At 69.0% G+C, this 112111-nt stretch carries 108 protein-coding genes, 1 tRNA gene, 1 pseudogene and 1 riboswitch (1 of these 111 running past the window's edge); of the genes and pseudogenes, 59 read left to right on the top strand and 51 right to left on the bottom strand.

Annotated features, from left to right (window positions below; all coding sequences use genetic code 11):
- Positions 1–109: 109 nt before the first annotated feature.
- From GON06_RS03445 to GON06_RS03425, 5 genes are read left to right on the top strand one after another with little or no spacing between them, the layout of a single operon-like run.
- Positions 110–1240 (top strand): ABC transporter ATP-binding protein, encoded by a 1131-nt coding sequence (locus GON06_RS03445; RefSeq protein ID WP_157310879.1) that lies wholly within the window; start codon positions 110–112, stop codon positions 1238–1240.
- A gap of 33 nt (positions 1241–1273) precedes the next feature.
- Positions 1274–2452 (top strand): polyamine ABC transporter substrate-binding protein, encoded by a 1179-nt coding sequence (locus GON06_RS03440; protein ID WP_157310878.1) that lies wholly within the window; start codon positions 1274–1276, stop codon positions 2450–2452.
- The gene (locus tag GON06_RS03435; RefSeq protein WP_332837128.1) at positions 2445–3371 is read left to right on the top strand and encodes an ABC transporter permease; all 927 of its coding nucleotides are present in this window, start codon (positions 2445–2447) and stop codon (positions 3369–3371) included. The genes GON06_RS03440 and GON06_RS03435 overlap by 8 nt, the downstream gene beginning before the upstream one ends.
- The gene (locus tag GON06_RS03430; RefSeq protein ID WP_157310877.1) at positions 3368–4285 is read left to right on the top strand and encodes an ABC transporter permease; all 918 of its coding nucleotides are present in this window, start codon (positions 3368–3370) and stop codon (positions 4283–4285) included. The genes GON06_RS03435 and GON06_RS03430 overlap by 4 nt, the downstream gene beginning before the upstream one ends.
- 1 nt (position 4286) lies before the next feature.
- The gene (locus tag GON06_RS03425) at positions 4287–5948 is read left to right on the top strand and encodes an amidohydrolase (protein WP_157310924.1); all 1662 of its coding nucleotides are present in this window, start codon (positions 4287–4289) and stop codon (positions 5946–5948) included.
- Between the two features lie 68 nt (positions 5949–6016).
- Here the strand turns inward: GON06_RS03425 and GON06_RS03420 are convergent, their stop codons facing one another.
- Positions 6017–7375: an aspartate aminotransferase family protein gene (locus GON06_RS03420; RefSeq protein ID WP_157310876.1), complete on the bottom strand. Its 1359-nt coding sequence runs from the start codon at positions 7373–7375 to the stop codon at positions 6017–6019.
- A gap of 11 nt (positions 7376–7386) precedes the next feature.
- Positions 7387–8886 carry a CoA-acylating methylmalonate-semialdehyde dehydrogenase gene (locus GON06_RS03415; RefSeq protein WP_157310875.1) on the bottom strand — a complete coding sequence of 500 codons (1500 nt, stop codon included), beginning with the start codon at positions 8884–8886 and terminating at the stop codon, positions 7387–7389.
- A gap of 81 nt (positions 8887–8967) precedes the next feature.
- Here GON06_RS03415 and GON06_RS03410 point away from each other — a divergent pair, with 81 nt between their 5' ends.
- Together GON06_RS03410 and GON06_RS03405 are read left to right on the top strand one after the other, a co-directional pair.
- Entirely contained in the window at positions 8968–10506 is a 1539-nt protein-coding gene (locus GON06_RS03410; RefSeq protein ID WP_157310874.1) for a PucR family transcriptional regulator, read from the top strand.
- Between the two features lie 275 nt (positions 10507–10781).
- A complete protein-coding gene (locus GON06_RS03405) occupies positions 10782–11768 on the top strand; it encodes a hypothetical protein (protein WP_157310873.1) in 987 nt (328 codons plus the stop codon).
- Positions 11769–11934: 166 nt separating this feature from the next.
- Here the strand turns inward: GON06_RS03405 and GON06_RS03400 are convergent, their stop codons facing one another.
- Both GON06_RS03400 and GON06_RS03395 read right to left on the bottom strand, forming a co-directional pair.
- Positions 11935–12279 carry a cupin domain-containing protein gene (locus GON06_RS03400; RefSeq protein ID WP_332837127.1) on the bottom strand — a complete coding sequence of 115 codons (345 nt, stop codon included), beginning with the start codon at positions 12277–12279 and terminating at the stop codon, positions 11935–11937.
- A complete protein-coding gene (locus GON06_RS03395; RefSeq protein WP_157310872.1) occupies positions 12276–13679 on the bottom strand; it encodes an NAD(P)/FAD-dependent oxidoreductase in 1404 nt (467 codons plus the stop codon). The genes GON06_RS03400 and GON06_RS03395 overlap by 4 nt, the downstream gene beginning before the upstream one ends.
- Before the next feature lie 275 nt (positions 13680–13954).
- On the opposite strand from GON06_RS03395, the gene GON06_RS03390 reads away from it, so the two are divergent.
- The gene (locus GON06_RS03390) at positions 13955–15976 is read left to right on the top strand and encodes a hypothetical protein (protein ID WP_157310871.1); all 2022 of its coding nucleotides are present in this window, start codon (positions 13955–13957) and stop codon (positions 15974–15976) included.
- 6 nt (positions 15977–15982) lie between these two features.
- Here GON06_RS03390 and GON06_RS03385 read toward each other — a convergent pair whose 3' ends face one another.
- Both GON06_RS03385 and GON06_RS03380 read right to left on the bottom strand, forming a co-directional pair.
- The gene (locus GON06_RS03385; RefSeq protein ID WP_157310870.1) at positions 15983–17356 is read right to left on the bottom strand and encodes an aspartate aminotransferase family protein; all 1374 of its coding nucleotides are present in this window, start codon (positions 17354–17356) and stop codon (positions 15983–15985) included.
- A complete protein-coding gene (locus GON06_RS03380) occupies positions 17353–17820 on the bottom strand; it encodes an Lrp/AsnC family transcriptional regulator (RefSeq protein WP_157310869.1) in 468 nt (155 codons plus the stop codon). Before GON06_RS03380 ends, GON06_RS03385 begins: the two co-directional genes overlap by 4 nt.
- Before the next feature lie 121 nt (positions 17821–17941).
- Between GON06_RS03380 and GON06_RS03375 the strand changes: the two genes are divergently transcribed.
- Complete coding sequence (locus tag GON06_RS03375; RefSeq protein WP_157310868.1) at positions 17942–19378, top strand: gamma-aminobutyraldehyde dehydrogenase; 1437 nt, start codon at positions 17942–17944, stop codon at positions 19376–19378.
- A 12-nt stretch (positions 19379–19390) separates the two neighbouring features.
- On the opposite strand, the gene GON06_RS03370 is transcribed toward GON06_RS03375, so the two are convergent.
- Positions 19391–20557, bottom strand: coding sequence for an MFS transporter (locus GON06_RS03370; protein WP_157310867.1), 1167 nt, complete (start codon positions 20555–20557; stop codon positions 19391–19393).
- Between the two features lie 376 nt (positions 20558–20933).
- On the opposite strand from GON06_RS03370, the gene nrdH reads away from it, so the two are divergent.
- From nrdH to nrdF, 4 genes are read left to right on the top strand one after another with little or no spacing between them, the layout of a single operon-like run.
- On the top strand, positions 20934–21167 hold the full coding sequence (gene nrdH / locus GON06_RS03365) for a glutaredoxin-like protein NrdH (protein ID WP_116243155.1): 234 nt from the start codon (positions 20934–20936) through the stop codon (positions 21165–21167).
- A gap of 4 nt (positions 21168–21171) precedes the next feature.
- Positions 21172–21612, top strand: a complete 441-nt coding sequence (gene nrdI, locus GON06_RS03360) for a class Ib ribonucleoside-diphosphate reductase assembly flavoprotein NrdI (protein ID WP_157310866.1) — start codon at positions 21172–21174, stop codon at positions 21610–21612.
- Positions 21594–23753 carry a class 1b ribonucleoside-diphosphate reductase subunit alpha gene (gene nrdE / locus GON06_RS03355; protein WP_157310865.1) on the top strand — a complete coding sequence of 720 codons (2160 nt, stop codon included), beginning with the start codon at positions 21594–21596 and terminating at the stop codon, positions 23751–23753. The genes nrdI and nrdE overlap by 19 nt, the downstream gene beginning before the upstream one ends.
- A gap of 40 nt (positions 23754–23793) precedes the next feature.
- Complete coding sequence (gene nrdF, locus GON06_RS03350; RefSeq protein WP_157310864.1) at positions 23794–24774, top strand: class 1b ribonucleoside-diphosphate reductase subunit beta; 981 nt, start codon at positions 23794–23796, stop codon at positions 24772–24774.
- A gap of 57 nt (positions 24775–24831) precedes the next feature.
- Here the strand turns inward: nrdF and GON06_RS03345 are convergent, their stop codons facing one another.
- The 4 genes from GON06_RS03345 to GON06_RS03330 all read right to left on the bottom strand — a co-directional run bounded on the left by GON06_RS03345 (position 24832) and on the right by GON06_RS03330 (position 28460).
- A complete protein-coding gene (locus GON06_RS03345; RefSeq protein ID WP_157310863.1) occupies positions 24832–25665 on the bottom strand; it encodes an alpha/beta fold hydrolase in 834 nt (277 codons plus the stop codon).
- A gap of 202 nt (positions 25666–25867) precedes the next feature.
- Positions 25868–26422, bottom strand: coding sequence for a flavin reductase family protein (locus GON06_RS03340; protein ID WP_157310862.1), 555 nt, complete (start codon positions 26420–26422; stop codon positions 25868–25870).
- Positions 26419–27447, bottom strand: a complete 1029-nt coding sequence (locus GON06_RS03335; RefSeq protein WP_157310861.1) for a methionine synthase — start codon at positions 27445–27447, stop codon at positions 26419–26421. Before GON06_RS03335 ends, GON06_RS03340 begins: the two co-directional genes overlap by 4 nt.
- A 20-nt stretch (positions 27448–27467) precedes the next feature.
- Positions 27468–28460, bottom strand: a complete 993-nt coding sequence (locus tag GON06_RS03330; protein ID WP_157310860.1) for a DUF1852 domain-containing protein — start codon at positions 28458–28460, stop codon at positions 27468–27470.
- A gap of 119 nt (positions 28461–28579) precedes the next feature.
- On the opposite strand from GON06_RS03330, the gene GON06_RS03325 reads away from it, so the two are divergent.
- Entirely contained in the window at positions 28580–29521 is a 942-nt protein-coding gene (locus tag GON06_RS03325) for a LysR family transcriptional regulator (protein WP_157310859.1), read from the top strand.
- A 111-nt stretch (positions 29522–29632) separates the two neighbouring features.
- Here the strand turns inward: GON06_RS03325 and GON06_RS03320 are convergent.
- Positions 29633–30076 (bottom strand): annotated as a pseudogene (locus GON06_RS03320) (6,7-dimethyl-8-ribityllumazine synthase); the annotation flags it as partial.
- A gap of 7 nt (positions 30077–30083) precedes the next feature.
- A riboswitch (FMN riboswitch) is annotated at positions 30084–30228 on the bottom strand.
- 137 nt (positions 30229–30365) lie between these two features.
- On the opposite strand from GON06_RS03320, the gene GON06_RS03315 reads away from it, so the two are divergent.
- On the top strand, positions 30366–30626 hold the full coding sequence (locus tag GON06_RS03315; RefSeq protein WP_157310857.1) for a DUF6458 family protein: 261 nt from the start codon (positions 30366–30368) through the stop codon (positions 30624–30626).
- A 43-nt stretch (positions 30627–30669) separates the two neighbouring features.
- Here GON06_RS03315 and GON06_RS03310 read toward each other — a convergent pair whose 3' ends face one another.
- Positions 30670–31050, bottom strand: a complete 381-nt coding sequence (locus GON06_RS03310) for a VOC family protein (protein WP_157310856.1) — start codon at positions 31048–31050, stop codon at positions 30670–30672.
- A 107-nt stretch (positions 31051–31157) separates the two neighbouring features.
- Here GON06_RS03310 and GON06_RS03305 point away from each other — a divergent pair, with 107 nt between their 5' ends.
- Both GON06_RS03305 and GON06_RS03300 read left to right on the top strand, forming a co-directional pair.
- On the top strand, positions 31158–31670 hold the full coding sequence (locus tag GON06_RS03305; protein ID WP_157310855.1) for a GNAT family N-acetyltransferase: 513 nt from the start codon (positions 31158–31160) through the stop codon (positions 31668–31670).
- A 135-nt stretch (positions 31671–31805) separates the two neighbouring features.
- Positions 31806–32234: a VOC family protein gene (locus GON06_RS03300; protein ID WP_157310854.1), complete on the top strand. Its 429-nt coding sequence runs from the start codon at positions 31806–31808 to the stop codon at positions 32232–32234.
- An 85-nt stretch (positions 32235–32319) separates the two neighbouring features.
- Here GON06_RS03300 and GON06_RS03295 read toward each other — a convergent pair whose 3' ends face one another.
- Positions 32320–32604, bottom strand: a complete 285-nt coding sequence (locus GON06_RS03295) for a hypothetical protein (protein ID WP_157310853.1) — start codon at positions 32602–32604, stop codon at positions 32320–32322.
- Positions 32605–32647: 43 nt separating this feature from the next.
- Positions 32648–34327, bottom strand: a complete 1680-nt coding sequence (gene pgi, locus GON06_RS03290; protein WP_157310852.1) for a glucose-6-phosphate isomerase — start codon at positions 34325–34327, stop codon at positions 32648–32650.
- Between the two features lie 62 nt (positions 34328–34389).
- Here pgi and GON06_RS03285 point away from each other — a divergent pair, with 62 nt between their 5' ends.
- Genes GON06_RS03285 through GON06_RS03275 form a run of 3 tightly spaced genes read left to right on the top strand, consistent with a single transcriptional unit; the run spans position 34390 to position 36551 of the window.
- Positions 34390–35319: an aldo/keto reductase gene (locus GON06_RS03285; protein ID WP_157310851.1), complete on the top strand. Its 930-nt coding sequence runs from the start codon at positions 34390–34392 to the stop codon at positions 35317–35319.
- Positions 35316–36167: a sulfurtransferase gene (locus GON06_RS03280; protein WP_157310850.1), complete on the top strand. Its 852-nt coding sequence runs from the start codon at positions 35316–35318 to the stop codon at positions 36165–36167. The genes GON06_RS03285 and GON06_RS03280 overlap by 4 nt, the downstream gene beginning before the upstream one ends.
- Before the next feature lie 9 nt (positions 36168–36176).
- The gene (locus GON06_RS03275; RefSeq protein WP_157310849.1) at positions 36177–36551 is read left to right on the top strand and encodes a PLD nuclease N-terminal domain-containing protein; all 375 of its coding nucleotides are present in this window, start codon (positions 36177–36179) and stop codon (positions 36549–36551) included.
- 6 nt (positions 36552–36557) lie between these two features.
- Here the strand turns inward: GON06_RS03275 and GON06_RS03270 are convergent, their stop codons facing one another.
- From GON06_RS03270 to hrpA, 10 genes are all read right to left on the bottom strand, one after another.
- A complete protein-coding gene (locus GON06_RS03270; RefSeq protein WP_157310848.1) occupies positions 36558–37529 on the bottom strand; it encodes an epimerase in 972 nt (323 codons plus the stop codon).
- Positions 37526–38143, bottom strand: coding sequence for a DUF4166 domain-containing protein (locus GON06_RS03265; protein ID WP_157310847.1), 618 nt, complete (start codon positions 38141–38143; stop codon positions 37526–37528). Before GON06_RS03265 ends, GON06_RS03270 begins: the two co-directional genes overlap by 4 nt.
- A 185-nt stretch (positions 38144–38328) precedes the next feature.
- A complete protein-coding gene (locus GON06_RS03260; protein WP_157310846.1) occupies positions 38329–40080 on the bottom strand; it encodes a serine hydrolase domain-containing protein in 1752 nt (583 codons plus the stop codon).
- Positions 40077–41372: an exo-beta-N-acetylmuramidase NamZ family protein gene (locus GON06_RS03255; RefSeq protein WP_157310845.1), complete on the bottom strand. Its 1296-nt coding sequence runs from the start codon at positions 41370–41372 to the stop codon at positions 40077–40079. The genes GON06_RS03260 and GON06_RS03255 overlap by 4 nt, the downstream gene beginning before the upstream one ends.
- 25 nt (positions 41373–41397) lie before the next feature.
- Complete coding sequence (locus tag GON06_RS03250) at positions 41398–43209, bottom strand: glycoside hydrolase family 3 protein (protein WP_157310844.1); 1812 nt, start codon at positions 43207–43209, stop codon at positions 41398–41400.
- 108 nt (positions 43210–43317) lie between these two features.
- The gene (locus GON06_RS03245) at positions 43318–44316 is read right to left on the bottom strand and encodes an NYN domain-containing protein (RefSeq protein ID WP_157310843.1); all 999 of its coding nucleotides are present in this window, start codon (positions 44314–44316) and stop codon (positions 43318–43320) included.
- Entirely contained in the window at positions 44316–45305 is a 990-nt protein-coding gene (locus GON06_RS03240) for a Gfo/Idh/MocA family protein (protein ID WP_157310842.1), read from the bottom strand. The genes GON06_RS03245 and GON06_RS03240 overlap by 1 nt, the downstream gene beginning before the upstream one ends.
- Positions 45306–45367: 62 nt before the next feature.
- Positions 45368–46687 carry an O-acetylhomoserine aminocarboxypropyltransferase/cysteine synthase family protein gene (locus GON06_RS03235; protein WP_157310841.1) on the bottom strand — a complete coding sequence of 440 codons (1320 nt, stop codon included), beginning with the start codon at positions 46685–46687 and terminating at the stop codon, positions 45368–45370.
- Positions 46688–46767: 80 nt separating this feature from the next.
- A complete protein-coding gene (locus GON06_RS03230; RefSeq protein ID WP_157310840.1) occupies positions 46768–47712 on the bottom strand; it encodes a quinone oxidoreductase family protein in 945 nt (314 codons plus the stop codon).
- Positions 47713–47834: 122 nt separating this feature from the next.
- Positions 47835–51827 carry an ATP-dependent RNA helicase HrpA gene (gene hrpA, locus GON06_RS03225; protein WP_157310839.1) on the bottom strand — a complete coding sequence of 1331 codons (3993 nt, stop codon included), beginning with the start codon at positions 51825–51827 and terminating at the stop codon, positions 47835–47837.
- Positions 51828–51909: 82 nt separating this feature from the next.
- On the opposite strand from hrpA, the gene GON06_RS03220 reads away from it, so the two are divergent.
- The 5 genes from GON06_RS03220 to GON06_RS03200 all read left to right on the top strand — a co-directional run bounded on the left by GON06_RS03220 (position 51910) and on the right by GON06_RS03200 (position 55363).
- Complete coding sequence (locus GON06_RS03220; RefSeq protein WP_157310838.1) at positions 51910–52593, top strand: hypothetical protein; 684 nt, start codon at positions 51910–51912, stop codon at positions 52591–52593.
- A complete protein-coding gene (locus tag GON06_RS03215) occupies positions 52586–52882 on the top strand; it encodes a transcriptional regulator (protein ID WP_332837124.1) in 297 nt (98 codons plus the stop codon). Before GON06_RS03220 ends, GON06_RS03215 begins: the two co-directional genes overlap by 8 nt.
- On the top strand, positions 52879–53784 hold the full coding sequence (locus GON06_RS03210) for an ABC transporter ATP-binding protein (protein ID WP_157310837.1): 906 nt from the start codon (positions 52879–52881) through the stop codon (positions 53782–53784). Before GON06_RS03215 ends, GON06_RS03210 begins: the two co-directional genes overlap by 4 nt.
- Positions 53781–54533 carry an ABC transporter permease gene (locus tag GON06_RS03205; RefSeq protein WP_157310836.1) on the top strand — a complete coding sequence of 251 codons (753 nt, stop codon included), beginning with the start codon at positions 53781–53783 and terminating at the stop codon, positions 54531–54533. The genes GON06_RS03210 and GON06_RS03205 overlap by 4 nt, the downstream gene beginning before the upstream one ends.
- Before the next feature lie 62 nt (positions 54534–54595).
- Entirely contained in the window at positions 54596–55363 is a 768-nt protein-coding gene (locus GON06_RS03200) for a sulfurtransferase (protein WP_157310835.1), read from the top strand.
- 79 nt (positions 55364–55442) lie between these two features.
- On the opposite strand, the gene GON06_RS03195 is transcribed toward GON06_RS03200, so the two are convergent.
- Complete coding sequence (locus tag GON06_RS03195; protein ID WP_157310834.1) at positions 55443–56228, bottom strand: SDR family NAD(P)-dependent oxidoreductase; 786 nt, start codon at positions 56226–56228, stop codon at positions 55443–55445.
- Positions 56229–56352: 124 nt separating this feature from the next.
- On the opposite strand from GON06_RS03195, the gene GON06_RS03190 reads away from it, so the two are divergent.
- The 5 genes from GON06_RS03190 (at position 56353) to GON06_RS03170 (ending at position 61342) form a co-directional block, all read left to right on the top strand.
- Complete coding sequence (locus tag GON06_RS03190; RefSeq protein ID WP_157310833.1) at positions 56353–56970, top strand: TetR/AcrR family transcriptional regulator; 618 nt, start codon at positions 56353–56355, stop codon at positions 56968–56970.
- Positions 56967–57803 carry an aldo/keto reductase gene (locus GON06_RS03185; protein WP_157310832.1) on the top strand — a complete coding sequence of 279 codons (837 nt, stop codon included), beginning with the start codon at positions 56967–56969 and terminating at the stop codon, positions 57801–57803. The genes GON06_RS03190 and GON06_RS03185 overlap by 4 nt, the downstream gene beginning before the upstream one ends.
- A 98-nt stretch (positions 57804–57901) precedes the next feature.
- Complete coding sequence (gene msuE, locus GON06_RS03180; protein WP_157310831.1) at positions 57902–58474, top strand: FMN reductase; 573 nt, start codon at positions 57902–57904, stop codon at positions 58472–58474.
- A 40-nt stretch (positions 58475–58514) separates the two neighbouring features.
- Positions 58515–60275 (top strand): thioredoxin domain-containing protein, encoded by a 1761-nt coding sequence (locus GON06_RS03175; protein WP_157310830.1) that lies wholly within the window; start codon positions 58515–58517, stop codon positions 60273–60275.
- Positions 60276–60415: 140 nt separating this feature from the next.
- Entirely contained in the window at positions 60416–61342 is a 927-nt protein-coding gene (locus tag GON06_RS03170) for a DUF808 domain-containing protein (RefSeq protein ID WP_157310829.1), read from the top strand.
- Here GON06_RS03170 and GON06_RS03165 read toward each other — a convergent pair.
- The 3 genes from GON06_RS03165 to GON06_RS03155 are packed head-to-tail and all read right to left on the bottom strand — an operon-like array spanning position 61333 to position 63591.
- Positions 61333–61551, bottom strand: coding sequence for a hypothetical protein (locus GON06_RS03165; protein WP_198346587.1), 219 nt, complete (start codon positions 61549–61551; stop codon positions 61333–61335). The genes GON06_RS03170 and GON06_RS03165 overlap by 10 nt on opposite strands.
- An 8-nt stretch (positions 61552–61559) precedes the next feature.
- Positions 61560–62006 carry a GNAT family N-acetyltransferase gene (locus tag GON06_RS03160; RefSeq protein WP_157310828.1) on the bottom strand — a complete coding sequence of 149 codons (447 nt, stop codon included), beginning with the start codon at positions 62004–62006 and terminating at the stop codon, positions 61560–61562.
- A gap of 31 nt (positions 62007–62037) precedes the next feature.
- Positions 62038–63591 (bottom strand): dolichyl-phosphate-mannose--protein mannosyltransferase, encoded by a 1554-nt coding sequence (locus tag GON06_RS03155; protein WP_332837123.1) that lies wholly within the window; start codon positions 63589–63591, stop codon positions 62038–62040.
- Positions 63592–63626: 35 nt separating this feature from the next.
- Here GON06_RS03155 and rsmI point away from each other — a divergent pair, with 35 nt between their 5' ends.
- The 5 genes from rsmI to GON06_RS03130 all read left to right on the top strand — a co-directional run bounded on the left by rsmI (position 63627) and on the right by GON06_RS03130 (position 68361).
- Positions 63627–64448, top strand: a complete 822-nt coding sequence (gene rsmI, locus GON06_RS03150; RefSeq protein ID WP_332837122.1) for a 16S rRNA (cytidine(1402)-2'-O)-methyltransferase — start codon at positions 63627–63629, stop codon at positions 64446–64448.
- A complete protein-coding gene (locus GON06_RS03145) occupies positions 64445–65083 on the top strand; it encodes a uridine kinase (RefSeq protein ID WP_332837121.1) in 639 nt (212 codons plus the stop codon). Before rsmI ends, GON06_RS03145 begins: the two co-directional genes overlap by 4 nt.
- Before the next feature lie 87 nt (positions 65084–65170).
- Positions 65171–65782 carry a class I SAM-dependent methyltransferase gene (locus GON06_RS03140; RefSeq protein WP_198346586.1) on the top strand — a complete coding sequence of 204 codons (612 nt, stop codon included), beginning with the start codon at positions 65171–65173 and terminating at the stop codon, positions 65780–65782.
- Positions 65783–65887: 105 nt separating this feature from the next.
- Positions 65888–67477 carry a methionine--tRNA ligase gene (gene metG / locus GON06_RS03135; RefSeq protein ID WP_157310827.1) on the top strand — a complete coding sequence of 530 codons (1590 nt, stop codon included), beginning with the start codon at positions 65888–65890 and terminating at the stop codon, positions 67475–67477.
- A gap of 8 nt (positions 67478–67485) precedes the next feature.
- Positions 67486–68361 carry a TatD family hydrolase gene (locus GON06_RS03130; protein WP_157310826.1) on the top strand — a complete coding sequence of 292 codons (876 nt, stop codon included), beginning with the start codon at positions 67486–67488 and terminating at the stop codon, positions 68359–68361.
- On the opposite strand, the gene GON06_RS03125 is transcribed toward GON06_RS03130, so the two are convergent.
- Positions 68350–69816, bottom strand: coding sequence for a sugar porter family MFS transporter (locus tag GON06_RS03125; RefSeq protein WP_157310825.1), 1467 nt, complete (start codon positions 69814–69816; stop codon positions 68350–68352). The genes GON06_RS03130 and GON06_RS03125 overlap by 12 nt on opposite strands.
- Before the next feature lie 63 nt (positions 69817–69879).
- On the opposite strand from GON06_RS03125, the gene GON06_RS03120 reads away from it, so the two are divergent.
- Positions 69880–70458 (top strand): GNAT family N-acetyltransferase, encoded by a 579-nt coding sequence (locus GON06_RS03120; protein ID WP_332837120.1) that lies wholly within the window; start codon positions 69880–69882, stop codon positions 70456–70458.
- On the opposite strand, the gene GON06_RS03115 is transcribed toward GON06_RS03120, so the two are convergent.
- Entirely contained in the window at positions 70455–71738 is a 1284-nt protein-coding gene (locus GON06_RS03115; RefSeq protein ID WP_332837119.1) for an MFS transporter, read from the bottom strand. The genes GON06_RS03120 and GON06_RS03115 overlap by 4 nt on opposite strands.
- A 35-nt stretch (positions 71739–71773) precedes the next feature.
- On the opposite strand from GON06_RS03115, the gene rsmA reads away from it, so the two are divergent.
- From rsmA to GON06_RS03080, 7 genes are all read left to right on the top strand, one after another.
- On the top strand, positions 71774–72616 hold the full coding sequence (gene rsmA / locus GON06_RS03110; protein WP_157310824.1) for a 16S rRNA (adenine(1518)-N(6)/adenine(1519)-N(6))-dimethyltransferase RsmA: 843 nt from the start codon (positions 71774–71776) through the stop codon (positions 72614–72616).
- A gap of 32 nt (positions 72617–72648) precedes the next feature.
- Entirely contained in the window at positions 72649–73713 is a 1065-nt protein-coding gene (gene mgrA, locus GON06_RS03105; protein ID WP_157310823.1) for an L-glyceraldehyde 3-phosphate reductase, read from the top strand.
- Positions 73714–73720: 7 nt separating this feature from the next.
- Positions 73721–74653: a 4-(cytidine 5'-diphospho)-2-C-methyl-D-erythritol kinase gene (locus GON06_RS03100; protein ID WP_157310822.1), complete on the top strand. Its 933-nt coding sequence runs from the start codon at positions 73721–73723 to the stop codon at positions 74651–74653.
- Positions 74654–74731: 78 nt separating this feature from the next.
- Positions 74732–75739 carry a LacI family DNA-binding transcriptional regulator gene (locus GON06_RS03095; RefSeq protein ID WP_157310821.1) on the top strand — a complete coding sequence of 336 codons (1008 nt, stop codon included), beginning with the start codon at positions 74732–74734 and terminating at the stop codon, positions 75737–75739.
- Positions 75740–75865: 126 nt separating this feature from the next.
- Entirely contained in the window at positions 75866–77416 is a 1551-nt protein-coding gene (mmsA, locus tag GON06_RS03090) for a multiple monosaccharide ABC transporter ATP-binding protein (protein WP_157310914.1), read from the top strand.
- Entirely contained in the window at positions 77413–78720 is a 1308-nt protein-coding gene (locus tag GON06_RS03085; RefSeq protein ID WP_157310820.1) for an ABC transporter permease subunit, read from the top strand. The genes mmsA and GON06_RS03085 overlap by 4 nt, the downstream gene beginning before the upstream one ends.
- 47 nt (positions 78721–78767) lie before the next feature.
- On the top strand, positions 78768–79886 hold the full coding sequence (locus GON06_RS03080) for a substrate-binding domain-containing protein (RefSeq protein WP_157310819.1): 1119 nt from the start codon (positions 78768–78770) through the stop codon (positions 79884–79886).
- 82 nt (positions 79887–79968) lie between these two features.
- Here GON06_RS03080 and GON06_RS03075 read toward each other — a convergent pair whose 3' ends face one another.
- Complete coding sequence (locus GON06_RS03075; protein WP_157310818.1) at positions 79969–80460, bottom strand: nucleoside deaminase; 492 nt, start codon at positions 80458–80460, stop codon at positions 79969–79971.
- 45 nt (positions 80461–80505) lie between these two features.
- Here GON06_RS03075 and GON06_RS03070 point away from each other — a divergent pair, with 45 nt between their 5' ends.
- Positions 80506–82320, top strand: coding sequence for an ABC-F family ATP-binding cassette domain-containing protein (locus tag GON06_RS03070; protein ID WP_157310817.1), 1815 nt, complete (start codon positions 80506–80508; stop codon positions 82318–82320).
- Positions 82321–82326: 6 nt separating this feature from the next.
- Here the strand turns inward: GON06_RS03070 and GON06_RS03065 are convergent, their stop codons facing one another.
- Genes GON06_RS03065 through idi form a run of 7 tightly spaced genes read right to left on the bottom strand, consistent with a single transcriptional unit; the run spans position 82327 to position 87818 of the window.
- On the bottom strand, positions 82327–83187 hold the full coding sequence (locus GON06_RS03065; protein WP_157310816.1) for a prenyltransferase: 861 nt from the start codon (positions 83185–83187) through the stop codon (positions 82327–82329).
- The gene (locus GON06_RS03060; RefSeq protein ID WP_157310815.1) at positions 83177–83479 is read right to left on the bottom strand and encodes a lycopene cyclase domain-containing protein; all 303 of its coding nucleotides are present in this window, start codon (positions 83477–83479) and stop codon (positions 83177–83179) included. Before GON06_RS03060 ends, GON06_RS03065 begins: the two co-directional genes overlap by 11 nt.
- Entirely contained in the window at positions 83476–83802 is a 327-nt protein-coding gene (locus GON06_RS03055) for a lycopene cyclase domain-containing protein (protein WP_332837118.1), read from the bottom strand. The genes GON06_RS03060 and GON06_RS03055 overlap by 4 nt, the downstream gene beginning before the upstream one ends.
- Positions 83799–85322, bottom strand: coding sequence for a phytoene desaturase family protein (gene crtI / locus GON06_RS03050; protein ID WP_332837117.1), 1524 nt, complete (start codon positions 85320–85322; stop codon positions 83799–83801). The genes GON06_RS03055 and crtI overlap by 4 nt, the downstream gene beginning before the upstream one ends.
- Positions 85323–85339: 17 nt before the next feature.
- Entirely contained in the window at positions 85340–86209 is an 870-nt protein-coding gene (locus tag GON06_RS03045; protein ID WP_157310814.1) for a phytoene/squalene synthase family protein, read from the bottom strand.
- Positions 86206–87255: a polyprenyl synthetase family protein gene (locus GON06_RS03040; RefSeq protein WP_157310813.1), complete on the bottom strand. Its 1050-nt coding sequence runs from the start codon at positions 87253–87255 to the stop codon at positions 86206–86208. Before GON06_RS03040 ends, GON06_RS03045 begins: the two co-directional genes overlap by 4 nt.
- A complete protein-coding gene (gene idi, locus GON06_RS03035) occupies positions 87252–87818 on the bottom strand; it encodes an isopentenyl-diphosphate Delta-isomerase (RefSeq protein ID WP_157310812.1) in 567 nt (188 codons plus the stop codon). Before idi ends, GON06_RS03040 begins: the two co-directional genes overlap by 4 nt.
- A 77-nt stretch (positions 87819–87895) precedes the next feature.
- On the opposite strand from idi, the gene GON06_RS03030 reads away from it, so the two are divergent.
- From GON06_RS03030 to GON06_RS03005, 6 genes are all read left to right on the top strand, one after another.
- Positions 87896–88459: a MarR family winged helix-turn-helix transcriptional regulator gene (locus tag GON06_RS03030; RefSeq protein WP_157310811.1), complete on the top strand. Its 564-nt coding sequence runs from the start codon at positions 87896–87898 to the stop codon at positions 88457–88459.
- A 108-nt stretch (positions 88460–88567) separates the two neighbouring features.
- Positions 88568–90289, top strand: a complete 1722-nt coding sequence (locus GON06_RS03025; RefSeq protein ID WP_157310810.1) for a Na+/H+ antiporter — start codon at positions 88568–88570, stop codon at positions 90287–90289.
- A 95-nt stretch (positions 90290–90384) separates the two neighbouring features.
- Positions 90385–91299, top strand: coding sequence for a MetQ/NlpA family ABC transporter substrate-binding protein (locus GON06_RS03020; protein WP_157310809.1), 915 nt, complete (start codon positions 90385–90387; stop codon positions 91297–91299).
- 76 nt (positions 91300–91375) lie between these two features.
- Positions 91376–92416, top strand: a complete 1041-nt coding sequence (locus GON06_RS03015; protein ID WP_157310808.1) for a methionine ABC transporter ATP-binding protein — start codon at positions 91376–91378, stop codon at positions 92414–92416.
- The gene (locus GON06_RS03010) at positions 92416–93075 is read left to right on the top strand and encodes a methionine ABC transporter permease (RefSeq protein ID WP_157310807.1); all 660 of its coding nucleotides are present in this window, start codon (positions 92416–92418) and stop codon (positions 93073–93075) included. The genes GON06_RS03015 and GON06_RS03010 overlap by 1 nt, the downstream gene beginning before the upstream one ends.
- A 47-nt stretch (positions 93076–93122) precedes the next feature.
- Positions 93123–94304, top strand: a complete 1182-nt coding sequence (locus GON06_RS03005) for a MarP family serine protease (protein WP_157310806.1) — start codon at positions 93123–93125, stop codon at positions 94302–94304.
- Between the two features lie 6 nt (positions 94305–94310).
- On the opposite strand, the gene GON06_RS03000 is transcribed toward GON06_RS03005, so the two are convergent.
- The 4 genes from GON06_RS03000 to GON06_RS02985 are packed head-to-tail and all read right to left on the bottom strand — an operon-like array spanning position 94311 to position 97063.
- Positions 94311–95243 (bottom strand): pseudouridine synthase, encoded by a 933-nt coding sequence (locus tag GON06_RS03000; protein WP_198346585.1) that lies wholly within the window; start codon positions 95241–95243, stop codon positions 94311–94313.
- Between the two features lie 5 nt (positions 95244–95248).
- Positions 95249–95998 (bottom strand): SDR family oxidoreductase, encoded by a 750-nt coding sequence (locus GON06_RS02995; protein WP_157310804.1) that lies wholly within the window; start codon positions 95996–95998, stop codon positions 95249–95251.
- A 38-nt stretch (positions 95999–96036) separates the two neighbouring features.
- Positions 96037–96546, bottom strand: a complete 510-nt coding sequence (locus GON06_RS02990; RefSeq protein WP_157310803.1) for a MarR family winged helix-turn-helix transcriptional regulator — start codon at positions 96544–96546, stop codon at positions 96037–96039.
- A 7-nt stretch (positions 96547–96553) separates the two neighbouring features.
- Complete coding sequence (locus tag GON06_RS02985; protein WP_157310802.1) at positions 96554–97063, bottom strand: GNAT family N-acetyltransferase; 510 nt, start codon at positions 97061–97063, stop codon at positions 96554–96556.
- A gap of 112 nt (positions 97064–97175) precedes the next feature.
- On the opposite strand from GON06_RS02985, the gene GON06_RS02980 reads away from it, so the two are divergent.
- The 6 genes from GON06_RS02980 to GON06_RS02955 all read left to right on the top strand — a co-directional run bounded on the left by GON06_RS02980 (position 97176) and on the right by GON06_RS02955 (position 102698).
- Positions 97176–97247: transfer RNA gene (locus GON06_RS02980), tRNA-Gln, on the top strand.
- Between the two features lies 1 nt (position 97248).
- On the top strand, positions 97249–98679 hold the full coding sequence (gene glmU, locus GON06_RS02975) for a bifunctional UDP-N-acetylglucosamine diphosphorylase/glucosamine-1-phosphate N-acetyltransferase GlmU (RefSeq protein ID WP_157310801.1): 1431 nt from the start codon (positions 97249–97251) through the stop codon (positions 98677–98679).
- A 10-nt stretch (positions 98680–98689) separates the two neighbouring features.
- Complete coding sequence (locus GON06_RS02970; RefSeq protein WP_157310800.1) at positions 98690–99724, top strand: ribose-phosphate diphosphokinase; 1035 nt, start codon at positions 98690–98692, stop codon at positions 99722–99724.
- Between the two features lie 63 nt (positions 99725–99787).
- A complete protein-coding gene (locus GON06_RS02965; RefSeq protein WP_157310799.1) occupies positions 99788–100201 on the top strand; it encodes an FMN-binding protein in 414 nt (137 codons plus the stop codon).
- 78 nt (positions 100202–100279) lie between these two features.
- Positions 100280–101143, top strand: a complete 864-nt coding sequence (locus tag GON06_RS02960; RefSeq protein WP_157310798.1) for an FAD:protein FMN transferase — start codon at positions 100280–100282, stop codon at positions 101141–101143.
- Positions 101144–101147: 4 nt separating this feature from the next.
- Positions 101148–102698, top strand: coding sequence for an FAD-dependent oxidoreductase (locus GON06_RS02955; protein WP_332837116.1), 1551 nt, complete (start codon positions 101148–101150; stop codon positions 102696–102698).
- An 88-nt stretch (positions 102699–102786) separates the two neighbouring features.
- Here GON06_RS02955 and GON06_RS02950 read toward each other — a convergent pair whose 3' ends face one another.
- Both GON06_RS02950 and GON06_RS02945 read right to left on the bottom strand, forming a co-directional pair.
- A complete protein-coding gene (locus GON06_RS02950; protein WP_157310911.1) occupies positions 102787–104226 on the bottom strand; it encodes an ATP-binding protein in 1440 nt (479 codons plus the stop codon).
- Positions 104227–104290: 64 nt separating this feature from the next.
- Complete coding sequence (locus tag GON06_RS02945) at positions 104291–105019, bottom strand: response regulator transcription factor (protein WP_157310797.1); 729 nt, start codon at positions 105017–105019, stop codon at positions 104291–104293.
- A gap of 150 nt (positions 105020–105169) precedes the next feature.
- On the opposite strand from GON06_RS02945, the gene GON06_RS02940 reads away from it, so the two are divergent.
- A complete protein-coding gene (locus tag GON06_RS02940) occupies positions 105170–106393 on the top strand; it encodes an FAD-binding oxidoreductase (protein ID WP_157310796.1) in 1224 nt (407 codons plus the stop codon).
- Between the two features lie 57 nt (positions 106394–106450).
- Here the strand turns inward: GON06_RS02940 and gndA are convergent, their stop codons facing one another.
- Positions 106451–107899 carry an NADP-dependent phosphogluconate dehydrogenase gene (gene gndA, locus GON06_RS02935; RefSeq protein ID WP_332837114.1) on the bottom strand — a complete coding sequence of 483 codons (1449 nt, stop codon included), beginning with the start codon at positions 107897–107899 and terminating at the stop codon, positions 106451–106453.
- 79 nt (positions 107900–107978) lie between these two features.
- On the bottom strand, positions 107979–108104 hold the full coding sequence (locus tag GON06_RS18940; protein WP_269778420.1) for a hypothetical protein: 126 nt from the start codon (positions 108102–108104) through the stop codon (positions 107979–107981).
- Between the two features lie 234 nt (positions 108105–108338).
- Here GON06_RS18940 and GON06_RS02930 point away from each other — a divergent pair, with 234 nt between their 5' ends.
- Together GON06_RS02930 and pth are read left to right on the top strand one after the other, a co-directional pair.
- Entirely contained in the window at positions 108339–108956 is a 618-nt protein-coding gene (locus GON06_RS02930; RefSeq protein WP_157310795.1) for a 50S ribosomal protein L25/general stress protein Ctc, read from the top strand.
- Positions 108957–109045: 89 nt separating this feature from the next.
- The gene (gene pth, locus GON06_RS02925) at positions 109046–109627 is read left to right on the top strand and encodes an aminoacyl-tRNA hydrolase (RefSeq protein ID WP_157310794.1); all 582 of its coding nucleotides are present in this window, start codon (positions 109046–109048) and stop codon (positions 109625–109627) included.
- Between the two features lie 38 nt (positions 109628–109665).
- Here pth and GON06_RS02920 read toward each other — a convergent pair whose 3' ends face one another.
- The 4 genes from GON06_RS02920 to GON06_RS02905 all read right to left on the bottom strand — a co-directional run.
- Complete coding sequence (locus GON06_RS02920; RefSeq protein WP_157310793.1) at positions 109666–110259, bottom strand: hypothetical protein; 594 nt, start codon at positions 110257–110259, stop codon at positions 109666–109668.
- Between the two features lie 30 nt (positions 110260–110289).
- Positions 110290–111294: a tryptophan--tRNA ligase gene (gene trpS, locus GON06_RS02915; protein WP_332837113.1), complete on the bottom strand. Its 1005-nt coding sequence runs from the start codon at positions 111292–111294 to the stop codon at positions 110290–110292.
- A gap of 10 nt (positions 111295–111304) precedes the next feature.
- Positions 111305–111847: a hypothetical protein gene (locus GON06_RS02910; RefSeq protein WP_157310792.1), complete on the bottom strand. Its 543-nt coding sequence runs from the start codon at positions 111845–111847 to the stop codon at positions 111305–111307.
- A 73-nt stretch (positions 111848–111920) separates the two neighbouring features.
- Positions 111921–112111 carry the 3' end of an exodeoxyribonuclease III gene (locus GON06_RS02905; protein WP_157310791.1) on the bottom strand. The gene runs 703 nt beyond the window's last position, so the window shows 191 of its 894 coding nt (coding positions 704–894); the start codon falls outside the window, past its right edge; its stop codon occupies positions 111921–111923.

Raw genomic sequence — 112111 nt, 5'->3', positions numbered from 1 at the left:
GCGGCGACGGATATCGTCGCTTCGAGACTGTTTCGCAACCGTTTCCGCTTCCGTTGCGCCTCCAGGTGTGAAAGACTCCTTCGACCGAGATTCTCGATGAGGAGGATGAATGGCTGAGAGCGTTGCCACCGCCGGTGGCGTTGAGATCGCCGGCATCACGAAGCGCTACGGCGACGCGACCGCAGTCGACGACCTGACGCTGGAGATCAGGCAGGGCGAGTTCCTGTCGCTGCTGGGCCCCTCGGGCTGCGGCAAGACGACGACGCTGAGGATGATCGCAGGATTCGAGCATCCAGACGAGGGCGACATCCGCATCTCCGGACGCAGCGTGCTCGGCGAACCGCCCTACAAGCGCGAGGTGAACACGGTCTTCCAGGCCTACGCGCTGTTCCCGCACATGACGGTGGCCGAGAACGTCGCCTACGGCCTGCAGCAGCGCCGCACGCCGAAGGCCGAGATCCGCACCAGGGTGGCCGAGGCGCTCGACCTGGTGCAGATGCGCCACCTCGCGGACCGCAAGCCCACTCAGCTCTCCGGCGGGCAGCAGCAGCGCATCGCGCTGTCGCGCGCGCTGGTGAACCGCCCTGCTGTGCTGCTGCTCGATGAGCCCCTCGGCGCGCTGGACCGGCAGCTGCGCGAGGAGATGCAGCTCGAGCTCAAGCTGCTGCAGTCGCGGCTGGGCATCACGTTCGTGTTCGTCACTCACGACCAGGGCGAGGCGCTGTCGATGAGCGACCGCATCGCGATCATGCGGCACGGCGTCGTCGAGCAGATCGCCGACCCGGACACGGTCTATTCGCGCCCGGCATCCGCCTACGTCGCCGCGTTCGTCGGCCAGCAGAACTTCTTCACCGGCCCCGTCGCCGAGGGCGGCGCAGCGGTCGAGGCGCCGGAGGGGCTGGTCCGCGGCGCGTCCGCCGATCTCGCCGGCATCGCGCGCGGTCAGGCCGCAGTGCGGCCCGAGTTCGTGCGTATCGCCGCCGAGCAGGATGCCGCAGCAGCGGCACCCGTCAACAGCGTGCACGGCACGCTGCTCGGTGTCGCCCACCTCGGCGAGACCATGCAGTACCTGGTGCGAGTCGGTGACGACACCAGCCTGATCGCCCGGCGCCCCACGCCGGAGGCGCCGTCGCTGTCCGTCGGCGACGCGGTGGTGTGCTCGTGGGATGCCTCGAACGTGCTGCTCTTCCCGGCGGACGACGCCGCCGCCGACGGCGGCTACGTCGCCCCGCCCGCCTGATCCTCCCCGACCGAATTCGACCTGGAGACAAAGATGTCCAAGAACCCGATCCGCATCCTCGCCAGCAGCGAAGCCGTACCCATGATCAGCCGCGAGCTGTCCCGCCGCGGCTTCCTCGGCGTGGCCGCCGCCGCGGGAGCCGCGGCCATCCTCACGGCGTGCTCGCCGAACGGAGGCACGTCGGCCGCACCTGCCGCCACCGGCGGCGCCCTCGAGAGCGAGCTGTCGGTGTACACCTGGGGCGACTACGACAGCCCTGACGTGCTGAAGGCCTTCACGAAGGAGAAGGGGCCCAAGATCGAACTGTCCTCGTTCAACTCGAACGAGGAGATGATCGCGAAGCTCACCGCGGCCAAGGGCAGCGCGGGCTACGACATCGTCGTGCCGACCGGCGTCTACATTCCGCAGATGGTGCAGAACGGCCTGCTGCAGAAGCTCAACCACGACCTCATCCCGAACCTGAAGAACGTCGACGCGGCCTTCGCCGGGCGCGGCTGGGACCCCGACAACGAGTACTCCATCTGCAAGGCGTGGGGCACCACCGGCTTCGTCTACGACAAGACGGTCATCACCCGCGAGCTGACCGGATGGGCGGACTTCCTCGACGCCGCGCAGAAGGAGGCGAGCGGCAAGACGTCGATGCTCGATGACGCGAGCGAGCTGACGGGCGTGTACTTCTGGGCCAACGGCATCCCGTGGACGACGCAGGACACCGCCGACCTCGACGCCGCCGAGGACTTCCTGGTCAACACCCTCGCCCCGCACATCGAGGCATTCGACTCCTACCCGGGCGGCGGTGCGATCCAGCAGGCCTCGCACGTGCTGATGCAGGCGTACAACGGCGATGTCCGCCTCGCTCTGATGGAGAGCGAGGAGCCGGACCGCTGGCAGTGGGTCTTCGGCGGCCCGAAGACCGAGATCTGGATGGACAACTGGGCGATCCCCGTCGGAGCGCCGCATCCCGAGGCCGCTCACGCGTTCATCGACTACGTGCTCGACCCCGAGGTGTCGCTCGAGGAGCTCGACTACATCGGGTACCACACCGGCGTCGCAGGCATCGAGCAGGCGGCCAAGGACGCGGGACTCGTGATGCTCGACCTGGTCTTCTTCACCCCCGAGCAGATCGAGACGATGGAGGAGGGCGAGGTCAACGAGTCGCTCACCCGTGTCGTCGACATCTACAACAAGGTGAAGGCGGCCGCGGGTGCGTAAGAAGGCCGGAGTCGCGCTCGCGTTCCCCGCGTGGGCGTGGCTGCTCTTCTTCTTCGTCATCCCCGTCGGGTACGTGGTCTGGTACAGCTTCGGCTACAAGCCGGGCCTGTTCGGCACCCACGCGAACGACCGCCTGTCGTTCGACCGGTACCTCGAGGTGCTCACGCCGACGTTCTTCGCGACGTTCCAGAACACCCTGTGGATCGGCATCCTCGGCACGCTCGCGTGCCTCGCCATCGGCGCGCCGGTCGCGTACTGGATGGCGGTCAAGGCGCCGCCGTCCAAGCGGGGACTGCTCGTCGCCCTGGTGATGGTGCCGTTCTGGACCAACTTCCTGGTGCGCACGATCGGATGGCAGATCATCCTGGCGCCGAACGGCTGGCTCTCCGGAGTGCTCGAGAGCCTCGGATTCGGTCCGCTCGAGATCCTGTACACCCGCCCCGCGGTGCTGTTGGGCGTGATCTACAACTATCTCCCGCTGATGATCCTGCCGTTGTTCGTCGCCTTCGACCGGGTCGCGCCGTCTCTGCGCGAAGCGTCGAAGGACCTCGGAGCGAACCGCTGGATGACCTTCCTGCGGGTGACGCTTCCGATCGCTCAGCCAGGTCTGGTCGCAGGCATCCTGCTGGTGTTCATCCCGCTGATGGGTGACTACATCACCGCGACGATCCTGGGTGGGGCCAAGGGCAACATGATCGGACAGATGGTGGCCATCCAGTTCCAGACCGCCCAGAACTGGGCGCTCGGCTCGGCGATGGCGGTCTCGCTGATCATCATCATCATGCTCACCGCGGCGGTCGCTCTGGCGCTGGTCTGGCTGATCGGGCTCCCGTTCCGGCTTCGCAACCGCGTCGTGCTCGATCCCGCCCCCGCTTCGACGGCGTCCGTCGCCGTCACGACCCCCGGAGGTGCCGCATGACTGCAGTCGACAGCCGTACGCTCGGGGACGACACCCGCACGATCGTCACCGCGCGCAGTTCCGTCAAGCCGCGTCCGCGGCGGTCGCGCGGCGATCTCGGGTTCACGATCTGGGGCATCGCCGTCCTGGTGTTCCTGTTCCTGCCGATCGCCGTCGTCGTGATGTACTCGTTCAACACGGGGCGCCTGCTCACCTCATTCACCGAGTTCGGCTTCGACTCCTTCGCCGCCATCGTGACCAACAGCGTCATCCGCGACGCCGTGCTCATCTCGGTGCAGACCGGCTTCATCGCCGCTCTCCTGGCGAGCGCTCTCGGAACCCTCGCCGGCATCGCGATGGCGCGGCATCCCGGCAAGTGGGTGTGGTGGTTCCTGGGCCTGCTGCTGCTGGTCTCCGTCACCCCGGAGATCGTCGACGCGGTCGCTCTGCTGCCGTGGCTGGTGACGCTCGGACAGGACTGGGGCATCGGGCTGTTCGCGAACGGCATCGTCCGCCTCGTGGTGGGCCATTCGCTGTTCTCGGTGGCGATCGTGTCGTACCTCGTCCGCGCCCGGCTCATCGGGCTCGACGCGCAGCTGGAAGAGGCCTCCGCCGACCTGTACGCACGGCCGCTGACCACGTTCCGTCGTGTGACGCTGCCCCTCGCGATGCCCGCGGTGCTCGCCGGCTTCCTGCTGTCGTTCACACTCAGCCTGGACAACACCGTGATCGCGGCGTTCGTCTCGGTGGCTGGGTCGACGCCGTGGCCGGTGTACATCCTCGGCTCGGTGCGCACCGGACTGCGGCCCGAGATCGCTGCCGTGTCGACGATCATGCTCGTGCTCACGCTGGTCGCGCTCGCGGTGGTCGCCATCGTCCTCAAGAAGGCGGGCGACTCCGCCGCCGACATCGCCCGGACGATGGCGGGTGGCTGATATGACGCACGCGGACATCGTCTTCACCGGCGGCGCGCGTGGAGGCAGAGCCTTCCTCGCGGACGGGGCTCGCGGCACCGCCCGTTCGGTCGCCGTGACCGCCGGCCGGATCAGCGCGGTCGGACACGACCTCGACGACCTGATCGGACCCGGCACCGAGGTGGTGGACCTCGCCGGCCGGCTGCTCGTCCCCGGCTTCCAGGACGCGCACGTCCACCCCGTCTGGGGCGGGCTGGACATGCTGCGATGCGACCTCGCGCTGCTCGCGACCAGGGACGAGTACCTGGCACGGATCGGCGAGTTCGCCGCGGAGCATCCGGACGACGAGTGGGTGCTCGGCGGCGGATGGCAGATGTCGGCGTTCCCCGGCGGGACGCCGACGGCGGCCGACCTCGACGCGGTCGTGCCTGATCGGCCCGCCTTCCTGCCGAACAGGGACGGCCACGGCGCCTGGGTGAACTCCCGCGCCCTGGCGCTCGCGGGGATCACCCGCGAGACGCCCGACCCCGCCGACGGCCGGATCGAGCGGGATGCCGCAGGGAATCCCAGCGGCACGTTGCACGAGGGCGCGATGGGCCTGGTCAACCGGCTGCTGCCGGAGGAACCGCCGGAGAGGCTCGTCGAGGCGCTGCTGCTGGGGCAGAAGCATCTGCACTCCTTCGGCATCACGGCCTGGCAGGACGCCATCGTCGGTACCGAGTACGGCGACGCGGGCGACCCGCTGCCGGCCTATCTCTCCGCCGGTGCGTCCGGCGCGCTCACCGGGCGCGTCGTCGGGTCGCTGTGGTGGGACCGCACGAAGGGCCTGGAGCAGATCGACGACATCGTCGCGCGCCGGGACGCCGGCACCGCGGGGCGCTTCCGCGCCCGCAACGTGAAGATCATGCAGGACGGCGTCGCCGAGAACTTCACCGCGTCGATGCTGGAGCCCTACTGCGACGGCCACGGGCATCCCGGGAGCAACGAGGGCATCTCGTTCGTCGATCCCGACGTGCTGAACGAGGCCGCGACGCGCCTGGATCAGCTGGGTTTCGGGCTTCACTTCCATGCGATCGGCGACCGCGCGGTCCGGGAGTGCCTGGACGCCGTCGACGCTGCGCTGCGCGCCAACGGTCCTCGCGGCAACCGGCATCACATCTCGCACATCCAGGTCGTCCATCCCGACGACATCCCGAGGTTCCGAGCCCTCGATGTGGCCGCGAACATGCAGATGCTGTGGGCGACGCTGGAGCCGCAGATGGTCGAGCTGACCATCCCGTTCCTCGGCGAGACCCGTTCGGCGTGGCAGTATCCCTTCGGCGATCTGCTGCACTCGGGCGCCGCGCTCGCGGCCGGCAGCGACTGGTCCGTGTCGACGCCCGACCCCCTCGCGGCGATCCACGTGGCGGTGAACCGCCAGTCGGCGCCGAGCGAGTGGGAGGGCGACTACCCGCCGTTCCTGCCGGAACAGGCGATCGACCTCGGCACCGCCCTCGCCGCGTACACGGCGGGGTCTGCGCGGATCAATCACCTCGATGAGACGGGCACGATCGCCGTCGGGATGCTCGCGGACCTGGCGCTGCTGGACCGCGACCCATTCGAGCATCCGGCCGAGGAGATCGGTCACACCCGAGTGATCGGCACCTGGGTGGAGGGCGAACGGGTGTACGACTCCGGTCGTTGAGCGAAGAGCGAAGCGACGAGACGAAACGCCCCGGGAGACCCCGGGGCGTTTCGTCTCGCTTCGCTCGCTCAACGACCGGAGCAGTAGCCGTCCGACACGGTGAGCGCCTCGTCGATCACGGCGAGGCCGCGCACCAGGTCGTCCTCCGAGATCACCAGCGGCGGCGCGATGTGCGTGCGGTTGAAGTGCAGGAACGGCCACACGCCGCCCTCCTTCACCGCCGCCGCGAAGGCGCCCATCGGCGCGGCATCCGCACCGGCGGCGTTGAACGGCACCAGCGGTTCGCGGGTCTCCTGATCGCGCACCAGCTCGATCGCCCAGAACAGACCGAGGCCGCGGACCTCGCCGACGGACGGATGCTTCGCGGCCATCGCCTGCAGGGCAGGCTCGACGACACGGCTGCCCAGGTCGCGCACGCGCTCCAGGACGCCGTCGCGACGGAACACCTCGAACGTGGCGACGCCAGGTGCGCAGGCCAGCGGATGCCCGGAATAGGTCAGCCCGCCGGGGAACGACACCTCGTCGAAGTGCCCCGCGACGCGGTCTGAGATCACGACGCCGCCGAGCGGCACGTAGCCGGAGTTCACGCCCTTCGCGAAGGTGATGAGGTCGGGCCTCGCGCCGAAGGCGTCGATGCCGAACCACTCGCCGAGCCGGCCGAAGCCGACCATCACCTCGTCGGCGATGTACAGGATGCCGTGCCGGTCGCACAGCTCACGCACGCCGTCGAGGTACCCGGGCGGCGGGATCAGCACGCCGTTGGTGCCGACCACCGTCTCGATGATGATCGCCGCGATCGTGGACGGGCCCTCGAGCAGGATGGTCTGCTCCAGGTGCTCCAGCGCGCGCTGCGACTCCTCCTCGATCGTGGTCGCGTGGAACGCCGAACGGTACAGGTACGGTCCGAAGAAGCGCACCGTGCCGTTGTCGCCGACGTCGTTCGCCCAGCGCCGCGGGTCGCCGGTGAGCGAGATCGCCGTGGCGGTGGAGCCGTGGTAGCTGCGATACATCGACAGCACCTTGCGGCGGCCGGTGACCTGACGGGCCATGCGCACCGCGTACTCGTTGGCGTCGGCGCCGCCGTTGGTGAAGAACACCTTCTCGAAGCCGTCCGGCGCGACCTCGGAGATCAGCCGGGCCAGCTCACCGCGGACGTCGTTCGCCATGGCCGGCTGGATGGTGGCCAGACGCCCGGCCTGCTGCTGCACGGCGGCGACCAGATCAGGATGCTGGTGGCCCAGGTTCAGGTTCACCAGCTGGCTGGAGAAGTCGAGGTAGGTGTTGCCCTGGTAGTCCCAGAACGAGGCACCCTCGCCGCCGGCGACGGGCAGCGGGTCGATCTTCGCCTGTGCGCTCCAGGAATGGAACACGTGGGCGCGGTCGTCCGCGCGCACCTGAGCCTCGGATGATGCGGTCTGAGCGGTCATGGCGGGACTCCTCAGTGGTTGCTCGGGAAGCCGAGGTCGACCTGCGCCGGCGTGTGATCCGGCCAGCGGGTGGTGACGACCTTGGAGCGGGTGTAGAAGTGGATCGACTCGGGACCGTAGATGTGCGAGTCGCCGAACAGCGAGGTCTTCCAACCTCCGAACGAGAACGCGCCGACCGGAACGGGGATCGGCACGTTCACGCCGACCATGCCGACCTCGATGTCGAACTCGAACTGACGGGCGGTGCCGCCATCGCGGGTGAAGATCGCCGTGCCGTTGCCGAACTGGTGGGCGTTGATCAGCTCGACGGCCTCGGCGTAGCTGCCCACGCGGACGATGCCGAGCACCGGGCCGAAGATCTCGTCCTCGTAGAGCTTCATTCCGGGCTTGACGTGGTCGATCAGGCTGATGCCGGTGAAGAAGCCGTCGCTCTCGATGCGCTGGCCCGCGGCGATGCGCTGGGTGCCGTCGATGAGCACGGTCGCGCCCTCGGCCTCGGCGCCGGTCACGTAGGACTCGACCCGGTCACGGTGCTCGCGAGTGATGAGCGGACCCATCTCGCTGGCGGCATCCGTGCCGTCGCCGATGCGCAGGTTCTGCACCTTCTCGGAGATCGAGGCGATCAGCGGCTCGGCGACGTCGCCGACGGCGACCAGCACCGAGATGGCCATGCAGCGCTCGCCGGCGGAGCCGTAGGCGGCCGAGACGGCGGCGGCAGCGGCGGCATCGATGTCGGCGTCGGGCATGACCACCATGTGGTTCTTCGCGCCGCCGAGGGCCTGCACACGCTTGCCGTTCGCGGAGGCACGCTTGTAGATGGACTTCGCGATCGGGGTGGAACCGACGAAGCTCACAGCCTTGACGTCGGGGGAGTCGAGCAGTGCGTCGACGGCGGTCTTGTCGCCGTTGATGACGTTCAGCACGCCGTCGGGCAGGCCGGCGTCGGTGAAGGCCTTCGCCAGCCAGATCGCGGCGGACGGGTCTTTCTCACTGGGCTTGAGAACGACGGTGTTGCCGCAGGCGATCGCCGAGGCGACCATCCACAGCGGCACCATCACCGGGAAGTTGAACGGGGTGATGCACGCGACCACGCCGACCGGCTGCTTCACCGAGTGCACGTCCACGCCGCGGGCGACCTGCTCGGCGCGCTCGCCCTTGAGCAGGTGTGTGAGGCCGGCGGCGAACTCGACGTTCTCGATGCCGCGGGACACCTCGCCGGCGGCGTCGGAGAGCACCTTGCCGTGCTCGCTGGTGACGATCGCGGCCAGTTCGGGGGTGCGGTCGGCGAGGATCTGGCGCAGGCGGAAGAACACGTCGGCGCGCTTGATCAGGCTGGTGGCGCGCCAGGCGGGCATAGCGGCCTTGGCAGCGGCGATCGCGCGCTCGGTCTCCTCGGCGGTGGCGACGGCGACCCGACGGTGCGTCTCGCCGGTCGCGGGGTTGTAGACGGGCAGCGTCTTCGCCGCCTCGGCGCCCTCGACGCCGTCGATGTAGTGGGGGATGAGAGTCATCTGCTTCTCCTGGTCGAACACTCTGACCGACGCGGACGCGCATCGGGATATCCTTAGCCTGACGAGAATCAAGAGGTGGCCATGGCGGCAGATCGTCAGAAGTTGGATGCGATTCGGACAGATCGTCCGGATGCCGGTTCGGTGATCACTGTCGCGGACGCACTGGCGATCCCCGCGCTGCGGGCCGGACATCCCGATGTTCTCGTCGGCGGCGACGCGCTCGATGCGCCGGTGCGCTGGGCGCACATCTCCGACAGCGAGGACGCACCGCGGATGCTGGAGGGCGGCGAGCTGCTGCTCACCACCGGCGCGGGCTGGCCCGGCGCCGACGAGCGGCTGCGCGCGCTGGTCGCCGGGCTGCACGCCGCGGATGCCGCCGGCGTCGTGCTCGAGCTCGGCGGCCGGTTTCCGACGGTGCCGCCGGCGCTCGTACAGGCCTGCCGCGAGCACGGCCTGGCGCTGGTCGTGCTGGAGCAGGAGGTGAAGTTCGTCGCCGTCACCGAGGCGATCCACCGCCTGATCATGCAGCTGCAGTTCGACGCCCTGCAGGCCAGGCAGCGGGTGCATGATCTGTTCACCGGACTGAGCCTGCGCGGCGCACCGGCGGGGACCGTGGTGCGCGAGACCGCCCGCATCCTCGGGGCGCCGGTGCTGCTGCGCACCGCTGCCGACGAGACCGTCGCCTTCGCGCCGGCGGGCCGCGAGGACGCGCCTGTCCTCGAGGCGTTCCGCGATGGTGAGGTGTGGGAGCGCGTCACGGTCGAGGCGCGAGGCACACGCTGGGGTCGCCTTCACGCGCATCCGGATGCCGCACATCCCGCCGGCGTGCTCACGGTGCTGGAGAGCGCGGCGACGGCGCTCGCGCTCGGCCGCCTCGCCGACGGCGACGACCGCGCGTGGGAGCGAGCGGCGAGCACCGCTCTGGTGCGCGAACTGCTCGACGAGTCGTTCGCGACGCCCGCGGATGCCCGCGCACGGCTGGAGACCGGCGGCTTTCCGGTGCATGGTCGTGTGCTGCACACGCTCGTCGTGCGGGACGCGGATGCCGGGATGCTCGACGTGGTGACCACATCCCTGATCGCCCGCGGGGCGGTGCGGCAGGCCGTGGACGGAAGGGACGGCATCATGCTGGTGTCGCTGCCCGCCGGCATCCGCGCGTCCGAGATCGACGCCCTGCTCGCCAGAGCCGCCGAAGCGCTCGCCGCGGCGGGAACGGGTGCGGCCTGGGGACCGCGGGCGGACGGCGTGGAGGGCCTCGCCGCGTCGGTTCGCGCGGCGCGCGTGCTCGCGGCCCGTGCCGCCACGGGAACCGTGGCGCGCGGAGACGGGCGACCGCTGATCCGGCTGGCGGGGGAGCTGCAGGGCGACCCCCGGCTGGCGGCACTGCGCGAGGAGCTGCTCGCGCCGCTGGAGGAGTGGGATACCGCGCACCGAGGCGACCTCGTGGAGGTGCTGCGCGCCCTGGTCGCCCACCCCACCAGCAGAACCGCCGCGGCCGCGGCATCCGGCCTGTCCCGCTCGGTGTTCTACCAGCGCCTTGAGCTGATCGCCGATCTCACCGGCGCCGAGCTGGAGGACGGCGAGACTCTCGCCGCCCTCCAACTCGCCCTGCTGGTCTGAGGCGCCGTCCCCGCTGCTGCTCAGTTGGCACCTGTTATCGCATGAATGCCATGCAGCCGGCAACAGGTGCCAACTGAACTGGCAGCGCGTCCAGGGCCGCATCTGAACTTGGCCCCTGTTGTCGCGTCGGCGTGACCGGAGCGACAACAGGTGCCAGATTTGTGGAGCATCTGGTGGGCGACACTCGATATCCACATACGATCGAGGTCGCGTCTTCATACCCAAGTTGGGAAGTCACGCGCTTCGTGCGGTGGGTGAGGGCGCAGGATGCTGGGATGCCACCGCGACCCGCACCGCTCCCCGAGGGGCTCGGGCCGATCTTCACGCCGGAGCAGGCGCGGGCGTTCGGCGTATCGGCTCGCCGCTTGCGTGCCAAAGACATCGGGCATACGCATCGTGGCGCGCTCGTGTCGCTTCCCGACGTCGAGGAGCTCCAGAACCTCGACCAGGATGCGCCGTTCGCCCGCGACAATGCCCGGCACGCAGAGATGAGGCGGCGCGCGGAACTGTATCGACCGGTGATGCTCGATGACGCGTTCTTCATCGGTGCATCTGCCGCGGGCTTTCATGGGCTGCCGGTCGATTGCTCTGGGCCCCTCGAGGTCGGCATCCGCGCTCCACGCCGCGCCACGCGGCGTCGCGGCATCCGCGGCCAGCAGATCGCTCCCCACCTGGTGCGGTTGGGTGACGTCGACGGTTTTCGTGTGACTGATCCGGCGACGACTTGGGCGATGCTCGCGGAGACTCAGTCCGTTAGGGAACTCGTGAAGATCGGCGACGCCATCGTCCGTGTTCCGCGGGATCAGTACGCGAATCGATGCCAAGAATCGGCACTGGGCACCGTGCAGGAACTGCGGGATGCGGTCGACATGGGTCGGCGGCGAGGCATCCAGCATCTGCGCGATGCTCTCGAGCACATCCGGGTCGGCAGCGCCTCGCCGCTGGAGACGGACTATCGGCTCGACGCCGAGGCCGATGGGCTGCCCACGCCGACGCTTGATGTCGAAGTGCGCGACGCGCGAGGGCGTCTCCTCGGAGTGACAGAGGTGGGCTACTTGAATTTTCGAGTTCTCGTCGAGATCGAAGGAGACCACCACCGCACGTCGAGAGAGCAGTGGCGCCGTGACATCGAGAAGTATGCGGCTTACGCGGCCGAGGGATACGAGGTTGTGCGCCTGCTCGGCACACACATTCGAGGGCGCAGCCCCGTCGCGACGGAAATGGTCAAGGCCGCCCTGCGACGCCATGGCTGGCGCCCCTGACGCTGCGGACAGATGTGGCACCTGTTGCCGCTTGCGCGAGCGTCGAGCGACATGAGGTGCCAACTCAGCGAGCTGACGGGCGGAGCGACCCTCAGAAAGTTGGCACCTGTTGCCGCACTGTCGGGCGGCAGGCGGCAACAGGTGCCAACTCAAGGGGTTGAGGGGGTCAGGCGATGTAGACCTTCCGGAGCGTCTCCGTCACGGTCCAGGTCGTGCGCATGCCTTCTGCGAGGCGCACCACGGAGCCGGGGCCGATCGGCAGGTCGGGGATCGAGGGGTCGTCGAAGGCGATGATCGCGGCACCCGAAAGCACGACGAACAGCTCGTCGGCCTCGGTGTCGGTCGCCACACCGGGCGTCATCTCCCAGATGCCGACCTCGCGGTCGCCGGTGTCGTCGAGCACGGCGACGGCCGCGGTCGGCGCGCCCGCGATCACAGCCGAGGCGGGCAGCGCCTCGTGGTCGAGTGCAAGATCCGTGACTGCGGTGCCGGCGGCAGGCAGCGCGGTCACGAGTCGAACCCCATTCCGACGGCGTCGAGGACCTTCAGCAGCGGACCACGGCGCCCCTCGTTGTGGTCGGCACGATCCATCGCAGAGCGCACCATGTTCACGCCCATCGACGCGGCCGGCTCCGGCGGGAACGGGATCGGCTTCTTGCGAACCATCTCCAGTTCGGTGCGCTCGGTCTTCTCGCCGGCCAACTGGTCGAGCATCACGTCGGCGCCGAAGCGGGATGCGCCCACGCCCAGCCCGGTGAATCCGATCGCGTAGGCGACCCGGCCCTTGCGAGCGGTGCCGTAGAACGCGCAGAACCGGCTGCACGAGTCGATCGCACCCGCCCAGCGATGGGTGAAACGCAGACCCTCGAGCTGCGGGAACGTCGTGAAGAAGTGCTCCGCTAGCTTGCGGTGGCTCTCCATGCGGTCCTCGTACTCCGGTCGCACCTTGCCGCCGAAATGGTAGATCGCGTCGTAGCCGCCGAACAGGATGCGGTTGTCGCCGCTGAGCCGGTAGTAGTGGAACTGGTTGGCGCTGTCGGCCAGGCCCTGACGGTTCGACCAGCCGATAGAGGCCAGCTGCTCTGTGCTCAGCGGCTCGGTCATCAGCACGTAGTCGTAGACCGGTACCGTCATCAGCGCGTTGCGCTTGAGCAGCGAGGGGAACACGTTGGTCGCGAGGGCGACGCGCTGGGCGTTCACGCGACCGCTGTCGGTCACCAGGGTGACAGGGCCGGAGCCGTCGCCCTCCAGGCGCTGCACGCGGCTCTGCTCGAAGATCTCCACGCCGAGTTCGGCGGCGACGCGGGCGAGCTCGAGACCGAGCTTCGCGGGATGCACCATCGCGCACCCCTCCTTGTCCCAGGCGCCGGCGAGATAGGTGTCGGAGTGCACCTGGGCCTGTACGGCGTCGCGGTCGAGGAAACCGTCCTCCTCGCGCAGCCACTCCACCTGGTGTGGCTCGACGGCGAGGGCGAGCTGGCCGGTGCGCTCGAAGTCGGCGTCGATGCCGTAGCGGCGGATCGAGTCCTCGATGCCGTCGAGGTTCTCCAGCCCCATCCGTTCGAGCTGCTCGATCTCGTCCGGCCAGCGGCTCTGACCGTTCTCGTGGCCGTGCGTGAGGCTGGCCTCGCAGAATCCGCCGTTGCGGCCGGTGGCCGCCCAGGCGACGCGTGACGCCTCGAGCAGCACGACCCGGCGCTGCGGGTCGCGCTCCTTGGCGCGGATCGCGGTCCACAGGCCGGTGTATCCGCCGCCCACGATCGCGAGATCGGCATCGATCGTCGCGGTGAGGGGCGGATGCGGGACGCGCTGCACGTCGTCGAGCCAGAACACGGCGAACGCCGTGTCGTTCAACGCGTTGTCAACGATGGTCGGGTTCGGGCGACGGCGTTCGAAGACCGTGGTACCCATCTATATCATCCTCTCGGGATGGCTCCGCGGACGGCGGAATCCGTAGGTGTTTCATGTTGAAACTGTCGTCATCGTACGCGAAATGCGAGATAGCACACGATATTCGTTTCGCGAACCGCGCTGGTGGCCGTCGCGGCGCCGTTCGGCCGTTCGGGGACACGGCTCGCCCGGGCCGCCTGCCTGATGTTAGGAATTGTGAGGACGGCTCGACGCCGAGCCGTCCTGCTGGCTACGGTCTGAGCAACCTTCGCCCGCCTCGACGATGAGGAAGCCTCATGACCGTTCAGCTCCCGTCCCTCTCGCGACGCAGCCTCCTGCAGCTCGGCCTCGCCGGCGGCGTGGCCTGCGCCCTCGGCGCCTCCATCGGCGCCTCCTCCGGCGCCTTCGCGAGCGGCTCCGCGACCCCGGCGGTCACTGTGACCGACCTCGGACCCGGCGTCACCGCCTTCACACACGCGGCAGCGACCAGGGTGGGTGACACCGTGTACATCGCCTCCCGCAACATCGATCCGCTGCGGATCATCGGCTTCCACATCCCCACGGGTACCGTGACCAGCGTGACCGAGGCGCCGGGCATCAGCACCCAGCTGCTCGTGCCGGATGCGGAGGGCCGGTATCTCTACGCCGCGATCCGCCAGTACGACTCCGCACCCGGCCCCGGCCTCATCCGCCTCGATCTCAGCCGCCCCGGTGCGCCCAAGGAGGATCTGCACGACATGCCGGCGCTGGACCCCTACGCCCTGGCCGTCTCTCCGGACGGAGTGCTGTACTTCGGCGGACGGGAGATGAGCAAGGACCTCCGCCCGCGGCTGCGCCGCTTTGACACGTCCACCGGCGTCCTGGACGAGGTGGCGATCCCGGATCCGCAGGCGACGATGATCCGCGCCCTCGCCGCGACGGCCGACGAGGTCTACATCGGCACCGGCAGCGTGCTCAACGCACTGCTGACCAGCAGCAAGGCGGGCCTCTGGGTGATGGACCGGGCGACCAACGCCGTGCGGTCTATCCTGCCTCCGGAGTTCGCCGCCGGGGTCGAGGTGCGCGATCTCATCGTCGTGGACGAGAACACCCTGTGCGTTGCCGGCGTCACGCCCCAGGGCGCGGCACTCGCGTTCATCGACCGGGCCGACCCGTCCTCGTACACGCTCGCCTACCCCGGGCGTGGAGGGTCCGCGAAGAACCTCGTGCACGCCGGCGGGAGGTTCTACGCGCTGCTCGCCGGCGTGCGCGAGTACGACCCGGCCACCGGAGCGTTCCGCGATCTCACGCCGAAGGGCGTCGAGCTCGGCGAGCTCTGGGGCCTGTTCGTCCGTGACGGGAAGCTGTGGACGGTGTCGGCATTCGCGCTCGCCGTCGAGATCGATCTCGTCACCGGCGAGCACGTGCTGCACGATCTCATCGACGCCGGAGCTCCGGCCGGCGCTCTGCTGGCGATGTCGGTGGCGGCCGGCGCGGGCGGCGTCTACGTGGGCGGCACGAACGCGGTCAGCCGTCGCGACGTCTCCACCGGCGCGGTCACCCGGCTGTACGCGGGCTCGGAGGCGAAGGACATCGCGGTCGTCGACGGCGTCGCCTACTTCGGGCAGTACAGCGGCGTGGGCATCCTGCGCCATGACCCGGCCGTGGACGGCCGCTGGCCGCGTCTGGTCGAGAAGTTCCCCGCAGGGCAGAACCGTCCGCACCAGGTCGTGTGGGACGACGTGAACGGCCTGCTGCTGCTCGGTCTGCAGAACGACACACAGGGCGGCGGGAGCCTGCTCGCCTACGACCCGGTCGCCGATATTCTCACCGCGGCGATCAACCCCATCGACGCGAGGCAGATGGTGCGTTCGGTGGCCACCCACGACGGCGTCGCCTATCTCGGCGGCGACGTCACCGGCGGCAGGGGAGTCGTCGTGGCCTGGAACCCGGTCACGCACACCGAGCTGTGGCGCATCGATCCGCTCGAGGACCCGGCGGGCGTGACCGGACTCGCGGTGCGCGGCAACCACCTCTACGCGCTGGGATACCGCGGAGAGCTCGCCGTGATCGACCTGACCACCCGCACCGTCGTGCACCGATCGCGGCACCGAGACGCGGTCCCGACCTACGGCACCCTGCTGGTGAGCAGAGGGATGGTCTACGGCACCTCCAGCGCCGAGTTCTTCCGCTTCGACCCCCAGACCTTCGCCCGCACCGACCTGGTGACGCTGAACGGCGAGTGGTACGGCATCCCGCGATCCGCGGTGGACGAGAACGAGGACTTCTACGCGATCCGCGGTCGCAACCTGGTGCGGATCAGCGTCAGCCAGCGCTGACCGGCCTCACAGCCGGGCCGCCGCCTCACCGAGCACGCCGCGGAGGATGCTGCCGATCTCGCGGAACTCAGCCGGTCCGATGGCCAGCGGCGGTGCGAGCTGGATGACGGGGTCGCCGCGGTCATCGGCGCGGCAGTACAGGCCGGCCTCGTACAGCGCGGGGGAGAGGAAGCCGCGCAGCAGCCGCTCGGACTCCGCGTCGTCGAAGGTTTCCTTGGTCGCCTTGTCCTTGACCAGCTCGATGCCGAAGAAGTAGCCCTCGCCGCGCACGTCGCCGACGAGCGGCAGGTCGAGCAGCGACTCCAGCTCTGCGCGGAACAGCGGCGAGTTCTGCACGACGTGCTCGTTCAGGCCCTCCTCCTCGAACAGATCCAGGTTCTCCAGGGCGACGGCCGCAGAGACCGGATGCCCGCCGAAGGTGTAGCCGTGCGGGAACATCGCGTCGCCGGTGGCGAACGGTTCGTGGACGCGGTCGCTGACGATCGTGGCGCCGATCGGTGCGTACCCGCTGGTCATCGCCTTCGCGCAGGTGATCATGTCGGGCACGTAGCCGAGGCGCTCGCAGGCGAACATCGATCCGAGCCGGCCGAAGGCGCAGATCACCTCGTCCGAGACGAGCAGCACGTCGTGCCGGTCGCAGATCTCGCGCACCCTGGCGAAGTATCCGGGCGGGGGAGGGAAGCACCCGCCGGAGTTCTGCACCGGCTCGAGGAAGACCGCCGCGACGGTGTCGGCGCCCTCGAACAGGATCGCCTCCTCGATGCGGTCGGCGGCCCAGCGTCCGAACGCCTCGACGTCGTCGGACGGAGCGCCCATCTCTGCGGCGCGGTAGAAGTTCGTGTTCGGCACCCGCAGGCCGCCCGGGGTGACCGGCTCGAACATCGCCTTCATCGCCGGGATGCCGGTGACGGCGAGTGCGCCCTGGGTGGTGCCGTGGTAGGCGATCGACCGCGAGATGACCTTGTGCTTCCCCGGCCTGCCCTGCGTCTTCCAATAGTGCTTGGCGAGCTTGAACGCGGTCTCGACCGCCTCGCCGCCGCCGGTGGAGAAGAACACCCGGTTCAGATCGCCCGGTGCGTAGCCGGCGAGCCGGTCGGCGAGCTCTATGGCCGCCGGATGCGCGTACGACCAGAGCGGGAAGAACGCCAGCTCCTCGGCCTGCTTCGCGGCGGCCTCGGCGAGCCGGCGGCGGCCGTGTCCGGCGTTGACCACGAACAGGCCCGAGAGTCCGTCGATGTACTTCCGCCCCTCGGCATCCCAGATGTGATGGCCCTCACCGCGGGTGATGATGGGCACCTCCGGCAGCGTGGACTGCCGAGAGAAGTGCATCCAGAGGTGATCGTTCGCGCTCGCGCGCAGGCGGTCGGCGTCGTATGTCATCGGGTCCCCCAGTTGTAGAGCTGCTTGTGCAGCCGGGCGTAGACGAAGGTGTCGGTGGACAGCACGCCGGGGATGCTGCGGATGCGACGGGCGAGCAGCTCGAGCAGGTCCTCGTCGCTCTCGCACACGACCTCGGCGAGCACGTCGAAGCCGCCGAGAGTGACGACGACGTAGTCGATCTCGGTGATCTCGGCGAGCGCTGCGGCGACCACCTCGGGATCCCCGCTGACGCGGATGCCGATCATCGCCTGCCGGAGGAAGCCGAGCTGCAGGGGGTCTGTGACCGCGACGATCTGCATCACGCCGGCCTCCATGAGGCGCTGCACGCGCTGGCGGACGGCGGCTTCACTGAGGCCGACCTCGCGGCCGATGTCGGCGTACGCACGCCGGCCGTCCTCTTGGAGCAACTCGATGATCGTCTTCGACACATCGTCCAGCACTGCATGCTTCTGCTTTGAGGCCATGTGCTGATCCTGACACTCCCGGACCGCTCAAGCAACAGAATCCGTGGAATTCAATGTCGGGAACCACTGATCTCGTTGAATTTGGATGGATGTTTCGGTGCCTCACTCCTACACTGAAGCCATGCTGACAACGGTGTTGCGCAACGTGATCGCGGGTCGCGCCGCAGAGGTCCCCACCGAGGCGACCATGGATCTGATCGACCCGGCCACAGAAGAGATGTACGGGAGGGCGCCGATCTCCGGAGCGGCCGAGGTGGACGCCGCCTACGCCGCGGCCGACGGCGCGTTCGCGCAGTGGCGTGACGCCACGCCCGCCGACCGGCAGCTCGCGCTGTTCCGCATCGCGGAGGAGATGAAGGAGCGCGCCGACGAGTTCGCCGACCTCGAATCGCAGGACACCGGCAAGCCCCGTGCGAGCCTCGTGGCCGACGAGATCGACCAGTCCGTCGACCAGCTGCGCTTCTTCGCGGGCGCGGCCCGCAGCCTCGAAGGACGCGCGGCGGGGGAGTACTTGTCGGGCCACACCTCCTATGTGCGCCGCGAGCCGGTCGGCGTGATCGGACAGGTCACGCCCTGGAACTACCCGCTGAACATGGCGGTCTGGAAGATCGGCCCGGCGCTCGCCGCAGGCAACGCCGTCGTGCTCAAGCCCGCCGAGACCACCCCGCAGAGCACGCTGCTGCTCGCCGAGGTGGTCGCGAACCACACGCCCGAGGGCCTGTTCAACGTCGTGCTCGGCGACCGCGAGACCGGGCGGATGCTGGTGGGGCACCCCCGCGCCGACATGGTCGCCATCACCGGATCGGTGCGCGCAGGCATGGAGGTCGCCACGTCCGCGGCATCCGATCTCAAGCGCGTGCACCTCGAGCTCGGCGGCAAGGCGCCCGCCGTGGTGTTCCCCGACGCGAACCTCGAGAAGGCGGTGGAGGGCATCGTCACCGGCGCCTACTTCAACGCCGGCCAGGACTGCACCGCCGCCACCCGCGTGATCGTGCACGAGAGCATCCACGACGAGTTCGTCGCGGCGCTCGTCGCCCGTACCTGCACTCACGCCCGCACCGGAGGGCCGCACGAGGACGGCATCCTCTACGGCGCGGTGAACAGCAGCGCGCAGCTCGACGGGGTGTCCGGATTCATCGAGCGCCTGCCCGCTCACATCCGCGTCGAGACCGGCGGTCGGCGCCAGGGCGACCGCGGCTACTTCTGGGAGGCGACGATCCTCTCCGGCGTCCGTCAGGACGACGAGGTGGTGCAGCGCGAGATCTTCGGTCCGGTGCTCACCGTGCAGTCCTTCTCCGACGCCGACCAGGCGCTGGCCTTCGCCAACGGCGTGCCGTTCGCGCTCGCCGCATCGGTGTGGACCCGTGACCACGCGACGGCGATGCGGTTCACGCGCGAACTGGACTTCGGATGCGTGTGGGTGAACACCCATATCCCCTTCGTCTCGGACATGCCGCACGGCGGCTTCAAGCACTCCGGCTACGGCAAGGACCTGTCGCAGTACGGCTTCGACGACTACACGCGCCTGAAGCACGTGATGTCCGCGCTGGAGGTCTGAGCTCGGCCCGGTTCACACCGTCGGGATCGTCAGCGTCTCGGTGTCGGGGTAGGGGCTGGGGTCTCGGTGCCGCAGGTCGGGGAAGGCTCTGACGAACACCACCGAGACGATGACGCCGCAGACCGCGAACAGGGTAGCTGCGAGGTAGGCGCCCTGCGCCCCGCCGGTGCTGTCGACGAGGAATCCGGCGACGGCGGATCCGGCGGCCGCGCCGATCAACTGCCCCGTCCCGGCCCAGCCGAACGCTTCGGCAGTCTCGGAGAACTTCACGCTCGCGGTGGTGATCGCGAACAGGACGGCGAGGGCCGGCGCGATGCCGATCCCCGCGATGAGCAGGGTTCCGCCGAGCCAGAACGCGTTCAGCATGACCATGGTCAGGGACAGGCCGACGGCGACGATGACGAGGCGGCGGGCCATCGCCCAGGGGCCGATGGGGATGTGACCGAACGACAGGCCCCCGATCAGGCTGCCGATCGAGAACACGGCCAGGACCAGGCCAGCCTCGAGACTGCCGTGCTCGAACGTCGCGACGACGCCGACCTCCACTGCGGAGCACGCGCCGATCAGCAGGAAACCGATCGTCGTCGCCAGCAGCACCGGCGGCTTGAGCACGACGCGTCCGAAGGCGCGGCGGCTGCGCGGGATGCGGACCCGGCCGACCTCGGGGGAGGCGATGAACCATCCGCACCCGACGACGAGGAACGCGGCGACCAGCAGCAGACCCTGGGTGGTGCCGACCTGCGTGGAGACCAGGGTGATCACCACGGGGGCGAGGATCCAGATGATCTCCTGCAGCGAGGCATCCAGCGAGAACAGCGGCGTCAGCTGCGAGGAGTTGACGAGCTTGGGATAGATGGTGCGCACCGCCGACTGGACCGGCGGGGTGGACAGGCCGGCGACGAGGCCGAAGGCCATGTACCCGGGGAGCGTCAGCGGCAGCAGGGCCAGGCAGAGCACCGCGGCGACGCACACCGCGGCCGTGAGGGTGAGCACGCGCCGCATGCCCCAGGCGCCCATCCAGCGGCTGGTGACGGGTCCCGCCACCGCTTGTCCGACCGACGTCGCGGCGAGGACCAGGCCCGCCGCGCCGTACGATCCGGTCTGCTGCTCGACGTGCAGCAGGATGGCCAGCGAGGCCATGCCGTTGGGGAAGCGCGCGGTGAGCTGGGCAGCGATCATGCGCCCCACGCCAGGCGTGCGAAGAAGGTCCCGATATCCCGCCACCAGCCAACGATATCCGACACGCCGCGACACGCCGGGGCGCCCTCTCCACAGAAAATCGGATGTCGGTGACCCGGCGTAGCGTGCGGGCTGTGGACGGATTCCGATCCGCCCTCGGAGACCCGCGAGATCTCGCGGTTCGCTGGGGTCGGCGAGGGCCTCTGAACTGTGGATGGATGCGTGGAGAACCTGTGCTGAAGCCGTGGAGAACGGTGGAAAACTACAGAGATGTAACTACTACCCCTTGTGGTCGCATCCAATGTCCGTCCCTATATGTAGTATTGAAGTCCCGGCGGGGGGTCTGTCCGGGAAGACAAGGATTTGAGGGGAAGAGATGTCGATCACCGTCTACACCAAGCCTTCGTGCGTGCAGTGCAACGCCACCTATCGGGCGCTCGACGCCAAGGGCATCGAGTACGAGATCCACGACCTCTCCGAGGACGCCGACGCGCTCGAGCAGGTCAAGGCCCTTGGCTACCTGCAGGCTCCGGTCGTCGTCACCGACGAGGACCACTGGTCGGGCTTCCGTCCCGACAAGATCGACGAACTGGCCTCCCGGCTGGCATGAGGTGATGACCGTGAGCGCCGTCGCTACCGCCGCGCCGCTCCTGGTCTACTTCTCGAGCGTCTCGGGGAACACCGCCCGCTTCATCGACAAGCTGGGCCTCCCCGCCCGCCGCATCCCGCTGCACCGCCAGGACGAGCCTCTCGTCATCGACGAGCCGTTCGTCCTGGTCACCCCCACCTACGGGGGCGGGCAGGGGAGCGGCGAGGAGAAGGGGGCCGTCCCGAAGCAGGTCATCCGGTTCCTCAACGACGAGCGCAACCGCAGCCTGATCCGGGGAGTGATCTCCGCGGGCAACACGAATTTCGGCGAGGCGTTCTGCCTCGCGGGCGAGATCATCAGCCGGAAGTGCCGCGTGCCGCACTTGTACCGGTTCGAACTCTTCGGCACGCAGGATGACGTCGATCGCGTGAGCGACGGATTGGAACGATGGTGGACAGCACAGTGACGGAGACGGTGGCGTTCAAGGCGAACCCGGCATACGAGGGGCTCGACTATCACGCCCTCAACGCGATGCTGAATCTCTACGACGCGAACGGAAAGATCCAGTTCGACGCCGACAAGCGCGCGGCGCGGGAGTACTTCCTGCAGCACGTGAACCAGAACACGGTGTTCTTCCACTCCCTGAAGGAGCGCCTGGACTACCTGGTCGAGAAGGAGTACTACGAGCCCGCTGTCATCGAGAAGTACTCGTTCGACTTCATCACGAAGCTCAACGAGTTCGCCTACGGCAAGAAGTTCCGCTTCGAGACCTTCCTCGGTGCGTTCAAGTACTACACCAGCTACACGCTGAAGACCTTCGACGGCAAGCGCTACCTGGAGCGCTTCGAGGACCGCGTCGTGATGACCGCCCTCGCGCTCGCCGACGGCGACGAGAAGCTCGCGACCTCGCTGGTCGACGAGATCATCTCCGGCCGGTTCCAGCCGGCCACCCCGACGTTCCTCAACGCGGGCAAGGCGCAGCGCGGCGAGCTCGTCAGCTGCTTCCTGCTGCGCATCGAGGACAACATGGAGTCGATCGCCCGCGGCATCAACTCCGCCCTGCAACTCTCGAAGCGCGGCGGCGGCGTGGCGCTGCTGCTCAGCAACATCCGCGAGTCGGGTGCGCCGATCAAGCAGATCGAGAACCAGTCCTCGGGCATCATCCCCGTCATGAAGCTGCTCGAAGACAGCTTCAGCTACGCCAACCAGCTCGGCGCGCGTCAGGGCGCCGGTGCCGTCTACCTCAACGCGCACCACCCCGACATCATGCGGTTCCTCGACACGAAGCGCGAGAACGCCGACGAGAAGATCCGCATCAAGACCCTGTCGCTGGGCGTCGTCGTGCCGGACATCACGTTCGAGCTGGCCAAGAACGGCGAGGACATGTACCTCTTCTCGCCGTACGACGTCGAGCGCGTCTACGGCGTGCCCTTCGGCGACATCTCGGTCACCGAGAAGTACCGCGAGATGGTCGACGACCCGCGCATCAAGAAGACGAAGATCAACGCGCGCGAGTTCTTCCAGACCCTCGCCGAGATCCAGTTCGAGTCGGGCTACCCGTACATCATGTTCGAGGACACGGTGAACAAGGCCAACCCGATCAAGGGCCGGATCAACATGTCCAACCTGTGCAGCGAGATCCTGCAGGTGAACACGCCGACCACCTACAACGAGGACCTCTCGTACGAGCAGATCGGCAAGGACATCTCCTGCAACCTCGGCTCGATGAACATCGCGCTGGCGATGGACGCCGACGACCTGGGCAAGACCGTCGAGACGGCCATCCGGGCGCTCACCGCGGTCAGCAACCAGAGCCACATCGGCTCGGTGCGCTCGATCGAGGACGGCAACGATCGCTCGCACGCGATCGGCCTCGGGCAGATGAACCTGCACGGCTACCTCGCCCGCGAGCGCGTGTTCTACGGCTCGGAAGAGGGCCTGGACTTCACCAACATCTACTTCTACACGGTGCTGTTCCACGCGCTGCGGGCCTCGAACGAGCTCGCGATCGAGCGCGGCGTCGCCTTCGACGGCTTCGAGGACTCGACCTACGCATCGGGCGAGTTCTTCGACAAGTACATCGACCAGGCGTGGGTGCCCGCGACCGAGAAGGTCAAGGAGCTGTTCGCCGGCAAGCACATCCCCACGCAGGAGGACTGGGCGGCGCTGAAGGACTCGATCCAGAAGCACGGCATCTACAACCAGAACCTGCAGGCGGTGCCGCCGACCGGCTCGATCTCCTACATCAACAACTCGACCTCGTCGATCCACCCGATCGCCTCGAAGATCGAGATCCGCAAGGAGGGCAAGCTCGGCCGCGTGTACTACCCGGCGCCGTTCATGACGAACGACAACCTGGAGTACTACCAGGACGCGTACGAGATCGGCTACGAGAAGGTCATCGACACCTACGCGGCCGCCACCCAGCACGTCGACCAGGGCCTGTCGCTGACGCTGTTCTTCAAGGACACCGCCACCACGCGCGACATCAACAAGGCTCAGATCTACGCCTGGCGCAAGGGCATCAAGACGATCTACTACATCCGGCTGCGCCAGATGGCACTCGAGGGCACCGACATGACCGAGTGCGTCAGCTGCATGCTGTGACCCTTCGACAGGCTCAGGGACCCAGGATTAAGGAACAAGAATGACCCCCTCTCCGAAGCTTCAGCTGGTCAGTCACGTCGACGCGATCAACTGGAACCGCATCGAGGACGACAAGGACCTCGAGGTGTGGAACCGTCTCACCGGCAACTTCTGGCTGCCCGAGAAGGTGCCGCTGTCGAACGACGTCCAGTCGTGGAACACGCTGACCGCCGATGAGCAGCTGCTCACGATGCGCGTGTTCACCGGTCTCACGCTGCTCGACACGATTCAGGGCACCGTCGGCGCCGTCTCGCTGATCCCGGACGCGATCACCCCGCACGAGGAGGCGGTGTACACCAACATCGCCTTCATGGAGTCGGTGCACGCCAAGAGCTACTCCTCGATCTTCTCGACGCTCGCGTCGACCAAGGAGATCGACGAGGCGTTCCGCTGGTCGACCGAGAACCAGAATCTGCAGAAGAAGGCGCAGATCATCCTGGACTACTACCGCGGTGACGACCCGCTGAAGCGCAAGGTCGCCTCCACGCTGCTGGAGTCGTTCCTGTTCTACTCCGGCTTCTACCTGCCGATCTACTGGTCGTCGAAGGCGAAGCTGACGAACACGGCCGACCTGATCCGCCTCATCATCCGCGACGAGGCCGTGCACGGCTACTACATCGGGTACAAGTACCAGAAGGGCCTCGAGCAGGAGACCCAGGAGCGTCGCGACGAGCTGAAGGACTACACCTTCTCGCTGCTGTACGAGCTCTACGACAACGAGGTGCAGTACACGCAGGACCTCTACGACGGCGTCGGACTGACCGAGGACGTCAAGAAGTTCCTGCACTACAACGCCAACAAGGCGCTGATGAACCTCGGCTATGAGGCGATGTTCCCGTCCACCGTCACGAACGTGAACCCGGCGATCCTCTCGGCTCTGTCGCCGAACGCCGACGAGAACCACGACTTCTTCAGCGGTTCGGGCTCGTCGTACGTCATCGGCAAGGCCGAGGCCACCGAGGACGACGACTGGGACTTCTGAGTCTGCGGCGTGACACATGTGAGGGGCGGATGCTGCGGCATCCGCCCCTCCTTCGCGTCAGTGTGACGCGCGGGCGAGCCAACCGCTGAGTTCCGCCGCGAGAGCGACGGGTTGGTCGAGCTGGACGAGATGGCCGGCGCCATCGATCAGCGCCAGCGAGGCGTGCGGGATCGCGGACCGCAGACGATGAGCCCTGTCCACCGGGATCCAGGTGTCCTCCGTTCCCCAGACGATGTGCACCGGCTCGGTGATCTCGCCGTAGCGAGGCTCGACCTCCTGCGTGAACTGTTCGTCGGCCTGCGCGATCTGCCGGTAGAACGCCTGCTGGCCTGAGGGGTCGAGCCACGGGGTCGTGAGCATCCGCAGCTCGTCGGCGCGCAGTTCGCGATTGCTCGCGCCGCGCACATACGCCTCCACCGCCGCCCGGTGGATGTCGGGCGGCAGCTGAGCGAACACATCCGCGTTCTCCTTCACGAGCGTGAAGAACGGCGATCCCCACGGCGACAGCGCGACGACATCCACCAGGCACAGCGAGCGGTACTCCGCGCCGTGCAGCAGCCGGGTTCGAAGGGCGACGGCACCGCCGAAGTCATGCGCGACCACATGCGGCCTGTCGAGCCCCCAATGCCGCAGCAGATCGGCGAACAGCTCGCCCTGGACCCCCAGATCCACCGGGTGCTCCGCGGCCTTCGACGATCGTCCGTATCCGGGCATGTCCCAGAGGTACACCGTGAATCGCTGCGCGAGCGCGGCAGCATACGGGCGCCACAGCGCCGAGGACCAGGGGGTCCCGTGCAGGACGATGAGAGACGGCCCCTCGCCCATGCGCTCCCAGAAGACCTCTCGTCCCCGCCAGTGGAACACGTCGTTCGCATCGCCAGTGGTGCTCATCCCGGCATCCTCGCAGCAAGCACGGACACCGACCGGAGCGGCGGTATCGTGCATGCAGGCACCGCCGCTGCGGTCAGGGGGAGATCGCCGAGAGGCTCGTGACTGTGGCCGGCACGTCCGTGTCGAGTTGCACCAGCATGAGCGCGTCCACGACGGCCCCCGCGACCGCTCATCGAGAGCGGTTCACGGCGGCGCTTCAGCGTCAGATGCGGGAGTGCTCGCCCAAGCGGTGCCAGGTGCGGTTGTGGTAGACCAGCGCGTCACCGGGCACTCCGGGTTCGACGTCACGCTCGATGTGCGACTGCAGCGCGTGCGCGGCGAACACCGTGGCCGTTCCGGTGTCCATGCGATTGACGACTGCGCAGCGCACCCAGGCGCGCACGTCGTGATAGACCGGCTCCCCGGTGATCAGGCGCGACCAGCGGTGCGTCTCGGCGAAGCGATCGACGCCGCTGCTCGCGCCGAGCTCCGCCACCCCGAGGTCGTGGGCGTCGAGAAGGTGCACGACGACGGTCTCGGCACGCGCGAGCACGTCGGATGCCGACGACAGCGCCGAGATCGAGAAGATCAGCAGCGGCGGGTCGGCGCTCACGGATGACACCGACGTCGCCGTCAGCGCGACGGGTCCGTCGCCGGCGTCCGCCGTGATGACGGCGACACCCCCTGGGTGCCCGCGGAAGAGCGCTTTGAGCTCGCCCGGTGACAGCGAGGCCGAGAAGCCATGCTCCCGCGTCTCGATCTGCGCGACGGCGCTCAACGGGCCAGCTCCTCACGAACGAGGTTCGTGCCGGCGCTGAGCGCGGTCAACTTCGCGGATGCGACGTTCCGGGGGAACGGCGCCATGCCGCAGTTCGTGCTGGGGACGAGCTTGTCCGCATCGACGAACTCGAGCGCGCGGCGGAGGGTGTCGGCGACCTCCTCCGGGGTCTCGATCGTCTCGCTCGCCACGTCGATGGCGCCGAGCATGACCTTCTTGCCGCGGAGGAGCTCGATGAGCTCGATCGGGACGTGGGAGTGCTGGCATTCCAGCGAGACGATGTCGATGCCCGACTGCTGCAGCAACGGGAACGTCTCCTCGTACTGCCGCCACTGCGACCCGAGGGTCGCCTTCCAGTCGTTGTTCGCCTTGATCCCGTAGCCGTAGCAGATGTGCACGGCGGTCTCCGCGCGCAGTCCCTCTGTCGCACGCTCCAGCGCCGCAATGCCCCAGTCCTGCACCTCGTCGAAGAAGACGTTGAACGCGGGCTCGTCGAACTGGATGATGTCCACGCCGGCCGCCTCGAGCTCTCTCGCCTCCTGGTTGAGGATCGTCGCGAACTCCCATGCCAGCTTCTCGCGGCTCTGGTAGTGGGCGTCGTAGAGGGTGTCGACCATCGTCATCGGCCCGGGCAGGGCCCACTTGATCGGGCGATCGGTGGTCGCGCGCAGCAGCTTCGCGTCATCGACGAACACCGGCTGCTCGCGTCGCACGGCGCCGACCACGGTCGGCACGCTCGCGTCGTAGCGATCGCGGATGCGCACGGTCTCACGTCGTTCGAAATCGACCCCGCTGAGATGCTCGATGAACGTCGTGACGAAGTGCTGGCGGGTCTGCTCCCCGTCGCTGATGATGTCGATGCCGTTGCGGGTCTGCTCCTGGACGGCGATGCGCAGCGCATCCCGCTTGCCCTCGAGCAGTTCGTCTCCCTCGAGCTTCCACGGGGACCACAGGGTCTCGGGCTGCGCGAGCCACGACGGCTTCGGCAGGCTGCCGACGATCGATGTGGGCAGGAGCGTCTGCATGATCGAAGATCCTCCGGTGGTCATGCGACTCGAGCGGGGCGCTTGGCGGCCCAGTGCTCCAGGACGCTTCGGTGGGGCTTGATGAAGTGCTCCTCGGTGTACTTGCCCTGCGTGATCGCGAGCTGACTGCGCTCGACGCGGTCGTACGCGATCTGGGTCCGTGAGTAGTCCTGCGATTCCAGGCTCGGCCGGTAGACCGATGCGGCGGCCGAGTTCGCGTTGTAGATCTCCGGGCGATAGATCTTCTGGAACGTCTCCATCGTGCTGATCGTGCTGATGAGCTGCAGGTTCGAGTAGTCGCCCAGCAGATCGCCACGGAAGTAGAACGCGAGCGGCGCCACGCTGCCGCGCGGCATGAAGTACCGCGCCTGCAGGCCCATCTTCCCGAAGTACTCATCGGTCAGTGAGGAGGCGTCCTGCACGTACTCGTCGCCGAGCACCGGGTGATGGTTTCCCGTGCGGCGGTAGGTCTTGCTCGTCGAGACGCTGATGCAGATCACCGGCAACTGCGGGAAGCGCTCCTGGTAGGCGGCCGAGTCGAGGAAGTGCTGGAACAGTTTCCCGTGCAGGTCGCCGAAATCGGCGGGGACGGCGGGGCCGGTCGGGCCGACGCCGGCCGCCGGCAGCACCACGCTGAAGTCGAAGTCCCGCACGAAGGACGAGAAGTTGTTGCCCACGATACCGTGGTGGCGGATGCCGGTGTGCCGGTCGACGACGTGGGTGTCGAGGACCTCGATGAGCGGGAACTGCCGATCCGCGCCTTCCGCCGCGAAGCTCAGCTGCGCTGAGATGATCTCGAGCTCGACCTCGTAGCGGTCCTGGTTCGGGTTGTCCCAGTGCGCGAGGTCGTTGAACCGGTTGTTGATCATCGTGAGCGTGTTGCGGAGGTTCTGCTGACGATTCTCTCCTCGGGCCAGGTTGGCGAAGTTCGTGGTGATCCGGGAGTTCTCCGACGGGCTGTAGTCCTCGTCGAAGCGGGTGGTGGTGATGCTGAAGGTGAAGTCGTCCGCCATGATGGCCAATCCGGTGTGAGGGGCCGCGATCGGCCTCTGGAAGCAGTGCCTCCATCGTGCAGGAGCACGTCAGATATCGGGTAACTCGTACTGGCTATGCATTCATATAGTGTCTTCCTATGCCTAACGCATCGAGTGGTCTGACCCTGCAACAGTTGCGGTACTTCATCGAGGTCGCGGCCGAGGGGTCGATCTCGGGCGCCGCCGACGTGCTCTACGTCGCTCAACCGACCATGTCGGCGGCGATGAAGGATCTCGAGGCCCGAGTGGGCCGTCCCCTCCTCGTCCGCTCCGCCCGTGGGATCACGCTCACCGACGACGGTGCGGAGTTCCTCGGGTACGCACGACAGGTCGTCGAACAGGTGGAACTCCTCGAGCAGCGCTACCTCGGCAGGCCACCGTCACGGCGCCTGCTCGGGGTGTCGGCGCAGCACTACTCCTTCGCCGTGGACGCCCTCGTCCGGATGGTCAAGGCCACGGAAGCGGCCCAGTACGAGTTCTCGCTGCGAGAGACGCGCACCTGGGACATCATCGAGGACGTCCGGACTCTCCGCAGTGAGGTCGGCATCCTCTACCGGAACGACTTCAACCGCAGAGTGATCGACAAGCTGCTCCGGGACGCGGGAATGGCGTTCCACCCCCTCTTCCTCGCCAGCCCGCACATCTTCATCGCCCGGAACAACCCGCTGTCCGCTCAGGCGCGCGTCACACTCGCCGATCTCGAGGATCTGCCGCGGCTCACATTCGATCAGGGGGCGAACAACTCGTTCTACTTCGCCGAGGAGATCCTCTCCACCCTGTCGAGCAAGCAGGAGATCCGCGTCGCCGACCGTGCGACCATCTTCAACCTCATGATCGGGGTCGGCGGCTACACGATCTCGACGGGCATCATCAGCGACGAGCTCGATCCGGAGATCGTCGCCATCCCGCTCGACGTCGACGAACGCATCGAGATCGGTTGGATCGGGCATGCGGCGATCCCGCTCACGGAGCTGGCGCAGCGCTATCTCGATGAGGTGCGAGCCGTCGTCGCCGGTTTCGGCGTGGAGGTGCTCGGCTGATCGGTGCGCTCGGCCGCCCGGCAGGGACGCCGATCGCTGGTGCCGGGGAAAGCACGAGCGGTGAGACGAGAGGGGGCGGATGCTGCGCACGCAGCGTCCGCTCCCTTCCGGTCAGCGGGAGATCGCGGCGAGGCTCGTGACTGTGGCCGACACGGCGTCGGCGAGCTCGCGGCCCTTCACGGCGAAGTGACGCGTGAAGTACTCGCGGTGTTCGGCGTGCTCGTGGAACTGGTGCGGCGTGAGCACCGCGGAGAACACCGGCACGTCTGTGTCGAGCTGCACCCGCATGAACGCGTCCACGACGGTCGCGGCGACGAAGTCGTGGCGGTAGATGCCGCCGTCGACCACGAGCGCACTCGTCGCGATGGCGTCGTAACGACCGGTCTCAGCGAGGCGCTTGGTGTGCAGCGGGATCTCGAACGCGCCGGGGACCCTGTGCACGTCGACCTCGTCGAAGCCGAGCTCGGTCAGTCGTTCGAGAAAGGCGGAGACCGCCTGTTCGACGATCTCGGCGTGCCACTGCGCGGCGACGATGGCGATTCTGGGCATGGTGGACTGCTCCTTCTGTCCTCTCTCATCCGGACTGTGACCGTCGGCTCCGGATTCGCACCGGATCAACGGTCCCCACCATGGGGACCGTTCGCGGGCTCGCGCGGACTGGCCGCGACACCGCCGGTGGGGACTCTCACCCCGCCCTGAGGACAGGTCGACGCTACCACCGGGATGGCTGCTTCAGAGACGGCTGGGGCGGGAATACACGCCTGTCAAGCCCCTACTGATCGGTGGAACGGCGCGGGAGTCTGACAGGACGCGGCAGCCGCCCGCGGAAACGGAGGACACCACCATGAGCATCGGAACCGGCATCGTGCTGTTCGTCATCGGCGCGATCCTCGTCTACGCGCTGAACGTGCAGGTCGACTGGATCGACCTCGATCTGGTCGGCTACATCCTGATGGGCGCGGGCGCAGTCGTCTTCATCATCGGCATCGTGATGCTGATGCGTCGCCGCCGCACAGACACGATCACGCGCACCAGCACGGATGCGAGCACCGGCGAACCCGTCACCCATCGTTCGACGCGCGCCAGCAACGACGAACTGCCGTGACAGAGGCGGTGAGGACGGACGCCGCGGCATCCGTCCTCACAAGTCACGCTTGGGCGCTGTAGTCCGGGATCTGCTGCAGGGTCCAGGTGTTGCCGTCGGGGTCGTCGAAGGTGACGAACCGGCCCCAGGGCTGCTCGTCCACGCCAGAGGCTTCGACCCCGAGGCCGCGCAGGTGGGCGAGAGCCTCGTCGGCGTCGGGCACGACCACCTGGATGCTGTTCTGCTGTCCCGGCTCGAGGCCACTGCCCAGTCCGGTGCCGAACGCGATCGAGCAGGCCGATCCGGGCGGGGTCATCTGCACGAAGCGCAGCTCGTCGTTCACCTGGTGGTCGTGATCGGGGTTGAAGCCGATCTTCACGTAGAACTCCTTCGCCCGGTCCACATCGGTCACCGGCACGTGGATCAGCTCGATCTTCCAGTCCATGTCGCACGCTCCTCCGCGGCGGCAGTCCGTCTCCCGCCGGTTCCACACTAAGGACGGCCTCCGACATCCGACAGCGGATGTCGGAGGCCGAGAGGATGCTGGCGGGCATGGACTCTCTACGACTCCGGCCCTGGTCGGCAGGCGACCTCTGTCTGCTGCAGGCGGCGAACACCCCGGAGATGACGGCGCATCTGAACGGGCCCGAGACCGAGCAGCAGGTGATCGATCGGCACGCCAAATACCTTCGCCTGTGGCAGGAGGGCACGGCGAGAACCTTCGTGATCGTCGACGACCAGGGGCATCCGCTCGGCTCGATCGCGCACTGGGGTGCCGAGTGGCGCGACCAGCCGGTCCGTGAGGCCGGGTGGTTCGTGCTTCCCGAGGCGCAGGGGCGCGGTGTGTCCTCCCGGGCGATCGAGCTGCTGATCGAGGATGCGCGCGCGCACCGCGGCGGCGCGCGGTACCTGACGGCGTACCCCTCCGTGGACAACGTCGCGTCGAACGGGGTCTGCCGGCACGGCGGCTTCGAGCTGATGGGCACGAAGACGGATGAGTTCCGCGGCGCCGAGCTGACCTTCAACGAGTGGGTGCTCGAGCTGGTCGGTGCGGAATCGACCTAGGGTGATCCCCTCATTACGCACCGACAGGCGCGGGAATAGACTCGCCGCGAGGGGCGCCGTCCGTGTGCCCGAGTCGCCGTGGCGCGTCGCGCTGGGCCGGCGTGCGGATCCAGAGGCCCCGGATCGGGGATCATCATGTTCGAGAACCTCATGGCCACCGCCGTGCTCCCGGCGAAGGACATCGACCGCGCCAGGCGCTGGTGGCACGACGTACTGGGTCGCGACCCGGTCTACGCCGATGCGGAATCGACCAATCTGTTCTACGCCGTCGGCGGCACCATGGTGCTGGTCTACGCGACAGCCTATGCCGGGACCGCCCAGAACACCGCGTTCAACTTCGTGTCCGACGATCTCGATCGCGACGTGGCCGCGCTGCGTGAACGTGGCGTCGAGTTCCATGACTACGATCTGCCGGGCCTGAAGACCGTCGACGGGATCGCCGATCTCGGGGGACTCCGCAGCGCGTGGTTCAGCGACAGCGAGGACAACATCATGGCGATCGGCGAGCCGTCTCCGGAGATGCGCGAACTCACCGAGGCGATGCGCGTGGCATCCGCAGGTTGAGTCATGGTCGGTCGTGCCGCGGCCCCGGCGCGACAGGGCGGGATGAAGGACCCTCGTCGGGCCGACCGACGTGACCGATGGGCTCCTAGAGTCCCCGATGCGCGGCCCAGCGCGCACCGGCGGCACTCGCCGCACCGGTGATCAGCGCGTCGACCTCGGGGGAGTGCCGCACGGCGAACGACACGTAGGCGCCCCGGCCGCCGGCGACCGGCCTTCCGTACGCCTTCGCCGCCAGAGACCCGTCCGGCAGCAGCCGCACGGTGATCGACTGCAGCTCGAAGCGCTCGCCGCGGCGCTCGTCCTCCCAGCGCAGCTCATGCGGGATGCTGACGTTCAGCGCGAGCGCGCCGATCTCGATGCCGTCGTCCATGATCTCGACGCTACTGCACGGCGCCCGCGGCGACGGTGCGGGGTCAGGCCCGGTGCGCGCGGTAGTAGTCCAGGAGCGCCTGGGTGGAAGCATCCTGCGCGGCGACGGCCTCGGCGTCGCCCTCGATCGCGGGAGCGATCTGCAGGGCGAGCTGCTTGCCCAGCTCGACACCCCACTGATCGAACGAGTTGATGCCCCAGATCGTGCCCTGTGTGAAGGTGATGTGCTCGTAGAGCGCGATCAGCTGGCCAAGCACGGCCGGCGTCAGCGCAGGCGCGAAGATCGACGTCGTCGGACGGTTGCCGCTGAAGGTGCGGGCCGCCACCAGTGCGCCGGTCGTGCCCTCGGCCTCGACCTCCTCCGCGGTCTTGCCGAACGCGAGCGCCTTGGTCTGCGCGAGGAAGTTCGCCAGGAACAGGCCGTGCACATCGCGTCCGTCGTCCTTGAGCGGGTAGGCCGGATTCACGAAGGCGATGAAGTCTGCGGGGATGATCTGCGTTCCCTGGTGGATCAGCTGGTAGAACGCGTGCTGTCCGTTCGTGCCCGGCTCGCCCCAGAACACCTCACCGGTGCCGGTCGTGACCGGCGAGCCGTCCCAGCGCACCGACTTGCCATTGGACTCCATGGTGAGCTGCTGCAGGTAGGCGGGGAAGCGGCTCAGCTGCTGCGCGTAAGGAAGCACCGCGTGCGACTGCGCACCGAGGAAGTTCACGTACCAGACGTTCAGCAGCCCCATCAGCACCGGCACGTTGCGGTCCAGCGGTGTCGTCCGCACATGCTCGTCGACGGCGTGGAAACCGGCGAGCAGCTCACGGAACGCTTCCGGTCCCAGTGTGATCGCGAGTGACAGGCCGATCGCCGAGTCGACCGAGTAGCGCCCGCCGACCCAGTCCCAGAACCCGAAGGCGTTGGCGGGATCGATGCCGAACGCGGCGACCTTGTCGAGTGCGGTGGACACGGCGACGAAGTGGTGCGCGACGGCGTCCTGCCGGCTCGCGTCGTCGCCTCCGATGGCACCGGATGCCACGAGCCCGGCCCACAGCCAGTCACGCGCGAGGCGCGCGTTGGTGAGGGTCTCGAGCGTGGTGAAGGTCTTCGAGGCGACGATGAACAGCGTCGTCTCCGGGTCGAGGTCCGCGGTCTTCTGCGCGAGGTCGGTGGGGTCGATGTTCGAGACGAACCTCGCCTGGATTCCGGCATCCGCATACGGCTTGAGCGCCTCGTAGACCATCACCGGGCCGAGGTCGGACCCGCCGATGCCGATGTTCACGACGTGCGTGACCTTCTTGCCCGTGACGCCGAGCCAGTCGCCGGAGCGCACCCGGTCTGCGAACGCGGACAGTGCCTCGAGCACCTCGTGCACGTCGGCGTCGACGTCCTGCCCGTCGACGACCAGCGTCTGATCGGCGTCGGCAGGGCGGCGCAGCGCGGTGTGCAGCACTGCGCGATCCTCGGTGGTGTTGATGTGGGCGCCCTCGAGCATCTGCGCGTAGCGCTCCGCGACCCCGGTCTGCTCGGCGAGCCGCACGAGCGCCGCGCGAATCTCATCGGTCACCAGGTTCTTCGACAGGTCGACGTGCAGGTCGGCCAGATCGAGGGTGAGCTTCTCGACGCGCTGCGGGTCGGCGTCGAACCAGCCGCGCAGGTCGGGCGAGAGGTCCTTCTGCAGAGAGGTGAGGTCCGCCCAGGCGGAGGTGCGCGTCGGGTCGATCGGAGCGTTCATGCCCCTCACGCTAGCGCGGCTCGTGACCCTCGGCGGCAACGTTGCGGAGTAGCGTTGCAGTCATGAAGACTGTGCCGTTCGGATCCGAGACCGCTCCCGCGATCATCGCCGGGATGATGCGCATCCCCGACAAGACCGATGCCGAGGTGCGCGAGCTCTACGACACCGCTCGCCAGGCAGGGGTGGACTTCTTCGACCACGCCGACATCTACGGCGGCGCGATGCACGTGTGCGAGGACCGCTTCGCATCGGCACTGAACCTCAGCGCCGCAGAGCGCAGCGAGATCGTGATCCAGACCAAGGCCGGCATCGTGCCGGAGCACCAGATGTTCGACTTCTCGTACGAGCACCTCATCGCGCAGGTCGAGGGGTCGCTGAAGGCGCTGCGCACCGACTACATCGACGTCCTGCTGCTGCACCGGCCGGACGCCCTCGTCGAGCCGGAGGAGGTCGCCCGCGCATTCGACGAGCTCAGCGCATCGGGCAAGGTGCGTGCCTTCGGCGTCTCGAACCACACGCCGCGGCAGATCGACCTGCTGCGCACCGCGGTCACCCAGCCGTTGATCGCCAACCAGTTGCAGCTGTCGATCACGCACTCGCCGATCATCGCCCAGGGGCTTTCCGCGAACATGCACGGCGCCGACCAGAGCGTCGTCCTCGACGGCGGCGGCATCGTGGAGTACTGCCGCATCAACGGCATCACGATCCAGGCATGGTCGCCGTTCCAGGCCGGATTCTTCAACGGCGTCTTCCTGGACAACCCCGACTACCCCGAGCTGAATGCCGTGCTGAACCGGCTGGCCGCGAAGTACGACGTCACACCGCTCGGCATCGCCACCGCATGGATCACGCGGCACCCGGCGAAGATGCAGGTCGTGCTCGGCACGACCACCCCGCAGCGGGTCGCGGATGCCGCGGCCGGCGCCGACATCGAACTGTCCAGGCCGGAGTGGTACGAGCTGTTCCGCACTGCGGGACACATCGTGCCATGACCCCGATCATCAGCGCGGAAGAGCTCCGCGCACTGCGAGAAGGCGGCGCCGAGGTGCGCGTCCTCGACGCCCGGTGGAAGCTCGGCCGCGACGACGGTCGCGAGCAGTATCTCGCCGGGCACATCCCGGGTGCCGTGTTCGTGGATGTCGAGGGCGAGCTCTCCCGTCATGCCGATCCACGCGAGGGGCGGCATCCGCTGCCCGCAGACGACGCCTTCGCCGCCGCCGTGCGGCGCTGGGGCGTGCGCCCCGGCATTCCGGTCGTCGTCTACGATGACGCGGGGATGCTGGCATCGTCGCGCCTGTGGTGGGCGCTGCGGCGTGCCGGCTTCGCCGAGGTTCGCGTGCTCGACGGCGGCTGGCGGGCCTGGCTCGCCGCCGGCGGAGAGGCGCAGACTGAGGAGGACCCGGTCGAGGCCAGCGACACAGAGGCGGACGCCCCGGGCGCAGCCGGCACGATCGACACCGCCGGTGCCGCGGCCTGGCCTGAGACCGGCGTGCTCGTCGACGTGCGCGCCGCTGAGCGCTATCGCGGTGAGACTGAGCCGCTCGATCCCGTCGCCGGGCACGTCCCGGGCGCGGTGAACCTTCCGATCGCGCAGCTGCTCACCGAGGACGGTCGGTTCCGGCCCGTCGCCGACATCGCCGAGGCCTTCGACCAGGTCGGTGCGACGGCGGATATGCCGGTGGCGGCATATTGCGGATCAGGCATCACTGCGGCGCAGTTCGCCCTCGCCGGAGCGCTGATAGACCGCAACGTGACGGTCTACCCGGGGTCGTGGAGTGCCTGGTCCAACAGGCCGGAGCTCCCCGTCGCCACAGGTCCGCAGCCCGACGGCGCGGCCTAGACTGAGGGCATGCCGCTGTTCTCGCTCCTCATCGTCGCTCTGACGGTCGTGGCGCTGATCGACATCATCACCCGCGACGACACGCAGGTGAAGCACATGCCCAAACTCGTGTGGATCCTGCTGGTGGTGTTCCTGCCTCTGATCGGCGGCATCCTGTGGTTCGCGGTGGGGCGGGAGTTTCCCGAGGGCGGCATCCGGCTGGGGCGGGAGCGGCCCGCGAAGCCGTCGCCGCGCGAGGCGTCGGCGCCCGCGGCACCTGTGCATCCGGTGGACACTCGTAGCACCGAGCAGCAGATCGCCGACCTCGACCGCGAGATCGAGGAGTGGCGGCTGCGGGACGAGATCGCCAGGCGCAAGAAGGATCAGTCGGGCGAAGAGGCCTGAACGGGGTCAGCCGGCGACGATCTCGCGGTCGTAGGCCTCCCGCACCGCGCCTTCGAGGGTCGGGTACCGGAACACGTAGCCGGCCTCGGTGAGCTTCTCCGGCAGCACCCACCTGCTCTTGAGGATCAGTTCGGTCTCGGTGCGGATGCCGATCGCGCCGAGCTCCAGCATCCATCGGGGCATCGGCGGGCCGAACCGCACGCCGAGCACCCGGCGCACGGTGGCCATGAACTCGGCGTTGTCGACAGGGTTCGGCGACGCCGCGTTGACCGGTCCCTCCAGCTCGGGGTGCGCCTCGAGGAAGTCGATGATGCCGACGACGTCGTCGACGTGCACCCAGCTGAAGCGTTGCCGCCCCATTCGCGCGCCGGGGAAGTGCCCGGCGCCCGCCTCGCGGCGTCTGCGGCCCACCGGCCACCGGCCGTCGTGCTGTGCGCCGCCGAGGCCGATGGTGGCGAGACGGCGCAGGGGGCCGAGCACGCCGCCGTCTCCGAGGACGATCGCGCTGCGCAGCGCGACGCGACGGGTCGCCGGCAGCGGATCGGCGAAGAGCGCGCCCTCCCACGCCTTGGCCACCTCCACGGAGAATCCCGTGCCGAGCTCTCCGGTCGACTCCGTCATGGGCCGGTCCTCGGAGTGACGATAGATCGTCGCGGTGGACGAATTCACCCACAGCGACGGCGGGACGGCGGCGCGGGCGATCGCCGCACTGAGCGCGGCTGTCGTGTCGAGTCGCGAGGAGAAGATCTCCGCCCGGTTCTCAGGTGTGTAGCGGCAGTTCACGCTCTTGCCGGCGAGGCCGATCACCAGGGCGGCGCCGTCGACCGCCTCGTCGATGCCGGCCTGGTCAGCCCAGTTCAGATCTGAGCCGGTGCGGGAGACCGTGACGACCTCGCGGCCGGCGGCACGGTGATGCGCCACGAGATGCTGGCCCATGAAACCGGAGGATCCTCCGATCACGACTCTGCCACCGGTCATCGTTCGTCCTCCTCGATGCGATATGTGAACGTCCCGCCGTACTCGTAGACACGGCCGATCAGCGGGAGGTCGATCGTGACGTCCACCCGCTGCGCCTCGGTCGCGGAGTCGCGCGCCTCGCGCAGTCGCACGACGGGGGAGAGGACGCCGGGGATCCACACCCTCAGCCTGCCCAGCCGCAGGCCGACGGCTCTGCTCCGCAGCAGCACCGCGCCGTCGGCGACGCGTGTGTCGAAGGCTGCGCTCACTGTCGCCGGTGCGCCGAGGCTGTCGACGAGCCGCCCGTTCGGGGTCAGGCCAACGGAGTCGTGCATCGTCCAATCGCCGCCCGGCAGCCGCAGGGTGCGCTTCGCGACGGCACGTCCGGCGACGACGCGGTTCTCGACCCGCAACGGGATGCCGGTGTGCCAGCCCGCGACAAGGACGCCCAGGCGCTGCAGTGGGCGCAGGAATGGCACGAGCCATCGGCGCCGTGTGCCGATCCGTTCGAAGTTGCCCTCGCCGATGCCCACCCGACCGGGTGCGACCCCGGAGAAGTACGACTGCAGCGAGGGATGCAGCTGGTGCAGCTGAGATCCCAATGCGCGTGCATACGGGGATGCGGAGAACTCCATGACGTTACCCTACCGCCAGAATTGAACGTGTTCAAAACAGCATCTCCGACCTGTTCTCGATGGGGCAGAAATTGCGGCATCCGAGGCTTCGGACCCGACAACCTCTGACTCCTCCGGAGTGCAGTTCGCGTGTACAGCACCGTGCCCCGCGGCATCCGACGATGACGCGGGGCACAGTCCGGCTCTCAGCGGGTGACCTCCGTGAAGCCGTCCGCGGTGAACGCATCCCGGTCAGCCTCGCCGTTCAGCACGACGCGATGCCCGTCGCGCAGCATCACGCCGTCGACGAACGCGCCCCGACCCTGCGTGTTGGCGTCCGTCGTGTACCGCCAGCGCACGGTGTCGGTGCCGTCGGGCAGCGCCGCGTCCGCCTTGCCCCAGTCACGATGGCCCTGGTTGTCGAAGGTGCCATCGGTCTCGACGGCGCGATCGGCGAAGCGCACCGTGTACGGCACGAGAGACCAGGTCTCACCGCCGTCCGACGATGCCTCCAGCGCGAACACGTCGGTCGACTCGAGATCGGTGAAGACGTCGAACGACAGCGACAGGTCCTGACCGGCGGGCACCGCCACCGAGAGCGTGTGCTCCGCGGCATCCTGCGTACCCCCGAACCACTCCGTCCTGCCCTTCTGCGGCGAGACGGCCATGGCCTCGGCGAGGCCCTGCGCGATCGCCCTGCGCGACGGGTTGTTCGAGCCCCAGTTGCGGCTCGGATGCACGCGGTTCGTCAGCAGCACCGCGAAGGAGCGCGAGGTGAAGTCGATCACCAGCGAGGTGCCGGTGTACCCGGTGTGCCCCGCCGTCGACCCGGCCGCCAGCCCGCCCATGTACCAGAGCTGGTTGAGCTCGAAGCCCAGCCCGTGCGAGTCGCCGGGGAACTCCGTGTTCTCGTCGGTGATCATCGCCTGTACGGACTGCTCCGACAGGATGCGCTGCCCGTCGTAGACGCCACCGTTCAGCATCGTCTGCGCGAGGATCGCCATGTCGTGCGCGGTGGAGAACACGCCGGCATGGCCGGCCACGCCGCCCAGACTCCAGGCGTTCTCGTCGTGCACCGAGCCCCAGACCATCCCGCGGGCGGGGGAGACCTGGTACTCGGTGGCGGCGATGCGCGGTTTCAGGCTCTCATCCGGGTTGTACCCGGTGTCGACCATCTTCAGCGGATCGGTGATGCCCTCCGCGACCAGGGTGTCGAGCGACTCACCGGTGAGCCGCTCGGCGAGCACGCCGAGCGCGATGAGGTTCAGGTCGGAGTACTCGTACACCGTGCCCGGCGGGTTCTTCACCGGCACGTCCATCACCGCCTTGATGCGCGATGCCTTGTCGGGGTAGTTGCTCCACAGCGGCAGCCAGCTCACCAGGCCCGACGTGTGCGTGAGCATCTGCCGGATCGTGATGGTCTCCTTGCCGCCGTTCGCGAACTCCGGGATGTAGCTGCCGTAGGTCGCGTCGAGGTCGACGAGTCCCTTCTCGACCAGCTGCATGATCACGATCGAGGTGAACAGCTTGCTCACCGACGCCATGTCGTAGATGGTGTCCTGCGTCGCCGCGATGCGCTGGTCCTCGGGCAGCTTGGTCGTGCCGTCCTTGTACAGCAGCGAGTAGCCGGTGGCGTGCTCGCTGACGATGCGCCCCTGGTGGCCCATCACGCCGACCGCCGAGGCGTACATCGGTTTGACGGCCGGATCTGCCGGCGTGGCGAAGCCGTCGATCGCCTGCCACGCCGCATCGATCGGGGCCGGGTCGAGACCGAGTGCCTCCGGCGTGCTGCTGCGCAGAGTCGTGCTGCTCTTCATGAACCCCTCGAACGGCTGATCGAACTGGCCCGTGCGGCCCTGACCCACGGCATCCGCGAAGGCCGGCGTCAGCGAACCTGTCGCCAGCAACCCCGCGGTGGCGAGCGCCGCGAGCGCGGCGCGACCCGCGCGGCGCTTCATCGCGGACCCCCGTACAGCAGGAACGGCTCGGTGTCGTCGCGGAACTTCTGCAGCTCCGGCTGCCAGGCCGCGACGATCTCGTCGGCGGATGCCCCGGCCTCGAGCTGCTCCTGGAAGCGGCCCGAGCCGGTGAGCAGGCCGATCCACCTGCCGCCGTCGCCGCGCCAGTCGAACTCGGGGTAGAGCCGCCGCGCCTCGACGAGCATGTGCGTGGCGACCGTGATCGCATCGACCTTCTCGGCATCCAGGATGTGCACCTGCACGCCGGCGCACACGAGGTTCGCGTTCTTCGAGAACGTCGGGGTGAAGTACGCCTCGCGGAACTCCACACCGGCGAGCTTCTTCGCGTTCAGCGCCTGGGCCCAGCGGTAGTCGATATAGGGGGCGCCGATCAGCTCGAAGGGGCGGGTGGTGCCGCGCCCCTCCGACCAGTTCGTCGCCTCGACCATCCCGGTGCCCGGGTACAGCGTCGCGGTCTGCGGAGTCGGCATGTTCGGCGACGGCGGGATCCACCGGTCGGCCTGATCCGGGCCGACCATCTCGCGCCGCCAGCCGGCGGCCTGCACGACCTGCAGGTCGTCCAGCTTCGCGACCCCGGCGCGCTCCATGAAGGTCGCGTTGAAGAACAGCGCCAGCTCGCCGACCGTCATGCCGTGCTGCTGCGAGATCTCCAGCAGCCCGACACCCGAAGTGTAGCCCTGCTGCAGCACCGGACCGCGGGCCCGCCCGCCGAGCGGGTTCGGACGGTCCAGGACGACGAAGCGCACTCCGCCGACCTTCGATGCCGCCTGCATCGCCGTCCACATCGTCCAGATGTAGGTGTAGAAGCGCGCGCCCACATCGCGGATGTCGAAGACGACGGTGTCGATGCCGGCGGTGGTGAAGAAACCGGCCAGCTTCGTGGCCGTCGCCCCGTACGCGTCGTACACCGTGACGCCGGTGCGCGGATCGACGGAGGTCTCCTCGGCCTCGCCGGCCTGGGCAGTGCCGCGGAAGCCGTGCTCGGGTCCGAACACGGCCTTCAGGTCGACGCCCTGGGCGACCATGTCGTCGACGATGCTGGTGAAGTCCTCCAGCACTCCGGTCGGGTTGGTGATCACGCCGACCTTGCGTCCGGCGAAGACGCGCCACTTGTCGGACGCCGCGATGTCGGCGCCGGTGCGGATGCGCCGACCGCCCTTCGCTGTGGCCGCTGCGGTCGCCGCCGTCGCCGATCCTGCGGCCGCGGCGCTCGCGGCGGTCGCCGCGGCCACGCCTGCGGCGCCGAACAGTCCTCTCCTGCTGATGTTCATGTCTTCTCTCCTCATCGTTCCGTGGTCACCAGGTGAGTCCGTAGCCGAACGGGTACAGGACCTGGGTCGGGTCGTCGGCCGAGAAGATGTCGACGGGCAGCTTGCCGGTCGGGCTGATCTCGCCGGTGATGACCTTCGCCAGGGATGCGAGCGCTGGCGCCGCGTAGGAGTACGTCGCGATGTAGTCGTCCACGTCGCCGAGCTGGTTGATGTCGTACGGGTTGCGCACGCCCACCACGATCAGATGGGTGTCGGTGGCGTCCAGCGCCGCGACCAGCGTCTTCTGGCTGCTCGTGGCCGTCACGCCGTTGGTGAGCACGACGGTGACGTCACTGGCCTGAGCGGCGGCGACGGCCTGAGCGATCGACGCCTGAGAGGGCGCGGTACCCGTCGACAGGGCCGTCGTCTCCGCGCCGCGCGCGGCGAGCTGATCGGCCAGCGTCTGGCCCGTGACCACGCCGTAGCCGGTGACGAGCACCTTCTTGCCGGCGACCGACAAGGGCAGGGCGCCGTTCTCGTTGCGCACCAGCGTGGTCGTGCGGTCGGTGATCTTCTCGGCCGCGCGCAGGCTGGACTGCTTGCCGACCTTGTCGAGCACCTTGTTCACGTCGACCTTCGGGTGCGTCGTCACGCCCTGGTCGTACTTCATGACGAGGATGCGCTGCACGGACTCGTCGATGCGCTCCTCGGTGAGACGTCCGGACTCCAGGGCGTCCTCGACCGCCTGATACGCCTCCTGCGGAGCCGCGGGGAGCAGCAGCTGGTCGACGCCGGCCTCGAGGGCGCGCACGGCGACCTCTCCGTCGCCGTACTTCTGCCGGACCGCGGCCATCTCGAGGCCGTCGGTGACGATCACGCCGTCGAAGCCGAGTGCCTCGCGCAGCTGACCGGTGACGATCTTCTTCGACAGCGTGGCGGGGTCGCCGCTGTCGTCGAGAGCCGGCACCACGATGTGCGCGGTCATGATCGAGTCGACGCCGGCGGCGATCGCGGCCTGGAAAGGCGGCGCGTCGATCTGCTGCCACTGCTCGAGCGTGTGTGTGATCAGCGGCAGGCCGGTGTGGGAATCCGTCGCGGTGTCGCCGTGGCCGGGGAAGTGCTTGGCCGTCGCGATGATCCCCGCATCGTCCTGGTAACCGGACACGGCGGCGGCGGTCAGGCGGGACACGAGTGCAGGGTCGGATGAGAAGCTGCGAACGCCGATCACGGGGTTGTCCGGGTTGACGTTGACGTCGGCGTCGGGGGCGTTGTTCTGCTGGATGCCCATCGCCAGCAGCTCCTCGCCGGTGATGGCGGCGGCCCTGCGGGTGTCCTTCGTGCTGCCTCCGGCGCCGAGCGCCATGTTGCCGGGGAACAGTGTGGCGGGGGAGCCGATGCGGGTGACGAGGCCCTGTTCCTGATCAGTGCTGACCAGCAGCGGGATGCCGGCACCGGCATCCGCCGCGGCGTCCTGCAGACCGTTCGAGAGCGTCGCGACCTGCACCGGGTCGGTGACGTTGTCGCGGGCGGAGAACAGGATGAATCCGCCCGGCTCGTACTCGGAGATGATGCCGGCTGCGTCGGGCTGGCCGTACAGAGCGGTGTTGCGCGCGTCCGCACTCGTCGCGGTCGGGCCGTACGCGAAGAGGATGAAGAGCTGCCCGATCTTCTCCTCGAGCGTCATCGACGCCATGGTGCTGCGGGCGTACTCCAGCGCCCGGTCCTTGGCGTGCGCGGCGGACTGCCCGCCTGTCGGCGGTGGAGTCTCCGCCGATGACGCGGCCACGGGGCCGAGCCCGATCGCGAGCGCGACCGCCGCGGCGATCGCCACCGATCGCCGGAAGGATATGTTTCGCATGACGTCACTCCTCATCGAGTTTCGTCCCCAGCTCCGCCCACCCCAGGGCGTCGCCAGCCTAGCCCCCTCCGACCCGTTTTGAACAGGGGGCTAACTTTCCGCGGGCGGTCAGTCGCCCTTCAGCCGCACCTGTCGTTCGTGCCCGGTCTCGGACAGTTCGGCGATGTCGTCGCGGGATTTCAGGAAGTCCGAGAAGGAACGGTAACCGAGCGCTTTCTCGCTGAATGACGGGTCCATACGGCGCATCTGGGTCTTGATCGCCGAACTGTGCAGCCACTCGTCTGCGTCGGCCTTGTCGTGTCCCAGACGCAGCGCTCTGATGAGCAGGGCTGATGCCTCGATCTGCTCCTCGGAGGTGAGATCGATGTCGTCGTCGGCCGGCACTGCGGGTGCCTTCTTCGTGTTCCTGCGCTTGGCTGCGGGCTTCTGTGCGGGTTCCGGTTCCGGATCTTTTGTATCGGATGTTTCGGGCGCGGCGGTCTGCGCAGCATCCGCTTTCGGGGTGCTGCGCTGCTTCGCCGCGCGCTTCTCGATGATCAGCCGATCGACGCCGGGCAGCGAGTCGTAGGACTCGAACTGGTCGCAGGCCGCCGCGAGGGACTTCGCCGTGGAACCGGCGACACCGACGCCGATCACATACCGGCCGAGGCGCTTGCAGCGCTGGGCGAGCGGCACGTAGTCGCTGTCGCCGGCGACGATCACCACGTGCGTGAGGTCGGGCAGCCGGAACATATCCTCGACCGCGTCGACCGCGAGCCGGATGTCGGCGCCGTTCTTCGCGTACGCCGCCGCCGGGAACAGCTGCACCAGGTCGACCGCGCGGGCGACCAGCTGACTGCGGTACTCGGCGTTCACCGGGGACGACCAGTCGGCATAGGCGCGGGTGAGCACCAGTGTGCCGAACGATGACGCGTAGTCGATGATCGCCCCGACGTCGATGACCGCGCGGCTCAGCCGCTCGGCGACCTCGGCGTCGTGCGGGTCATCGGCGATGCGCTGCCGGTCCTTCGAGTAGGCGTTGCGGCCGTGCACCCGGTCGTACCAGGAGATGACGATGTTGTCGAAGTCCAGGTAGACCGCGACGCGGGCATCCGTCTCGTCAGCCATCAGGCGTTCTCCTCCCCGGGGTAGCGCACCCCGATCTGGCGGCGGATCTCATCCAGCGCACCCATGATCTCGACCGTCTCTGCGATCGGCAGGATATCGCCGGCGAACTTCTCCTCGGCGACGAGCCGCTCGGCGGCGAGGGCCTCGAACTGCATGCCGCGTCCGTCGATCTCGGTGCGGTACTCCTCGAGCACGGTGCCGTCGGGGGCGATCACGCGGAACGAGGTGGCGGAGTAGAACACCCGGTCGATGTCGATCCGGGCATCCGTGCCTACGATCGCCGCCGTGTTGGGACCTGCGGCCCGCGACGACGACAGGCTCGTCGAGACCGCGCCGCCCGCGTGTGTCATCACGGTAGCCACCTCGGCATCCGCGCCGGTGTCGAGCAGACGACCGGATGCCTGGATGCTGGTGGGCGCGCCCAGCACGTCCCAGATGAACGAGATCGGGTAGATGCCCAGGTCGAGCAGCGCGCCGCCGCCGAGCTCGAGGGCATTGAGGCGGTGTGCGGGATCCGTGGGAAGGCTCTGGGTGTGGTCGGCCATCACCGCACGGATCTCGCCCAGCGTTCCGGCGGCGAGGATCTCGCGGATGCGCACCATGTGCGGCAGATACCGGGTCCACATCGCCTCCATGGCGAGCAGGCCCTTCTCAGCGGCGAGGGCCTGCAGATCCTCGGCCTCGGCGCGGTTCACGGTGAACGCCTTCTCGACGAGCACGTGCTTGCCGTTCTCGAGGGCGAGGCGCGCGTTGGCGTGGTGCATCGGATGCGGGGTGGAGACGTAGACGATGTCGACGTCCGGGTCCGCCACGAGCGCCTCGTACGAGGCGTGGGCGTGGGGGATGCCGAAGGTTGCGGCGAAGGCGTCCGCCGATTCCTGCGAGCGGGACCCCACCGCCCTGACGTCGAGGCCCGCGGTGCGGAGGTCGGAGGTGAAGGCGGTCGCGATGCCGCCGGTGGCGAGGATTCCCCAGCGCAGTCCGGTCATGGAATCAGCGTAGCGGGCGGGGAGGTTCGGAGTCCGGGAGCCCGACACCCCCGGACTCCGAGTCAGAGGAGCGCGAGCGCGCGCTCGAGGTCCGCGATGAGGTCGGCGGGATCCTCCAGGCCGACCGAGACGCGGATGGTGCCCAGAGAGATGCCGGCGGCGTCGCGCTGCTCGGCGTTCAGGTGGTTGTGCGTCATCGATGCCGGGTGCGCGACGATGCTGCGGGCGTCGCCGATGTTCGCGACCAGACGGAACGTCCGGAGTCCGTCGATGAGGCGGGCGACCCGTGCGATCTCGTCCTCGTCACCGCCAGGAGCGACATCGAAGGAGAACACCGAGGGCACGCCGCGCGTCAGGTAGCGATCGGCGAGGTCGTGCCATGGGTTCCCGGCGAGGCCGGGGTGGTGCACAGCAGCGACCTTCGGGTGGGCGGCGAGGTGCTCGGCGATCCTCAGCGCGGAGGAGCTCTGGCGCGACACGCGCAGGTCGAGGGTCTCGATGCCCTGCAGGATCTGCCAGGCGTTGAACGGCGACAGCGCCGGGCCGAGGTCGCTGACGTACTTCGACTTCGCCAGCACGGTGAACGCGCGGTCCCTGCCGAACGCCTCCCACGGCACGACATCGCCGAACCGGTGCTGGGGCTGCGTGAACTGCGGCCACTTCTCGGGCTCCGCGCCGAAGTCGAAGCTGCCGAGGTCGACGACCACGCCGCCGAGCGAGGTGCCGTGGCCGGCGAGGAACTTCGTCGCCGAGTGCACCGAGAAGTCCGCGCCGTGCTCGCCCGGACGGATCAGGTAGGGCGTGCCGACGGTGTTGTCGATCACGAGCGGGACGCCGGCCTCATGCGCGATGTCGGCGACCAGCCGGATGTCGAGGACCTGGGCGATCGGGTTGGCGACGGACTCGGCGAAGAACACCCGGGTCTGCGGGGTGACGGCGGCGCGCCAGGCATCCGCGTCGTCCTGGTCGACGAAGGTCGTGGTGATCCCGAAGTCGTCGAGCGTGTCCTGCAGCAGGTCGACCGAGCCGCCGTAGAGCTGGTTCGCGGCGACGATGTGGCCGCCGCGGCCGGCGAGCGCCAGCAGCGTGATGGCGACCGCCGCCTGGCCGGACGCCACGGCGACGGCGCTGACGCCGCCCTCGAGGGCGGCGACGCGCTCCTCGAGGATGAGCTGGGTGGGGCTGGAGTTGCGGCTGTAGATGATGCCGGACTTGCGCAGCGCGAACAGGTCGGCCGCCTCCTGCAGGTTCGCGAACTCGTACGCCGCCGTCTGGTGGATCGGCGGCACCGCCGACCTGCTCGGGATCCCTGTTGCGAAGCCATGCTGCACCTGCGCGGTTGCGAAGGCAGGGGGGAGCGCAGCGTCGGGGGAGTTCGTCATGCCCCCTATCCTCTTGTGCGCGCTGCTCGGACGCCCGTCGTGTGTCGAACTGTTGCAGCCCGGGGAATGGGTGACGTTGCTCAGGGGATGAGGACGATCTTGCCCTGAACGGCGTGCGACTCGACGAGTTCGTGCGCGCGAGCGGCGTCGGCGAGCGGCAGCTCGGGTCCGAGCTCGACCGAGAACTCGCCGGCGACGATGAGGTTGATCGTCAGGGGCAGCGCCTCGGCCCGCCAGGACAGCTGTTCCTCGGTCAGCGGGTCGGGGCTGCCGCCCGAGTACGCCTGGATCCCGAAGGAGGCGGCATCCGGCCCGCGCACGATCGTCGCGATGCGATCGCGGTCTTCGACGAGGGCGAGCGAGACCTGGATCGCCTCGTCCGTGCCCGCGCAGTCCAGCGCGACGTCGACGCCCTGCGGAGCGGCCTCGCGCACCCGGTCCTCGAGCCCGTCGCCGTAGGCGATCGGGATCGCGCCGAGCTCGCGCAGCCGGTCATGCCGGGCCGGGCTGGCCGTGGCGATCACGGTCGCACCCCACAGCACGGCGTACTGGATCGCGGCCTGACCGACGGCGCCCGAGCCCGCGTGCACGAGCAGCGTCTCGCCCTTCGCGACACGGAGCGATCGCAGCGCCTGGTATGCCGTGCCGACCGGGATCGCCAGTGCAGCACCCTCCGCGGCGGTGACCCCGTCGAGCAGGTGCGCCAGATGGGCGACCGGGACGGTGAGGAGCGTGGCGTAGGTGCCGAGGGTGTCGCGGGTCGCCACGCGGTCGCCGACTGCGAAGCCGCTCACGCCCGGTCCGACCTGGGCGATCGTGCCGGCGCCGTCGAAGCCGACGTGCCGCGGCTCGGTCAGCGGGGGCAGCGGACGCACGCCCCCGCGCTGCTTGGTGTCGATCGGGTTCACCCCTGCCGCCTCGATGCGCACGACGACCTCGCCCTGGCCGGGAACGGGATCCGGCACCTCCACCAGCGTGAGGACGTCCGGTGAGCCGATTTCCGAGAACACGATCGCGCGAGCCATGTTGTCAGGCTAACGCGGGCGGGGATGCTCTTGCCGAGAAACGACACACCGCATGAGAAACGGCGTGACCCGGTGTTCGTCAGACCGCGGGACGTTTCTCGCGGGCGCAGAGGAGCGCAGGGTCAGCGAGCCGCCAGCGCCTTCGTGATGCGCTGCGGGGAGACCGGCTGCGCGGTGCCGAGGCGCTGCGCGAACAGGCTCACGCGGTACTCCTCGAGCAACCAGCGCACGTCGACGAGATGCGCCGGGGCATCTGCAGGAAGGGGCACTGTGCCACCGGCATCCGCGTACAGCGCCGCCATCCGCTCGTACTCGGTCATGCGGGTGCGGTCCTTGCCCGGAGCATCCGCCAGGCCGCGCAGCCGCTCGATCATGCCGTCGAGGTACCTCGGCAGATGCGCGAGCTGGGCGACGCCGGTCTCGGACACGAATCCTGGATGCACCAGGCCGCTCAGCTGCGCTCGGATGTCGTTCAGTGGCGCGAGCAGGGCGAGCGAGTTCTCCTTCTTGATGCCGCGCTCCACGTCGCGCGACTTCGTGAGGATGCGGGCGACGAGCGACACGCACGCGAACAGCTCGTCGACGAGCGCGGCGTTCACGGCATCCCGGATCCGTGCGAACTCCGCCTCGGAGCGGACGAGCCCGCTGGGCACCGCCCGCTCGATCAGGGCGCGCGCGACCGCCGTGCGGCAGTCCTCGATCAGAGCCTGCACGTTCTGGTACGGCGACGCCGCGAGGGCGAGCTTCTCCGGGGCGGTCAGGTGCTCCTGCACGTACGACGACGGCGATGGCACGTTCAGCAGCACCAGACGCAGCACGCCGTCGCGGGTCGCCGCGGCTGCGGCATCCGCCGTCGCCTCGACGCGCAGCGAGACGGACCTACCGGTGTCGACCAGCGCGGGGTAGCCCCGCACGATGCCGCCGGCGACCTTCGTGTCCAGCACCTCTGGCAGGTCGTCGAAGTCCCAGGTGGTGATGCCGTCGCGCTCGATCGGTCCGCGGGCGGATGCTGCGGCGACGGATGCCGCCGCGCTGGGCGATTTCGCGTTCCGGCGTCCCTTCTGCTCGTCGCCGCGCGAGATCTGCCGCGCGACGCTCTGCCTGGCGCGCCCGGCGAGCTGGTCCTGCAGCTCGCGGAGGTCGCGGCTCGAACCGACGACGCGGCCGCGTTCGTCGACCGCGCGGAAGTTCATCCGCAGGTGCGACGGCACGCGATCCATCTCGAAGTCGGCGGCCGAGACCTTCTGGTTGGCGAGGGCCAGGATGCGCCGGGCGAGGGCGTCGACGAGCGACAGCGGCGGCAGGCCGCTGTGCTTCTCGGGGCCGGCCTCCGCCAGCTCGACGCCGAACTTCTCGGCCCAGTCCGCGGCGGGCACGACGTGCCGGCGGATGGCCTTCGGCAGGGCGCGCAGCAGAGCAGTGATCAGCTCGGCTCGCAGGCCGGGCACCTGCCAGTCGAAGCCGGTATCCTGCACCTGCTGCAGCAGTGCGAGCGGGATCACCACGCTCACCCCGTCGTCGGCGGCGCCGGGCTCGAAGCGGTAGGCCAGGCCCAGCACCTGGTCGCCCTGCGGCCACCGTGTCGGGAACTCGCTCTGATCTGCGCGTTCGTCGTCGTCGACCAGGTCGCTCTCGCGCATCACGAGCAGCTTCGGCGTCTGCGCGAGCGCCTCACGCCACCACTTCTCGAAGGAGCGGACGTCGTATACCTCAGCAGGAATACGTTCGTCGTAGAAGCGGAACACCGCCTCGTCGCCCGCGAGGATGTCACGGCGACGCTCGCGCTCCTCGAGCTTCTCCAGCCGGCGGCGCAGCTCGGCGTTGGCGCGCCAGAACGCGCTCACGCGCTTGTCGATCCGTGACGGATCCCACTCACCCTCGACCAGCGCGTGCCGCAGGAACAGCTCGCGGGCGCCGGGCCGGTCGATGCGGGCGAACTGCACGCGCCGGCGCGGGATGATCTCCACCCCGAAAAGCGTCACCTTCTCGGAGGCAACGGCGGCACCGGCATCCTTCGACCAGTGCGGCTCGGAGATCTGCCGCTTCGCGAGGTCACCGGCGAGGGCTTCGGCCCACGCCGGATCGATCTGCGCGACCGTGCGCGCGAAGGTCCGCGAGGTCTCGACGATCTCAGCGGCCATCACCGCCGGCGGGGACTCCTTGCGCAGCGCCGAGCCGGGGAAGATCGAGAACCGGATGCCGCGTGCGCCGCGGTACTCGGCGATGCGGCGCTTGCCGCCCTTATCCTTGTTCTTGTTCGTACTCGGGCTCGCCGTGCGCTCGTCGAGGATGCCGATCTGCGAGAGCAGGCCGGCGAGGATCGCCCGGTGGACGGCGTCGCCCGCGTGCGTCGCTCCGGGCTCAGGAGCCGGGGCGGGAGTCTTCGGGCTCTTGACGAGCGTCCTCAACTGGCGGTGCACGTCGAACCACTCGCGCACGCGCACGTAGTTCAGGTGCTCGCTGCGGCACATCCGCCGGAACGCGCTCGATCCGAGATCCTTCTGCTGCTCGCGCAGGTGGTTCCACAGATTCAGCAGGGTGAGGAAGTCGCTGGTCGGATCAGCGAAACGGGCGTGCATCCGATCGGCCTCGTCGCGCACACCCTGCGGTGCCTCGGCAGAGGGGCGCTCCCGAACATCCTGGATCGAGAGCCCGGCGACGATCGGCAGCACGTCGTGCGTTACCCCCGTGCGGGCGGCCTCGACCAGCATCCGGGCGAATCGCGGATCCATCGGCATCCGCGCGATGTCGCGCCCGATGCGGGTCAGCCTCGGTGCGCCGTCACGCGAGGCGACGACTGCGCCGAGTTCGCCGAGCAGGTCGAGAGCGGCCTTCACGCCGCGGGAGTCCGGGGGAGTGAGGAACGGGAACTCGGTGATGTCGCCGAAGCCGAGCGACAGCATCTGCAGCACGACAGAGGCGAGCGAAGTCCGCAGGATCTCGGGTTCGGTGAATTCGGGCCGCTTCTCGAAGTCGTCCTCGCCGTACAGGCGGATCGCGATGCCGTCGCTGGTGCGGCCGGCGCGGCCGGAGCGCTGATTCGCCGATGCCTGTGACACGGCCTCGATCGGCAGCCGCTGCACCTTCGAGCGATTGCTGTATCGCGAGATTCGGGCGGTGCCGGTGTCGATCACGTACTTGATGCCGGGCACCGTGAGGCTGGTCTCGGCGACGTTCGTGGCCAGGATGACGCGGCGGCGAACGCCGGCCACCTTGGAGGGTTCGAACACCCGATGCTGCTCGGCGGCGGACAGCCTGCCGTACAGCGGCAGCACCTCCACCGGCGCCGTCTGCGAGCGGTACGCACCGCGCACCGCCTCGGCGGCATCACGGATCTCGGCCTCGCCGGGCAGGAACACCAGCACGTCGCCGGCCGGCTCGCGGTCCAGCTCGCGCAGCGCGCCGACGATCGCGGTGACCTCGTCGCCGGGCTCGGGGTCGGCGGGGTTCTCCTCCGCCTCGTCGACCAGCGGGCGGTACCGGATCTCCACCGGGTAGGTCCGGCCGGAGACCTCGATGATCGGGGCAGGCCTTGATTCGGTCCCTGAGCTCGCGCGCCCTTCGTCTCGCTCCGCTCGCTCAGGAACCAGGGAGGAGAAGTGCGCGGCGAAGCTCTCCGGATCGATCGTCGCAGAAGTGATGATCACCTTCAGATCTGGACGCTCCGGCAGGATGCGGTGCAGGTAGCCGAGCAGGAAGTCCACGTTGAGAGAGCGCTCGTGCGCCTCGTCGATGATGATCGTGTCGTAGCGGCGCAGCAGCCGGTCGCGATGGATCTCGTTGAGCAGGATGCCGTCGGTCATCAGCGCGATGCGCGTCGCATCCGAGACCTGATCGGTGAAACGTACCTTGTAGCCGACCAGGTCGCCGAGTTCGACGTGCAGCTCTTCCGCGACGCGCTCCGCGATCGTGCGGGCGGCGAGGCGGCGCGGCTGAGTGTGCGCGATGCGCTCACGACCCAGTTCGAGGCAGATCTTCGGCAGCTGGGTGGTCTTTCCCGAGCCGGTGGCGCCGGCGACGATCACGACCTGGTGGTCGCGGATCGCGTCGGCGATCTCGCCCCGCGCAGCCGAGACCGGCAGCTCAGGGGGATAGACGATGACGGGCGAAGACATAGCCCTCCATCGTATGCCGAAGTCGGGGGAGGCGATCTCCGGACCGTTGACAGGCAAACCAGTTTGCAGTACAAAGTGGTTTATGAACTACGAGAACCACGAGGACGACGACATCGCCCTGTCGCCGGAGCAGATGCTCGCCCTGGTGCAGGACCAGCAGCGCACCGTGACCGGACGGATGGCAGGATTCGTGCCCTGGATCCTGGTCGCCTGGGGCGTCGCCTGGCTGGTGGGCTTCCTGATCCTGTGGTGGGACGCCGGGCAGCATCCGCAGAACACAGCGCCCACGCTCGCGGCCGGCATCACGTTCGCCGCGCTGATCCTCGCCGCAGGACTGATCTCGATGGCGCTCGGCATCCGATCCGGGCGCGGCCTGCGTGGTACGCAGGACAGCGCGATCCTCGGCATCATCTACGGCAACACCTGGTGGGTGGGCAGCTTGGCGGTCGTCGTGATCGGGCAGGCGCTGGTGCAGGCCGGTATGGACACCGACCTGCTCGGGGTGTTCTACCCGAGCGCGTTCATCTTCTTCGCCGGCGTGATGTACATCATGTCCGGGCTCATCTGGCGGGCCTACCCGATGGTGGTGCTGGGGCTCTGGTCGGTGGCGATGGCCGCGATCGGATCGCTGCTCCCTCCGCCGGTCAACTACCTCGTCTACGCGTTCGCCGGGGGAGGAGCATTCCTGCTCGTCGCAGCCTGGACGGCCTGGTGGGTGCACGTCGCGCGTCGTCGCGTCGCGGTCTCGGAGTCCGGCCGTGCCTGACCTCGACCCCGTCATCCACGCGCAGGCACGGCTGCGGATCGTCGCGGCCCTGGCGACGCTCGACGCGAAGGACCAGATCACCTTCCCGCGCCTTCAGGAAGTGCTCGACATGACGGCCGGCAACCTCTCCACGCACCTGCGCAAGCTCGAGGACGCCGCCTACGTCACCGTCGAGAAGACGCACAAGGGACGCACGCCCGTCACCTACATCGCACTCACCACGAAGGGCCGCCGGGCCTTCGAGGACTACACCGCGCAGCTGCGCGACCTGCTGGGAGGAACGACATGACATTGGCATCCTTCGATCGCGTGACACACCGCTTCGGTGACCTCACCGCCGTCGATGAGGTGACGCTCGACGTCCCGGAGGGGCAGATCCTCGGTCTGCTCGGTCCCAACGGCGCCGGGAAGTCCACTCTGCTGTCGCTGATCCAGGGCCTGCGCCGGCCGACATCCGGCACGGTGCGCCTGTTCGGCGGCGATCCGCGCGACCCCGCCTCACGGGTGCGCCTGGGCAGCACTCCGCAGGAGACCGCGCTGCCCGAGACACTGCGGGTCGGAGAGGTGCTCGATTTCGTCGGTGCGCATTTCCCCGAGCGGGTGGATGCTGCGGAGCTGGCCGAGCAGTTCGGCTTCGCCGACCTGCTGAAGCGGCAGACCGGTGGCCTGTCAGGTGGTCAGCGACGGCGGATCTCCGTGGCTCTCGCCTTCGTCGGTGCCCCGCGTCTGGTGCTGCTCGACGAGCCGTCCACGGGCCTCGACGTCGACGCGCGGCGGGTGCTCTGGGATGCGATCCGCGCCCGGCACGCGCAGGGCACGACGATCGTCGTCACCAGCCACTATCTCGAGGAGATCGAGGCGCTCGCTGAGCGGGTGGTGGTCGTGGACCACGGGCGGATCGTCGCCGATGACGCGCTGCGCGGTGTGCTCGGCCGGGTCGCCAGGTCGCGAGTCACGTTGCGTACGAGGGATGCCGGTGGTGTGGTCGCGCTCGCCGATGACGCCCCCGTCGCCGAGGAGGACGGTGAACTGAGTCTGATGGTGGGCGACTCCGACGACTTCGTGCGCCGGCTGGTGGGCAGCGGTCTGGACTTCTCCGAGCTCAGCGTCCGCGGCGCCACGCTCGAGGAGGCCTTCCTCGCCCTCACCGGTGAACATGCCGAACCGGCTCAGGAGGGGAGCATCCGATGAGCGTCGTCTCGCTGACCGCCGTCCACGCCAAGTACAACCTGCTGGAGACCCTGCGGGTGCCGATCGCCGTGATCGGATCGGTGGCCTTCCCAGCCCTGGCGACGCTGTTCTTCGTGGTGCCGAACGGTGCCGCGGCCGAGCACTCCTTCTACGCCACCCAGGCGATCATCTCGATGAGCGTGTTCGCCATCATGGTGAACGGCTTGTTCTCGTTCGCGCTCACGATCGCCGAGAGTCGGTCGACTCCGTGGGACCCCTATCTGCGCACGCTCCCGGCGCCCGGGATCGTGCGGGTGCTGGCGCACGTGTTCTCGACCGGTGTGATCGGCCTGATGTCGCTTCTGCCGATCATCCTCATCGGCGCGCTGTTCACCAGTGCCGAGGCATCCGCCCTCAGGGTGCTCGCCGGACTGGTCGCGATCGCATGCGCGGCGCTGCCGTTCATGTTCATCGGCATCTGCATCGGCTACGCGATGTCGCAGAAGGCCGCGATCGCTGTGGTGCAGGTGGTGATGTTCGTGATGGCGTTCGCCGGCGGGCTGTTCCTGCCGCCGATCATGTTCGCCGACTGGCTGGACACTCTCTCGAAGTTCTTCCCGTCGCGTCAGGCGCGCGAGTTCGTGATCTGGGCGGTGCAGGGCGGCGAGCTTCCCTGGTGGTCCTGGACCGGCATCCTGTTCTGGACCGCGGTGTTCCTCTCGCTCTCGCTGGTGCTGTTCCGCCGAGACGAGGGCAAGCGGTTCCGCTGAGCGGTCGCAACAGGGCGTCATGTTCGCGGCGGCGTGATGCCTGCCGATCCTAGGCTCGGCCCATGACCGACAACCGCCGCCGCTCGCTGCTGATCTCCCACGACGACGCCATTCCCGCGGGAGCACGCTTCATCGAGACGCACTTCTCCCACCCCGAGGACTGGACGCCGGTGATCCCCGGCGCCGTCCTCGCCTCGCTCGAGAACGGCACGATCGCGGCCGCTCCCTCGCCGGGGATCGGCAGGTTCCCGCTGCCGGAGCCGGAGGACATCGCAGCGGTGCTCGACGCCTGGGGAATCACGCCGGAGACTCCGGTCGTCGTCTACGCCTCGAGCGCCGACGACGCCAAGGTGGCGGCCCGCGCGTGGTTCGTGCTCCGGACCGCCGGGGTCGCCGACGTGCGCGTGCTCGACGGCGGAGCGGCGGGATGGGCTGCCCGGACCGCAGAGCCCGGCGGAGAGCCCGCGCCGGCATCCGACGTCCGTGTCACCGCGATCGACGCGGACCGCGCCGGCGTGATCGGCGCGACCGGAGTGCTGCTGGACGCACGTCCGGCTGTGGTGTTCGAGGCGGGGCACATCCCCGGTGCGGTCAGCGCACCGGGCGGAGACGTCTTCAGCGACGGCCGCCTGCTTCCCGATGGCGAGCTGGAGGAATGGGCGGCGTCCTACCTCGCGGAGGCTGATGGTCCGATCGCCGCCTACTGCGGTGGCGGCGTGGCGGCGGCCGGCACCGTGTTCGCCCTCACCGTCCTGGGGCACGACGCCGGTCTCTACGTGGGTTCCTGGTCGCAGTGGGGCGATGATCCGGATCGCCCCGTGGAACGCTGAGGGAGATCTCGGGACCCGGGACTCGGTTTCACGGGGTGTCCCGGCATCCGGTTCGGGTCCGGATGCCGGGACGACTCGATCAGAAGTGCGTACCGCCGTCGATGCGCACCTCGGTGCCGGTGATGAACTTGCCGTCGGCGCTGGCGAGCATCGCCACCACGCCCGCGACCGACTCGGGGCCGGCGAAGCCCTGACCGATGGCCGGGGCGAGCTTCATGAACAGGCTCATGTCGGCGTCCTCGGGCAGCCCGGGGCCCTGGCTCTGCTTGCTCTGGCCCGAGCCGTCGGTCATGCCCGACGAGATCGAACCCGGTTGCACGGCGGTGAAGCGGATGCCCGACTTGGCGTACTCGGCGGCGAGCGCGTGCGTCATCGACTGCACGCCGCCCTTGCTGGCGGCGTATGCGGCCATGTAGGGGTGTGCGAACATCGCCGAGGTCGAGCTGAAGTTGACCACGGCCGAGTCGTTGCCTTCGAGCAGCGCGGGGATCGCCTCTCGGATCATCAGGAAGGTGCCGACCAGGTTGACCTGCAGCACGAGCTGGAATTGGTCGAGGGTGGTCTGCTCGGTGTGGGATGAGCGCAGGATGCCGGCCGCGTTGACCAGCACGTCCAGGCCGCCAAGGGCCTCGACGGCGGCGGCGACGCCGGACCTGACCGACGCCTCGTCGGCGATGTTCACCTCGACGGTGGTGAGTCGCTCGGCGTCGGCACCGGCCTTCGCCACGGTGTCGGCGAGACCGGCGGCGCTGACGTCGGCGGCGACGACGTGGCCGCCCTCCGAGAGCATGCGCAGCACGGTGGCCTGGCCGATGCCGGATCCGCCGCCGGTGACGAGTGCGCGGCGGCCTTCATAGCGGTTCATGGTGTTCCCTTCCTCGGTTCCCGGGTCCGGCGACCCGGATCCGCTTCATCATGCCTACATGGCACAACGTGTCATATTGTCACTAAACGCACGAGAAGGGAAGTTATTCCCGTACGCTCGGAGCATGGATGCCGCGCCAGGACTCACGAGCAGACGCAAGGCGCAGACGGCCAGGGAGATCGCGCAGGTCGCCGCCCGGCTGTTCGCCGCGCAGGGCGTCGCGGGCGTCACCGCGGCTGAGATCGCCGCGACCGCCGGCGTCTCGCTGCGCACCTTCTACCGCTACTTCGCGACCAAGGAGGATGCCGTCGCCCCGATCCTCGAGATCGGTGCGGCCCGCTGGCAGTCGGCGTTCGCCGAGGCATCCGGCGACCTGACCGCCGCCATCCCCGGCATCATCGCCGCCCAGCTCACGACGTCGTCCGAGGCGGAGAGCGAGGCGCTCGCCGGAATGCGCCCCCTGCTGCGCGCGCTCGCCGAGGACCGCGAGCTGCGCGCGGTGTGGGATCGTGTGAACCACGAGTCCGAGCTGCGGCTCACCGAACTGGTGCTCGAGCGCGGAGGCGACCGGTTCGACGCCCGACTGCTTGCAGCCGCCGCGACGGAGTCGATCCGGATCGGGCTCGAGGAATGGGCGGCCGGCGACGCGACGGTCCACGGCGACGGCTCCCCGGCATCTCTCGCGGTGCGTGCGTTCGCTGCCCTCGCCCCGTCAGACGGCGGTCGTAGGCTGGACGCATGATCATCCCCACTCGCTCTTTCAACGATGGCTACGACATCCCGCAGCTCGGCTACGGCGTCTTCAAGGTCGACCCCGCCGAGACCGAGCGTGCGGTCTCGGAGGCGCTCGAGATCGGTTACCGGCACATCGACACCGCCGCGATCTACGGCAATGAGGAGGGCGTCGGCGCCGCGATCGCCGCATCCGGCATCCCGCGCGACGAGCTGTTCATCACCACCAAGCTCTGGAACGACCGGCACGACGGTGACGAGCCGGATGCCGCGATCGCCGAGAGCCTCGACAAGCTCGGCCTCGACCACGTCGACCTGTACCTGGTGCACTGGCCGACGCCGGCGCGCAACAACCACGTGCACGCCTGGGAGAAGCTCATCGGCATCCGCGACCAGGGTCTTGCCACGTCGATCGGCGTCTCGAACTTCCTCGTTCCGCATCTGGACGACATCGTCACCGCCACCGGTGTGACCCCCGCGGTCGACCAGATCGAGCTGCACCCCGCCTACCAGCAGCGCGAGGTCACCGACTGGGCCGCCGCGCACGGCGTGCAGGTCGAGGCCTGGGGTCCGCTGGGGCAGGGCAAGTACGACCTGTTCGGCACGCCCGCCGTCGCCGAGGCCGCCGCCGCGACCGGGAAGACCCCCGCGCAGGTCGTGCTGCGCTGGCACCTGCAGAAGGGGAACATCGTGTTCCCGAAGTCGGTGCACGCCGAGCGGCTGCGCGAGAACATCGACGTCTTCGACTTCGAGCTCTCGGAGGATCAGATCGCGGCTATCGATGCGATCGACCCGGGCGACGGCTCTGGCCGCGTGAGCGCGCACCCCTCCGAGCTCAACTGACGGCATCCACGGCGACGCGTGTCGCCGTGCGTCGTCCGATGACGCCCCGTGTCCCCACCGCAGGAGACACGGGGCGTCTCTGTCGGTACCGTCATGGCATGCCTGCTCCCTACCGCGTGGTCGCCGTCTCCGGATCGCTCCACGAACCCAGCAAGACGACCGCCCTGGTGCGGGCCATCGCGGACGCGGTGGCCGAGCGTGCCGATGTCGAGTTCCGGCTCATCGAGCTCACCGAGATCGGGCCGTCGCTCGCCGGCGCGCTGCGGCGCGATCACCTTCAGCCCGAGGTGGAGGAGCGGTTGCGCGAGATCGAGACCGCCGACCTCCTGATCGTCGGGACGCCGGTCTACCGAGCCTCGTTCACCGGACTGTTCAAGCATCTGTTCGACTTCGTCGAGCAGTACGCGCTCGTCGGCAAGCCCGTGCTGCTCGCGGCGACGGGCGGAGGGGAGCGGCATGCGCTGATCATCGAGCACCAGCTGCGTCCGCTGTTCGCGTTCTTCCAGTCGCTCACCCTGCCGTTGGGCGTCTACGCGAGCAATTCGGACTTCGACGGGTACCGGATCTCATCGCCGGAGCTGGCCGCGCGGATCGATCTGGCCGCCGAGCGCGCTCTTCCCCTGGTGGGCTACGCAGCCGACCGGGATCCTCGGGCCGTCGCCGTGTTCTGATCGGGAACCCCGCGACACCGCGGCGGCGTAGCGTGGGGTCATGAGCAACCGGCTGGCGGGAACCCTCAGTCCGTATCTGCGTTCACACGGCGACAACCCGGTGGACTGGCATCCCTGGGGGCAGGACGCCTTCGACGAGGCCCGCCGCCGCGATGTGCCGGTGCTGATCTCGATCGGCTATTCGACGTGCCACTGGTGTCATGTGATGGCGCGGGAGTCGTTCTCCGATCCGGCGACCGCCGACGAGCTTAACGCCGGATTCGTGTCGATCAAGGTCGACCGCGAGGAGCATCCCGAGGTCGATGCGGCCTACATGGCTGCGGCGTCCGCATTCACGCAGAGCCTGGGCTGGCCGCTCACCGTGTTCGCGACGCCGTCGGGCCGCGCATTCCACGCGGGCACCTACTTCCCACCGGTCGCTCGCGGAGGGATGCCGTCGTTCCGCGACGTGCTCGCCGCCGTGCAGGAGGCCTGGCGCGACCGGCGCGATGTGGTCGTCGAGCAGGCGGATGCCGTGGCATCCGCTCTCTCGCAGATCGCGACCGAGCCCTCGCCGCTGCCGACGTCGGCGCAGCTGGCGGAAGCCGCTGCGCAGATCGCGGCACGGGAGGACCGCGTGTACGGCGGATTCGGCGGCGCGCCGAAGTTCCCGGTCGCGACGACGCTGCGATTCCTGCAGACGGTCGGGCCGGTCGAGGTCGCGGACCGTGCGGTGACGGCGATGGCCGGCTCGGAGCTCCGGGACGAGGACGGAGGGTTCTTCCGGTACGCGACGCAGCGCGACTGGACGGTGCCGCACTACGAGCGGATGCTGATCGACAACGCCCAGCTGCTCGATGTCGCGCTGGATGCCGGACGGGTCGATCTCGTCCGCGGCATTGCGGACTTCCTGCTCGGCGTGCTCCGGCGCGAGGGCGGTGGGTTCGGCGCGGCGCAGGACTCGGAGTCGTGGATCGACGGGCAGCGCGACGAGGGCGGGTATTACCGGCGGCCCGTGGCCGCGCGAGTCGGGTTGGAGCCGCCGACCGTCGACGGCAAGGTGCTCACCGGGTGGAACGGCCTCGCCATCGGCGCGCTCGCGCGCGCGGGTGCGGTGCTCGGCGAGCCGGCATGGATCGCCGCTGCGGCTGATGCCGCGCGCTTCGTGCTGGCGACGAACCGCGACGGCGAGGGCGCGCTGGTGCGGTCGTCGCTGGACGGCGTCGCGTCGGCCGCGGTCGGCACGACGGCGGATGCCGGGCTGCTGGCCGACGGGCTCTTCGCGCTCGCCCTGGCGACGGGGGAGGCGTCCTGGGCGACCGCGGCGCTGGACGTGCTGAACGCGCCGGTCGTGCGAGATCCGGTGCTGCTGGATCAGGACGTCCCGGTCGCGGGTGACGACAGCGACGGTGACCTGCCCTCGGGCACCTCGGCCCTCGCTGCGGCATCCCTCACGGCTTGGCGACTCGGCGCAGGCTCCTCATATCTCGACCGCGCGACGGAACTCGTTGCAGGGCTCACGGCGCGCGCCCTGGAGCATCCGTTCGGGTACTGCGCTCTGCTGCGGGTCGCCGCCGGTCTGGCCTCGGCGCCGCGGCAGATCGTGGTCGTCGGTGCGGTGGGCGAGCTCGCCGAGGCGGCGCACCGGACGGATGCCGACGTCGTTGCGGTGGTCACGCCGGCGCAGGCCCGCACCTTCGCGGATGCCGGATTCGAGTTGTTCCGGGAGAAGGATGCGGTGGAGGGCGTCGCGTACGACTGCCGGGACTTCGTGTGCAGGCTGCCGACGGGGGACCCGGGGGCGCTGGCTCCGCGGCGCTGATGGGTCTGTTCCGGTTGCCCTCCTGTCCTTGATAACGGTTCGAGAGGTTGGTACATCCGAAGCCCGCGCACAGAGCTACCCGGCGCACCCGGTAGTGTTCTCCCGGGTCGAAACGGCCCTGGAGAACACGGGGAGAACGCATGTCGGTTGGTCTGCTGGCGGTCGTCGACGACATTCTGAGCGCGGCGATGAAGGCATCGGCCAAGGCAGCGGGCGTCGTGATCGACGACGCCGCCGTCACGCCGCAGTACGTGCAGGGCCTGACGCCGGCGCGCGAACTGCCCGTGGTCGGGCGCATCGCGCTCGGGTCGCTGGGCAACAAATTCCTCATCATCATTCCCGTGGCGCTCGTGCTCACGGCCTTCGCTCCGGCGGTGCTGCCGTACCTCCTGATCGTCGGCGGCGTGTACCTCTGCTTCGAAGGCGCCGAGAAGGTGCTCGAGTGGTTCGGCTTCGGCCACGGTCACGAGGAGGAGGGCGCACGCGACGAGAAGCGCCTCGTCTGGGGCGCGATCCGCACCGACCTCATCCTGTCCACCGAGATCATGCTCATCTCGCTGGCGAGCCTCGACAAAGGGCTCGGCTTCTGGCAGACGCTGATGATCCTCGCCGTGATCGCCCTGGTCATGACCGCCGTCGTGTACGGCGCCGTCGCCCTGCTGGTGAAGATCGACGACATCGGCCTGAAGATGGCGAAGAACCCGGTGCGCCGCGTCCGGCACACCGGAACGCGCATCGTCCGCTCCATGCCGGCCGTGTTCCGGGTGATCAGCGTCGTCGGCACCGTCGCGATGCTCTGGGTCGGTGGGCACCTCGTCATCGTGAACCTCGGCGAGGTCGGATTCCACCTGCCGGCGGATCTGCTGCACGGTGTCGAGGAGCTGCTGGCTCCGCTCGGCGGGTTCGTGGTCTGGCTCGGCGACACCGCGATCTCCGCCGTCGGCGGGATGCTGGTGGGCCTGATCGTCGTCGGGGTCGTGCTCGGCGTCGGACGCCTGTTCGGCCGCCGCCCGCAGTTCGACGAAGGACACCACCGGCCCGCCGCGGAGGAGACCGCTCAGCCCTGATTGCGCGGATGCTGCCGCGCGGTGCGCTCGTTGCCCCGGCGGTAGTTCCCGGTGACTCTCGCCATCAGCAGCTGCGCGTCCCCGCGCTCGACCTCGTCGAGGAACTCGGCTGCTCGCGCACCGCGCAGCACCGTCGCCGTGTGTCCGTGGTGGGTGACCACCACGTCCGCGCCGCGGACGCTGTACGCGAATCCGTTCGGGGCCGGCATGACCGGCCTCAGGCCGTCTTGATCTGGTACTGGATCATGCCCGAGTGCGACGCGACCCGGTCGTAGAGCGCACGGGCGGTCGCGTTCGACTCCGCGGTGAGCCAGTAGACCTTCGCAGAGCCGTGCTCCTCGGCCCAGTCTCGGACATGCTCGATCAGCAGCCGCCCGGCGCCGGTCCCGCGGGCGTCCGGCGCGACGAAGAGATCTTCGAGATAGCAGTAGTCCGTCGTCGTCCAGGTGGCCGGATGCGTCAGCCAGTGCACCACGCCGATCGCCGTGCCGTCATCGTCGCGAGCGAACGCGCCATGGATGCCGGATGCCGGATCGACGAGGCGCTCGAACGTCGCCGCCGTGATCTCAGCGTCGAGTGCGGCCTCGTAGAACGTCAGGTAGCCGTTCCAGAGCGGAAGCCACTCGTCGAGGTCGGCGGGCGTGATGGGGGCGATCGTCGTCATTCGACGAGCGTATCGGCCTCCGAGAGAGGGATCAGATCCAGCCCGGCATCCAGTTGTGCACGAGCCAGAAGTCGTACGGCACGCTCATGCCCGTCCACACCGGGTAGAAGAACGCCGACACGAGCGTCGCGATGACCAGGAACACGACGACCGTGCGCTGTCCGGCCTGGCGGCGGGACAGCGGCGCATCCGATGCGCCGGCGAGCGATCTCAGCGCGACGGCCAGCGCGATCACGACGAAGGGCACCATCACCACCGTGTAGAACTGGAAGATCGTGCGCTCGGGATACAGCAGCCACGGCACATAGGTGACCGCGATCCCCACCAGAGGAACCGTGAACGCTGGACCGACCGGCTTCCTGTCGATCAGCCCGCGCACGAACCGGTACAGCAGGTAGAGCACGGCCGCCATCCCGGCGAACCAGATCAGCGGGTTCGGCACGGCCGAGATCACCGCGATGCAGTGGTCGGTGCCGCATCCGCCCTGCTCGTTGCCGACCCAGATCGCTGTCGGGCGCAGCAGCAGCGGCCACTGCCAGGCGGGGCTCGCGTACGGATGGGCGGCGTGCAGCCCCACATGGAACCCGTAGATCGACTCGTGGTACTTCCACAGTTCGGCGAGGGGGTTGCCGCCCGATGAACGTCCGTATCCGCCCGAAGTGACCAGCCATCCGGTCCACGAGATCAGGTAGGTCAGCAGCGCCGTCGGCACCAGCAGCAGGAACGAGATCGGACCCTGCCGGAAGGCGGCATCCGTCGGCCAGAACACGACGCCGGCGCGCCGCCGCGCGAGCGCGTCGGTGACGACGACGTAGATGCCGAGCCCGGCGAGCACGTACAGTCCCGACCACTTCACGGCGGATGCTGCGCCGAGTGCGACGCCTGCCGCGATCAGCCAGGGACGGCGCCAGAGCAGGCGCCCCAGCGTGGGCTCCTCGTGCAGCGGATCCGGCCTCTCGATGAACGGGATCGCACGTCGGCGGTCGTACAGCACGAACAGGAAGCCCAGCAGCACGAAGAAGGTGAGGATGCCATCGAGCAGCGCGATCCGGCTCAGCACGATGCTGAGCCCGTCGATGGCCAGCAGGTAGCCGGTGATGGTCGCGATCACGCGGGAACGGGTCAGCTCGCGGGTGATCAGGTAGACGACGAGCACGGACAGCGTTCCGAGGATCGCGGCGGAGATCCGCCAGCCCGCACTCGAACCGGGACCGAAGGCCGCCATCCCGAGCGCGATGATCCACTTGCCCAGCGGCGGATGCACCACGAAGCTCCCTGAGGATCCGAGGGCGCCGGTGTCGCCGTTCAGCAGCTCCTCGTTCGCGCCATCTGCCCAGGTCGCCTCGTAGCCGTTGATCCACAGCGACCAGGCGTCCTTGACGTAGTACGTCTCGTCGAACATGATCGCGTGCGGATGCCCGAGGTTCGTCAGCCGCAGCACGGCGGCGAGCAGCGTGACCAGGAGCGGCGGCAGCCACCGCAGGACGCGGTCCCACCGGGGTGCCGCGAGGATGCGGTCGCGCAGGGACTCGAGACGGGTCGTCCGCCGCTCGACGGGCGGCAGCAGCGGCGCGGTCTCGGTCACCCTGACAGCCTAGAACGGCCGTCTAGGCTGAACGTGTGATCATCCTGGCGGCGACCCCGATCGGCAACCTCGGAGACGCGTCCCGGCGCCTGATCGAGGTGCTCGAGAACGCGGAGGTCGTGGCCGCGGAGGACACCCGCACGACCCAGCGTCTGCTGCAGGCGCTGCAGATCACCAACCGGCCGAAGCTGATCGCCCTGCACGACCACAACGAGAAGCACAAGGCGGCCGATCTGGTCGCGCTCGCCGCCGAGCAGGACATCGTCGTCGTGAGCGACGCGGGGACGCCCGCGGTAAGCGATCCCGGATACGGCGTCGTCGCCGCAGCGGTCGAGGCCGGTGTGACGGTCACCGCGATCCCGGGTCCCAGCGCGGTGCTGATGGCGCTGGCGATCTCGGGCCTGCCGACCGACCGCTTCACGTTCGAGGGCTTCCTCCCGCGGAAGCCGGGGGAGAGGCGCTCCGCCCTCACCGCCCTGGCATCCGAGCCGCGCACGATGGTGTTCTTCGAGTCGCCCTCCCGCCTCGCCTCCTCGCTCGCGGACATGAGGGCCGCCTTCGGAGATGATCGCCGCGTCGCCGTATGCCGTGAGCTCACGAAGCTCTACGAGGAGGTGCGCCGGGGCACCGCATCCGAGCTGGTCGCCTGGGCCGAGCAGGGCGTCAAGGGCGAGATCGTCGTGGTCGTCGAGGGTGCGGCGCCGGTCGAGATCTCCGCGGAGGATGCCGCTGCTCAGGTTCAGGCCCTCGTGGCATCCGGGATGCGGTTGAAGGATGCCTGCGCCGAGGTCGCCGCGGCGACCGGGCTCAGTTCGCGCGACCTGTACCAGCAGGCGCTCGCCGCGAGGAAGGCGTGACCTTCTGGGTCGACCTCTCGGAGGCGGTCCTGCGTGCCGTGGGCTCCGGTCGGCTCGTCGCGATCGACGGCGTCGACGGCAGCGGGAAGACGCGCTTCGCCGCGAACCTCGCGGAGCACATCACGCGGCGACCGGTGATCATCATCCATGCCGACGACTTCCTCAATCCGTCCCGCATCCGGCACGCTCGCGGTCGGCATTCGGAGGTCGGGTTCTGGCAGGACACGTACGACTACGATGCGCTGCGACGCGACGTGCTGGAACCGCTCGGGCGCGGAGGCGACGGCCGGTACCGGTCGGTCGCCTACGACCCGAAGAGCGATGAGCCGATCGTCGGCGATCGGCTGCATGCGGATCCGTCTGCGCTGGTGCTCGTCGAGGGGATGTTCCTGCTCCGCGATGAGCTCGCACCCTGCTGGGACGCGTCGATCCACCTGGACGTCCCGTTCGCCGTGACCGCGGCGCGTATGGCCGTCCGCGACGGCAGCAACCCGGATCCCGAGCATCCGTCCATGCGGCGGTACGTCGGAGGGCAGCGCCTGTACTTCGCAGCGGCGCAGCCGCGGGAGCGGGCGGACTTCGTCGTCGACAACAGCGACTACGAGCACCCGATGCTGGTCTCGAGCCGTCGCTGACCCGACGAGTGCACCGCTTCCCGCCGAGCGCACCACCTGCAGACGTCGATACCCGGTGCTGTCGGCAGCAACCGGTACAGTCGCCGCGTGACCGACACGCAGATCGCCGCCGCCTACGACGCCAGGGCTGCGGAGTACATCGCGCTCATCGGAGACCTCGACCAGATGGAGGCACCCGACATCGCGCTGATCGGGCGCTGGCGGGACGCGACGACCGGGCCGCTGCTGGATGCCGGATGCGGACCGGGCCTGTGGACTGCCTTCCTGCACGACAGGGTACGCGTGGCGCAGGGGATCGACCTGTCGGTCGAGTTCATCGCCGCCGCGCGGGAGCGGCATCCGGGTCTCGAGTTCCAGGCCGGCTCGTTCCGAGAGCTGCCTTTTGCGGATGCGTCGTTCGGCGGCATCCTCGCCTGGTACTCGCTCATCCACACGCCTCCCGAGGACCTGCCCGAGATCCTCGCGGAGTTCGCTCGCGTGCTCGCACCGGGCGGCAGCATCCTGATCGGATTCTTCGACGGCGAACCGCGCGAGCCGTTCGCACACGCCGTCGCGCCCGCCTGGTTCTGGTCGGCGGAGGCGCTCGCGGGCCCGCTCGCGGATGCCGGATTCTCTGTGACCGCGTCCGAGCGCCGCGACCGGCTGCCCGGTGCCGCGAGCGTCCGCGCGCACGGCGCGATCACGGCGGTGCGGCGCTGACGCCGATCTTCAGGCGGATGAGGGCGAGCGCAGCATCCCGATCCCCGCATAGGCACGACCGTCACGCGGAAAACACATACCCCGATCCCGCCTAGAATCGAACGCATGCCCGCAGGCGAATCGTTCTACATCACCACGCCGATCTACTACCCCAGCGACGTGCCGCACATCGGCCACGGCTACACGTCCGTCGCCGTGGACACTCTCGCGCGCTGGCACCGCCAGTCCGGTGATGACACCTGGATGCTGACGGGCACCGACGAGCACGGTCAGAAGATGCTGCGGGCCGCAGCCGCGAACAACGTCACGCCGCAGGAGTGGGTGGACAAGCTCGTCACCGAGAGCTGGTTCCCGCTGCTGAAGACGCTCGACGTCGCCAATGACGACTTCATCCGCACCACGCAGGAGCGGCACGAGAAGAACGTGCAGGTCTTCTTCCAGAAGCTGTATGACGCGGGCTACATCTACGCCGGTGAGTACGAGGCGCTGTACTGCGTGGGCTGTGAGGAGTTCAAGCCCGAGTCCGAGATCGTCGACGGCACGGGGCCCTTCGAGGGGCTGAAGGTCTGCGCGATCCACTCCAAGCCGCTCGAGCTGCTGCAGGAGAAGAACTACTTCTTCAAGCTCAGCGAGTTTCAGGACCGCCTGCTCGAGCTCTACAAGACCGAGCCCGACTTCGTGCGCCCCGACTCGGCGCGCAATGAGGTCGTCTCGTTCGTCAGCCAGGGGCTGAAGGACCTGTCCATCTCGCGGTCGACCTTCGACTGGGGCATCCCGCTGCCCTGGGACGAGTCGCACGTCATCTACGTGTGGGTCGACGCGCTGCTGAACTACGCCACCGCGATCGGCTACGGCGCCGACCAGGAGACCTTCGACCGTCGCTGGCCCGGGTACCACGTGGTCGGCAAGGACATCCTGCGCTTCCACGCCGTGATCTGGCCCGCCATGCTGATGGCGGCGGGCCTCGACGTTCCCAAGGGCGTCTTCGCGCACGGCTGGCTGCTGGTCGGCGGCGAGAAGATGTCGAAGTCGAAGCTCACCGGCATCGCGCCGACCGAGATCACCGACGTGTTCGGCTCCGACGCCTACCGGTTCTACTTCCTCTCCGCGATCTCGTTCGGACAGGACGGGTCGTTCTCCTGGGAGGACCTCTCCGCCCGCTACCAGGCCGAGCTCGCGAACGGCTTCGGCAACCTCGCGTCGCGCACGATCGCGATGATCGAGAAGTACTTCGACGGCGTCGTGCCGGCGCCGGCCGAGTACAGCGAGCAGGATCTCGCCGTGCAGAAGGTCGTCGCGGATGCGGCGAAGAACGCGGATGCCGCGATCGACGCCTTCCGCATCGACGAGGGCATCCGTGCGATCTGGACGATCGTCGACGAGCTGAACGGTTACATCACCGTGAACGAGCCGTGGGCGCTGGCCAAGCAGTCGGACAACGGAGACGAGGACAAGCGCGACCGGCTGGCGACGGTGCTGTACACCTGCGCCGAGGGCCTGCGTGCTCTTGCGGTGCTGCTCTCGCCGGTGATGCCGCAGTCCACGCAGAAGCTCTGGGACGCGCTCGGCGCCGAGTCGCTCGGCGCGCTCACCGCGCAGCCGATCCGCGAGGCCGGCGCCTGGGGCATCCTGCAGCCGGGCACGCAGGTGAGCGCGCTCGCGCCGCTGTTCCCGCGCGTGGAGCAGACCGTCTGACGCTTCGCATGGCTGACACCTACGTGCGCGAACGCTCGTCCGACGGGCGCAAGGATCTGCGCTATCCGCCGGCGCCAGAGCCCCTCACCGTGCCGGTGTACGACAACCATGCCCACCTGGAGATCACCGACGGCGACGAACCGCTCTCACTGACGGAGCAGCTCGACCGGGCCACCGTCGTCGGGATCGCCGGTGTCGTGCAGGCATCCGGCGACATCGAGTCGTCGCGCTGGGCGGTCGCCGCCGCCGAGCAGGATGCCCGGGTGCTGGCCGCCGTGGCGATCCACCCGAACGACGCACCCGTGTATGCGGCCGAGGGCCGCCTGGACGAGGCGATCGCGGTGATCGACGAGCTCGCCGCGCACCCGCGCACCCGCGCGATCGGCGAGACCGGGCTGGACTACTTCCGCACCGACGAGCCTGGCCGTCCCGCGCAGCACGAGTCCTTCGAGGCGCACATCGCACTGGCGAAGAAGCACGGCATCGCGATGCAGATCCACGACCGCGACGCTCATGAGGACGTGCTCGAGACGCTCGCCCGCGTGGGCGCCCCGGAGCGCACGGTGTTCCACTGCTTCTCCGGCGACGACACCATGGCGCGGGTGGCGGCGGATGCCGGTTACTGGCTGTCCTTCGCCGGCAACGTCACGTTCAAGAACGCGCAGAACCTGCGCGATGCGCTGCAGGTGACGCCGCGGGACCGCATGCTCGTCGAGACGGATGCTCCGTTCCTCACGCCCGTGCCGCTGCGCGGCCGTCCGAACGCGCCCTATCTCGTGCCGATCACGGTGCGCTTCATGGCCGCCGAACTCGAGATCGACGTCGACGAGCTGTGTGCGCAGCTGGCGGCGAACACGCTCGAGGTCTACGGCTCATTCGAGTGACGGCGCGGCGTTCTTCGGGCTGAAGAAGAGCGTCTCGGTCTGCTCGAGCTCCATGCCCTTCGTCTCGGGGATGCGCCACAGCACGAACAGGAACGACAGCGCCGCGAACAGCGCGTACATGCCGTAGGTGAGGGGCAGCGACCAGGCCGACATCGCCGGGAAGCTGACGGTGATGAGGAAGTTCGCGATCCACTGCGCACCCGCCGCGACGCCGAGCGCCTTGCCGCGGATGCGGCTGGGGAAGATCTCCCCGAGCAGCACCCACACCAGCGGGCCCCACGACGCGCCGAAGCCGACCACGAACAGGTTCGCCGCGACCAGCGCGATCGGTCCCCATGGCGCCGGCAGCGTGACCGCGCCGTCCTCGCCGGTCACCGAGAACGCGAAGCAGACGGCCATCGCCGCGAGCGCGACGGTCATCACGACGGAGCCGGTCAGCAGGATCGGCTTGCGGCCCACGCGGTCGACCAGGAAGATCGCGACGAGCGTGACCAGCACGTTGACGATGCCCGTGATCACACTGATTCCGAAGGACGAGCTCTCCGCGAAGCCGACCGACCGCCAGAGGGTGGTCGAGTAGTAGAAGATCACGTTGATGCCGACGAACTGCTGGAACGTCGAGAGGATGATGCCGATCCACACGATCGGCTGCAGGCCGAGGGCCTTGCCGCGCAGCGACACCCCGGCATTGCGCCGGTCGGTCTCGATCGCCGTGGTCAGCTCCGTCATCGTCTTGTCGAGGTCGACCGGCGGCACGAGCCGCGCGAAAATCGTCCTGGCCTCGTCCGATCGCCCTTCAGCGATCAGGTAGCGCGGTGACTCGGGCACCGTGAACGACAGGATTCCGTACACGGCGGCGGGGATCACCCCGACGATGAACATCCAGCGCCAGGCATCCAACCCGAACCAGAGCGGGCTGTCGGCGGTGCCCGCCGACCACGCCAGCAGCGCGTCGGACAGCAGCGCGACGAAGATGCCGAACGTGATCGCCAGCTGCTGCAGCGACGCGAGCCCGCCGCGGATCTGCTTGGGCGCGATCTCGGCGATGTATGCCGGGGCCACCACGGAGGCGATGCCGATGCCCAGTCCGCCGATGACCCGCCACAGCGCCAGATCCCAGACCGCGAAGGCGAGGCCGGAGCCGAGCGAACTGACGAAGAACATGATCGCGCCGAGGAACATCACCCGCAGCCGCCCCCAGCGATCCGCGAGGTTGCCGGCGATGATCGCACCGGCGGCGCAGCCCAGCAGCGCGATCGCCACGACGAGTCCGGTGACGACCGAGTTCAGCGCGAAGTCGTGCTGGATCGAGTCGACGGCGCCATTGATCACCGATGAGTCGAAGCCGAACAGGAAGCCTCCGACGGCAGCCGCCACGGAGAGTCCGATCGCTCGCCGCCCGTAGGGGCCACGCAGCGTGAATGAACCGGTGGGAAGTGCATCCGAGGCGCTCATGCGAGTCACAATACCCATGCCCCCGCGTCACGAGCGTCAGCCGCGGCCCATTATCCTGAGCGGGTGCGCTTCCTCGACGAGATCACCCTGGACGACGGCCGCGTGCGGCTCGAACCGCTCGGCCACGAGCACGCTGAGGACCTGGCGCGCGCCGCCGCCTCGCTGAAGAGGCTCTGGTACACGTCGGTCCCGTCGGCGGAGGAGGTGCCGGCCGAGATCGACCGGCGACTCGCCATGCGGGACGCCGGAATGATGAATCCGTTCGCCGTGCGGCGCCTCGCGACGGGCCAGGTCGTGGGAATGACGACCTACTGCAACATCGACCAGCCGAACCGGCGTGTCGAGATCGGGTACACCTGGATCGGCGCCGACGCGCACGGCACCGAGGTCAACCCGGCGATGAAGCGGCTGCTTCTCGCGCACGCCTTCGACGAGTGCGACGCCATCGCCGTCACGCTCATGACGCACTTCCACAACAGGCAATCGCGCGCGGCCATCGAGCGGCTCGGCGCGAAGCTCGACGGCATCCTGCGCAACCACCGGATCATGCCGGACGGTACGCTGCGGGACACCGCCGCGTACTCGATCCTGCCGCACGAGTGGCCGGCCGTGCGCAGCGGACTGGACGCCCGGCTGGCTTAGGCCTCGGTGGCGGGCTCCGCGTCGACCACCGGGGGAGCGGCCGCGATGTGCCCGATCGAGCGCCACACCAGCACGAGCGTGACGGCAGCGCCCACGCAGGCGAACCACCACGGCGCGGTGAGGCCCCAGATCTGCGCGATGACCCCGCCGAGCGCCTGACCGAGCACCATGCCGCCGAAGACGCCGACCATGTTCACCGAGCCCACCCGGCCCTGCAGCTCACGCGGCACCAGTCGTTGCCGCACCGTGGACTGGATCGTGCCCCACACGAAGGCGTAGGCGCCGAAGCCGAACATGATCACCAGAGCCACCCAGCCGGCCGTGGTCAGAGCGAAGGCGAGGTGCATCAGCACCTCGAGCGTCAGGCAGACCCGCATCAGCGTCGCGAACGACACGTGGCGCTCCAGCCAGCCGAAGCAGAACGTCGCGACCAGTCCGCCGAGCGCCGACGCGGTGGTGAGCGCGCCGTAGCCCACCGGGCCCATGCCGAGGTGCTCGGTCGCGTACAGCACGAGGATGCCCCAGGGCGCGGCCCAGGTGACGTTGAACGTCAGGATGATGATGATCAGCGTGCGCACCGGCTTGTTGTGCCAGGTCCAGCGCAGGCCCTCCATGATGTCGTGCCGGATGTGGGTCCTGCCGGCATCCGCCTCGGCCCCGGATCCTGCCGCAGGGCGCGCAGGAACCGGCTGCCGCGCGATGCGCGAGATCAGCAGCACCGCGACCGACACGCACAGCACCTGCAGCAGGAACGGCCAGAACGATCCGATCGCGAACAGGAACGCGCCCAGCGGGGGACCGGCGAGCTGGTTCGCGACGAGGAACCCGGCCTGCAGCCGGGCGTTCCCCGTGCCCAGATCCGCGGCCTTGACCATCGACGGCAGCAGGGTGCTCGTCGTGGTGTCGGCGAGCACCTCCGCGGTGCCGTACAGGAACGACACGGTGAGCACGATCCAGATGTTCGCCGTGCCGGTGATGAGGAACACGACGAGCCCGAGCACGATGACGGCTCGCACGCCGTTCGCGACCATGACCAGCATCCGCCGGTCGAAGCGATCAGCGATCGCCCCCGCGTACAGCCCGAAGAGCAGCCACGGAAGGAACTGCAGCATCGCGCCCGACGCCACGAGGATCGGCGACGAGGTCATGGACGCGATCAGCAGGGGAGCCGCGGCGAGGGCGATGCCGTCGCCGACGTTGCTCGTCCAGGACGAGGACATCAGCCAGCGGAAATCCCTGCCCAGGCGGCGCGGTGCGATCAGGTCGCCGAGGGAGGTCACCGCATGATCCTACGGGGATACGGGAGAATGGACACATGACCGTCTCCCTGCTCGGCGCCGCCGACATCCGCCGTCTCGCCGCAGAGCTCGACGTCACACCCACCAAGAAACTTGGGCAGAACTTCGTCGTGGACGCCAACACCGTGCGCAAGATCGTGCACGCCGCAGGTGTCCAGGCAGGGGAGCGGGTCGTGGAGATCGGCCCCGGACTGGGGTCGCTGACCCTCGCGGTGCTCGAGACCGGGGCATCCGTCACCGCCGTCGAGATCGACCACCGCCTCGCCGAGCGGCTGCCGCAGACAGCGCGCGAGCAGGGGGTTCCCAACGGTGCGCTCACCGTCGTCGATGCGGACGCGATGCGCGTGACCGAGCTGCCGGGCGACCCCGAGGTGCTCGTCGCGAACCTGCCGTACAACGTGTCCGTCCCGGTGCTGCTGCACTTCCTCGAGACCTTCCCCGGTATCACCCGCGGCGTGGTGATGGTGCAGGCCGAGGTCGCCGAACGCCTCGCGGCGAAGCCCGGATCGAAGATCTACGGCACCCCTAGCGTCAAGGCCGCCTGGTACGGACCGTGGAACCTGCGCGGCACGGTGTCGCGTCAGGTGTTCTGGCCCGTACCGAACGTCGACAGCCTGCTGGTCGGCTTCGAGAGGGACGCCGAGCCGCGCGGCTCGGAGGACGAGCGCAGGCGCACCTTCGAGATCGTGGACGCCGCATTCAACCAGCGCCGCAAGATGCTGCGGCAGGCGCTGTCCGGCCTGTTCGGCAGCTCTGCCGAGGCATCCGCCGTTCTGGAATCCGCCGGCGTCGCCCCCACCGCCCGCGGCGAGGACCTCACGGTCGACGACTACCACCGCGTCGCGCTCGCCGCCGGCTGAGGCCGCCTTCATCGAGCCGGTAATCTGGCGGGATGACCGAGCCGCGAATGCTCCCGCGCACCACCGACCTGCACCGCCCGTACACGGCGGATCCGGAACGCTACAACCGGGTGGGCTACCGCCAGGTCGGCACCTCCGGCCTGTATCTGCCGCCGATCTCGCTGGGTCTGTGGTGGAACTTCGGCGACAACATCCCGCTCGACAACCAGCGCGCCCTGCTGCGTCACGCGTTCGACAGCGGCATCACGCACTTCGACCTGGCCAACAACTACGGCCCGCCGCCCGGTTCTGCCGAGAAGAACTTCGGCCGCATCCTCGCCGAGGACCTGCGCCCGTATCGGGACGAACTGATCATCTCGTCGAAGGCGGGCTGGGACATGTGGCAGGGCCCGTACGGGTACCTCGGCAGCCGCAAGTACATCATCGCCAGCGCCGAGCAGTCCCTGACCCGGATGGGCCTGGACTACGTCGACATCTTCTACTCGCATCGTGTCGACCCCGACACCCCGGTGGAGGAGACCGTCGGTGCCTTGGACGCGCTGGTACGCCAGGGCAAGGCACTCTATGTGGGTATCTCGTCGTACTCCGCGGAGCGCACCGAGGCGGCGATGGCCGTCGCTCGTGAGCTGGGCACGCCGCTGGTCATCCACCAGCCGTCCTACTCGATCCTGAACCGCTGGATCGAGGACGGTCTCACCGACACGCTGCGCAGCGAGGGACTCGGAGCGATCGCGTTCACGCCGCTCGCGCAGGGCCTCCTGACGGGGAAGTACCTCGCCGATGGCACGGCGGAGCGCGCGCAGAAGCGCGGCTCGCTGCCAGATGCTCCGCTCTCCGCCCAGGGACTCACGGTGCTGCGTGAGCTGAACGACGTCGCGCAGCAGCGCGGTCAGAGCCTGGCTCAGATGGCCATCCAGTGGACCCTCCGCGACCCGGTCGTCGCCTCGGCGCTGATCGGTGCCTCGCGTCCGGAGCAGCTCGACGAGAACCTGGCGGCGGTCGACGGCGCCGCATTCAGCGCCGAGGAGCTGGCGCGCATCGACGCCGTCGCGGGCCGCGTCGACGTGAACCTGTGGTCCACGTCCTCGGATCTGTGAGCGCCCGATGAGCTTCGCTGAGCGCTCGGATGCCGTGCACGTGCGCGCCCCGGGAAAGATCAACATCTATCTGGGAGTCGGCGCCCGTCGCGAGGACGGATACCACGCTCTCGCGACCGTCTTCCAGGCGGTCTCGCTGTACGAGGACGTCTACGCGGCACCGGCATCCGACTTCTCGTTGACCGTGTCGGGCGACGTCGACGCGGGCGGCGTGCCGCTCGACGACCGCAACCTCGCGATGCGTGCGGCGAAGCTCGTCGCGCAGGCGGCCGGCGTCGACGAGGGTGTGGCGCTGCACCTGCGCAAGAGCGTGCCGGTCGCCGGCGGCATGGGCGGGGGATCGGCGGATGCCGCAGCCGCACTGGTCGCCTGCGACGCGCTCTGGGGCACTGAGCTGGGCCCGCACGTCCTGCACGACCTGGCATCCCGCCTGGGCGCCGATGTGCCGTTCGCGCTGCACGGCGGGACCGCCGTCGGCACCGGGCGCGGCGAGCAGCTGACTCCGGCACTCGCACCAGGCCGTTTCGACTGGGTGCTGGTGCCCAGCGACGAGGGACTCTCCACTCCGGCGATCTACGGTCGGCTCGACGAGCAGCGCGCGGCCGTCGGCGCCCTCGCCGACGACCCGCCCATGTCCCTCGACGTCCCCGTCGCCGTGCTGCAGGCGCTGCGCGCGGGCGATCCGCTCGCACTGGCGCCCGGCATGATCAACGACCTGGAGTCGGCCGCAGTGGCGGAGCGTCCCGAGCTCGACCACATCCTCGCCGAGGGCGTGCGCGCCGGCGCGCTGACGGGCATCGTCTCGGGTTCGGGCCCGACGATCGCCTTCCTGTGCGCGGGCCCCGAGGCGGCACGCGCCGTGCAGGATGAACTGCTCGCGATCGGCCGGGAGGCCCTGCACGTGCACGGCGCCGTCCCGGGCGCCCGCATCATGTCCTGATCCCGGAGGTGCGCTCTCGCGGCGAGCGCGACATAATGGAGCAGTCCATGTGACCGTGCACATCGAGGAGGACGAGCCATGTCGGCCGATCGTGCGCGCGCACCGAGCATCCGCGATGTGGCGCGTCTGGCCGGCGTCTCCCATCAGACCGTGTCGAGGGTGCTGAACGACCACCACAGCATCAGGCCGGAGACGAAGGCGAAGGTGCTGGACGCGATCGCCGTCCTCGACTACCGTCCCAATCTCGCGGCGCGCGCCCTCGTGACCAGCCGGTCGAACACCCTCGGGATCCTCTCCGCGACGATAGGCGAATTCGGGCCGGCGTCCTCGATCGCCGGCATCGAGGAGGCTGCTCGGGCGGAGGGATACTCGGTGTCCACGCTCAACCTGCCGGCGACGACGCCCGAGGCGATCGGCGCGGCGGTGCGGCAGTTGGTGCGCGAGCACGTCGACGGCATCATCGTCCTGGCTCCGCAGGTGCGGGTCTTCCATGTCCTGAGGGGCATGAACTCGGCCGTGCCGTTCGTGACGCTGCAGACGGCGTCCGGTTTCGACGGGGTGAGTCTGGCCGCGGACCAGGTCGCGGGTGCGCGCCGGGTGACCGAGCATCTGATCGGCCTCGGTCATGTCGACATCCTGCATCTGGCTGGTCCGCAGGACTGGATCGAGGCGGAGTCGCGGATGCGGGGATACCTCGAGGCGCTGCTGGATGCGGACCTGCCCACGATCCCGCCCGTCCGTGGCGACTGGACCGCCGACTTCGGACGGTTCGCGGGCGAGGAGCTCGCGCGGCGGCGGGATTTCACCGCGGTCTTCGCCGCGAACGACCTGATGGCGATCGGGCTCATGCACGGGTTCCGGTCGTCCGGGCTGCGGGTCCCCGAGGACGTCAGCGTCGTCGGCTTCGACGACATCCCCGTCGCCGCGCACGTGTTCCCGACGCTCACGACAGTGCATCAGGACTTCCCTGCTCTGGGCCGTCGCGCCGTGCAGCTGCTGCTGGCCGAGATCCGCGGAGAGGCGCCGCCGCAGTTCGGTCCGCTGGAGTCCGTGCTGCGCGTACGCCAGTCGGCCATCGCCCGCTGAGCGCGACGAGGAATCTCGGCGCTTGACATTCCGTGGAGCGCGTTGCACCATGAGTCTTGCAAATGTGAACGGTCACATTGGGTGACCGCCCTGTATCGAGGAAGATCCGTGAGCACCACAGCAGCAATGCCGGCCGTGTCCGGCCCCATCCTGGAGATGCGCAGCATCACCAAGGAGTTCCCGGGAGTCAAAGCTCTGTCCGACGTCTCGATCACCGTCCGCCCCGGCGAGATCCACGCGATCTGCGGCGAGAACGGCGCCGGCAAGTCGACCCTGATGAAGGTGCTGTCGGGGGTCTACCCGTACGGCTCGTACACCGGCGACATCCTGCTCTACGGTCAGGAGCAGCGGTTCAAGGACATCCCCGCCAGCGAGCAGGCCGGGATCGCGATCATCCACCAGGAGCTGGCGCTCATCCCCGAGCTGTCCGTCACTGAGAACATCTTCCTCGGCAACGAGATCGAGCACGGCGGACGGATCGACTGGACCGCGCAGAAGCAGCGCGCCGTCGAGCTGATGGCACGGGTCGGACTCGACGAGGACCCCGACATCGCGATCAAGCACCTCGGCGTCGGCAAGCAGCAGCTCATCGAGATCGCCAAGGCGCTCAACAAGGACGTGCGGCTGCTCATCCTCGACGAGCCGACCGCCGCGCTCAACGAGAACGACTCGCAGCACCTGCTCGATCTGATCCTCGGGCTGAAGGCCAAGGGGATCACCTCGATCATGATCAGCCACAAGCTCAACGAGATCGAGCGGGTGGCCGACGAGATCACGATCATCCGCGACGGGCGCACGATCGAGACCCTCGACGTCACCAGGGGCGAGATCAACGAGGACCGCATCATCCGCGGGATGGTCGGCCGCTCCCTGGAGAGCCGCTACCCCGACCGCACCCCCGACATCGGCGAGGTCTTCTTCGAGGTGAAGGACTGGTGGGTGCGGCACCCGACGGTGTCCGAGCGCATGGTCGCGAAGGGCTCGAACATCGAGGTGCGGCGCGGCGAGGTGGTCGGCATCGCCGGCCTCATGGGCGCGGGACGCACCGAGCTCGCGATGAGCATCTTCGGCAGGTCGTACGGCATCTACGAGTCCGGCACGATCGTGAAGGACGGTGAGATCGTCGAGCTTTCGGATGTCGCCGCGGCGATCGATCACGGGCTCGCCTACGTCAGCGAGGACCGAAAGGTGCTCGGGCTCAACCTGCTCGACACCATCAAGCGCTCGATCGTCGCGGCGAAGCTGTCGAAGATCGCCACGAGGGGCGTCGTCGACGAGCGGGCCGAGATGGCGGTCGCCGAGAAGTACCGCAAGTCGCTGCGCATCAAGGCCCCGACGGTCGAGGAGGGAGTAGCGAAACTGTCCGGCGGCAACCAGCAGAAGGTCGTGCTGGCGAAGTGGATGTTCACGGATCCCGATCTGCTGATCCTCGACGAACCGACCCGAGGCATCGACGTCGGTGCGAAGTACGAGATCTACTCGATCATCAACGAACTCGCGGCCGCGGGCAAAGGCGTGATCGTCATCTCCAGCGAACTGCCCGAGCTGCTCGGGATCACCGACCGCATCTACACCGTCTTCGAGGGGCGCGTCACGGACTGCGTCCCCTCCGACCAGGCCACTCCGGAGGCGCTCATGCGCAGCATGACCTCCACGAACCAGAAAGCACAGGCATGAGCACCGACACCACCACAGAGCGGGCCGGCTTCCATTTCGGCGACATCCGCAAGATGTTCGGCGGGGGACAGTCCAAGATGCGCCAGTTCGGCATCCTCGGCAGCCTGCTCGTCATCATCGTGCTGTTCCAGATCCTCACCGGAGGGCTCACGCTCTCATCGGGGAATCTGATCAACGTCGTCAACCAGTACTCGTACATCCTGATCCTGGCGATCGGCATGGTGATGGTCATCATCATGGGGCACATCGACCTGTCGGTCGGCTCGGTCGCCGCCGTGGTCGGCATCATCGTCGCCAAGGCCATGGCGGACTGGAATCTGCACTGGGGACTGGCGATCGTCCTCGGTCTGGCCGTCGGCGTCGTCATCGGAGCGGTGCAGGGCACGTGGGTCGCGTACGTCGGCGTCCCCGCGTTCATCGTCACCCTGGCCGGCATGCTGTTCTTCCGCGGGGCGAACCAGTTCATCGGGCAGTCGACCACCGTCGCCGTGCCCAAGCCGTTCACGTTCATCGGCGCGGGGTACCTGCCCGAGCTGCCTGTACCCGTGCCGTTCAACGTGCTGACGATGGTGCTCGCGCTGATCGCCGTCGCCTGGCTGGTCGTGCACGAGGCCCGGATGCGGCGCGCGCAGCGTCAGACCGGATCGGAGATGGCGCCCGCCTGGGTCAGCGCGACCAAGGTCGTGCTGCTGTCCGCCGTGATCCTCATCGCCGGATGGCTGTTCGCCACCGGACGCGAGGGCACGAGTTTCCCGATCTCGGGCGTCATCCTGGTGGCCCTGGTCATCCTGTACTCGTTCATCACCCGCAACACCGTGTTCGGCCGCCACATCTACGCGGTCGGCGGCAACCGCCAGGCGGCACGACTCTCGGGCGTGAAGGATCGCTGGGTCGACTTCTTCGTCATGATGAACATGTCGGTGCTGGCGTCGCTGGCGGGCATGCTCTACGTCGCAAGGGCGACCGCCTCCGGTCCGCAGGACGGCAACGGCTGGGAGCTGGACGCCATCGCCGCGGTCTTCATCGGCGGCGCGGCCGTCTCAGGCGGCATCGGCACCGTGATCGGGTCGATCATCGGCGGCCTGGTGATGGCCTTCCTGAACAACGGCCTGGCGCTGCTCGGCGCCGGTGCCGACGTCGTCGCGATGATCAAGGGAGCCGTTCTCGTGGTGGCCGTCGGCATCGACGTGCTGAACAAGCAGCAGGGCAGGCCGTCGATCACCGGGCTCATCTCCCGCAAGTTCTTCCGAAAGGAGCCGGAGCCCTTCCAATCATCCGCCGCCGGGTCGGCGAGCGGAAAGTAGGGGACCCCGAGCACCGCGGGGTTCACGACAACAGAGAAAGAGATCACATGAAGAAGCTGATTCTCACGGCGACAGCGATCGTCGCCGTTGGCGCATTCGCGCTGACCGGATGCTCCTCCGAGCGCACCGGTGGATCCGATGGCGGATCCGACAGCGGCGACAAGGCCGGTTTCGCCGCGGACGCCACCATCGGCGTCGCACTGCCCGACAAGACCAGCGAGAACTGGGTGCTCGCCGGTGATCTGTTCAAGAGCGGTCTCGAGGACGCCGGGTTCAAGGCGAACGTGCAGTACGCGCCCGCGACCAACACCGTCGCCGAGCAGCAGAACCAGATCCAGGCGATGGTCACCGGTGGCGCCAAGGTCATCATCATCGGCGCGAAGGACGGCAAGCAGCTCGCCACGCAGGTGGAAGCTGCTCGCGAGGCGGGCGCGTACGTGATCGCGTACGACCGTCTGATCGAGAACACCGAGGCCGTCGACTACTACGTGGCGTTCGACAACTTCAAGGTCGGTGAGTTGCAGGGCCAGGCACTGCTCGATGGGCTGGAGGAGCGTGCGGGCCACGAAGCGCCGTACAACATCGAGCTGTTCTCCGGGTCGCCCGACGACGCCAACTCGAAGGTGTTCTTCGATGGCGCCATGAAGGTGCTGCAGCCGAAGATCGATGACGGCACGCTCAAGGTGCTTTCGGGTCAGACCGACATCGCGCAGACGGCGACCGAGGGCTGGAAGGCCGAGAACGCCCAGCGCCGGATGGACTCCATCCTCACCTCGACCTACAGCTCCGCCACCATCGACGGCGTGCTGTCGCCGAACGACACCCTGGCGCGCGCCATCATCACCTCGGTGCAGCAGGCCGGGAAGCCCGTCCCCGTGGTCACCGGCCAGGACTCCGAGGTCGAATCGGTGAAGTCGATCATGGAGGGCGTGCAGTACTCCACGATCAACAAGGACACCACGCTGCTGGTGCAGCAGGCCATCAAGATGGTCGGCCAGCTGCAGAAGGGCGAGGACGTCGACGTCAACGACACCGATCAGTACGACAACGGCGTGAAGGTCGTCCCGGCGTACCTGCTGCCCCCGGTCATCGTCACGAAGGACAACGCCGCCGAGGCGTACAAGAACGTGCCGAGCCTGGAGAAGGTCGTCGAATCCTACGAGTGATCTGCCGACACTCGCCACGCCGAAGCGGGCCGTCCTCGGGCGGCCCGCTTCCGCGTGCGAGCCCGAGTGCGGGGCGAGCGGCTCAGAGCCCGCGCATCCGCGCGTGCAGCGCCCTCACCTCGTCGGCGAACTCCTCGACGGGGCCGGCGACCTCGACGCCGGGCGCCACGGCGCTGATCGGCAGCGGGGAGACCGGACCGGACGGAACGCCCCACTCGGCGAGCCAGCCGACCAGCTGCACCGTGCCGGTGGCGTAGACGATGCGGCCGAGGCCGACCCAGGCGTGCGCGGCCGAGCACATCGGGCAGTGCTCGCCGGAGGTGAAGGTCACCGCGGAGGCGCGCTGCTCCGGTGGGAGGTTCTCGGCCGCCCAGCGCGCGATCTCGAACTCCGGATGCCGGGTGGCGTCGCCCTCCTTCACGCGGTTGCGGTCCTCGAAGAGCACGTTCCCCGCCGCGTCGACGATGAGCGACCCGAACGGCTCGTCGCCGTCGTCCAGCGCCTCGGCGGCGAGGTCGACGCATCGGCGCAGCAGGGCGGACTCGGTCTCAGTGGGGGAGTAGTACGCGGTCATGCTCCGAGCGTAGTCACACCCGCCCGGCACTAGCCTTGTAGGGACATGGCACATCTCCTCGGGGCCGAAGGCCTGCATCTCGAGTACCCCACCCGCGTCGTCTTCGACTCCGTCACGCTCGGCGTGGAGGAGGGCGATCGCATCGGCATCGTGGGTCGCAACGGCGACGGCAAGTCGAGTCTGCTCGGCATGCTCGCAGGTCTCCGCGAACCGGATGCCGGTCGCGTGACGGTCCGCGGCGGGACGACCATCGGCCGCCTCGATCAGGCGGACACCCTCGACGACGCGCTCACGGTGGGCACGGCAGTCGTCGGGGACACCCCGGAGCACGAGTGGGCGGGGGACGCCCGCATCCGCGACGTGATCTCCGGACTCGTGGCCGACCTCGGCTGGGACACCCCGGTCGCCTCGCTCAGCGGCGGACAGCGCCGCCGCGTGTCGCTCGCGACGCTGCTGGCCGGGGACTGGGACGTGCTCTTCCTCGACGAGCCGACGAACCACCTCGACGTCGAGGCCATCACCTGGCTGGCCGGGCACCTCAAGAACCGCTGGGCGAAGAACGCCGGCGCGCTCCTGGTGGTGACCCACGACCGGTGGTTCCTCGACGAGGTCTGCAACGCCACCTGGGAGGTGCACGACCGCATCGTCGAACCGTTCGAGGGCGGCTACGCCGCCTACATCCTGCAGCGCGTGGAGCGCGACCGCATGGCCGCGGCATCCGAGGCGAAGCGCCAGAACCTGGCGCGCAAGGAGCTCGCCTGGCTGCGCCGCGGCGCGCCGGCGCGCACGAGCAAGCCGAAGTTCCGCATCGACGCCGCCAATGAGCTGATCGCCGACGTGCCGCCGATCCGCGATTCCGTGTCGCTGCAGTCGCTCGCCGTCTCGCGGCTGGGCAAGGACGTCGTCGATCTGCTGGATGCCGGGGTCTCCTACCCTTCGTCAGGCTCAGGGACCGCGGCGAAAGAGGTGCTGAAGGACGTCGAGTGGCGCATCGCGCCTGGTGAACGCACCGGCATCCTCGGTGTGAACGGCGCGGGCAAGTCCACGCTGCTCGGCCTCATCTCGGGTACGGTGCAGCCGACCAGCGGACGGGTGAAGCACGGCAAGACCGTGCAGGTGCGCACGCTCACACAGCGTCTCGACGAGCTCGACCAGCACTGGAATGACCCGGTGCGCACCGTGATCAACGGCCTTCGGACCTCGTACACGTTCGGCACCGGCTCGAAGGCGCAGGATCTGACGCCCGGGCAGCTGCTCGAGCGGCTCGGCTTCACCTCCGCGCAGCTGTCGACCCCGGTGAAGGATCTCTCCGGCGGTCAGCAGCGCCGGCTGCAGCTGCTGCTCGTGCTGCTCGACCAGCCCAACGTGCTGATCCTCGACGAGCCGACGAACGACATGGACACGGACATGCTCGCCGCGATCGAGGACCTCCTCGACTCGTGGCCGGGCACCCTGCTCGTCGTCAGTCACGACCGGTACTTCCTGGAACGGGTCACCGACCAGCAGTACGCCATCCTCGACAGGCACCTCCGGCACCTCCCGGGCGGCGTGGACGAGTACCTGCGGCTGCGCGCCGCGCAGGGGCGGGCGGATGCCTCGGCCCCGGCCGCCCCCGCCGCAGCGACTGCCCCGGGGCTCGACGGTGCCGCCCGCCGCACTGCCGAGAAGGAGCTCGCCGCCCTCGAGCGCAAGATGCAGAAGCTGAACGGCGACATCGACAGGGCCAAGCACGCCCTCGCCGATCACGACCAGTCCGACTACGCCGGTCTCGGCGAGAAGATGAAGGCCATCCAGGCACAGCAGGACGAGGTGGAGGAGCTCGAGCTGCGCTGGTTCGAGCTCACGGAGCAGCTCGGCTGAGCGCCCTCACGAGGTCTGGGCCGCGTACGCGATCAGCAGCATCGTCACGAGGAATCCGCAGAGGTAGTTGATCCACAGGAACCGCCGCCAGCCCCGATTCGCGTTTGCCGAGTCCTGGTCGCTCACGCCGGCGTACGGCGCAGCGGCGAGAAGGTAGGGAACGGCGAGCACCGCGGCCAGCGCGCCTGGCCATCCGGTCATGAGCATCAGGAGCCCCGCGGCGGTCCAGCAGGCGAGCGCGAAGCGCACCGTGCGCGCGGCACCGAGCACGGTGCCGATGGAGGCGATGCCGGCTTCCCGGTCGGGAACGATGTCCTGCACGGCCCCGAAGGCGTGACTGGCCATGCCCCAGAGGAAGAACGCACTGAGGACGGCGACGAGACCCCACGTGAAGTCGCCGCCGGCGAGCACCACGCCGTAGACGGCAGGGCTCACGAAATGCGTGCTGGACGTCGCGGAGTCGAGGCCCGGCACCTCCTTGAACCGCAGCGGCGGCGCGGAGTAGGCCACGACGGCGAAGAGACTGACCGCGAGGACGAGCCAGGAGAGCGGCGATCCCATCGCGACGAGCGCGACGACGAACGGCAGGCACAGCACCGCGGAGGCGATCAGGACGCCCCGGTGCCGCGACGCCGGAAGCAGCGCTCCTTCCACCCCGCCCTTGCGGGGGTTGGCGAGATCCGATTCGTGGTCGAAGACGTCATTGATGCCGTACATCGCGAGGTTGTAGGGCACGAGGAAGAACAGCGTCCCGATGATCAGCGCCGCGTCCAGCTCCCGCGCCGTGAGGAGGTAGGCGGCGGCGAACGGGTAGCCGGTGTTGATCCAGCTGAGCGGGCGGGAGACGGCGAACAGGTCACGGATCATCGTGCCTCCTCAATGCTCCCCAGAGGGCGGGGAGCAGGATCACGGCGGCCAAGGGATAGGCGAAGTCCTCGATCGGCGCCGCGCCGAGCGTCAGCCCCGAGACCCGCTGGTCCTCGGCGTAGGCGAACAGGCCGGCGGCGATCATCAGATTGTCGAAGACGGCGGTGAGGGCGACGAGTGCCGCGGCGGTGATCGCCAGTGCCGCGACCGACAGCACACGCCGACGGCGGGTGGTAACGGCGACCGCTGCCGCCGCAGCGAGGAAACCCGCGCAGAGCAGAAGGTAGGTCATCGCGGGCTCCGCCGGTGATCGAAGACGCGCTGGATGCCGCAGGCGAGGGTCATCGTCAGCTGGCAGAGGAACAGGAGGAAGAGCGGCTCCTCCAGAGGCAGCTCGGGCGCCAGGAGGACGCCTGTCGAGTAGGGGTTCTCGCCGCGGAAGAAGATCCCCAGCGCGATGCCTGCGGCGTCCCAGAGCAGGAGGAAGGCGACGCCGATGCCGAGGACGATCGCCGCGCGAACCGGATCGCGTCCGAGGAAGAGCCGGTGCCGCAGGTCGACCACCACCGCACCGGCGAGCGAGACCAGCAGCAGCACGAGGTAGAGCGCGTTCACAGCGGCTCCGGGAGCGGGGCCGCCGTGCGGTCGCCGCGCAGCCGCTTGAGCACCAGCTCGGCACTGATCAGGCACATCGGCAGCCCGATGCCCGGAATGGTCGAAGCTCCCGCGAGCAGCAGCCCCTTGACCCGAGGGGAGGCGTTCCTGCCTCGGAGCACGGCACTCTGACGCAGCGTGTGAGCCGGGCCGAGCGCCCCGCCTCGCCAGGCGCCGAACTCGCGTTCGAAATCGGCCGGGCCGACGCTGCGCCGCACGACGACGCGCTCACGGAGATCGGGGATCCCGCACCACGCGGCGATCTGGTCGATGGCGGAGTCGACCGCACGTTCCACGGCCGGTGATCCCGCTCCGTCGATGCCTCCGGCGCCGAGGGCGGGATCCGCGGGCACGGGCACCAGGACGAAGAGGTTCTCGTGCCCGGAAGGGGCCACATCGTCAGAAGCGCTGGGACGGCAGACGTACAGCGACGCCGGGTCGGGCACGCGCGGACGATCTCCGTAGATCGCGTCGAATCCGGCCTCCCAGCCGTCCGCGAACAGCAGGGTGTGGTGGGCGAGCTGCGGCAGCTCCCCCCGGACGCCGAGCATCGCGAGCACGGCGCCGGGTCCTGGGTCGCGACGGCGCCACCAGCGCTCGGATCGGCTCCGATGCTCGGGAGCGAGCAGCTCCCGCTCCGTCACGCGGAGATCGGCCGTGGACACGACGACGTCCGCTGGGAGCACCTCGACGCCGTCGGCCGACTCGACCTCCACGCCGGTCGCGGAGCCGTCCTCCACGAGGATCCGCCTTGCCCGCGTCCCGGTCCTCAGCGTCGCTCCGCGTCCGGCAGCGAGTGCGGCGATCGCGTCGATCACCGCGCCGAGACCGCCGCGCGGGTAGAGCACGCCCTGTCCGATGTCGAGGTGGCTCATCAAGTGGTACATGCTCGGCGCCTGTGCCGGGGAGGTGCCCAGGAAGACGGCGGGATACCCCAGGATGCGCTGCACGCGGGGATCTGGCGAACTGCGCCGGATCATCCGGTCCAGGGGCTCCCCGAGAAGCCGGGCGAGCCGGGGGAGGCGACGGAGGAGTGCGGGGTCCAGGAAGGGACGGAAGGACTCGTAGCTGCTGTAGAGGAACGACGACGTGGCCAGGGAGTACGTCTCCGCGGCCGATGACATGTACTCGGAGAGCCGTTTCCCGGATGGCGGATCCAAGGCGGTCAGCGCGGCCAGCGCATCGTCAGCCGGAAGGTCGAAGGGCGTGGGATCCCCCTCGAAGTACACGCGATACGCGGGATCGAGGCGGACCAGGTCCAGCTGCTCCGCGGCGGACGTGCCGAGCAGGCGGAAGAAGTGGTCGAACACCTCGGGCATGAGGTACCACGACGGACCGGTGTCGAAGACGAACCCCTCGGCCGCCCAGCGACCGGCTCTTCCGCCGAGCTCATCCCGTGCCTCGACCAGGGTCACCTCCAGTCCCTCGTCGGCCAGCAGCGCTGCGGTGGCGAGTCCGGCGATGCCTCCGCCGATGACCACGGCGCGCTCCGCCGCCCTCACCCTCGCACCTGCCCGAGCGCCGCCCCCGACACCAGTCGCAGCTTCACGCCCATCGGCACGGACACGCGCTCGCGTCTCAGCTGATCGACCGGCGTGGTCCTGAGCTGTTCGTTGAGCCGTCCGAAGAGTGCGGCGGCTGCTGCCGTGGCGCGGCGGGAGCGCGGCGGGAGACGGCGGATGGCGGACCGCGCCGCGGCGAGGTCCTCGGCGATCTCGTCGACCAGGGCGATCTTGTCCACCTCGGCGAGCACGCCCGCGCGGGTCCCGGGGATGTACTGGCGGCCGAGCGTGTCGACGTCCTCGGCGAGGTCGCGCAGGAAGTTCACCTTCTGGAAGGCTGCACCGAGCCTGCGGGCGCCCTCCTCCAGATGCTCGTCGATCGTGACACCGGGTGCCTCACGCGCGAAGACGCGCAGGCACATGGATCCGACGACCTCGGCGGATCCGTGCACGTAGCGCCGGAACGTCTCGCGGTCCAGGGTGAACGGATCGAGGTCCATCCGCATCGACGCGAAGAAGGGTCGCAGCAGTTCTGCGTCGATCCCCGTCTGACGCGCGGTGACCGCGAACGCGTGCACGACGACGTTCGCGCTGAAGCCGCGAGAGAGTGCTGCGAGCGTCTCCTGCTCGAGATCGTCGAGGATCCGGCGGGTCATGGCCGTGTCGAGACCGGCCTCGGCGGCGGGACCGTCGACGATCTCGTCGGCGATGCGGACCAGCCCGTAGACATCGGCGATGCCCTGACGGACACCCCGGGGGAGGAGGCGGCTGGCCATCCCGAACGACGTCGAATAGGAGCGGATGATGCGCAGAGACGACGACCGCGCGGTGGTCGTGTACAGGGTGAGACCCTCGGGTCTGGTCATGACTGGCGCTCCGCGCACATCGTGGCGATGTCGGACAGGGCGTCCTGCAGCGCAACGGGCACCGGGGCGAGGTCGATCTCGCGCCGTGTCCTGTCGAGCCCCTCGGTGACGGCCGCCTGCATCCGATCGGCGGCGCCCGAGGCGATGAGCGCGTCGCGCAGCCGGGCGGCGTCGGTCTCGTCGAGGGGGACACGGCCGAAGAGATGTCGTACCTCGTGCCACTCCGGCGTCTGCTCGGCGTAGGCGATCAGCAGTGTGCGCTTGCCCTCACGAAGATCGCCTGTGATCGACTTGCCGGTGCGTGACTCGGCTCCGAAGACTCCGAGGACGTCGTCGCGCAGCTGGTAGAGGACGCCGAGTTCGCTGCCGATCCGCTGCAGGGCCGCTACCGCGTCGGAGCCCGCTCCGGCGATGATCGCGCCGGCGCGAAGCGGGGCGGCGCAGGAGTACGTCGCCGTCTTCTGCGCCATCGTGAGGATGATGTCGGCGGATGACGGCGAGGTCATTCCTCGTGCCGCGCCCACGTCCGCGTGCTCCCCGGCGACGGCGTCGAAGAGCGCATCGTCGATCGTGCGGTGCATCTCGACGGCGATCGTGCCGGGCAGCTCGGACACGAGCGCATGCGCGCCACTGATGAGGAGGTCGCCGGCGAGCATCGCCGACGCCGTACCCCAGGCGGTGGCGTCCTCGAGAGGGCGACCGGCGTCGATCGCGTCCGAGGTGAAGAGCCCGGCCAGGTTCGGCCGGCCCCGGCGGATCAGATCGCCGTCCAGGACGTCGTCGTGCAGCAGGAGCGCCGTGTGCAGCAGCTCGAAGGCGGCACCGGCGGTCTCGGCCGAGCGGCGGTCACCGCCGCCGAGATGATCATGGGCCAGCAGCACCAGCCGCGACCGCAGGCGCTTGCCGCCGTCAGCCGCATCCGCGATACGCCGCCAGAGCAGGGCGTGCCCCGCGTTCCGCCTCTGAGCGTCCTCGGCGCGCACGGCGAAGAAGCGACGGATCCTCTCCTCCACGCCCGTGGTGATCTCAGGGGGCGTGGTTCTCATGCTGCGGTCCTCTGCCAGGCGCTCGCGCGGATCTCGCCGCGCGAACCGGACAGTTCCTCCGCCTGGCTCACCAGCCATGGGCTGAACGCCCAGGGGGCGGCGCGGAGGGCTGCTGCGAGATCGGCGGGTTCCACCCAGCGCAGCTCCATCGCCTCCGAGGGGACCGGAGAGGGAGCGTTCGTCGCACGAGCGGTGTACACCGGGCACACCTCGTTCTCCACCGTTCCCGAGGCGTCCACGGCGCGATAGCGGAAGTCCGGGAGCTCCAACCGGATGTCGGCGAGTTCCAGGCGGAGCTCCTCACGTGCACGGCGGATGACGGCGTCGGGGATCGGCTCGAAGGGCTCGGGATGCCCGCAGAAGGCGTTGGTCCAGGTGCCCGGCCAGGTGCGCTTGCCCAGCGCCCGCCGGGTGAGCAGCACCCGGCCGTCGTCGTCGAGGACGTGACAGGAGAAGGCGAGATGAAGCGGCGTGCTGGTGGTGTGCACCTCGTGCTTGGCCGCGACGCCACGGGGCGTGCCGTCGTCGTTGAGCAGCACGACACGTTCCGCGAGGATGGTCATATCTCTCTCCTGTCTATTTACTAGCCAAGCTAGCTTTATCTCGAAGTATATAGCCTCGGTGAGCTAAAGTCATGGACATGGCGAAGCCGATCCCGCCCAGACCTGCGCCGGTCGTGCTGCACGACCCCCGCCGTCTGGATCCGGACGAGGAGATCGTGCACCGCTCGCACCTCACTGATGACGAACTCGCGCAGGTCGTGGGAGTGCTCGATGCGATGCACCGATGGCGAGAGGCCGAGCGCGCCATGAGCGAGGAATCGCAGCGGTACATGAAGCTCGGCGAGACCGACATGCGTGCCCTCCGGCTGCTGATCGCCGCCCAGCGGCAGGAGGCCGTGGTGACGCCCGGTGACCTCGCCGCTCATCTGGGGGTGTCCACGGCGTCGGTGACGAAGCTGCTCGACCGCCTGGAGAAGGGCGGGCACATCCGCCGCCGGCCGCATCCGACGGATCGGCGCAGGCTCGCCATCGAGGTGACGGCGCGGACGCGCCGGGCAGCGAGGGAGAGCGTCGGACGCTCCCACGCCCGTCGCTTCGATGTGGTCGCCGCTCTGTCCGCCGAGCAGCGCGCCGTCGTCGCAGGATTCTTCGACGACCTCGCCGCCACCGCCGATCCGGAGGGCGAGCGGCGGCATCGGTGACGGGCTGCGCCGTGAGGGAGGCGGGAATACTCTGAGCGTGACGACGCTTGGCCCACTCAGCGGACCCGCTGCGGCGAGGCCCGGACGTTATCGCCATCGGGAGGCGTCATGGAAGGTCTCGAGGTCACGGTCCTGCTCGGCGCGACCATCGTCGTCGGCGCGATCATCGCGCCGCGGATGCGGCTCGCGCTCCCGCTCGTGCTCGTCGTGCTCGGCCTGCTGCTCGGCTTCGTACCCGCGCTCCGAGAGATCCAGCTGCCACCCGAGACGGTGCTGCTGCTGTTCCTGCCGGTCATGCTGTTCTGGGAGAGCCTGACCACATCGCTGCGCTCGATCCGCCGTGACTTCCGCTACATCCTTCCGATGAGCACCGTGCTCGTCGTCGCCAGCGCGTTCGCCGTGGCCGGTGTCGCGGTGCTGTTCGGACTGCCCTGGGAGGCAGCGCTGATCCTCGGCGCCGCCGTCGCCCCGCCGGATGCCACGGCCGTGGCCGCCCTGGGACGCCTCCTGCCTCGACGGATGTTCATGAAGCTCAAGGCGGAGAGCCTCACCAACGACGGCACCGCGCTGGTGCTCTACGCCATCGCCGTGTCGCTCGCCATGGGGGCGCAGATCACGCCGCTGTCGGTGACCTGGATGGTCGTGGTGTCCTATGTCGGCGGGATCGCCGCAGGCGTCGCTGTCGCCGGCATCGGCTATCTGGTGCTGCGCCGGATGACGTCGACGATCGTGATCAACGTCACACTGCTGCTCCTGCCGTTCACCGCCTTCCTGGTCGCCGAGCTCGTCGAGGCGTCTGGCGTGCTGGCCGTGGTCGTCGCCGGCCTGATCGTCGCCGCTGTCGCGCCGCGGATGACCACGGCTGCGTCGCGCCGGCAGGCCGATGCCGCCTGGCCGTTCGGCGTGTACCTGCTCAACGGCGCGCTCTTCGTGCTGATCGGCATCGAGGTGCAGTACGTCGTGCATGAGATCTCGGCGGCGATGATCGGATGGCTGGTGCTGGTGACCCTCGCGGTGTGGCTGGTGCTGCTGGCCGTGCGGCTGCTGTTCCAGCTGCTCACTGCGCCGTTCAGCAGGCATGGGTCGACCCTTCCTCCGCGCACGAGGGCGCGAGCGTGGATCGTCAGCACCGTCGCCGGAATGCGCGGTGCCGTGTCGCTGGCGATCGCGCTGTCGGTGCCGATCGCCACGGGCGCGGGTGATGCCGTCGAAGGGCGGGACTCCGTCATCTTCGTCACCGCCGGCGTCATCCTGCTCAGCCTCCTGGTGCAGGGGCCGCTGCTGCCAGCGATCGTGCGCTGGGCGAAGATCCCTGTCGACCACGCGGAGGACGAGGAGTACGAGATGGCGGAGCGTGCCATCTCGGGGGCGGCGCTCGCCGCACTGGACGAGCTCGCCGCGGAGCACGGTGTCAGCGAGGAGGTGCGCGACCGCGCCCGCCGCGAGGGCTACGAGGCCCTCGAACTGGCCAACGCCCGCACCCTGGAGCGCGAGCGCAGCCTCATCGACGCCGAGGTCGGCGCCATGGAGGCCATGCTCGACGAGCCGGACCCGCTGGCGCTCGAGTCCGCGGTCGACCCGGCGACCGCAGGATCCGCCGCGCCGCTGAAGATGCTCGCCGTGTCGACCGATGTCGACGTGCTGCAGCGCTCGCCGCTGGTGCGCCACGACGAGGCCACCCGCCTCAAGCTCGCACTGATCGAGCGCAAACGCGTCGTGCTGCACGGGCTGCGCCGGTCCGGTACGGTCGACGACCTGGTCGTGCGCCGCATCGCCGCGCGGATGGACCTCGAGGAGGTGCGGCTGCGCGGTATCGAGGAGTTCGGCTGACACCTCGCTGTGACGCCGTGTGACGGGCTGACTCGGGCGACACCGGATGCCGCACGTACGGTGATCGAGTCCCCCAAGAGAGGAACCCGACCACCATGTCTCGACGCATCACGTCCGTCATCGCCGCTGCCGCGGCAGCCACCGCACTCGTCGTCAGCCTCGCCGGCTGCGCCTCAAAGCCCGCCGCCGACGGCTCGTCGGATTCCGCCGACAAGGTGGTCAAGGTCGGCGTCGTCGACAAGAGCACCGCCCAGTGGCCGGCATTCGTCGAAGCCGCGAAGAAGGAGGGCATCACTGTCGAGCTGGTCGACTTCGCCTCTTACGAGCAGCCCAACCCCGCTCTCGCCGAGGGCGAGCTCGACCTGAACCAGTTCCAGCACATCGTCTACCTGGCCGACTACAACGTCTCCTCGGGCAAGGACCTCGTGCCGATCGGCGCGACGGCGATCTACCCGCTTGCGCTGTACTCCTCGAAGTACGACGACGTGAAGGACATCCAGAAGGGCGAGACCGTCGCCGTTCCGGATGACGCCTCGAACCAGGCTCGCGCCCTCCTCGTGCTGCAGTCCGCCGGCCTCATCGAGCTGAAGAGCGGAGGCACCACGTTCTCCGACCTTGCCGACATCGACAAGGACAAGTCCAAGGTCGAGGTCACGGCGCTCGAGGCCGCGCTCATCCCGCAGTCGCTGCCCGATGTCGCCGCCGCGATCATCAACAACGACTTCGTCGATCAGGCAGGTCTGAAGTTCTCCGACGCGATCGCACAGGACGACCCCACGGATCCGAACGCGCTCCCGTACGTCAACATCTTCGCGGCACGTGCCGAGGACAAGGACAACAAGACCTACCTCAAGCTCGTCGACATCTTCCAGAACGACCCCGGCGTGCAGAAGGGCCTGCAGGAGGCATCCGGCGACACCGCCGTGGCGCTGAAGACTCCTGTCGCCGACCTCGAGGACGCGCTGAAGAAGGTCCAGAAGGACACCGAGGCTGCCAAGGAAAGCGACTGATCGAAGACTGCGAGACAATCGGGCGGTGCGCCTTCGCGCCGCCCGATTCCGCCGTTCACAGGAAGAACCCCCGACAATGGCCATCGTGACCCTGTCCGACGTCACGAAGACGTATCCGCCCGCCGACAAGAACAGCGCCGCCGTCACAGCGGTCGATGACGTGACACTCGACATCGAGAAGGGCGACGTCTTCGGCATCATCGGCTACTCCGGAGCTGGCAAGTCGACGCTCGTGCGCCTCATCAACGCCCTCGAACCGGCGTCGTCCGGGTCGATCACCATCGACGGCACTGACATCACGCGCCTCTCCGAGCGCGAGCTGCGCCGCGTGCGCAGCGGCATCGGGATGATCTTCCAGCAGTTCAACCTGTTCTCCTCGAAGAACGTCAAGGCCAACATCGCCTATCCGCTGAGGCTGGCCGGCTGGAAGAAGTCCGAGATCGACGCCCGCGTCACCGAGCTCCTCGCCTTCGTCGGGCTCTCCGACAAGGCCAAGGCCTACCCGGAGCAGCTCTCCGGAGGTCAGAAGCAGCGCGTCGGCATCGCCCGCGCGCTCGCCACCGGCCCGGACATCCTGCTCGCCGACGAGGCGACCAGCGCGCTCGACCCGCAGACCACCCATGAGGTCCTTGAGCTGCTCAAGCGCGTGAACGAGGAGCAGGGCGTCACGATCGTCGTCATCACGCACGAGATGGACGTCATCCAGACCATCGCGACCAAGGTCGCCGTCATGGAGGGCGGCCGCGTCATCGAGCAGGGCGATGTGTTCGATGTGTTCTCGAACCCGCAGAACCCGGCTTCCCAGCGCTTCGTCGGCACCGTCATCAAGGGCATCCCGTCGCCGGCCGAGGCGGCATCGCTGCGCGAACGGCACGAAGGACGTCTGGTGACGTTCTCGTTCCGGGACGGTGATTCCTCGCAGGCGCAGGTCTTCCTCGACCTCGCGAATGCCGGGCTCGGCTTCGAGCTGGTCTACGGCGGCATCAACGACATCCGCGGTCGCGCGTTCGGGCATCTCACGCTCGCGATCAGAGGAGCGGATGCCGCGGTGGACGCGGCTCTGCAGACGATCGGCGCCCATGCGCAGGTCACCGAGCTCGAAGGCGAGGTGCGCTGATGGACAGGCTCAACGAGCTGTGGCCCGAACTCTGGCAGGCGGCCCTCGAGACGCTCTACATGGCGACCTTCGCCCTCATCATGGCGGGCGTGCTGGGGACTTTCATCGGCATCGCCCTGTACCTCACCCGTCGTGGCGGCCTGCTGCCGAACCGGGTGATCAATTTCATCCTCGAGTTGTTCGTGAACTTCTTCAGGCCCATTCCGTTCCTGATCTTCATCGCGGTCGCACAGCCGCTCACCAGGGCCATCGTCGGCGTCGGCATCGGCACCACGGCCGGAGCCTTCGCGATCGGTCTCGCGGCGTCGTTCGCCATCGGACGGATCGTGGAGCAGCATCTCGTCTCGGTGTCACCTGGTGTGATCGAGGCGGCGCGCGCAATGGGCGCGGGGCCGTGGCGCATCCTGTTCACGGTCGTGATCCCCGAATCGCTCGGGCCACTGATCCTCGGCTACACGTTCGTCGTCGTCGCGCTGATCGACATGACCGCGATGGCCGGGGCAGTAGGCGGTGGCGGGCTCGGCGCGTTCGCCCTGACCTACGGCTTCCGGCGCTTCGAGCCGATCGTGATGTGGGCGGCGATCATCCTCATCGTCGTGTTCGTGCATCTGGTGCAGCTGCTCGGCACGAAACTGGCCCGCAAGGTCATGCGGCGCTGAGCGGTCCCTCGGGGTTCACATAGCCGCGTCGCGTAGCGTGCTGTGACATGAACGTGGTCGACGTCATCGCCGTCGTGCTGCTGATCGTCGCGCTCCTGAGCGGCATCCGCGCCGGCCTGTTCGCCGTACTCGGGATGCTCTGCGGCCTCATCGCGGGCGGTCTCGCCGCACCCTGGGTGCTGCCGTGGGTGTCCGGGCTGACGGCGACGAGCGAGTGGCACGGGTTCTCCGTCGTCGGGAGTGCGATCCTGCTCCTCGCGATCGGGGCGAGCATCGGCGCCGGGATCGGCAGCCTGTTCGGGCACGGCGCCGACAAGCTCAAGCTGCGCGGCATCGAGCGCCTGCTCGGCGGCGTACTCGCGGTCGTCACCGCGGCGCTCGCGCTCACCCTCACCGGGGCGGGCATCGCCGCAGCGGGCATCCCGGTCGTCTCGGCCTCGGTAGCCTCCTCCACTGTCCTCCGGACGATCCAGGACAGTACTCCGCCGCCGGTCGCCGAGGCGATGGCGCGGCTGCACTCCGCCGTGCTCGGCGACACGACCCTGCCCACGATCGACGGTCTCCTCGACGAGAGCGACCTGGCGAACGCCCCGGATCCCGGCGAGATCGACACCGACGACCCCGCGCTCGCGGCGGCCGCGCGATCGGTGGCCAAGGTCTCCGGCATGGCGCCGGCGTGCGGTGTGGTCTCCAGCGGTTCCGGATTCGTCGTCGCCGACGACCTGATCGTCACGAACGCGCACGTCGTCGCCGGCGTCGACGCGCCGATCGTCGAGCTGCCGGGGGAGCCCGCGCGGGACGGGCGCGTGGTGTACTTCGATCCCGTGGACGACCTCGCCGTGGTCGCAGCCGATGTGCGCGCCGACCCGCTGCCGCTGGCGGACACGCTGCAGGCCGGCGACGGCGGCGTGGTGCAGGGCTACCCGCACGGAGGCCCGTTCCGCACCGTCCCCGCCGGTGTCATCCGCGCGGGCGCGCTGCTGATCGACGATATCTACGGCACGAGCACCGCGGAGCGATCGGTGTACACGCTGCAGGCCGACGTGCAGCCCGGGAACTCCGGCGGTCCGCTGCTCACCCAGAGCGGCGCCGTCGCGGGGGTCGTCTTCGCCCGCGACGAGGTGCAGCCCCAGGTCGGCTACGCGATGACGAACGCGGAGCTGCTTCCCGTGCTCGCCCGCCTCGATCCCGCGGCGCGCGCGGTGTCCACCGGCAGCTGCCGCACCTGAGAACCGCTACGGACGCTCCTGCAGCGTCCTGCGCGTGACGAACTCGCGCGGCGCCCCGCTGAGCGGGTCCACGAACCGCAGCTCGCGCGCCAGAAGCTGCAGCGGCCTGGCGAAGTCGTCGGGCGCCTCCGGCAGCAGATCGGGGTAGAACCCGTCGTTCAGAATGCCGGCCCCGAGGGCGGACAGATGCACGCGCAGCTGGTGCATCTTGCCGCTGTGCGGGCGCAGCAGCGTGTGCACGACGCGGTCGTCGAAGTCGATCAGCTCGATCAGCGTCTCGGAGTTCGGCTCGCGATCCGGATCCACCCGCACGCACACGTGCGCACGCAGCTTCTCGATGTGGTTGCGGTGCACGATCGGGAAGCGGATGCCGGCGAGCGCCGGCTCTGCGGCATCCCAGTCCGTCGGCAGCGCAGAGACTGCCTCGTAGACCTTCTCGACCGTCCGCTTCTCGAAGAGCAGCTGATAGGCGCCCCGGGTCTCGGGGCGCGTCGAGAACATCAGCAGGCCGGCGGTGGCGCGGTCGAGCCGGTGGATCGGCGTGAGATCGGGGTTTCCCAGCAGATTGCGCAGGCGCACGAGTGCGGAGTTCTGCAGGTACTTGCCACCGGGGGTCGTCGGCAGGAAGTGCGGCTTGTCGACGACGACGAGGTCGCGGTCCTGGTGCAGGATCTCGACCTCGAACGGGATGTCGCGCTCCTGGGGAGGCTCCCGGTAGTACCAGACGAACTCCTCGGCGCCCAGGGGAGTGTCGCGTGCGAGCGAGGATCCGTCGAACGCGACGATCTCACCGCGATCGAACCGCCGCAGCAGCCGCTCCGGGTCGAGGTGCGAGAACCGCTCCGCCATGTACTGCGAGACCGTGCCCCAGGGCCCCTCCAGCGGCACATGGAGCCTGGTGGCACCCACCCCGTCGCGCACCGGGAGCGGTGAAGCCATCGCCATCAGCGCGCGCCCGCGGCGAGCCAGGCGTCGAACGACGTCGGCGCGATCCGCGCACCGGCGGGCGGCAGCAGCACCTCGCCGGAGAACTCCAGTCCGAGCGCGGCGCCGGCCCAGGACGCGCGGATCGCACGATCCGCACCGCGGGCCGCGAAGGTGCGCCGCGCCATGTCCACCGCATCCTCGGTGCGGGGACCGGCGACGACGACCCCGGCTGGCTCCGGCGCTCCGAGAGCCGCCTCGACGAGGACGGATGCCACATCGGCGGGAGCGATCGGCTGCAGCAGCAGCGGCGGAACGACGGCCTCGCCGCCGGACACCGCGCGCTCGGCGATCATCGCGGGGAAATCGTGGAACTGCGTCGCGCGCACGATCGTGTGGGGGACGGCGCCGGCGCGGACGGTGCGCTCCTGCGCCCGCTTGCCGAAGTAGTGCGGTCCGCCCCGGACGGCGTCGATGGCGGCGATCGACAGCGCGACGTGGTGCCCGACACCCGCCGCGAGCTCTGCGACGAGCTGGTTCTCCGACGCCGCCGTGTAGACGCGCTCGGCGTCGGCAGCGTCGGCGGCTGCGGGGTTCGAGGCGTCGATGAGCGCCTCGACGCCGGTGAGCCGCTGCGCCAGACCGGCGCCGCTCAGCAGATCGACGCCCTCGCCCCGGCTCAGTGAGACCGCCTCATGGCCGCTCTGTGCGAGCAGCGCAACCACCAGTCGTCCGATTCGTCCGGTCCCGCCGGCCACCGCGATGCGCATGATTCCCTGTCTCCGTCCGTCGTCTCTCCGGCGCCCGTTCAGACGTCGAAGCTCAGGCTCAGCTTGCGCAGCAGCCCGGCCAGTCGTTCGCGTTCGGCGCGGGGGAGCGCCGCCAGCAAGGTCGCTTCTGCGTCGACGAGTCGGGTGATCGCGGCGTCCACCCGCACCCTGCCGTCGTCGGTGAGGGTCACGAGCACACTACGGCCGTCACCCGGGTCGGCCTCGCGGCGCACCAGACGACGGCCGACGAGCCGGTCGATCCTGTTCGTCATGGTGCCGCTGGAGACCAGGGTCTGCTGCAACAGCTGCTTCGGCGAGAGCTGGAACGGCGCGCCGGCACGGCGCAGCGCCGAGAGCACATCCCACTCCCACGACTCCAGGTCGCTGCGGTGGAACACGTCGCGCCGGGCGCGATCGAGGTGCCGGGAGAGGCGGTCCACGCGCGACAGCACCTCGAGCGGCGAGAAGTCGAGATCGGGACGCTGTGTCGTCCACGCCGCGACGATCCGGTCGACCTCGTCGCTCGCCCGCTGCTCGCCGATGCTCATCCGTCCATTATCGCGGCAGGTCGAGGGCCGGCGGTTCCCCGGCGCGGGGTGCGGCTGAGAGCCGCATCGTGAAGAACAGGCTGTGAGGATCGTCGGCGTACGAGCCGAAGGGTTCGCACTCGTCGAAGCCGGCCTTCGCGTAGAGCCGATGCGCGGACCAGAAGTAGTCGCTCGCGCCGGTCTCCAGCGACAGCCGCTGCACGCCACGCGCACGTGCATCGTCGATCAGCGCGCGGAGCATCGTCGTTCCCACACCGCGGCCCCGGGCAAGGGGAGCCGTGCGCATCGACTTGAGCTCCTCGTGGCCGGGTTCCAGCGGGATCAGAGCCCCGGTGCCGACGAGTTCGTCGGCCACGGTCGCGGAGAACAGGCGGACTGTCGACGAGAACAGCTGGGACCCGGCCAGCGCGTGTCTGCTCTCCGCAGGCGCGGTCGGCGCCAGGTCGCGCAGATGATCAGCGAGGAAGCGCTCCAGAGCGGGGGTCGGCGCGTGCACACGGGTGATTCGGATCATCATGGTTCCACGGTGGCCCACGCCCGTTACGGTGACGTTGCGGGTGGGTTCCGCGCCCGTCACGCGCAGCGACGCATGGCAGACTTGACGGGCGGCCCGCTCCGGTCGGCCGCGGTCCGCCGTGGTGTAATGGCAGCACGACAGCCTTTGGAGCTGTGAGGTTCAGGTTCGAGTCCTGGCGGCGGAGCATGACGCAGAACAATCTCGCCATCGTCGTCCTCGCTGCGGGACAGGGCACCCGCATGAAGTCCAAGCGGCCCAAGGTGCTGCACGAGATCGGCGGTCGCCCGCTGGTCGGACACGTGCTCACCCAGGCCGCGGCGCTGGACGCCTCGTACGTCGAGGTCGTCGTGCGGCACGAGCGCGACCAGGTCGTGTCGGCGCTCTCGGCGCAGTACCCCGGAGCCGTGATCGTCGACCAGGACGAGATCCCGGGAACAGGACGTGCCGTGCAGGTCGCGCTGGACGCGCTGCCCGCCGACTTCGACGGCGACGTGCTCGTGCTCTCCGGCGATGTTCCCCTGCTCGAGGCAGACACGCTGCGCGCCCTCATCGACGGCCACCGCGCGGCATCCGCCGCCGCTACTCTGCTGAGCGCCGTCCTCGACGACCCGACCGGCTACGGCCGCATCATCCGCGACACCGCGGGTGGCGTGCAGCGCATCGTCGAGCAGAAGGACGCGGATGCCGCAGAGGCGGCCGTGCATGAGATCAACGCCGGCGTCTACGTGTTCCGCGCTCCGCAGCTGCGCACGCACCTGGCAAGGATCACGCAGGACAACGCCCAGGGCGAGCTGTACCTCACCGACGTGATCGGGCTGCTGCGCGAGGCATCCGAGCCGGTGGCCGCCGAGATCGCCGCGGACGCCGCCTCCACCTTCGGCATCAACGATCGCATCCAGCTCGCCGAGGCGGGCAAGGTGCTGCGGCAGCGCATCATCCGCCGCTGGCAGCGCGAGGGCGTCACCGTCGTCGACCCGGAGACCACCTGGATCGACGACGACGCGGTGCTCGCGCCCGACGTGACGATCCTGCCGAACACGCAGCTGCTGCGCGCCACGAAGGTGGACTCCGGAGCGATCATCGGCCCCGACACGACGCTCGTCGACTGCGAGGTCGGCGAGGACGCGGTGGTCAAGCGCACCGACGCGACCCTCGCGGTGATCGGCGCGCGGGCCACCGTCGGCCCGTTCTCCTACCTGCGTGCGGGCACCGTGCTCGGCGAGGGCGGCAAGATCGGCGCCTACGTCGAGACGAAGAACGCGCAGATCGGCGAGGGCTCCAAGGTGCCGCACCTGTCCTACGTCGGCGATGCCACGATCGGCCGCGGGGTCAACCTCGGCGCCAGTACGATCACCGCCAACTACGACGATGTGAACAAGCACCGCACCGAGATCGGCGACGAGGTGCACACCGGCTCGCACACGGTGCTCGTCGCGCCCGTTAGGCTTGGTGCTGGAGCGAAGACCGGGGCCGGAGCCGTCGTCCGCAAGGACGTGCCGGCTGGTGCACTGGCCATGAGCGTCGCCCCTCAGCGCAACATCGAGGGGTGGGTCGAGAAGAACAGGGCGGGCACGGCCGCGGCGGACGCTGCGGCACGGGCCGAATCGGCGGAATAGGCGGATCCCGATGGGGCGCAAGAAGAAGACGATCGAGCTGGACCGCGAGAACGGCGTCGCGCCGGGTCTGATCGCCAAGACCAAGAAGCGACTCGTCGTCGCGGGCGGGCGATCGGTCCCCGAGCTGACGCGCCAGGTCGCGGGAGCCCTCGGCACCGAGATCGCGCCGGTCGAGCACCGCACGTTCGCGTCTGGCGAGATCTACGCCCGGTTCGAGGTCTCCATCCGCGGCTGCGACCTGTTCATCGTGCAGTCGTTCGGCGAGCCGGTGAACGAGTGGCTGATGGAGACGCTGATCATGCTCGACGCGGCAAAGCGCGCGTCGGCCAAGCGCATCACCGTCGTCGCCCCGTACTACCCGTACTCCCGTCAGGACAAGAAGGGCCGCGGCCGCGAGCCGATCAGCGCCCGCCTCGTCGCCGACCTGCTGAAGACCGCCGGTGCCGACCGCGTGATGAGCGTCGACCTGCACGCCGCGCAGATCCAGGGCTTCTTCGACGGCCCCGTCGACCACCTGTTCGCCAAGCCCGTGCTGCTGCGTCACTTCGAAGAGACCCTCACCGCCGAGGACCGCGAGACGCTCACGATCGTCTCGCCCGACATGGGCCGCGTGCGCGTCGCGGACACCTGGTCCGACAGCCTCGACGCGCCGCTGGCGATCATTCACAAGCGCCGCGACCCGAAGGTCGCCAACCAGGTCTCCGTTCACGAGATCGTCGGCGCCGTCGACGGCCGCACCTGCCTGCTGGTCGACGACATGATCGACACCGGCGGCACGATCGTCAAGGCCGCGCAGGCGCTCAAGGCCAACGGCGCCCGCAAGGTGATCGTCGCCGCGACCCACGCGATCTTCAGCGACCCGGCATCCGATCGACTGCAGGACACCGCGATCGACGAGGTCGTCGTCACCGACACGATCCCGCTGTCCGAGTCGCGCCGGTTCCCCGGCCTCACGATCCTGCCGATCGCGCCGCTGCTGGCGACCGCGATCAAGCAGGTCTTCGAGGACGGCTCGGTCACGAGCATGTTCAACGGCGAGGCCTGAGCCTTTACCCCTCTCGCGGGTTCCCTACGGCTCTCTCATAGCCGGGCATCGGATGCTGGTCGCATGACTTCTCACGCGATCCGCACCGGTACCGCCCTCGTCGGGGTCGCCGGCGCGCTCCTGCTGGCCGGCTGCTCCGGCGCCGCCGATGCCGAGGACGGCGGGGCCGCGGCCGGTGCCGACTACAAAGACGGCACGTATACGGCCGAGGGCTCCTACCAGACCCCGGAGACCGTCGAGCAGGTCTCCGTGACGCTCACGCTGAAGGACGGGATCGTCAGCGACGTCGAGGTGACCGGCGACCCGCAGGCGCGCGAGACCGAGCAGTATCAGGGGCAGTTCATCGACGGCATCGCCGCGGTGGTCGACGGCAAGAGCATCGACGAGCTGCAGGTCGACCGCGTCGCCGGCTCGTCGCTGACCAGCGGCGGGTTCAACCAGGCGATCGAGAAGATCAAAGAGCAGGCGTCCGAGTAGCCGCAGCTTCCCCCTGCTCCGGTCTCACTCGATGCGGGTCCGGGGCGCCGAGCACCCGCAGGGAGTGAGACCGGAGCGATGGAGACCTGGCGGTTCGACGCGATAGGCACGGTCTGGGAGGTCGAGACCGAGGAACGGCTCGGTGCGCAGGAGCGTGTCGCGGTCTCGGCGGTGATCGACCGGTTCGACGCCGAGTGGTCGCGATTCCGTGCAGACTCCGTCGTGTCGCGGATCGCCGCCGGCGGGCGGGTCCCGGCTCCGGCGGATGCTGCGGCGATGCTGGGCCTGTATCGGGAGCTCTCGGACGCCACTGCGGGCGCCGTGAACCCGCTCACGGGCGCGAGCCTCGTGGCGCTCGGCTACGACGCGTCGTACTCGCTGGTGCCCTCCGCCGCGCGTCCGGCGCCGGAGGACTGGACGCGCGCGTTGCAATGGACGGATGCCGCGCTGTCGCTCGAGGTCCCCGCCGTGATCGACGTCGGCGCGCTCGGCAAGGGACGCCTGGTCGACCTCGTGCTCGCGGAGCTGGTCCGGGTCGATGGCCGTGTCGTCGTCGACGCAGGCGGAGACCTCGCGGTGCGGGGCGGGAGCATCCGGGTCGCGCTGGAGCATCCCTACGATACGTCTCGCGCTGTCGGTGTCGTCGAGGTGCGCGACCGGGCATTGTGCGCCTCTGCGACCAACCGCCGGGCCTGGGGCGACGGCCTGCACCACGTGCTCGACGCGCGCACCGGTCTGCCGGTGCGACGATGGGCGGCGACGTGGGCGCTCGCGCCCGATGCGATGCTCGCCGACGCCGCGACGACCGCCTTGTTCTTCGACGGAGGTCCGGCATTCGCCGACGCCCGCGGCATCCCGTGGGTGCGCATGGCAACCGACGGCCGGATGCAGGCTTCGCCGGGATTCCTCGGGGAGCTCTTCCTGGCCGGGATGGGAGAGTAGGGGTGTGATCAGCTCACTCACCGCGTTCCGCCAGCGCGTCCTCGCCGTGCTCGCCGCGATCTCGATGTACCGATTCGTGCTGTTCGCGCTGATCGGGCTCGGGGTCATCGCGCTTGGGCTCTCGCTGTTCGGCCAGATCGGGCCGTCCGCCACTGAGCTGCTCGCGACCTATGTTGTCCTCGCCGTCGTGATCTCGGCGGTGGATGCTGCGGCGCAGCGGATCCTGCGACTGCCGTGGCGCATCGAGTCTTCGCTGGTCACCGCCTTCATTCTGCTGTTCGTGCTGCAGCCCCAGCTGACTCTGCCCGGGGTCGGAGGGGTCGCGCTCGCCGGCGCGCTGGCCAGCCTGTCGAAGTACCTCATCGCCTGGCGTGGACGGCACATCCTGAACCCCGCCGCCTTCGGCGCGGCCGTCGTGTCGATCTTCGGCCTCGGCACCACCGCGTCGTGGTGGGTCGGAACTCCGGCGATGGCCGTGCCCGTCGCCGTGCTCGGACTGCTCGTACTGTGGCGCACCGAGAAAGTGCGCGTCGTGGCGCTGTTCGCCGTGGTCGCCGTCGGCGTCTCGGTGGTGCGGCAGGCCGTACAGCTGACCGCCGCGGGACTGGACTTCGCCGTGGGAGACGCGATCAGCATGGCGCTGCTGCAGTCGCCGATCCTGTTCCTTGGCGCGTTCATGCTGTCCGAGCCACTGACGCTGCCGCCGCGGCGCTGGCAGCAGTTCTGGGTCGCCGCTCTCGTCGGCGCACTGGTGGGCTGGCCGATCCCGGTCGGCGCGCTGTTCACACTCGGACAGGAACGTGCGCTGCTGCTCGGCAACCTGCTGGCCTTCGCGTTCGCGCTGCGCGGCTCGGTGCGCCTGGTGCTCGAGAAGCGCGAGTTCGTCACCCCGACCGTGCAGGAGCTCACGTTCCGCACGAAGAGCCGGCTGCGGTTTCTCGCAGGGCAGTACCTCGAGCTCGACGTGCCGCATCACCGGCCGGATGCCAGGGGCACGCGCCGCGAGTTCAGCATCCTGTCCGCGCCCTCGGATCTGCCGACGCTGCGGATCGCCTACAAGAACGGCGATCAGCAGCATCCGTCCAGCTACAAGCGCGCGCTCGCGGAGGCGCAGCCCGGAGCGGTGCTCGCCGTCACGGGAACCTGGGGAGACTTCGTGCTGCCGCGCGGCGCGTCGCCGGTGCTGATGGTCGCCGCCGGCATCGGTGTCACGCCGTTCGTCTCTCAATTGCGCGAGCTGCGTGGCACGGGTGCGGCACGCGACGTGGTGCTGATCTACGTCGCATCGGATGCCGCGGAGCTGGCCTTCCGCGACGAGCTGGCCGAGACCGGTGCTCCGGTCGTCGTCTTCACCCGCGACCGGCCGCAGGACCTGCCCGCGCACTGGACCTGGGCGCGGGGCGTGCGTCTGGACGCCGACGGCCTGGAGCAGGTCGTCCCCGATCTGCCGGCACGGCACGCGTTCATCTCGGGTCCGCCCCGCCTCATCGCCGACCTCGCTCCCGCGCTGCAGAAGGCGCGGTCCCTGACGACCGACGCGTTCGCCGGGTACTGACCCGTCCGACCCGTCTGACCCGTCTGACCCGTCGCCGGTTCCTCGAGACTTCCTTTCGGGCACGAGACGGCTCGCCCTCGCACGAGTCTCAAGCTGTAGGGGAAGTCTGGACGGAGGCCACGGGGAGGCGCACGAGGAATGTCGTGTCACCGGGGACGCTCTCGACGCTGATGGTGCCGCCATGGCCCTCGACGATCGCCTTCGCGATCGCGAGGCCGAGGCCGGTGCCGCCTGTCTGGCGTGCACGGGAGACGTCGCCTCGTGCGAAGCGCGCGAACAGCTCCTCGCGCACCTTCGGATCGATCCCGGGGCCGTCGTCGTGCACGCGCAGCTCGGCACCGTCCGTCGTCGCCGCGACGCTCAGCGTGATCGTCGTGCCGGCCGGCGTGTGCGTGCGGGCGTTGGCGAGCAGGTTTCCGACCACCTGGTGCAGGCGCCCGGCGTCGCCGTCGATCATGATCGGCTCCTCTGGTACGTCCAGCTCCCAGACGTGATCGGATGCCGTCGGCCGGGCATCCGTCAGCTCTTCGACCGCGAGCATCGTGAGGTCGACCGGGGCGTGCGCCAGTTCGCGGCCCTCGTCCAGGCGCGCGAGCAGCAGCAGGTCCTCGACCAGCCGCGTCATCCGCAGGGACTGCGCCTGGATGCGCTCCAGAGCGGTGTGCGCGGTCTCGGGCAGCTCCTTGTCGCGCAGGGAGAGCTCGGAGTATCCCCGGATCGAGGCCAGCGGTGTGCGGAGCTCATGGCTCGCATCGGCGACGAATCGGCGCATCCGCTCCTCGTTCTGCTGCCGGGCCGCGAGAGAGGTGTCGACGTGGTCGAGGAGCGTGTTCAGGGCGGCGCCGACGAGGCCGGTCTCGGTGCGGGGGTCGGCCTCCTCATCCGCGACGCGTTCGGTGATCGACACCTCTCCGCGGTCCAGCGGCTGGTTCGCGACGCGGGTCGCGGTGGCGACCACCGCGCGCAGCGGCCGAAGGCCGACGCTGATCGTGACCGCGGTGGTGAGCGCGAGCAGGATCAGGCCGCCCAGTGTGGCCAGGGCGATCACGGTGAACAGCTGCGCCATCGTGGACTGGATGCCGGCGCGGGAGAGTCCGGTGACGACGGTAGAACCGTCGGGCGTGCGCGTGACGATCAGTGAGTACGAACCGTAGTCGGGCAGTGAGACCGTGGCCGCGTTGGTGTTCCGCAGCGCGTTCTGGATCTCGAACAGGTCGCCCGCGCTCAGCGCCTTCAGAGTCGACGGAGGGGTGAGGATCACGCCCGACGGCGCCCCGTTCGTCGGGGCGATGGCGAGAAGCAGGCCCGCGCCGCCTTGGAACGTCTTGCCCTGCAGCACCTGCTGCGCGGTGAGATCGTCCGGATGGGAGGAGAGCAGTTCGGCCTCGGTGACGAACCGCGTCGTGTCCACGGCCGTGGAGCGCAGCTGGCTGTTCAGCTGGTCGTTCATCGTCGTCCCGAGCGTGACGCTCGTGATGATCGCGACGATGGCGAGGATGAGCGACACGAAGCCGATCACCGCGGCCATCAGCCGCGCCTGCAGGGTCAGCGGACGGCGCGACACGGGTACTGCCTCACAGCTGCGCCGCGGATCACTGCGGCGCCTTGATCATGTAGCCGACGCCGCGCACGGTGTGCAGCAGAGGGGTGCGACCGGCGTCGATCTTCTTGCGCAGATACGAGATGTACAGCTCGACCACCGAGGACTTGCCGCCGAAGTCGTAGCTCCACACGCGGTCCAGGATCTGCGCCTTCGACAGCACCCGGCGCTCGTTGCGCATCAGGTAGCGGAGCAGCTCGAACTCGGTGGCGGTCAGCTCGATCTCGTCGTCGCCGCGGAACACCTCGTGGCTGTCCTCGTTCAGCGAGAGGTCGGCGACGCGCAGGATGGCCTGCTCGTCGTCGGTGCGCACCTGGCCGGCGCGACGGATGACGGCGCGCAGACGCGCGATCACCTCTTCCAGGCTGAACGGCTTGGTGACGTAGTCGTCGCCGCCGGCGGTGAGGCCGGAGATGCGATCCTCCACGGCGTCCTTGGCGGTCAGGAACACCACGGGCACGAGGTTGCCGGACTCGCGCAGCCGGCGCAGCACGCCCATGCCGTCGAGGTCGGGCATCATGACGTCGAGCACGAGCGCGTCCGGCTCGAAGTCCCGCGCCACCTGCAGCGCCTCCAGACCGCTCGCGGCCGTCCGGACCTCCCAGCCCTCCATCCGCAGTGCCATCGCGAGGAGGTCGGTCAGCATCGGCTCGTCGTCGACGGCCAGGATGCGCAGCGGGGAGCCGTCGGGACGGCGCAGCTCGGGGTGTTCGTTCGACATGTCCCCATTGTCATACTGGAGTCATCGAGAATCCATAGGTTCAGCTATGCGACGGCTGTGAGCAGATCGATCGTCCAGGCGATCCGATCGATCGTCCGGGATCAGAACTCCCTGTTCCGGATGTCGGTGGTCGCGCCTATCGTCTGAGGGATGACAGAACAGCTGATCATCAGCGCCCGCTCCGTCGCCGACGTCGTCGAGGCGGTCGGCCGGGCGCGGCGGGAGGAACGCAGGATCACGGTCGTGGGCGGCGGCCACGGACCGTGGTCGCACATCCCCGATGAGGGGATGCGCATCGAGTTGTCGGCGATCGACGACATCGAGGTCGACGGGACGACGGTCCGCGTCGGGGGAGGGGCGACGTGGGGAGCGGTCGCCGCGCGCCTGGCGGAAGAGGGATTGGCGATCAGCTCCGGCGACACGGCGTCCGTCGGCGTCGGGGGTCTGACCCTGGGCGGCGGCATCGGATGGATGACGCGGCTCTGGGGTCTCGCCGTCGACCAGTTGGTCGGCGCACAGGTGGTGACCGCAGACGGGACGGTGGTCGAGGCCTCTGCGACCGAGCATCCCGATCTCTTCTGGGCGCTGCGCGGGGGCGGTGGCAACTTCGGCATCGTCACGCGATTCGATTTCGCTGCGCACCGGCTGCCGGCGATCGTGCACGGAGAGTACTCGGGCGGCGATCCGGCGACGCTGCTGCGTCGGATGCGTGACGTGCTGCGCGATGCGCCGCACGAGCTGACCGTCACCTACATGGACGTGCCGCCGATGGATCCGAGTGCGCCGGCCGGAGCTCGCCTGACTGCGGTCTGGGCCGGGGCGGACGAGAGCGCCATGCATGAGGTGCTGGCGCCGATCGGCGACACCGACGGCGTACAGGGCACGGTCACCACACCGGCCTACCGCGACATCCTCATGGAGCCGCCGCAGCCGGAGGACCCCGATCAGCAGCCGCCGGGCTTCATCGGGGGCAACGGGCTGTACGCCGAACTCGACGACGACCTGATCGACCGTCTGGTCGCGTTCCGCGCCGCCCATCCGGTGTCCGTGGTGTTCCTGCGATCGCTGGGCGGCGCCTATGGCGAGGTTCCGCAGGAGAGCACTCCGTTCCCGGCACGTCACGCGACGTGGTTCGTGATGGCGGGCGGGTTCGACATCCCCGGTCTCGTCGACGACGAGGCGCGGGCGGCCATCGAGCAGGACTGGAGCCTGATCGGGCAGGGGCGACTCGCCGAATACGGCAACTTCGCCGCCACCGAGCGGCCGGAGGCCGTGCCGGGCATGTTCGGCGACGAGGCCTACGCGCGCCTGCGCGCGGTGAAGGCGCAGTGGGATCCGCAGAACGTGTTCCGCCGCAACCACAACATCGTCTGAACAGACGGGACGGGCCCGGATGCGCAGCATCCGGGCCCGTCCTCGACAGCCGTGGGATCAGTGCGTGTCCTCGGCCTCGATCTCGGTGCGGTCGCCCGACCACAGCGTGTGGAAGGTGCCCGGCTTGTCGATGCGCTTGTAGGTGTGCGCGCCGAAGAAGTCGCGCTGACCCTGCACCAGGGCGGCCGGCAGGCGGTCTGCGCGGATGCCGTCGTAGTACGACAGCGACGACGAGAACGCCGGAGCGGGGATGCCCGCCTGTGCGGCGGCCACGACGACGCGGCGCCACGCGGCCTGGGCGCGGGTGATCGCCTCGGAGAAGTACGGGGCGGTCATCAGCACCGGCAGACCGGGCTCAGCGGCGTAGGCGTCCGCGATACGGTTCAGGAACTGGGCACGGATGATGCAGCCTGCGCGCCAGATCTTCGACACGGCACCGAGGTCGATGGTCCAGTCGTACTCGGCGGCGCCGGCGCGGATCTCGTCGAATCCCTGGGAGTAGGCGACGATCTTCGACGCATACAGCGCCAGGCGGACGTCCTCGATGAAAGCGTCGACGTCGGCGACGGCGAAGGTCTCGTCCGGGCCGGGAAGGGCGCCGGCGACGGCGCGCTGCTCGGGGTGGCTGGAGAGGGACCGGGCGAAGGTGGCCTCGGCGATGCCCGAGACCGGCGTGCCGAGCGAGAGCGCGGTCTGCACGGTCCAGGCGCCGGTGCCCTTGGCGCCGGCCTGGTCGAGGATCACATCGACAAGCGGCTTCCCGGTGGCGGCATCCACCTGACGGAGGACCTCTGCGGTGATCTCGATCAGGTAGGACTCCAGCTCGCCCTTGTTCCACTCGGCGAAGATCTCGGCGATCTCGGCGGGGGACTTGCCTGTGCCGCGGCGGATCAGGTCGTAGGCCTCGGCGATCAGCTGCATGTCGGCGTACTCGATGCCGTTGTGCACCATCTTCACGAAGTGGCCGGCGCCGTCGTGGCCGATGTGCGTGACGCACGGCTCGCCCTCGGCGACCGCAGCGATGGACTTCAGGATCGGGCCGAGCGTGACCCAGGACTCGTCCGAGCCACCGGGCATGATCGACGGGCCGTTGAGCGCGCCCTCCTCGCCGCCGGAGATCCCGGCGCCGACGTAGTTGATACCGGTCTCGCGGACCGCCTTCTCGCGGCGGATCGTGTCGGGGAAGAAGGCGTTGCCGCCGTCGACGATGATGTCGCCCGGCTCGAACACCTTGACCAGCTCGTCGATGACGGCGTCGGTCGGACCACCGGCCTTGACCATGATGATCGCGGTGCGCGGCTTCTGCAGGCTCGCGGCGAACTCCTCGTACGAGAACGCGGGGATGAACCCGGCCTCGGGGTGCGCGGCGACGAGTTCGTCGGTCTTGGTGCGGGAGCGGTTCAGGACCGCCACCGTGTTGCCCTCGCGGCTTGCGAGGTTGCGGGCCAGATTGGACCCCATGACGGCGAGTCCGACGACTCCGATGTTGGCTGCGGCTTCGGGCACGTGTGCGCTCCTCGATATCGCGGAAGGGAGACCTCAAGGATATCGCCGCGGCCGCACGTCATTCCGACGTGTGACGACGTCAGTCCTTGCGGTAGCCCGAGCGGCCGAGCGAGAACAGTGCACCGAAGGTCACGACGGTGGCGCCGACGGCCATCAGGCCGATCAGCCAGGCGATCGCGTGGGACCAGAAGGCGGCGTCGAACATGCGAAGGGCTCCGTTCAGCGGGACGTGTGTTTCCAGCGTATCGGGTCTTCGGGTACGATGGAGGAGTTCCTCGGCGAGGGATGCCTTGCGTGTGCGCGGCATCCGTTATCGACGTGGCGATGTGAGCTCTGCGGTCGTGCCGGCCGGGTGGGTTTCGCTTTCCCGTGTCTGTGCCGAGAGAACGACCACCAGACCATCGCGCGGCGGACGCCGTGTGTTTTGAAGGAGAACCTCATGTCCGAAGAGAACACGGTCCACGCCGAGCTCCGCTCGAGCTTCGGCAAGGGCTTCGCCCGCCGCCTCCGCGCCGCCGGCAAGATCCCCGCCGTCATCTACGGCCACGGCACCGAGCCCGTGCACGTCGCGCTGCCCGGTCACCAGGTCGGCCTGATCGTCCGCCGCGCGAACGCGGTGCTCGACCTCGACATCGAGGGCAAGAGCCAGCTCGCCCTGGTCAAGGACGTGCAGAAGGACCCGGTGCACCAGATCATCGAGCACATCGACCTGCTGGTCGTGAAGAAGGGCGAGAAGGTCACCGTCGAGGTGCCGATCGTCGTCACCGGCGAGTCGTTCTCGGGCACCATCGTGACCGTCGACGTCGCGACCATCACCCTCGAGGTCGAGGCGACCCACATCCCCGAGCACGTCGAGGTCAGCGTCGAGGGCCTGCAGGAGGGCGCGCACATCACCGCCGGTGACGTCACCCTGCCCAAGGGCGCCGCGCTGGTCGGCGACGCCGAGCTGCTGCTCGTCGGCATCTCCGTCCCGGCTGCTGAGGTCGCCGAGGAGAACGAGGCCGAGGCTGCTGCCGAGGCAGAGGCTGCTCCGGCCGAGGAGGCCGCCGCGGAGTGATCCGCATTCACTTCGACGGAGGGGACGCGAGCACAGCTTCGCGTCCCCTCCGGCGTATTCCAGACTCCGTCTGCTGAGAGAGGACGACCATGGCATCCACCTGGCTGGTGATCGGCCTCGGCAACCCCGGGCCGCGCTACGAGGCGACCAGGCACAACATCGGGCAGATGGTCGTCGACGAGCTTGCCGCGCGCCGCGGCGAGCGATTCCGCGAGCACAAGGCCGGTGCGCGGGTCGTGGAGACCTGGCTGCGCCCGGGAGGGGACAAGCTCGTCCTCGCCAAGCTCAACTCGTTCATGAACGTGTCGGGTGGCCCGGCCGCCGGCCTGGCGAAGTTCTACTCGGTCGAACCGGAGCACGTCATCGTCGTGCACGACGAACTCGACATCCCGTTCGACACTCTCAAGCTCAAGACCGGCGGCGGGCACGGCGGGCACAACGGCGTCCGCGACATCGCCAAGGCACTGGGAACCCCCGAGTTCCCGCGCGTCCGTGTCGGCATCGGCCGTCCACCAGGACGACAGGATCCTGCGGACTGGGTGCTCGCGCCATTCGGCACGACCGAGCGCAAGACGCTCCCGATCCACATCTCGGATGCTGCGGATGCCGTCGAACTGCTCGTCTCGGACGGCCTGACCGCCGCACAGCAGAAGCACCACGCCCCGCGCTGAGCACGGATGACGTGCTCGGTTCTGACCTGCTCGGCAGGTCAGAACGAGGTCATCGTGCCCACGGCGCCTGCCGCCGCGGCGATGCTGAACGCGAGCACGAACGCCACCGGTCCGAGCACGGCGAGAACCATGCCGGTGATGCCGAGTGCACGGCCGCGACGCTTCGCTGTCGCGACGATGCCGAGGACGATGGCGGCGATGCCGATGGCCGTGCCGCTCCAGAACGCGATCTCGGTCCACAGGATCTCGTTGCGGGCGGGCGCGAGCGCGGCGATGTCGTCGTAGGCGCCTGAGGTGTCGAGGAAGAAGTCGGGAGCGGCCGTGCCGACCTGAGCCCCGAACACACCCGCGAGGATCGGGACCACGATCAGCGCGATCAGGCCGAGCACGAGCGCCGCGGCACCGAGCGTCGCCGAACCCTTCGCAGGAGGCTGCGGCGGCGTGTATCCGCCGACCGGAGCCTGATACCCGCCCACCGGTACGGCGTAGGCGCCGGGTGGGGGAGCGTAGCCCGACGGTGCCACGTAGCCGGGCTGCGCCGCCTGCCCCGGGGGCGCCTGCGGCACCGGAGGAACCGGCGGCTGAGCGGATCCGGGGTGGGCGGGCGGCTGCGGCGGGAACGGATCGGTCACGCGTTCATCCTGTCAGACGTGTCGGAGGTGTCAGACGCGGCGGAGCAGGCCGACCTTGTCGTACACGTCCCTCAGCGTGGCATCCGCCACCTCGTCGGCGCGTGCGGCGTTGGCGGCGAGGATCCGGTCGAGCTCAGCGGGGTCGTCGAGCAGCTCGAGAACCCGCTCGCGAACCGGGCCGAACTCGTTCACCACGACCTCGGCGAGGCCCTTCTTGAAGTCGCCGTAGCCCCGGCCCGCGTACTCGTCCTCGATCGCCCCCACCTGGCGGCCGCTGAGGGCGGCGTAGATGGTGAGCAGGTTCGAGACGCCGGGCTTGTTCTCGCGGTCGTACCGCACCGAGCCCTCGGTGTCGGTGACCGCGCGCATGATCTTCTTCGCCGACTTCGCCGGGTCGTCGAGCAGCCACAGCACACCGGCGTCGCTCTCGGCCGACTTCGACATCTTCGAGGTCGGGTTCTGCAGGTCGTAGATGCGGGCGGTGTCCTTCTGGATGACCGCCTTCGGCACCGTGAACGTCTTGCCGAACCGCTTGTTGAAGCGCTCCGCGAGGTCGCGGGTGAGCTCGACGTGCTGCTTCTGGTCGTCGCCGACAGGCACCAGCTCGCTCTGGTAGAGCAGGATGTCGGCGGCCATCAGCACCGGGTAGGTGAACAGTCCGACCGAGGTGGAGTCCGCGCCGTAGCGGGCGGACTTGTCCTTGAACTGCGTCATGCGACCGGCCTCGCCGAAGCCGGTGATCGTGGAGAGGATCCAGGCCAGTTCGGCGTGCGCGCGGACGTGCGACTGCACGTACAGCGTGGACTTCGACGGCTCGATGCCGGCAGCGATGTACTGCGCAGCGGTACGCCGCGTCTTCTCACGAAGCTCGGCGGGGTCCTGCGGCACGGTGATCGCGTGCAGGTCGACGACCGAGAAGAACGCGTCGTACGAGTTCTGCATGTCGCGCCACTGCAGGAGCGCCCCGATGTAGTTGCCGGCCTGGAGGGAGTCGGCGGAGGGCTGCATTCCTGAGTAGAGGCGAGGTTTGGTCACGGTGTCAATCCTATGGGGCGGATGCCTGCACCTTGAGCGCTGTGGCGGGGTGCGCGGCACGCAGCAGGGCCGCGTAGACGGCGATCGCGAGTGTCGTCGCCGCGTACAGCACGACGGCCTGCAGCGCATAGGCGGGATAGTGCAGGACCCACGGCGACTGCGACGCGTCGGTCAGGTGGGCGGGGTTGTCCTCGATGTAGGGCACGATGGTCCCGACCCCGTAACCCACGGCCTGACCAAGCGCGTAGACGGCGATGCCGATGAGCAGGGCGGTCACCGCGCGACCGGGTTTCTTCCGCCACACGACCGCCGCGCTTCGCAGGCTCGTCCGCCGTTCCCAGAGGCCGGACTGCGGTGCTGCGATGGCGGACAGCAGCGGTGCGAGCAGGAAGGCGCCGATCAGCAGCGCCAGCAGCAGTCCGGTCCCGACGAGCAGCAGCTGCTCGCTGCCGGCCCGGCTGCGCATCAACTGCGGGACGAGCAGCAGCGCGAGCAGCGGTATGCAGGCGAAGAAGGAGACGATCCAGGTGCGCAGCACGATGCGGGGGTTCATGGAATCCACGATCCCGGTGGCCGCGCACGAGGGCCACCGGGCCAGCCGGAGCAGAGGGTAGGGAAAACCCTCCTCAATACGTGTAGTCGACGATCACGGGCGAGTGGTCGCTCCAGCGCTCGGCGTAGGTGGCGGCGCGCGCGACGCGGTAGTTCGTCGCCCGCGCAGCGAGTGCAGGGGTGGCGAGGTGATAGTCGATGCGCCAGCCGGAGTCGTTGTCGAACGCCTGGCCGCGCATGGTCCACCAGGTGTACGGGCCGTCGA

Source organism: Microbacterium sp. MAH-37, from assembly GCF_009758255.1.
Taxonomy (GTDB): domain Bacteria; phylum Actinomycetota; class Actinomycetes; order Actinomycetales; family Microbacteriaceae; genus Microbacterium.
The sequence above is the reverse complement of the archived record's forward strand: the minus strand, read 5'-3'. Positions and strand labels throughout refer to the sequence as shown.

Coding starts and splice junctions, on each gene's coding strand:
- GON06_RS03445 (WP_157310879.1), top strand. CDS start 110: ATGGCTGAGAGCGTTGCCACCGCCGGTGGCGTTGAGATCGCCGGCATC.
- GON06_RS03440 (WP_157310878.1), top strand. CDS start 1,274: ATGTCCAAGAACCCGATCCGCATCCTCGCCAGCAGCGAAGCCGTACCC.
- GON06_RS03430 (WP_157310877.1), top strand. CDS start 3,368: ATGACTGCAGTCGACAGCCGTACGCTCGGGGACGACACCCGCACGATC.
- GON06_RS03425 (WP_157310924.1), top strand. CDS start 4,287: ATGACGCACGCGGACATCGTCTTCACCGGCGGCGCGCGTGGAGGCAGA.
- GON06_RS03420 (WP_157310876.1), bottom strand. CDS start 7,375: ATGACCGCTCAGACCGCATCATCCGAGGCTCAGGTGCGCGCGGACGAC.
- GON06_RS03415 (WP_157310875.1), bottom strand. CDS start 8,886: ATGACTCTCATCCCCCACTACATCGACGGCGTCGAGGGCGCCGAGGCG.
- GON06_RS03410 (WP_157310874.1), top strand. CDS start 8,968: ATGGCGGCAGATCGTCAGAAGTTGGATGCGATTCGGACAGATCGTCCG.
- GON06_RS03405 (WP_157310873.1), top strand. CDS start 10,782: ATGCCACCGCGACCCGCACCGCTCCCCGAGGGGCTCGGGCCGATCTTC.
- GON06_RS03395 (WP_157310872.1), bottom strand. CDS start 13,679: ATGGGTACCACGGTCTTCGAACGCCGTCGCCCGAACCCGACCATCGTT.
- GON06_RS03390 (WP_157310871.1), top strand. CDS start 13,955: ATGACCGTTCAGCTCCCGTCCCTCTCGCGACGCAGCCTCCTGCAGCTC.
- GON06_RS03385 (WP_157310870.1), bottom strand. CDS start 17,356: ATGACATACGACGCCGACCGCCTGCGCGCGAGCGCGAACGATCACCTC.
- GON06_RS03380 (WP_157310869.1), bottom strand. CDS start 17,820: ATGGCCTCAAAGCAGAAGCATGCAGTGCTGGACGATGTGTCGAAGACG.
- GON06_RS03375 (WP_157310868.1), top strand. CDS start 17,942: ATGCTGACAACGGTGTTGCGCAACGTGATCGCGGGTCGCGCCGCAGAG.
- GON06_RS03370 (WP_157310867.1), bottom strand. CDS start 20,557: ATGATCGCTGCCCAGCTCACCGCGCGCTTCCCCAACGGCATGGCCTCG.
- nrdH (WP_116243155.1), top strand. CDS start 20,934: ATGTCGATCACCGTCTACACCAAGCCTTCGTGCGTGCAGTGCAACGCC.
- nrdI (WP_157310866.1), top strand. CDS start 21,172: ATGACCGTGAGCGCCGTCGCTACCGCCGCGCCGCTCCTGGTCTACTTC.
- nrdE (WP_157310865.1), top strand. CDS start 21,594: ATGGTGGACAGCACAGTGACGGAGACGGTGGCGTTCAAGGCGAACCCG.
- nrdF (WP_157310864.1), top strand. CDS start 23,794: ATGACCCCCTCTCCGAAGCTTCAGCTGGTCAGTCACGTCGACGCGATC.
- GON06_RS03345 (WP_157310863.1), bottom strand. CDS start 25,665: ATGAGCACCACTGGCGATGCGAACGACGTGTTCCACTGGCGGGGACGA.
- GON06_RS03335 (WP_157310861.1), bottom strand. CDS start 27,447: ATGCAGACGCTCCTGCCCACATCGATCGTCGGCAGCCTGCCGAAGCCG.
- GON06_RS03330 (WP_157310860.1), bottom strand. CDS start 28,460: ATGGCGGACGACTTCACCTTCAGCATCACCACCACCCGCTTCGACGAG.
- GON06_RS03325 (WP_157310859.1), top strand. CDS start 28,580: ATGCCTAACGCATCGAGTGGTCTGACCCTGCAACAGTTGCGGTACTTC.
- GON06_RS03315 (WP_157310857.1), top strand. CDS start 30,366: ATGAGCATCGGAACCGGCATCGTGCTGTTCGTCATCGGCGCGATCCTC.
- GON06_RS03310 (WP_157310856.1), bottom strand. CDS start 31,050: ATGGACTGGAAGATCGAGCTGATCCACGTGCCGGTGACCGATGTGGAC.
- GON06_RS03305 (WP_157310855.1), top strand. CDS start 31,158: ATGGACTCTCTACGACTCCGGCCCTGGTCGGCAGGCGACCTCTGTCTG.
- GON06_RS03300 (WP_157310854.1), top strand. CDS start 31,806: ATGTTCGAGAACCTCATGGCCACCGCCGTGCTCCCGGCGAAGGACATC.
- GON06_RS03295 (WP_157310853.1), bottom strand. CDS start 32,604: ATGGACGACGGCATCGAGATCGGCGCGCTCGCGCTGAACGTCAGCATC.
- pgi (WP_157310852.1), bottom strand. CDS start 34,327: ATGAACGCTCCGATCGACCCGACGCGCACCTCCGCCTGGGCGGACCTC.
- GON06_RS03285 (WP_157310851.1), top strand. CDS start 34,390: ATGAAGACTGTGCCGTTCGGATCCGAGACCGCTCCCGCGATCATCGCC.
- GON06_RS03280 (WP_157310850.1), top strand. CDS start 35,316: ATGACCCCGATCATCAGCGCGGAAGAGCTCCGCGCACTGCGAGAAGGC.
- GON06_RS03275 (WP_157310849.1), top strand. CDS start 36,177: ATGCCGCTGTTCTCGCTCCTCATCGTCGCTCTGACGGTCGTGGCGCTG.
- GON06_RS03270 (WP_157310848.1), bottom strand. CDS start 37,529: ATGACCGGTGGCAGAGTCGTGATCGGAGGATCCTCCGGTTTCATGGGC.
- GON06_RS03265 (WP_157310847.1), bottom strand. CDS start 38,143: ATGGAGTTCTCCGCATCCCCGTATGCACGCGCATTGGGATCTCAGCTG.
- GON06_RS03260 (WP_157310846.1), bottom strand. CDS start 40,080: ATGAAGCGCCGCGCGGGTCGCGCCGCGCTCGCGGCGCTCGCCACCGCG.
- GON06_RS03255 (WP_157310845.1), bottom strand. CDS start 41,372: ATGAACATCAGCAGGAGAGGACTGTTCGGCGCCGCAGGCGTGGCCGCG.
- GON06_RS03250 (WP_157310844.1), bottom strand. CDS start 43,209: ATGCGAAACATATCCTTCCGGCGATCGGTGGCGATCGCCGCGGCGGTC.
- GON06_RS03245 (WP_157310843.1), bottom strand. CDS start 44,316: ATGGCTGACGAGACGGATGCCCGCGTCGCGGTCTACCTGGACTTCGAC.
- GON06_RS03240 (WP_157310842.1), bottom strand. CDS start 45,305: ATGACCGGACTGCGCTGGGGAATCCTCGCCACCGGCGGCATCGCGACC.
- GON06_RS03235 (WP_157310841.1), bottom strand. CDS start 46,687: ATGACGAACTCCCCCGACGCTGCGCTCCCCCCTGCCTTCGCAACCGCG.
- GON06_RS03230 (WP_157310840.1), bottom strand. CDS start 47,712: ATGGCTCGCGCGATCGTGTTCTCGGAAATCGGCTCACCGGACGTCCTC.
- hrpA (WP_157310839.1), bottom strand. CDS start 51,827: ATGTCTTCGCCCGTCATCGTCTATCCCCCTGAGCTGCCGGTCTCGGCT.
- GON06_RS03220 (WP_157310838.1), top strand. CDS start 51,910: ATGAACTACGAGAACCACGAGGACGACGACATCGCCCTGTCGCCGGAG.
- GON06_RS03210 (WP_157310837.1), top strand. CDS start 52,879: ATGACATTGGCATCCTTCGATCGCGTGACACACCGCTTCGGTGACCTC.
- GON06_RS03205 (WP_157310836.1), top strand. CDS start 53,781: ATGAGCGTCGTCTCGCTGACCGCCGTCCACGCCAAGTACAACCTGCTG.
- GON06_RS03200 (WP_157310835.1), top strand. CDS start 54,596: ATGACCGACAACCGCCGCCGCTCGCTGCTGATCTCCCACGACGACGCC.
- GON06_RS03195 (WP_157310834.1), bottom strand. CDS start 56,228: ATGAACCGCTATGAAGGCCGCCGCGCACTCGTCACCGGCGGCGGATCC.
- GON06_RS03190 (WP_157310833.1), top strand. CDS start 56,353: ATGGATGCCGCGCCAGGACTCACGAGCAGACGCAAGGCGCAGACGGCC.
- GON06_RS03185 (WP_157310832.1), top strand. CDS start 56,967: ATGATCATCCCCACTCGCTCTTTCAACGATGGCTACGACATCCCGCAG.
- msuE (WP_157310831.1), top strand. CDS start 57,902: ATGCCTGCTCCCTACCGCGTGGTCGCCGTCTCCGGATCGCTCCACGAA.
- GON06_RS03175 (WP_157310830.1), top strand. CDS start 58,515: ATGAGCAACCGGCTGGCGGGAACCCTCAGTCCGTATCTGCGTTCACAC.
- GON06_RS03170 (WP_157310829.1), top strand. CDS start 60,416: ATGTCGGTTGGTCTGCTGGCGGTCGTCGACGACATTCTGAGCGCGGCG.
- GON06_RS03165 (WP_198346587.1), bottom strand. CDS start 61,551: ATGCCGGCCCCGAACGGATTCGCGTACAGCGTCCGCGGCGCGGACGTG.
- GON06_RS03160 (WP_157310828.1), bottom strand. CDS start 62,006: ATGACGACGATCGCCCCCATCACGCCCGCCGACCTCGACGAGTGGCTT.
- metG (WP_157310827.1), top strand. CDS start 65,888: ATGCCCGCAGGCGAATCGTTCTACATCACCACGCCGATCTACTACCCC.
- GON06_RS03130 (WP_157310826.1), top strand. CDS start 67,486: ATGGCTGACACCTACGTGCGCGAACGCTCGTCCGACGGGCGCAAGGAT.
- GON06_RS03125 (WP_157310825.1), bottom strand. CDS start 69,816: ATGAGCGCCTCGGATGCACTTCCCACCGGTTCATTCACGCTGCGTGGC.
- rsmA (WP_157310824.1), top strand. CDS start 71,774: ATGACCGTCTCCCTGCTCGGCGCCGCCGACATCCGCCGTCTCGCCGCA.
- mgrA (WP_157310823.1), top strand. CDS start 72,649: ATGACCGAGCCGCGAATGCTCCCGCGCACCACCGACCTGCACCGCCCG.
- GON06_RS03100 (WP_157310822.1), top strand. CDS start 73,721: ATGAGCTTCGCTGAGCGCTCGGATGCCGTGCACGTGCGCGCCCCGGGA.
- GON06_RS03095 (WP_157310821.1), top strand. CDS start 74,732: ATGTCGGCCGATCGTGCGCGCGCACCGAGCATCCGCGATGTGGCGCGT.
- mmsA (WP_157310914.1), top strand. CDS start 75,866: ATGCCGGCCGTGTCCGGCCCCATCCTGGAGATGCGCAGCATCACCAAG.
- GON06_RS03085 (WP_157310820.1), top strand. CDS start 77,413: ATGAGCACCGACACCACCACAGAGCGGGCCGGCTTCCATTTCGGCGAC.
- GON06_RS03080 (WP_157310819.1), top strand. CDS start 78,768: ATGAAGAAGCTGATTCTCACGGCGACAGCGATCGTCGCCGTTGGCGCA.
- GON06_RS03075 (WP_157310818.1), bottom strand. CDS start 80,460: ATGACCGCGTACTACTCCCCCACTGAGACCGAGTCCGCCCTGCTGCGC.
- GON06_RS03070 (WP_157310817.1), top strand. CDS start 80,506: ATGGCACATCTCCTCGGGGCCGAAGGCCTGCATCTCGAGTACCCCACC.
- GON06_RS03065 (WP_157310816.1), bottom strand. CDS start 83,187: ATGATCCGTGACCTGTTCGCCGTCTCCCGCCCGCTCAGCTGGATCAAC.
- GON06_RS03060 (WP_157310815.1), bottom strand. CDS start 83,479: ATGACCTACCTTCTGCTCTGCGCGGGTTTCCTCGCTGCGGCGGCAGCG.
- GON06_RS03045 (WP_157310814.1), bottom strand. CDS start 86,209: ATGACCAGACCCGAGGGTCTCACCCTGTACACGACCACCGCGCGGTCG.
- GON06_RS03040 (WP_157310813.1), bottom strand. CDS start 87,255: ATGAGAACCACGCCCCCTGAGATCACCACGGGCGTGGAGGAGAGGATC.
- idi (WP_157310812.1), bottom strand. CDS start 87,818: ATGACCATCCTCGCGGAACGTGTCGTGCTGCTCAACGACGACGGCACG.
- GON06_RS03030 (WP_157310811.1), top strand. CDS start 87,896: ATGGCGAAGCCGATCCCGCCCAGACCTGCGCCGGTCGTGCTGCACGAC.
- GON06_RS03025 (WP_157310810.1), top strand. CDS start 88,568: ATGGAAGGTCTCGAGGTCACGGTCCTGCTCGGCGCGACCATCGTCGTC.
- GON06_RS03020 (WP_157310809.1), top strand. CDS start 90,385: ATGTCTCGACGCATCACGTCCGTCATCGCCGCTGCCGCGGCAGCCACC.
- GON06_RS03015 (WP_157310808.1), top strand. CDS start 91,376: ATGGCCATCGTGACCCTGTCCGACGTCACGAAGACGTATCCGCCCGCC.
- GON06_RS03010 (WP_157310807.1), top strand. CDS start 92,416: ATGGACAGGCTCAACGAGCTGTGGCCCGAACTCTGGCAGGCGGCCCTC.
- GON06_RS03005 (WP_157310806.1), top strand. CDS start 93,123: ATGAACGTGGTCGACGTCATCGCCGTCGTGCTGCTGATCGTCGCGCTC.
- GON06_RS03000 (WP_198346585.1), bottom strand. CDS start 95,243: ATGGCTTCACCGCTCCCGGTGCGCGACGGGGTGGGTGCCACCAGGCTC.
- GON06_RS02995 (WP_157310804.1), bottom strand. CDS start 95,998: ATGCGCATCGCGGTGGCCGGCGGGACCGGACGAATCGGACGACTGGTG.
- GON06_RS02990 (WP_157310803.1), bottom strand. CDS start 96,546: ATGAGCATCGGCGAGCAGCGGGCGAGCGACGAGGTCGACCGGATCGTC.
- GON06_RS02985 (WP_157310802.1), bottom strand. CDS start 97,063: ATGATGATCCGAATCACCCGTGTGCACGCGCCGACCCCCGCTCTGGAG.
- glmU (WP_157310801.1), top strand. CDS start 97,249: ATGACGCAGAACAATCTCGCCATCGTCGTCCTCGCTGCGGGACAGGGC.
- GON06_RS02970 (WP_157310800.1), top strand. CDS start 98,690: ATGGGGCGCAAGAAGAAGACGATCGAGCTGGACCGCGAGAACGGCGTC.
- GON06_RS02965 (WP_157310799.1), top strand. CDS start 99,788: ATGACTTCTCACGCGATCCGCACCGGTACCGCCCTCGTCGGGGTCGCC.
- GON06_RS02960 (WP_157310798.1), top strand. CDS start 100,280: ATGGAGACCTGGCGGTTCGACGCGATAGGCACGGTCTGGGAGGTCGAG.
- GON06_RS02950 (WP_157310911.1), bottom strand. CDS start 104,226: ATGGCCGCGGTGATCGGCTTCGTGTCGCTCATCCTCGCCATCGTCGCG.
- GON06_RS02945 (WP_157310797.1), bottom strand. CDS start 105,019: ATGTCGAACGAACACCCCGAGCTGCGCCGTCCCGACGGCTCCCCGCTG.
- GON06_RS02940 (WP_157310796.1), top strand. CDS start 105,170: ATGACAGAACAGCTGATCATCAGCGCCCGCTCCGTCGCCGACGTCGTC.
- GON06_RS18940 (WP_269778420.1), bottom strand. CDS start 108,104: ATGTTCGACGCCGCCTTCTGGTCCCACGCGATCGCCTGGCTGATCGGC.
- GON06_RS02930 (WP_157310795.1), top strand. CDS start 108,339: ATGTCCGAAGAGAACACGGTCCACGCCGAGCTCCGCTCGAGCTTCGGC.
- pth (WP_157310794.1), top strand. CDS start 109,046: ATGGCATCCACCTGGCTGGTGATCGGCCTCGGCAACCCCGGGCCGCGC.
- GON06_RS02910 (WP_157310792.1), bottom strand. CDS start 111,847: ATGAACCCCCGCATCGTGCTGCGCACCTGGATCGTCTCCTTCTTCGCC.